Below are 115,343 nucleotides of genomic sequence, written 5' to 3'. Positions count from 1 at the left end.
TCGCTTTTCATCATCGTCAGCGGCGTATACCCGTTTTGCAGGGCAGCCAGATACAGAATCGGTTTGAAGGAAGAGCCTGGCTGACGTTTTCCAAGAACCCGGTTGTACTGGCTTTTTTGATAATCTCTCCCGCCGACCATCGCTTTGACGTGTCCGGTTTTGGGGTCCATGGCTACCAGGGCGACCTGCAAGTCCGGGTTGTCCTTGGGCAAGGTGGCGGCGATGATTTCCTCGGCTTTCTTTTGCATCGCCGGATCAAGTGTCGTGTAAATCTTCAAGCCTCCGTGAATAAAGGTTTCCTCATCAATCCCGTATCTGTTTTTGACCAGACTTGCCAGGTAGTCAAGAAAATAGGGGGCTTGTTCAACCGCTTTTTCCTGAGCCCGGTCCTTCAGCTTGATCGGTTCGGCAAAGGCTTTCTCTGCCTGCTCCGCCGTAATGTATCCAGAGCGCTGCATCGCTTGCAGAATCAACTTTTGGCGGGATTTGGCCTTTTCAAAATCTACATAAGGGGAGTAGTAGGATGGACCTTTCGGAATTCCGGCCAGCATGGAGCTTTCGGCCAATGTCAGGTCCTTGGCGTTTTTGCCAAAATACGTCTGGGCTGCCGCCTGGGCGCCGTAAGCCGAATGGCCGTAGTAAATCTGGTTCATGTACATTTCCAGAATCTCGTCCTTGCTGTAATTGAGCTCAAGCTGGATGGCGAGGAGCGCTTCCTTGATTTTTCGCTCCCAGGTCTTGTCCAGCGTCAGGTACAGATTTCGCGCCAGCTGCTGGGTAATGGTGCTGGCTCCCTGCACCTTTTCCATATGGATGACATCCACATAGGCAGCGCGCGCCAAACGTTTCCAGTCGATTCCGTAATGATCGTGAAAAGAGCGGTCCTCGATGGCTACTGTCGCTTGGACGAGCGAGGGCGCCATCTCCTTGAGCGGTACGACGATCCGGTTCTGCCCGCGATGCAGCGTATCGAGGACTTCGCCGTTTTCCGCATAAATCGTGGTGGTCTGATTGATGAACACCTCGGGCAGCGGCTGCGAGCGGAGGTACAGAATGAGCATCAGGGCAGCAAACGAACAGCACAATAGGCTGAGTATGAGAAATTTTACGAATTTCTTTGCCAAGCGAAGGTATCGGATCAGCGGAGCTTCCCGCATCACTTCCATGACATCTCGTCCTTTCCTCCCAAAATATTTTGCTCTTCGGGGCATACTAAACAAACGAATCGTTTTTCCTATCTAGTATGGGAAAAAACGGACCTGGATAAACTTGGCTTCCTGCCGGGGATGATTGTTTTTGAAAAAAATCTTGCATTTTGGGGGCCAGCTACTATAATTTTCTTGGCAGATACGAATTATGAAACATTCGCTTCTGTCGTAGACCATTACGGCAAGAACGGCCTCTGGCCCGGATTTGGTCGCTTTTTTCAACCAATGCGGTTATTAAAAGGAGGGTACATAATCATGAACATGGAACTGTGGTACACCGAAAAACAAACGGAAAATCACGGTATTACAACAAAAATTACCGAGACCTTATACAGCGAAAAAACGGATTTTCAACAGCTGGACATTATTAACACCAAGCAATTCGGACGTATGCTGGTGCTCGACGGCATGGTCATGACTACTGACGTGGATGAGTTCGTCTATCATGAGATGATCTCTCACGTGGCCCTCAATACTCACCCGAACCCGAAGAAGGTTCTGGTCGTAGGCGGAGGAGACGGCGGAGCTATCCGTGAAATCGTCAAGCATCCTTCCGTGGAAAAAGCCGTGTTGGCTGAAATCGACGGCGGTGTTATTGAATCAAGCAAAAAGTACTTCCCGCAGATCGCAAGCGAACTGAGCGGAAATCCGCGCGTCGACGTGCAAGTGATTGACGGCATCAAGCACATCCACGACCACAAGGGTGAATATGACGTCATCATGGTCGACTCGACCGAACCGGTTGGCCCTGCAGTAGGCTTGTTTGAAAAAGGCTTTTATCAAGGCATTTACGACGCGTTGAAACCGGACGGCATCATGGTGGCTCAGACAGAATCCCCATGGTTCAACCGTGACCTGATCAAGCGCGTATTTAAAGATATCAGCTCCATTTTCCCTGTGACCCGTCTGTATACGTGCAGCATCCCGACCTATCCATCCGGTCTGTGGAGCTTTACGATCGGCTCCAAACAGCATGATCCTCTGGAAGTGGACGCAAGCAAGATCAAGGATCTGGGCACCAAATACTACAATGCGGAGATTCACCACGCTGTTTTCAAGCTGCCTAACTTCGTGGCTGAGCTGACTCGCGACTAAGGACGGAGGGCTGAATTCATGCGTTTTGACGAAGCATACTCGGGCAACGTGTTTATCCGCAGCCACGCCAACTACGAGGAAAGCCAGGCAGTCATCTACGGCATGCCGATGGACTGGACAGTGAGCTTCCGTCCGGGCTCCCGTTTTGGCCCAGGCCGCATTCGCGAGGTCTCCATCGGCCTTGAAGAGTACAGCCCGTACCTGGACAGGCTGCTGGAAGACGTAAAATACTTTGATGCGGGCGATATTCCGCTGCCATTCGGCAATGTCGAGGGAAGCCTCGACGCGATTCGCGAGTTTGTCCGCAGAGTGCTGGCAGACGGCAAAATGCCGATCGGGCTCGGCGGCGAGCATCTGGTCTCCTGGCCAGTGTTTCAAGCCGTTTACGAAAAGTACAAGTCCGATCTGGTCATTTTCCACTTCGATGCCCATACCGACCTGCGTGATCACTACGAGGGCTATCCGTATTCCCACTCTACGCCGATCAAAAAGGCGTGCGATCTCATCGGCGGGAAAAACGTCTACTCCTTCGGCATCCGCAGCGGCATGAAGGAAGAATTCGAATGGGCCAAGGAAAACATGCACCTGTACAAATACGATGTCCTGGAACCGGTGAAGCAAGTGCTGCCGACCATCGGCAACCGCCCGATCTACCTGACCATCGACATCGACGTGCTGGACCCTGCCCATGCGCCAGGAACGGGAACGACAGAAGCGGGCGGCATTACGTCCCGCGAGCTGCTCGACACCATCCACTTTATGTCCAAAAACGGAGCCAACGTCATCGGCTGCGACCTGGTCGAAGTAGCACCGGTCTACGACCACAGCGAAATGACCCAAATCGTCGCGTCCAAAATCCTGCGCGAATTGATTTTGGGCTTCGTCAAATAAAGTTTTGCTGCGAATCACAGCAAAGCGATAACATATGGATGCGATTCATCCATGATGTCAACCAGAAACGCCTTCGGTTTTTTGCCGGAGGCGTTTTCGATTATATTAATTTGATTATAAAAACGTAAGGAACCAAGGTCCTTCTCCTGTGGCTTCATGAAAACCAGCCCCTATAAACGAAAGCAGCTGTAGAGATGAAAGAGGAGAAAAACGCGAAGGTCTTTGGGACACCATCCAAGACTTCGTTCCAAAAGTGGAACACGCCTTTAGCGTCCAACTCTGAGACGCTCCCTGAAAGAGCTGCTTTTGGACGCGGTTCCACTTTTGGAATGGAGTCGGCCAGTCAAACCCCCAGCAGGTGTCCCACCGAACCTGTAGCGTTTTTCTCCTCTTTCATCTCCTCCCCCAAAGCCGGAATAAAGAAGCTTTTCAGCAAGACCAGCTCACATAATAAACATTTTTATTTACAAAATAGAATATTCTAGCTATTATGATAAAAAGAGGATCGAAGAAAAAAGGGGCTGTCAGCCATGAAAGAGGTATTCAGCAACCGCGAATTCAAAAAGCTGTTTTTCTCCAATCTGTTTTCCGGATTCGGCCAAGGAATGACCATGATCGGTATCGCCTGGTACCTGGTCGAGTCCACCGGCTCAGCCGAGCTTTTAGGAACGACCATGTTCACTTCCGCTGTGCTGATGTTCTTTATCGGACCGTATATCGGCACGTTGATCGACCGGTTGTCCCGAAAGAGGATGATGCTGGCAGAGCATGCCATCGGCTTTACCGTCCTGGGAATTCTTGCCATCTGGGGATTTTACGGTTCCTATGCGGAATGGATGCTGATCACCGTCTATCTGGTGACCACCCTGATGTATCAAATTCACTATCCCGCACAGGCCGCATTGGTGCAGGAAAGCTTTTCCCCCAGGCACTACAACGACATCAACAGCCTGCTGGAGGTGGAAGGACAGACTGCGACCGTACTGGCTGGCGCCTTTGCGGGGTTTTTGCTAAACCTGTTCGGCCTTCACATCGTCCTTTTAATCAATGCACTTACATATTTGATCGCCTACCTGCTGATGTCGACGATGTCCTATACTTTTACTCTGGAAGCAGAGGCGAAAAAGAACAGCAGCGTCTCCTGGACCGGCCAACTGTATCAAAGCTGGGAGTACATCCGCTCCAAGCGCGGCTTTCTCATCTTCGGACTCTCTGCCATGATGCCGTTCATAGCGGTCATGGCCAGCAACCTGCTGGCTCCTGTCTACGTCAATCAGTCCTTGAGGGCGGAAGTGGATATTTTCTCGATGGGTGAAGTCACGTATGCGATAGGCGCTGTAGGAGCAGGCTTCCTCGTCTCCGTCATCGTCAAAAAAACGGGTCAGCTGTCTGCCATGGTGGGCAACACGCTGCTGTTTGCGATAGCGACGATAGCGATGGTAGCAATCGCGCAGGGGTGGGGGTTTGTAGCTGCTTCCGTATTTTTCGGCTGGTGCAATGCTTCGGTGCGGCTGGTCCGCCAGACGCTTTATATGAACGTAGTGCCGAAACAGGTGATGGGCAGAGTGATGAGCTTTTTCAACTCTGCCGGGATGGCGATGCGTCTGCTCCTGATCGGGCTGTTCACCTTTATGGTCGACAGTACGGGAGCGGGCGTCGGCTATCTCGTGCTGGCTGGGCTATTGCTGCTGGCAGCGGTTGGAGTTGGCGTATCCATGCCCTACCTGCTCAGACTGCCGCAGGAGGAATCGATGGTTGCAACAAAAGAGCGCGGGGCGTAGAATGGACGAGGAAATAGCTGTCCGGAAAGCGAGGACCGTCTGCACATGCAAGAAGTACAAGTTGAATTGACATCCAGGCATAAAATGTACGATGAATGGCAAGAAGATACCCATCAATACCTTGGTTGCTGCACGCAAAAAGGAAGCGACTGGTATCTTACCTATAAAGAACAGATGGAGGGCGCCGGAGAGGTCAACACCGTCTGGAAATTTTCGCAGCAGAGCATCTCCCTCCTACGGCAGGGGGCAATACAGACGAAGCAACGGTTTCAAAAGGGAGAAACGGACCGCACGACGTACCACAGTCCCCACGGGATTTTCTCTATGGAAATCAATGTGTACAAGATGAAAAGAAATGATGAAAATGAACGACCGTCCGTGATCCAAATCTCTTACCAGCTCTGGTTGAACGAGCAATATGCGGGAGACCACGAAATTTCCCTGCAGATAAGCTGGCAATGAACAAGAAACCGGACGGACACGTGCTGATGACGAAGACCGCCCTTTCATGAGCGGTCTTTCTTCCTGTACAATAGGGGTAGCTTGCGGCAGAGGAGGGAACAGAAAATGACCTTTGTCTTGGTCAACGGCTTGATCGCCGGTCTGATTCTTGCAGCATTTCTGGCTTTGTGCGATGGGCTGTTTGGAACATCCACGTTTGCCGTCTTGATCGATGTCAGCTATGTGCCGGGAATGGCCGGGCTTCCATCCGTCATCGAATTATTGATTCACCTGCTGATCAGCGTGGTCGTCGTGTTTTTCATGGCGTATTTCTACCCCCGCGATCGTCGTGCAACAGTTCGATTTCTGCTGTATTGGGCACTAGCTTTTACGGTGGCCTACCTGCCCTTCAGTCTGCTTAGCGGCACACCGATGTCATTTGTCGCGTTTCTCATCTGGATCGTCGGGCATGTTCTCTATACGATTGTCGTCGCGGCTCAGATTGAACGCCAACGATAAAGTGCTGAATATTCGGCATAGTGATGATTTTTTGGCAGCTTGTGTAAAAGGAGGTATGCGGGCGGATGCCAATGTCGGAAACGGTGGAAATGCTGCAGGCCATTTTGGGAGCTATTGATGAAGGAATTCACGTCGTCGATGCCAATGGCATCTCGATTTTTTACAACCACGTCGCCGCAAAGCTGGACGGGCTTACACCAGAAGAGGTATTGGGCAAGCCGCTGCTTGAGGTTTTCCCGTCGCTTGATCGGCACTCCAGCACACTGCTGACAGTGATTGCAAACGGCGAGCCGATTTTCAACAAGCCTCAGGCGTACACCAACTGGCGGGGTGTGAGAGTGGAGACGATCAATACGACGCTCCCGGTCCGGGTCGGCAAACGGCTCGTGGGTGCGGTGGAGGTAGCCAAGGATATCGGGAAGCTCAAGGAGCTTTCGGAAAAGCTGCTGGATCTCCAGGCAAAAATCAGCAAGCCGAAAAAGGCAAAGCGGGGGCAGAAAGCCGTCGGAGACGGACTCTCCTTTCACTTTGCCGATATTTTGACCGCCAACGATCGGATGATGCAGCTGATCGATCGGGCAAGGCGGGCAGCGAGAACCTCGTCTCCTGTGTTGATCTATGGCGAGACAGGGACAGGCAAGGAACTGTTTGTCCAGTCGATTCATCAGGCATCTGCGCGAAGCAGCCAGCCGTTTATTGCCCAAAACTGTGCGGCGCTCCCGGCTACCCTGCTGGAGAGTCTTCTTTTTGGGACTGTGAAAGGCAGCTTTACCGGAGCAGATGACAGGCCCGGATTGTTCGAGCTGGCAGATGGAGGAACTTTGTTTCTCGATGAGCTGAACAGCATGCCGCTCGATTTGCAGGCGAAGCTGTTGCGCGTACTGCAGGACGGGGAAATACGCAGGATCGGCAGCAGCCATTCGACCCGGGTGGATGTGAGGGTAATTGCCGCCGTCAATGAGCCGCCACTGGCGCTGGTCAGCAAGGGAGCGATGCGGACAGACCTGTACTACCGGATCAATGTCGTTTCATTTGAGCTGCCGCCGCTCCGTGACCGCAGAGAGGACGTTTTCCTTCTGGTACGTCATTTTCTCGAAAAGTACAATCAGAAATTCCAGATGCGGGTGCAGGGGATAAGCGATGAAGTATCCGCGCTGTTTTCCAGATATGACTGGCCCGGGAATGTACGCGAGCTGGAGCACGTGATCGAAGCGGCGATGAACATGGTGGAGGGCGATCTGATCGAAGCGGAGCACTTGCCGCTCCATCTGCTCGACAGGATGTCCGGGATCGCTCTATTCCCCGCAGAAAAAAGCTCCCGGGGTATGGGTTTAGTCCCGAAAACCGGCCAGCTTTCCCTGCCGGAGGTGCTCCGCGATGTGGAAGAGCAGATGATCGAGCAGGCGATGCGAGAGACGGAGGGGAACATTCTGAGGGCAGCAAAATTGCTCGGGATTCCGCGCCAAACGCTGCAGTACAAACTGTCGCAACGATCCGGGGCGAATCGATAGCAATCGTCCCAGTGCCGAATTTTCGGCAGTTGAGATCATCAAGATTGACTGAAAAGACGAGGGCAGACCCGTCCAGGCTCTTGGGAGAACAAAAAGAAAAGACTCATTGCATTGCCAGCAAAGCCCGGTTTTGTAAGGGATCGCTGGTTCAATAACTAAGGCGTATTTCATATTTTCCGAATTTTTTGATTTGGTTGGCACGAGTGTTGCATCTCGTACTTGTCGAGCGAAACACGTGTTATCGACACGCGATGAGAGGGGATGACAGACATGACGGTAGCCACCAAGCGCGACTGGCGCCAGATTGAATTGTGGAAGGATGTTACGGAAGAACAATGGAACGACTGGATGTGGCAGTTGACCCACACCATTCGCACCGTGGACGAATTGAAGCAAGTGATCAACCTGACACCGGAGGAAGAAGAAGGGGTTCGCATCTCCAACCAGACCATTCCGCTCAACATCACCCCTTATTACGCCATGCTGATGGACCCAGACGATCCGAAGGACCCGGTACGGATGCAGTCCGTTCCGCTGTCCTCCGAGATGGTCCGGACGAAATACGATATGGAAGACCCGCTCCACGAGGATACCGACTCGCCGGTGCCGGGGCTGACTCACCGCTACCCTGATCGGGTGCTGTTTCTCGTAACCAACCAGTGCTCCATGTACTGCCGCTACTGTACACGCCGCCGGTTCTCCGGCCAGATCGGCATGGGTGTTCCCAAGAAGCAGCTCGACGCCTGTATCGACTATATCCGCAATACGCCAGAAGTGCGGGACGTGCTGCTCTCCGGCGGAGACGGCCTTCTGATCAATGACCGCATTCTGGAATACATCATCAGCAATTTGCGGGCAATCCCGCATGTGGAAATCATCCGCATCGGTACGCGGGCTCCGGTCGTTTTCCCGCAGCGCATCACGGAAAACCTGTGCAACATCCTGAAAAAATACCATCCGGTTTGGCTGAATACGCACTTCAACCATCCCAAGGAGATTACTCCGGAAGCCAAGCAGGCCTGTGAAATGCTGGCGAACGCAGGCGTGCCGCTGGGCAACCAGGCGGTTATCCTGGCCGGAATCAACGACTGTCCGAACACGATGAAAAAACTCGTGCACGATCTGGTGAAAATTCGTGTCCGTCCGTACTACATCTATCAGTGCGACCTCTCCGAGGGGATCGGCCACTTCCGCGCGCCGGTCAGCAAAGGGATCGAAATCATCGAGCATCTGCGCGGCCATACATCCGGTTATGCCGTCCCGACCTTTGTCGTGGACGCTCCGCACGGCGGCGGCAAAATTCCGGTCATGCCGAACTACATCGTTTCACAGTCGGCCGACAAAGTCGTGCTGCGCAACTTTGAGGGTGTGATCACGTCCTATCCGGAGCCGAAGAAGTATCACGCCCACGACGAGGAGAACTGCGAATACTGCAAGGCGGCCAAAGGAAAAGCGGTCGGCATTGCAGCGCTGATGAAAGACGAAGCCGACAATCTGGAGCCGACAGGTCTCGCCCGCAACAAGCGGATCAAGGCGACCAAGGTCAAGTCGTTGGCCGATGTGCGGCAGGAGCAGCGCGAGAAAAAGCAGGCCACGACGGAGAAACAGGCGTCTGGGGACTGAAGCGGGCCGCTACGGCCAAACAAACGTCGGGAGTTTGCAAGCGGGCCGTGACAGAGAAACAAACTACGAGAGATTGCAGTAGCCCGTGGGCTGAGAGGCAAGCGTCGGAGGATTAAAACAGGCTCCGATCAAAAAACCAGTATCGGCAAACGGAAGCAGGACACTGATGAAATATAGCCCCGAGCGGAAAAAAGCATCCCGACCCGCTCTTGTACAAAAGACCGCCTTGGAAAAGCGAAGCCGTCCAGCTCGCTTGCTCCAAGGCGATTTTTCTTTGCCACGACCATCATCTGGAACGGTTCGTCCGGAGAAAGGGAGATGACGAGAGAGCAGCATATGTGTTAAGATCAGTGCATACGCTATCCTGAACGAACGCTCAGTCTGGACAAGTTTCAGGAAAGAAAAAATAATGAGTGAATGGTCATTCATTTTTTCTGTCAGTTCTGATAAGATAGAAAACAACAGTCGAACACGAAAAAGGGGGAGCTGAGAACCGTGCTGGCTCTAATCAATCTCATCGCGTTTTTTCTGGTGCTCGCATACGGTTTGTACCTCGCATGCCATGTGGTGTACAGCCGGTATCTCTTCATCAAACTGGGGAAAAAGCCGGATGTAAAGGACGACTTTGGCGCACGCATCAACCTGATGCTGGAAAACGTCGTCTTTCACAAAAAGCTGCTCAAGGACAAGAAGAGCGGCGTGATGCACGTCGTCATGTTTTACGGCTTTATTATCCTGCAGTTCGGGGCGATCGAGCTGATCGTCAAGGGGCTGGTCAAAGGCTTCGAGCTGCCGTTTGGCAGCGCTCACAAGTACTTCAGCCTGATGCAGGAGATCACGGCGTTTCTGATTCTGGCAGCAGTCGGCTACGCCTTCTACCGCCGCTACGTCGAAAAACTGAAGCGCTTGAAACGCGGCTTCAAGTCGGGCCTGGTGCTTCTGTTCATCTCTACCTTGATGGCTACCGTTTTGCTGTCGCTGGCCTTTGAGCAGCTTTGGCTCGGTCACGAAGCATCCGGCTTTGCTCCGATCTCGTCCGCCATCGCGGCAATATTCGCGGGAATCTCGGAGACAGCGGCTGCCGCACTGTTTTACGTATTCTGGTGGCTGCACCTGCTGATCCTGCTTGCCTTTGCCGTTTACGTGCCGCAATCCAAGCACGCCCACTTGATTTTTGCTCCGGTCAACGTCTGGTTTAAAAAGCTGGGGCCGGCAGGCAAGCTGTCGAGCATCGATTTTGAGGACGAAACGCAAGAAGTATTCGGGGTAGGCAAAATCGAAGACTTTACCCAGACGCAGCTGATCGATTTGTACGCTTGTGTGGAGTGCGGCCGCTGCACCAATATGTGTCCCGCTTCCGGCACGGGTAAAATGCTCTCCCCGATGGATCTGATCACCAAGATGCGCGACCACCTGACGGAAAAAGGAGCAGTTGTAACCTCCCGCACACCGTGGATGCCGAGCTTCGCGTTCGCCAATGCGACAGCAAACCAGCTGGCGTTTCAGGCTGGCGAAGCGGCAGCAGCCTCGGAGGGGGCAGCAGCTTCGATCTACGACAAAAACCTGATCGGCGACGTCATTACCGAGCAGGAGCTGTGGGCTTGTACCACCTGCCGCAACTGCGAGGACCAGTGCCCGGTGATGAACGAGCACGTAGATAAAATCATCGATATGCGGCGCTATCTGGTCATGACCGAGGGCAGCATGCCGCAGGAAGCCCAGCGCGCCTTGAACAACATCGAGCGGCAGGGCAACCCATGGGGGATCAACCGCAAGGACCGGATGAAATGGATCGAAGGCTTGAACGGGCAATATGAAGTTCCTACCGTACAAAACACGGAAGAATTTGAATACCTGTTCTGGGTAGGCTCGATGGGCTCCTTTGACATTCGCAGCCAAAAGATTTCCCAGGCGTTCGTCAAGCTGATGCATGAGGCAGGCGTCAAATTTGCCATTCTCGGCAATGAGGAGAAAAACTCCGGCGATACGGCCCGCCGCATCGGAAACGAATTTTTGTTCCAGCAGCTGGCGCAGGAAAACATCGCGCTGTTCCAGGCGTACGGCGTGAAAAAGATCGTCACCTGCGACCCGCATGCGTTCAATACGTTTAAAAACGAATACCCGGAATTTGGCCTGGAGGCCGAGGTGTACCACCATTCCGAGCTTCTCGCCGAATGGGTGCGCGAAGGCCGCCTCAAGCCGACAAAAGAAGTGAAAGAGCGGATCACCTACCACGACTCCTGCTATCTGGGCCGCTACAACGAGATTTACGACAGGCCCCGCCAAATACTGGAGGCCATCCCGGGCGTCGAAATCGCAGAGATGAAGCGAAGCGGCTGCGACAGCATGTGCTGCGGAGCAGGCGGAGGCCTGATGTGGATGGAGGAGCACGAAGGAACGCGGGTAAACGTCGCCCGCACCGAGCAGGCCCTCGAGGTCAAACCGACAGCCATCGCCAGCGCTTGTCCGTACTGCCTGACGATGATGAACGACGGCGTAAAAATGAAAGAGCTGGAAGAGCAAGTAAAGACACGCGACATCGCGGAAATTCTCGCGGATGCCATCTAGCGGATCGGCGAGGCCTGCAATCTCCTTGTCCCTTCAAACGGGGGCCAAGGAGATTTTTTTTCAAAAACCTGTATGTTCGATGTAAGAAATCATCGCCAGCCGGATCAATAAAGGAGAGGGGAGTGAGAAAGCTGGAACAGGCCGACATTCGGTTGGAAAAAACAAAGGAAGCTGTCTTTGAAAGTTTGGTTCGCGGCTATGTAAAAAAGATACTGCGGCTGGTTTACTTAATCGTCAAAGACCGAAATCTGGCGGAAGACATTACCCAGGAGGTCTTTCTCAAAGCGTACAAGAATCTCTCTTCCTTTCGCGAGGAAAGCTCGATGCAGACGTGGGTATACAAAATTGCTGTCAATGAATCGAAAAAATATTTGCGCTCCTGGTCTTTTCGCCATCTGTTTTTCCGCGCAGAGGTGGATGTAGAGGTGGTCGGGGATACGGAGTCCGCCGTGCTGCAAAGCGACAGCCGCATTCGCTTTGCCAGACTGGTGATGAGCCTGCCGCCCACCCATCGGCAAATCATTGTGCTCCACTACTATGAAGAGCTGTCGATTGAGGAAATGGCCGACATCCTGGATATTTCTGCGGGAGCGATCCATACCCGTTTGCATCGGGCGCGCCAAAAGCTGAGAGAACAGTTGGAAAAGGAGGGACTGGAATGGATCTAGAAAAACGTCTGCGGGAATTTAAACAGACGGCTGACCAGGCGATTCTGCGAGAAATGGACGACACCGCCGAGCTGGAGGAGCGTATTTTGGGCAAGGCGCGGGGCGGACAGAAAACGGCCGAGCGAAAGTTCGGGCATCGCTCCCTGTATAAGGTTGGGGCTGCGGCAGTGGCAGCAGCCTCGCTCCTGCTATTTTCTGGCCCACTCTTTGGACCATCCAACCCGGCTCCCGGCGGGCATGTGACGACTGGGCCTGGTCCAGTGGATCCGGTTCCTGCCGATCCACCTTCTCTCCCCGCAGGAACGGCGCCAACACCACCTGCACCGGGTACTTCCCCGGGAATTGGACAGCCGCCGGGCACTGACCAGCTAAGCGGCCCCAGCGACGAGGAGATTCAAAACAAGGTGCAGGAGATCAAAGAGGCTTTGCGCATTGGACTGACGCAGGAAGAGGTAAAAAAGCGAATCCAGGCGCCCTACAATGTCGTTGATGACAATGGGGATTTGGAAAATGGCGCTGATGAATTTTGGAACATCAGCTTCTTCAAGCAGGAGGGATATGTTCCCGAAGAGCCGGAATACGTAGTCGATGAAACAGGACTAAAAGCCAGAAAGGTCGGACTCAATCTTTTCATCGGGTGGAAAGAGAAAAAACTGTATATGTACTCGATTCAGTACGTACAGGGAGAGAAAAACGACATTTATTTTTACATGATGCGGCCAAACGGAACCGTCGGCATGGAGATTTTGAATGAGCGTCCATCCCCCTCTGTCCTTGACCTTGGCGATTCATTAAAAAACGCGTATTTCGGGTTTGTGGAGACAAAGAAGGATGGGGTCTTGTACGGGCTGAAGCCGGCAGACATCCTCAAGCTGTACCTCCATGCGGAAGAAGAAGGGGACCTCCTCACACAATACGCGTTCTACGCTGATGGCGGCGACGACTCCGCAAAGCCTTCTTTGGAGGCGTTTCTGGAGGATGTCAAAAACGACCCGGCAGGAGCGGAGAACACGCAAAAACGGCTGGCAGATCTGAGAGCGCATGTGATCGGCTTCGAGACAAAGGAGCAAAAACCGGAAAGCCCTTCCGGACAAAAGTCCAAGTATCTGGCAGAAGCGATCGTCTACATGCAGTTTTCAGACGGCAGGGAAGCACTCCCTTTCCGCTTGGTCAAAAATCAAGAAGGCGTCTGGAAGGTAAGCTGGATGCCGATTCAGTAACAGCTATATAGACAAAACTGACAAAAGCGACATAGCAATTTAGCAATAAGCCGACATAGCAACATACCGACTAGACAGACCATACAGACCATACAGACAACAGGCCTGCCCAGCTTTACGGTCAGGCCTGTTTTTTGAGTTTTGGCCAGCCTTTTCCAGTCCGTTCCGGCTTGGCGCAAATTGGACTCGACGAAAATCGAGGTTTTCTGCTGTATATTCATTGACTATTCGGAAAGAAGGGGGCAAAATGAAGAGAGAAGAAAAATGAGCGACCGCTCGTTCAGTTTGGTTTTCTGGATGTCACCATACAGGGAGGAACCGGATGATGAAAACGGTGATTGCAGGTGGAGCCCGTACTCCGTTTGGAAAGCTTGGCGGTTCATTGAAGGATGTATCGGCAGTAGATCTGGGTGCGATCGTGATCAGGGAAGCGCTGCAGCGATCAGGCGTATCCGCAGAGCAGGTCGATGAAGTGATCATGGGCATGGTCGTGCAGGCTGGCGCAGGGCAAATCCCTTCCCGGCAGGCGGCGCGCAAAGCGGGTGTACCGTGGAGCGTAGCCAGCCAGACGATCAACAAGGTGTGTGCATCCGGCATGCGGGCCGTTACGATGGGCGACCAGATTATCCGCGCAGGCGACGGACAGATTATCGTGGCGGGCGGCATGGAAAGCATGAGCAACGCCCCTTACGCGCTGGCTGGAGCGAGATACGGACTGCGGATGGGCGACGCCGCGCTGCAGGATCTGATGATGCACGACGGCCTTACCTGTCCGTTCGATCAGGTCCCGATGGCGATACACGGCAGCAATGTTGCCGAAGAGTACGGCATTACGCGCGAGGAGCAGGATCGCTGGGCATATCGCAGCCAGCAGCGTGCTGTGCAGGCGATGAATGCCGGCTTGTTTGACGAAGAAATCGTGCCGGTAGCTGTTCCCCAGCGAAGGGGAGAGCCGCTCCTGGTCACCCGTGACGAGGCACCGAGGCCCGACACGACTTTGGAAGGCCTTGCGAAGCTGCCTCCTGTTTACAAAAAGGACGGAACCATCACTGCGGGCAATGCGCCAGGAATCAACGACGGCGCGGCAGCGATGGTGCTGATGTCAGAGGAGAGAGCCGCGGAAGCGGGGGTCAAGCCGCTTGCCACGATTCTGGGACACGCGCAGGTAGGAGCAGAAGCCCCCTACATTGCCACCACGCCGGGGCTGGCAATCCAGAAGCTGCTGGAGAAGACGGGCACCCGCCTGGAAGAGATTGAATTGTTTGAAGTAAATGAAGCTTTTGCCGCTGTCACGTTGACCAGCGGAAAAATCGTCGGCTGGGATGAAGAAAGGGTAAACGTGAACGGGGGAGCCATCGCGCTTGGCCATCCGATCGGAGCCAGCGGCGCGAGGATTGTTCTCCATCTGGCTCACGAGCTGAAGCGGCGGGGCGGCGGACTTGGCGTCGCAGCGATCTGCAGCGGGGCAGCCCAGGGTGACGCCATTTTGATCAAAGTAGAATAGCCGAAACGGAGGAGCGGATATGAACGTACAAACGATCATGGTCGTGGGAGCAGGGCAGATGGGCAGCGGGATTGCGCAAGTATCGGCGCAGGCCGGCTTTCAAGTGATCCTGAGCGACGTAAAACAGGAGTTTGTGGACCGCGGCCTTGGGACGATCCATAAAAACCTGTCCCGCAATGTGGAAAAGGGACGGATGAGCGAGCAAGAAAAAGCGGACATTCTCAGCCGCATCACCCTTTCTACCGATCTGGCCGATGGCGAGAAGGCCGATTTCGTGGTAGAAGCGGTAACCGAAAACATGGCTGTGAAGGCGGAAATCTTCAAAAAGCTGGATGCGGTATGCCCGGCACATGCAGTTCTCGCCTCCAACACCTCCTCGCTGCCGATCACAGAAATTGCAGCCGTGACCAGCCGTCCCGAGAAAGTGATTGGCATGCACTTCATGAATCCGGTACCGGTCATGAAGCTGGTGGAGATTATTCGCGGACTTCAGACAGCGGACGAGGTGTACCAGCTTACCGAGGATTTGTCCAAACAGATGGGCAAGGTGCCTGTCAGCGTCAACGACTTTCCCGGCTTCGTTTCCAACCGCGTCTTGATGCCGATGATCAATGAAGCGATCTATTGCGTATACGAGGGTGTGGCTACGCCCGAGGCTGTCGATGAAGTGATGAAGCTGGGCATGAACCACCCGATGGGGCCGCTTACCCTGGCTGATTTTATCGGGCTGGATACCTGCCTCTACATCATGGAGGTGCTGTACGAAGGCTTCGGCGACTCGAAATACCGCCCCTGCCCGCTGCTTCGCAAGTACGTAAAAGCAGGCTGGCTGGGCAAAAAATCCGGTCGGGGGTTTTACGTGTACAACTGAGAGGATTCATATAGGGAAAGGTAGGACTGACATGGATTTTCGACTCAATGAAGAGCAGGACATGATGCGTCGCATGGTCCGTGATTTTGCCCAGAAGGAAATCGCTCCGTTCATCCCGGTCATGGAAGAGACAGAACAGTTCCCCCGCGAGATCGTGAAAAAGATGGGGGAGATCGGCTTGATGGGCATTCCCATTCCGGAAGAATGGGGCGGTGCAGGTGCTGATTTTCAGTCGTATATTCTGGCGATTCATGAGATTTCCAAAGTGAGCGCGACAGTCGGGGTGATCCTGTCCGTGCATACGTCGGTTTGTACCAACCCGATCTTGTACTTTGGCACCGACGAACAAAAACGCAAATACGTGCCGCAACTGGCAGCGGGCAAAATGCTCGGGGCTTTTGCCCTGACTGAGCCGAATGCCGGGTCGGACGCCGGGCGCATTCGCACCTCGGCTGTCCGGGATGGAGACGCATTCGTTTTGAATGGAAACAAGGTGTTTATCACCAACGGCGGGGAAGCCGATGTCTACATCGCCTTTGCCGTTACAGACCCGTCGATGGGGACGCGAGGAATCTCCGCCTTTATCGTCGACAAGGACACACCCGGTTTTTCAGTAGGGAAAAAAGAAAAGAAAATGGGGCTGCACGGCTCCAGCACAACGGAGCTGATTTTTGACAACGCCCGGGTGCCTGCAGAAAATTTGCTGGGCGAAGAAGGAGACGGCTTCACCATCGCGATGGCGAATCTGGATGTCGGCCGGATCGGGATTGCCGCCCAAGCTTTGGGGATCGCGGAGGCCGCCTTTGCGTACGCAACGCAGTACGCCAAGGAACGGAAGCAGTTCGGACGGCCGATCATCGAACAGCAGGCGATCGCCTTCAAGCTGGCCGATATGGCGACGATGGCGGAAGCGGCGAGACTGCTTGTTTATCGGGCAGCCGATCTGCGAAGCAAAGGACTTCCGTGCGGCATGGAGGCGTCGATGGCAAAAAAATTCGCCTCCGATACTGCCGTGAAGCTGGCGACCGAGGCTGTGCAGGTTTTCGGCGGGTACGGCTACACGCGCGAGTACCCGGTTGAAAGGCTGTTCCGGGACGCCAAGGTAACGCAAATTTACGAGGGAACCAACGAGATTCAGCGCATCGTGATCGGCAAGCATTTGCTGTGCGATTAGGACAATGAGACGCAGGGAGTGGAAGCGATGAATTTTCAATTGACCGAAGAACAAGAGATGCTGCGCAAGATGATCCGCGATTTTGCCGAGACCCAGGTAGCTCCCACTGCAGCAGAGCGGGATGAGGAAGAGCGGTTTGACAGAGCGATATTCGAGCAAATGGCCGAGCTGGGACTGACAGGCATTCCGTGGCCGGAGCAGTACGGCGGCGCAGGTGCCGATTACCTCAGCTATGTGATTGCGGTAGAAGAGCTGTCTCGGGTAGACGCTTCTATCGGCGTTACGCTGTCGGCACATGTCTCGCTGGCAAGCTGGCCCATCTATAAATTCGGCACAGAGGAGCAAAAGCAGCGATTTTTGCGCCCGCTCGCCGAAGGCAAAAAGATGGGGGCGTACTGTCTGACTGAGCCTGGGTCCGGCTCTGACTCGGCAGGGATGAAGACTACTGCCGTTCGCGACGGCGATCACTACGTGCTGAACGGCAGCAAAATTTTTATCACCAATGCCGGGGAAGCGGAAATCTACATCGTCTTTGCCGTCACCCAGCCGGAGCTCAAGCATAAAGGGATTACCGCTTTTATCGTCGAAAAAGGTATGGAAGGCTTCACGATGGGCAAGAAGGAGAAAAAGCTGGGAATTCGTTCCTCGCCGACGCTTGCGGTCAATTTCGAAGATGTGCGTGTACCGCTGGAAAACAGGCTGGGTGAAGAGGGGCAAGGCTTCAAGATCGCGATGATGACGCTGGACGGGGGACGCAATGGCATCGCTGCCCAGGCGCTTGGAATCGCGCAGGGTGCCTTTGACCACGCCCGCGACTACGCCAAGGAGCGCAACCAGTTCGGCAAGCCGATCGCGGCGCTGCAGGCGATACAGTTCAAGCTGGCGGATATGGCGACCAAGATCGAAGCGGCCCGCCTCCTGACTTATCAGGCTGCCTGGCTGGAGGATCAAGGTCTGCCTTACGGAAAAGCATCGGCCATGTCCAAGGTATTCGCCGGCGATATCGCGATGGAAGTGACAACCGAGGCTGTTCAAGTATTCGGCGGCTACGGCTACACTCGCGAGTACCCGGTGGAACGCTTCATGCGCGATGCGAAAATCACGCAAATCTACGAGGGAACCAACGAAATTCAGCGCGTCGTGATCAGCAACTATCTGCTGAAGGAGTAGAGCGAACAGTATAGGGTGAGATGAGGGCGTTTCATGCACGAAATCACTAGACGCATTCTCGCAGGAGATGTGCGCGGGGCGGCCCGGGCCATTACCTGTATCGAAAACGACTATCCGGAGCGCAACCAGATTTTAAAGGAGCTTTTTCCTCATACCGGCAGGGCCAGGCTGATCGGCATTACGGGTTCGCCTGGGGCCGGCAAAAGCTCTCTGGTTGACTGTCTGATCGGCTATTTGCGTTCGCTGGAGATGAAGATCGGGGTGGTCGCGGTCGATCCGACCAGTCCGTTCACCGGCGGGGCGCTGCTCGGCGACCGTGTGCGGATGCAAAATCACGCGTTGGACAAAGGGGTGTTCATCCGCAGCATGGGAACACGCGGCAGTCTCGGCGGCCTTTCCGCCAATACGCGGGACGCTGTCCGGGTACTGGACGCCTACGGCTGTGATGTGGTCCTGATCGAAACGGTCGGCGTAGGCCAATCCGAGCTGGACGTGATGAGCATCGCCGATACGACAGCGGTGGTGCTCAATCCCGGCGGAGGAGACTCGGTGCAGGCGTTCAAAGCAGGCATCATGGAGATCGCAGACTTGTTTGTTATCAACAAGGCAGATTTGCCGGGGACGGAAAAGCTGCAGATCGAAGTGGAGCAGATGCTCGACCTTGCCAAGCACGACGCCCCTTGGCGTCCGCCGATCGTCAAAACGGTTTCCACCAGCGGGCAGGGGATGGCTGATTTGTGGCAGCAAATAGACCGCCACCAGCAGTTTCTGCACGAGTCCGGCGAGGCGGATGCCCGCCGTTCCCGCCATCTGCAAGAAGAAGTACTGGATATCGTCCGGGACCGTCTCTTTCAACGGCTGCAAGCCGGAATTCAGAGCGGTCGGCACGCAGAAGCGCTGGAGCGGGTGGCTTCCCGCGCGGAGGACCCTTACAGCGCCGCCGAACGCATCATCCTGCAATGGTGGGGGCAAAAATCCTGAAAAGACAAGGCCTTGCGGACAGGAAAAAGAAAGATTGGCTTTCCGCGCTCTCCAGGCGTATAATAACGTGGATATCAACATAGAGAGCGCGTTTGGTCTTTCTTTTTCCAAATGTTGTCTGACCAAACGCTCAGTCGGTTGGAAAGGTGGATATGTCGTGGAGAAGAAGAAAAACATACCGTCGCTAGTGAAGGACCCCAAGCTGATCGAGAAACGGCGCGAACAGATTATCGAGGCTGCCGTCGATCTGTTTATCAACAAGGGGTTCCACAAAACAACGACGCGTGAAATTGCCCGGGCGTCAGGATTTAGCATCGGCACCCTGTATGAATATATCGAATCAAAGGAAGACGTCCTGTATCTGGTATGTGACGCGATTCACGGTGAAGTGGAGAGCCGCTTGCGTGAAGCCATCACCTTTAACGGAACGGGCCTGAAAAACCTGAAGCTTGCCTTGCGCAGCTTTTTCCGCGTAATGGATCAGATGAGCGACCGCGTCCTGCTGATCTATCAAGAATCCAAGTCATTGCCGAAAGAAACGCTTCGCTATGTGCTGAGGCGCGAGGAAGAAATCACGCAAATTTTTGAAGAGATATTGCGCAAAGGCATTGCAGACGGCTCCATCGGCATCGATGAAAAGCACGTCAAACTGATGGCAGACAACATCATGGTGCTCGGGGAGATGTGGGTATTCCGCCGCTGGGCGCTAAAGCGCCACTATACGCTGGAGGAGTACACAGACAAACAGACGGCATTGCTTCTGCGCGAGATCAGCGTTTCCGAGTAGTCTTATGCAGCTGCTCGGTGAGCGCGTCACTTGATTTTTCGGGGAGAGTGAAATCGATGGAAACGGAAGTGTATCGCCCGCAAAACAAGGTTCGTTTTGTCACCGCAGCCAGCCTGTATGACGGTCACGACGCATCGATCAATATCATGCGCCGTATTTTGCAGTCGTCCGGGGTGGAAGTAATCCACCTCGGGCATAACCGATCCGTGAATGACATTGTGACCGCCGCGATCCAGGAGGATGTGCAGGGAATTGCCATCAGCTCCTATCAAGGCGGCCACGTTGAATTTTTTAAATATATCGTCGATTCTTTAAAAGAACGCGGCGCCGGGCACATCCGGCTCTTTGGCGGCGGGGGCGGCGTTATCGTCCCTCGCGAGATACGGGAGCTGGAAGAGTACGGCGTGTGCAAGATTTTTTCTCCGGACGACGGGCGGAGACTCGGTCTTCAGGGAATGATCAATATGATGATCCGCGAATGCGATTTCCCGACGGTCAAACAGCTTACCAATGAAGTGGAAGAGCTTCAGCGGCAAAATCATCAGGCTGTCGCCCGCCTTATCTCGCTGGCGGAGTACGCTGTGCAAGACCCAGAGCTGTTCGCGCCTGTCGAGGAGCGTCTCGCCGAGCCGGAGCGAGTAGTGCCGGTCCTTGGGATAACCGGTACGGGCGGCGCCGGCAAAAGCTCTCTGACCGATGAGCTGGTTCGCCGTTTTCTGCGGACGTACGCAGACAAAACGGTAGCGATCCTCTCTGTCGACCCCTCCAAGCAAAAGACAGGGGGTGCCTTGCTCGGCGACCGCATCCGCATGAACGCCAACAACACGCCGCGCGTCTACATGCGCAGCCTGGCGACCAGGCAATCCGGCTCCGAGCTCTCTGCTGCAGTAAAGGACGCAATCCGTGTAGTCCGCAGCGCAGGGTTCGATCTCGTCATCGTGGAAACGAGCGGGATCGGCCAAGGGGATGCACAGGTAACCGACGTGTGCGATGTCTCCATGTACGTCATGACCAGCGAGTTTGGTGCGCCGTCTCAGCTGGAGAAAATCGACATGCTCGACTTTGCCGATCTGATCGCGATCAACAAATTTGAGCGGAAAGGCTCGGAGGATGCGTTGCGGGAGGTGCGGAAGCAATATCGCCGCAACCACCAGCTATTTGAACTGCCGGATGAAAAAATCCCGGTGTACGGGACCATCGCCAGCCAGTTCAACGATCCGGGAACCAATGTGCTGTTTGCGGCCCTGATGCACAAGATCGTGGAAAAGACGGGCGCAGATTGGCAGGTGTCCGAGCTCGATCCGACTCCGGTCAAAACCCACAAGCCGTCGCTGATTCCAGCAGATCGGAACAACTACTTGCAGGAAATTGCCAACACGGTGCGCGGCCATCGGAAGTTCACCGAGGAGCAGTCGGCCATCGCCCGCAAGCTGTATCAGCTCCACGGGGCCAAGGAGACGCTGCTCGCCTCGGGAGACGAGGATGCGCGGCAGGTGTCTGAGGTTCTGGACAGACAGATCGCCCATTTTGAAAGCAAGCTTCATCCCGAATGCAAGCAAATTCTCGACAAATGGCCGAAGCTGAAGGAAATGTACAAACAGGATCAGTTCGTCACCAAAGTGCGTGACAAGGAGATCGTGACCAAGCTGTTTACGGAATCGCTGTCAGGCACCCGCATACCGAAAGTGAGCCTGCCGGATTTTCAGGATTGGGGCGAAATTTTGAAATGGTCGCTCAAGGAAAATGTTCCCGGCGAGTATCCGTATACGGCAGGCGTGTTTCCGTTCAAACGGGAAGGAGAGGATCCCAAGCGCCAGTTTGCCGGCGAGGGAACACCGGAGCGGACCAATCGCCGCTTCCACTTCCTTTCGCAAAACGACGAGGCCAAACGGCTCAGCACGGCATTTGATTCGGTGACGCTGTACGGGGAAGACCCCGATTACCGGCCGGACATTTACGGGAAAATCGGCACAAGCGGCGTCAGCGTCTGTACGCTGGACGACATGAAGAAGCTGTATGCCGGCTTTGACTTGTGTGCTCCGACGACGTCTGTGTCGATGACGATCAACGGACCGGCTCCGATGATTTTGGCCAAATTCATGAACACGGCGATCGACCAGCAGGTGGAGAAGTTTGCCCAGCGCGAGGGGCGGCAGCCCACGCCGGAGGAGTATGAACAGATCAAGGCATACACCCTCTCTACTGTGCGCGGGACGGTCCAGGCGGACATTTTGAAAGAGGATCAAGGGCAGAACACGTGCATCTTTTCCACGGAGTTCGCCCTGCGGATGATGGGCGATATCCAGCAGTACTTTATCGACCACAAGGTGCGCAATTACTACTCGGTCTCCATTTCCGGCTACCATATCGCGGAAGCGGGTGCCAACCCGATCACACAGCTTGCCTTTACCCTGGCGAACGGCTTTACCTATGTGGAGTACTACCTCAGCCGCGGCATGCACATTGACGATTTTGCGCCGAACCTGTCGTTTTTCTTCTCGAACGGTCTCGATCCCGAATATACGGTGATCGGACGGGTTGCCCGCCGCATCTGGGCGACTGTGATGAAAAACCGCTACGGCGGCAACGAGCGCAGCCAAAAGCTGAAGTACCACATTCAGACATCGGGCCGCTCCCTGCACGCCCAGGAGATGGACTTCAACGACATTCGCACGACCCTGCAGGCTTTGATTGCCATTTACGACAACTGCAATTCCTTGCATACAAACGCCTACGACGAAGCGATCACGACGCCGACGGAAAATTCCGTCCGCCGCGCGATGGCGATCCAGATGATCATCAACAAGGAAATGGGGCTGGCGAAAAACGAGAATCCGCTGCAAGGCTCGTTCATCATCGAAGAGCTGACCGACCTGGTCGAAGAAGCAGTGCTGCAGGAGTTTGAGCGGCTGAATTCGCGCGGGGGCGTGCTCGGCGCGATGGAAACGCAATATCAGCGCGGCAAGATCCAGGATGAGTCGATGTACTACGAGATGAAAAAGCACAGCGGGGAGCTGCCGATTATCGGGGTCAATACCTTCCTCAATCCGAATGCCTCCGAGGAAGACTACGAGATTGAGCTGGCCCGTGCGACGGAAGAAGAGAAGGAGCAGCAGATTCAAAACCTGCGGGCCTTCCAGGAGCGCAACCGCGACGCCGCTCCCGCCGCCTTGAAAAAATTGCAGGAAGTGGCGATGAACGGTGGTAATATTTTCGCCGAGCTGATGGAGACCGTGAAGGTGGCGTCGCTCGGACAGATCAGCGCCGCTTTGTACGAAGTGGGCGGGCAGTACCGCCGCAACATGTAAAAACAAAGGATCTCGCACATAGCGGAAGCGGTTGTCCCTCCCGAGGCGGCAGCCGCTTCCCGTCTTTTCCGTCTGGTTATTCCGGGATTCCCCAACCGGTTTTGCCGGCATTTCCCAACGATTTGAAGCGTAACGGGAGATTTGCCCAAAACCGGCGTTTGAATCCCTTGCATTTTCGTCTAAAATAAGGAATACTGTATCATAGCCAATTTATTGTTGGTTAACTGTGGCCGTGGGTTATCAGTTAGCATCGGTTATCATGAAGGCTCGGTCGGCTTCACGAAAGCTTGACAGTGGCCCAAGTTTTCTAAATGAAAGGACGTGCCTTGGGTGAGTCAAATACTTGCACATCTGGAACGTGAAAAACTAAACGAAATGGCTTTGGTCGATATCGCATACGAAATTTTGCGTGAAACCAATCAAACCCACAATTTTCGCGATTTGATGGATCAATTGGCCGAGCTGCGCGGAATGAACGAAGAAGAAAAAATGGCTATCATCGCTCAAGTATATACCGAAGTGAACATTGACGGCCGTTTTGTCTGCTTGGGCGACAACAACTGGGGACTGAAGCGCTGGTACCCGACGGATACCGTCGAAGAGACACAAGAAGGCGGCAAAAAGAAAAAGGTTATCCTCGACGACGACTTCGACGATTACGAGGCAGAGGAAGAGCTTGTCGAGGAATACGAAGAGGACGAGATCGCGATCTTCGAAGACGACGAGTTCACGGAAGAAGATGGAGACGATCTCGAAGAAGAGCTTGATCCCGACCTCGACGAAGATGAAGAGCTTGAGGAAGAAGAGCTTTTTGAAGAGGAAGACGACGATTTGGCAGACGAAGATCCTGTCGATGAATTCGACGATGAAAATGAAGATTTATAATTCTTGACTTACGCTTGGAAGACAAGATAAAATACTCCTTGGGCTTCACATGAAGAAGGATATTATATGGGAAACTACAAAACAAAAGTGCCCCTACCCGATTCGTTCGGGATAGGACTCGCTTTTGTTTTTTCTTTTTTGGGAGCCGTCTTCATTCGTGCATTCATCAATATCAACTGATCCAGGAAACAGGGGAAAGAGGGGACGTAAAACGATGACGAAGTACATTTTTGTGACAGGCGGGGTCGTATCCTCGTTAGGAAAAGGGATTACTGCGGCTTCTCTGGGCAGACTCCTGAAAAACAGAGGGTTAAAGGTTTCGATTCAAAAATGTGACCCATACATCAACGTCGATCCGGGTACGATGAGCCCGTATCAGCACGGCGAGGTATTTGTGACCGATGACGGGGCAGAGACGGACCTGGACTTGGGCCACTACGAGCGCTTTATCGACATCAACCTGAGCGCCAACTCCAACGTAACGACCGGAAAAATTTACTCGACCGTAATCGCGAAGGAGCGCCGGGGCGATTATTTGGGCGGAACCGTGCAGGTTATTCCGCACATTACCAACGAAATCAAGGACCGCATTTTCCGTTCGGGACAAGAGACCGGAGCTGACGTCGTGATTACCGAAATCGGCGGAACCGTCGGCGATATCGAGAGTCTCCCGTTCCTTGAAGCGATCCGCCAGATCAAGAGCGATATTGGACGCGAAAACGTGATGTACATTCACGTGACACTGGTCCCGTATATCAAAGCCGCTGGCGAAATGAAAACAAAACCGACCCAGCACAGCGTGAAAGAGCTGCGCAGCCTGGGCATTCAGCCAAACGTCATCGTGACCCGTACAGAACAGCCTCTGTCCCAGGACATGAAGGACAAGCTGGCACTGTTCTGCGACATCGACAAAAACGCTGTGATCGAGTGCGTAGATGCGGAAACGTTGTATGACGTGCCGCTCCAGCTGCAAGCGCAGGGACTTGACGACTATGTCTGCCGTCATCTCGGACTCACCTGCCAGGAAGCGGACATGACAGAGTGGAAAGCACTCGTGGCCAAGATCAAAAACCTGTCCAAGACAACCCGTATTGCCATTGTCGGCAAATACGTCGAATTGCCGGATGCTTACCTGTCTGTAGCCGAGGCTCTGCATCATGCCGGTTTTGCCAATGACTCGGCGATCAAGATCAAGTGGGTAAGCGCAGAAGAAGTTACTCCGGAAAACGTGCACGAATTGCTGGGCGATGTAGACGGCATTCTCGTACCGGGCGGTTTCGGGGATCGCGGTATCGAAGGCAAAATTACAGCTACCCGTTACGCTCGTGAGAACAAGGTCCCATTCCTGGGAATCTGTCTGGGGATGCAAATCTCGGTGATCGAATTTGCCCGCCATGTAGCTGGCATGGACGGAGCCAACAGCTCCGAGATCAACCCCGATACGAAATACCCCGTCATCGACCTGCTGCCTGAGCAAAAGAATATCGAGGACAAAGGCGGTACCATGCGTCTGGGCCGCGGACCGACGAAAGTCATCGAAGGAAGCCTGGCAGAGCGTGCTTACAACAGCACCATGGTGTACGAGCGCCATCGCCACCGCTATGAAGTAAACAACGACTACCGCGAGCAGCTCGCTAAGCTGGGCATGCGCTTCTCCGGTACGACTCCAGACGGACGTCTGGTAGAAATCGTGGAAGTGGAAGACCACCCATGGTTCCTGGCGACCCAATTCCATCCGGAGTTCACGTCCCGTCCGAACCGTCCGCAGCCGTTGTTCCGCGATTTTGTACACGCATCTCTGACCAATAAACGATAGTAAGCCAAAGAAAAACGCACGAGCGGATTTAGCCTCCGCTGGTGCGTTTTTGCATGCTCCAAACCAGTCTGCCCGGATAGGTGCAGGAGCTGGATTAATTTGCCAAAAAAGAGTGCGCGTGGAACCTTTTCGCCCTCCCTCTACGTCTGAAACAGAGGAGCGATCCAGGCGACCCAGTATGCGGCGGGCACGAGCAAAAGCTGTGCCAGCAACGTGCCGAAAAAGCGCGAGATCATCAGTCCCAAATAGATGTCGCGGATATGTGTCATCTCGCTCTGCCCTTGCATCGCCTTGTCTGTCAAGAGTCCCACTTGCGGATCGATGAAAATGGTCAGGATGATCGTGGCGATGCCGTTGATGGTCCCGGATGCCGACAAGACTGTCGCCTTGAACTCGGGCACAAGCAGCGAAGCGTAAAGGGTGGCTAGCACGCCGGTCGTGTAGATTCCGGTAACCATACAATTTAAAAGCAGCAGCCTGTACGGGATGCCCTTGATCCGAAAGCGGGCGAGGTCAGGCAGGCGCGGCAAGCGTATGTGATGCTTGACCTGACGGATACTATGGATGGAAACAGTCGTCTTTAGCATCTGGGGAAGCGAGCCTGTCAGCTCCAGGTGGGCGATCAGCCGTTTTGACAGCTGCACGAGTGTCGGAAACAGCAGAATAGCCGCCAATGTCCCCAGTGACGCCATACCGATGATCATGTGCAGAAAGGGAAGGACATCCGTATTTTCAGCAGACGCATGGTCGATCAGTCCCCCGGTGAACGGAGCCTGTATCATGTTGGAGGTGCGGGAGACGAGGACGATAATTCCGGTCAGGGAGAGCGCTACGGCGAGCCTCCCGGTCTGTATGCCAGCGTACCGCAGCGCGTAGGAGAGCGTCTCCGATGTATGGATAACGAAGGTAAACAGGCAAATAATCCAAACCATGTTCATGGCAGCGGGGTCTCCTCACATATACGAATGGTTGCCAATTATTATACTCGAAGACGGGGATGCGGGAAAATTTCAAGGACAGGAGCAGGATTTTCCTGAATTTAGGCGAATCAAGGTTATAAAGTTTACGGCCTTATAAGCAGGGGGATGGACGAAACATGCAGGATAAACGGGATAAAAAAGTGTTGGTTGTCGATGATCAGTACGGCATACGAATCCTGCTGTACGAGGTTCTTGGCAAGGAAGGCTATAAAACATTCCAGGCTGCGAATGGGAAAATGGCTCTGGAAATCGTCGAAAAAGAGTCTCCGGATCTGGTCATTCTGGATATGAAAATCCCCGGGATGGATGGCATCGAGATTTTGAAGCACATCAAAAAAATCAATCAGGATATCAAGGTTATCATGATGACGGCCTACGGCGAACTGGACATGATTAAAGAAGCGACACAGCTGGGGGCGTTGACACACTTCACCAAGCCGTTTGATATTGACGAGCTTCGCCTCGCTGTTCATCAGCAGTTGGCCTGTTGAGCAATCCTGGATATATCTATCAAGACAAGCGTACCTGTTAACAAGCAGATGTCTGTGGTATAATAAGCCACGTTACAGAGTCTGCTAAGGAGGATTATCATATGCCACTAGTACCTATGACCGCTTTTACCGAAGACGTCAAGAAGCATAAATATGCTGTCGGACAGTTCAACCTCAATAACCTGGAGTTTACGCAAGCGATTACGGAAGCTGCTATGGAAGAGAAATCCCCGGTCATTTTCGGCGTGTCTGAAGGCGCACTCAAGTACATGGGCCTGGATTACACGGTCGCGATTGCCAAGGTAGCGGCAGAGCGCTCCGGCGTTCCTGTTGCGCTGCACCTCGATCACGGCAGCAACTTTGACATCGTCATGAAATGTATCCGTGCCGGCTTTTCTTCCGTGATGTTCGACGGATCTCACCATTCGTTCGAGGACAACATTCGCCTGACGAAACAGGTTGTGGAGGCTGCCCACGCAGTTGGCGTCTCTGTTGAAGGCGAGCTCGGTACCATTGGCGGAGTAGAAGATGATCTGTCTGTTGACGAAGAAGACGCTACTCTTGCAAATCCTGAAGAAGCGATCCGTTTCTGGGAAGAAACCAAAGTAGACTACCTGGCTATTGCTGTCGGTACAGCGCATGGCATGTACAAAGGCGAGCCGAAAATCCGTTTCGACATTATCGAGAAGGTTGCAAACAGCATCGGTTCCCCGATCGTTCTTCACGGCGGTTCCGGTGTTCCGGACGAAGCGATCGTCAAATCGATTTCTCTCGGTGTCGGAAAAATCAACGTAAATACAGAAAGTCAAGTCGCATGCACGGAAACAGTACGCAAGGTGCTGGCAGCCAAGCCGAACGAGATCGACCCGCGCAAATATCTCGGTCCGGCTCGCGAGGCGATCAAGGAAGTTGTCAAAGGCAAAATGCGCCTGTTCGGCAGCAGCAATCGTGCGTAACCAAGGAGGTCCATCATGCGCTTTTTGATTGATACGGCAAACGTCGATGAAATCCGCGAGATTCACGAGTGGGGCGTAGTGGCGGGGGTCACGACCAACCCTTCTCTGGTAGCCAAGGAAGGCCGCGATTTTATCGAGACCTTAAAAGAGATTATCGACATCGTAGACGGTCCGATCAGTGCAGAGGTCATCAGCACTGATGCCAAGGGCATGATCGAAGAAGGCGAAAAGCTTGCTTCTTTGTCCAAAAACATTGTCGTCAAGGTTCCGATGACGGCAGAAGGCCTGAAAGCAGTCAAGTATTTTGCCAAGCGGAAGATTCGCACCAATGTGACATTGGTCTTTTCGGCCAATCAAGCGCTGCTCGCAGCACGTGCCGGAGCGACGTATGTATCTCCGTTCCTGGGACGTCTCGATGACATCGGTCATGACGGCATGCAGCTGATCGAAGATATTGCGGAAATTTTCTCTGTTCACGGTATCGAGACAGAAATTATCGCCGCTTCGGTACGCCATCCAGTCCATGTGACGGAAGCCGCTCGTCGCGGAGCCCATTTTGCGACGATTCCCCACAAGGTTTTTCATCAGTTGATTGCGCATCCGTTGACTGACAGCGGTCTGGAGAAGTTCTTGTCCGACTGGGCAAAAATGCAAAAGTAAGTCCCAACTGATCGTATTGTACGTATAAATATAAGAGCACCTTTTCCGCTGGGGAAGGTGCTCATTTCCCGATTAAGCCTGAGGAGAGCAAAACATGGAAAAGCTGATCATCAACGGGGGAACCCCGCTTCAGGGCTCGGTTACCATCAGCGGGGCAAAAAACAGTGCCGTTGCCCTGGTTCCTGCTGCGCTGCTGGCAGACGGGCCGGTTGTGATTGAGAATTTGCCGCATATTCAAGATGTGGAAATCTATCACGAACTCCTGCGAGAAATGGGAGCCGATGTGTTGTTCGAAGATGATTGGATGGAAGTGGACGGCCGCCCGATGAAGTCGATGCTGATGCCCAATGGACGCGTAAAAAAATTGCGCGCTTCTTATTATTTGTGGGGGGCGCTTCTGGCCAAGTTCGGGGAAGCGCGCGTCGGCTTGCCGGGAGGGTGCGACTTGGGGCCGCGTCCAGTCGACCTGCACATTAAAGGGTTTGAAGCACTCGGCGCCAAAGTGACGAACAAAAATGGTGTAATGACGATTCAAGCCCCGAATGGCAGATTGAAGGGCGCCCGTATTTACCTCGACCTGGTCAGTGTGGGGGCGACTATCAACATTATGTTGGCAGCCTCCAAGGCAGAGGGTGTCACGATTATCGAAAATGCGGCTCGCGAGCCGGAAATCGTCGATGTAGCTACCCTGCTCAACAATATGGGGGCCAACATCAAGGGAGCCGGGACCGATCTCATCCGGATCCAAGGGGTAGACCGCCTGCGCGGCTGTCGCCACACGATCATTCCCGACCGGATCGAAGCCGGAACGTATATGATAGCGGCAGCAGCGACCAATGGCAGCGTCACGCTTGAAAATGTGATTCCCAAGCATCTCGAGTCTGTCACAGCCAAACTGCGGGAGATCGGCGTGGACGTGCTGGAAATGGACGACTGTATTCAGGTGAACGGCAATGGGCAGTACCGATCCATTGATGTAAAGACGAGTCCGTACCCAGGCTTTCCGACGGACTTGCAGCAGCCGATCACGACGCTGCTCACTCTGGCTTCGGGGTCCAGCATTGTGACCGACAACATTTACAGCGCCCGTTTCCGCCATGTAGACGAGCTGCGCCGTATGGGTGCCAACCTGAAGATCGAGGGCCGTTCGGCAATTATCGAGGGAGGCAGCCAATTGAACGGCGCCAAGGTAGTTGCTTCCGACCTGCGGGCAGGCGCGGCTTTAGTCATCGCCGGTTTGGCTACGAACGGCGTGACAGAGGTGGAAGGTTTAGAGCATATCGACCGCGGGTATGAAAACCTTGTCAGCAAGCTGCAAAGCCTGGGAGCGAATGTTCGGCGGGTTAGCTTGGGAGAAAAGGAACGTCAACAGCAGTAACTCATTGCCAGGAGAGGAGTCTTCCAGAATGGAACGTAGTTTAACGCTTGAACTGGTACGTGTTACGGAGGCAGCCGCACTTGCCTCTGCGCGTTGGATGGGTCTCGGCAAAAAGGATGAGGCTGACGATGCGGCCACGACCGCAATGCGCAAAGAATTTGAAAACGTACCGATGGATGGGACAGTCGTCATCGGCGAGGGCGAAATGGATGAAGCCCCGATGCTGTATATCGGTGAAAAGCTGGGCCAGGGAGTCGCCCCGGCAGTCGATGTAGCCGTAGACCCGCTTGAGGGCACCAATATCGTTGCCAAGGGAACGTGGGGCGCTATCTCGGTTATCGCCGTTGCAGACAAAGGCAACCTGCTGCACGCCCCTGACATGTACATGGAGAAAATCGCCGTTGGCCCGAAAGCGGTGGGCAAGATCGACATCAACGCGCCCATCAAGGATAACCTGAAGGCGGTAGCCCAGGCGCAAGGCAAAGACATCAGCGACCTGGTCGCGATCGTGCTGGATCGGGACCGTCACCAGAAGATTATTCATGAAATCCGCGAAGCAGGTGCTCGCATCCGGCTGATTTCCGACGGAGACGTAGCCGCAGCGATCAACACGGCTTTTGAGGATACGGGTGTAGACATCCTGTTCGGTTCTGGAGGAGCTCCTGAGGGTGTTCTGGCTGCTGTAGCGCTCAAGTGTATGGGCGGTGAGATCCAGGGCAAGCTGCTGCCGCAAAATGCAGAGGAAGTGGAACGCTGCAAACGCATGGGATTGGTCAATCCTTATCAAGTGCTGCACATGGATGATCTGGTCAAAGGAGACGATGCTATCTTTGCCGCCACAGGCGTTACCGACGGTGAATTGCTGCAAGGCGTTCGGATTCAGGGCACGCGCGCTACGACTCATTCCGTCGTGATGCGAGCCAAGACAGGAACAATCCGTTTCATCGAAGGAACCCACCGCTTGGAACGCAAGCCTCGTCTGGTATTGTAATGCAGCAAATAGACGAAGATAGATGAAGAGTAAATAAAGAGTGGTGGAATTATGTTACTTTCAGAACTAGAAGAAAAGAAGTTGACCGATCTCTACAAGCTCGCGAAGGAGTATCAAATCCCTTATTACTCCCAGCTGAAGAAGAAGGAGCTGATCTTCGCCATCCTTCGAGCCAGAGCCGAAAGAGACGGTCTGATGTTTATGGAAGGGGTGCTGGAAATCCTGCCGGAAGGCTACGGATTCCTGCGCCCTATCAACTACCTCCCGAGCTCGGAGGACATTTACATCTCCCAGTCGCAGATTCGCCGATTTGATCTGAGGATGGGAGACTTGGTATCTGGTAAGGTGCGACCTCCCAAGGAAAATGAACGTTATTTCGGATTATTGCAAGTAGAGGCTGTAAACGGAGAAGACCCCGAATTGGCAGCCGAACGACTTCATTTCCCCGCCTTGACACCGTTATATCCTCAAAACAAACTCGTATTGGAAACGTCGCCAGAACGCGTTTCCGCCCGCCTGATGGATCTCATCGCCCCTGTTGGTCTCGGCCAGCGCGGTTTGATTGTAGCGCCCCCCAAGGCCGGCAAAACCATACTTCTCAAGGAAATCGCGAACAGCATCACTGCTAATCGGCCGGACATCCACCTGTTTGTTCTCTTGATCGATGAACGCCCGGAGGAAGTAACCGACATGCAGCGTTCTGTACAGGGAGAAGTAATCGCTTCCACATTTGACGAAGTTCCCGAAAACCATATCAAGGTAGCGGAGCTCGTGCTGGAAAGAGCCAAGCGGCTGGTCGAGCATAAGAAAGATGTCGTCATCCTGCTCGATTCGATTACCCGTCTGGCACGGGCCTACAACCTGGTTATCCCGCCCAGCGGACGTACGCTTTCGGGAGGTATTGATCCCGCCGCGTTCCACCGTCCGAAGCGGTTCTTCGGCTCGGCCCGCAACATCGAGGAAGGCGGCAGCCTGACGATTTTGGCGACTGCACTGGTAGAGACGGGTTCGCGCATGGACGATGTCATTTACGAGGAATTCAAAGGAACCGGCAATATGGAATTGCATCTGGACCGAAAGCTGTCCGAACGCCGCATTTTCCCGGCGATCGATATTCGCCGCTCCGGTACCCGGCGCGAAGAGCTGCTCCTTTCCAAGGAAGAATTGGAAAAGCTGTGGGCGATTCGCAAAAGCATGAACGAAACCTCGGAATACGTAGAGTCCTTTTTGAGGAAACTGGCAGACTCCAAAACAAACGAAGAATTTTTGCAAAGCATCGAAACGAAACAGACACGTGGAAAACAAAGCACAGTGACGGCGGGTTCTTAGACTCGCCGTCATTTTTTATGCGGACGAGGCATATCGTATAAAAGAGTGCTCGTGCAGATACTGAGGGCAAATCTGCCAGAAACGCAGGCGTGAAGGAGGAATGTCAGTGGATTACGAGCAGCTGCCGGCAGGGTGGGGGAGTCGCGACGAAGTGAAACAGGCCGTAGTCGAACAGGTCCTGTTTGAAGCATTTAACCCTTTTGCTTCCCTGGACAAACCGACTTCGACGAATAGAAGTGAAGTGATGACCTACACCGTAAAATACGGGGACACGATGTCGGAAATAGCCGAACGCTACGGATTGACGTTAAAACAACTGTTGGAGTTAAACAGGATGGTAAAGCCGAATCTGATGGGAATCGGCATGAAGCTGGTTTTGAATAAAGAAGAGATTACCCACTCCGTCAGGAGAGGGGAAACGGTGGACAGCATCGCCAGACGCTACAGTGTAAGCAAAGAAATGCTGCTGGAGCGAAACCCGCTGCTCCGGCTGATGGAGGACAACCTCTACATAGGTCAAACCATTCATATCCCCATCTCTGACATGAATTCGCTGACTGCCAAAGAGTGGCAGCGAAAGCGTAATGCGGTTACGACGGCCAGCCGCCAAGCCAACCGTTCGCGGGCTATGGATTGGCCGGTGAAGGAAGCGACTGTGACAAGCGGCTTTGGTACGCGGTGGGGAAGGATGCACAAAGGATTGGACATGTGGAACCAGAGCGAAGGGCAGACCCCGATCTACGCTGCGAAAGAAGGCGTTGTGGTGGAAGCGGGTGGAAATCGGGGCGGTTACGGCTTCATCGTCATTCTGGATCACGGGGAAGGCTTGCAGACGTATTATGCCCATATGCGCAAAATCATCGTGCAGCCGGGACAGCACGTGGAGCGGGGAGAAATGCTCGGCTACATGGGACGTACCGGCGATTCGACGGGTTACCATCTCCATTTTGAGGTCAGAGAGGATAACGTCCCCATGAATCCGCTTCGTTACCTCAGCAGGTAACCGTTCACATTTACATTGTCTGATCGTTGCGTTACAATGGGCTGAGCGAAAAAAGCGAGGCGATTGTACCATGTTTTTAGTGTACGCAGATGAAAAAGGCAATGTATACGACCACCCCGAGCTGCTCGCGGTGGCTCGCAATGGAGATATATTGACGGAAGTATTGGAAGAAGAATTGATTCCGCTGCCAGAGGGAGCTACACTCGTCAGCCTGCCCGATACCGTTCCGGTCGGGATGGACCCGGACACAGGCGAGATGGTAAAGCTCGACGGCTATACGTCGGTAGGAGCCTTGATCCCTCAAGGCTTTACACGGCTGCTGCTGCCTGGTTACGTGAAGACCGACAAAAATAGCAAGTTTCCGCTGTTTGGATATACAGCAGTTGTATGGAAAGACGATCGTTTCTGGGTAGCAGGCCGTCAGAGCGATGATCCGCACCAGTGGAACCCGCTGCATTTCCCGATGGACGAGCTTCGTCAGCGCGTAGAGAAGACGTTGGAGATGTTCCCGCAAAACCGGATTCTCCACCACCTGTCACACTGTGCATTGGAATACGAATGCCTGACAGCTTCCAACAACTTCTTCCATCGTTGGGAAGGAAGCCTGCCTGTCTCGTATACGTGCAATGCCGGCTGCTATGGCTGTATCTCCGAGCAGCCTGAGGACAGCGGTTTTCCGTCTCCGCAGACGCGGATGAACTTCAAGCCGACAGAGGACGAGCTGGTCGAGGTGATGCTGCATCATTTGCAGACACCGGAGAGCATTATCAGCTTTGGACAAGGCTGTGAAGGGGAGCCTTCCACGATGGCGTCCATCATCGTTCCGGCGATGCGCCGGGTGCGGGAACAGACAGATATGGGCTTTATCAACATCAACACGAATGCGGGCCTGACCGATCACATCAAGGGGATCGTCGATGCCGGTCTTGACCTGATGCGGGTGAGCATCATCAGCGCGATTGACGAGCATTACAACGCGTATTATCGTCCGCGCAACTACACGCTGGAAAATGTGGCCCGCTCGGCGGAGTACGCCGCTTCCAAAGGTGTGTACACGTCCATCAACTACTTGTGCTTCCCAGGCGTGTTCGACCGCGAAGAGGAAATGGAAGCGATGATCGAGTTTATCCGCCGGACAGGCATCAAGCTGATCCAGCTTCGCAACCTGAATATCGATCCCGAGAGCTATCTGGCAATGATCCCGCCAGCCAAGGGAGAGGTGTTCGGCATGAAGCAGGCAATCGAAATTTACCAGGAGGAATTGCCGGACGTCGTCATCGGTTCATTTACACATGTTCCGCCGGAGGATTTGCAGCGGAGGAAAAGGCTGGATAAGAAGTAAATTCAGTTGCTTTTCGATGCTGGCCATGCTACTATTTTCTATGTGTATTTTCTATATAACTCTGTTTCGGCAAACGATTCAGGGCGGAAAAGAGGTGTATGTGAGATGAAACCAGGAATTCATCCTAACTACAATGTAGTGAAAGTAACATGTGCATGCGGTAACGAATTCGAATCCGGTTCCGTGAAGCAAGCGCTGCGCGTGGAGATCTGCTCCAACTGCCACCCGTTCTTCACTGGTAAACAAAAATTCGTCGATGCTGGCGGCCGTGTGGACCGTTTCAAACGCAAATACAATCTTTCCTAATCGGAGATTGGAGCGACCAGGTAGAGCAATCTGCCTGGTTTTGTTTTTTTACCCCGATCACCAAAAATGCTCTTCCCGTCTGCCGGAATGAACCCATACAATAGATGTATAGGCTGTGGGAGACCCAGACCGTGCCCGAGATAAATACGTTTAACAAAAGCAAAGGGAGACAATAGACGTGGCGCAACTATATTTTCGCTATGGAGCAATGAACGCTTCCAAATCCATTCAGTTATTGACCGTGGCCCATAATTACGAACAGTCAGGAAAAAAAGTTCTGGTTTTCACACCCGCCATCGATGACCGCTACGGCGTCGGGAAGGTAGCCTCCCGGGTGGGGATTAGCCGCGAAGCCATTTCGATCGGGGATGACACCGATATATATGCGGTTGTGTCTGCCGAGGAGCCTTATCCTGATTGCGTTCTTGTGGACGAAGGACAGTTCTTGCATGCGGAACACGTTCAACAGCTGGTACGGATCGTCGATGAGCTGGATATACCGGTGATCGTGTACGGCTTATTGAAGAACTTTAAAAACGAATTATTCCCAGGCAGCGCCGGATTATTGAGCGAAGCGGACAAGATCGAGGAAATCAAAACGGTTTGTGTCTACTGCAATAAAAAAGCGACGCACATTCTGAAATACAAAAACGGCAAACCGGTATATACCGGCGAAACGATCGAGATCGGCGGAAACGACACCTACAGCAGCGTCTGCCGTCGTCATTACTACCACCCGCCGGTGGAATAGGCTGGCGTATGGCCGCTTCCTGTTGTCTGTGCATGGAGATTTCATCTGCTGCGCACACTATGACAAACAGGAGGTGGCTTTTTTATGCGACGCCTGCCCTATGGAAAAAGCGCGGCAGCTGCATTCGGTGCTGCAGCTTTGTTGCTTGTGGCTGCGGTCGGCTGCGGCCGGACGATGCCGCAGGAAAAAAGCTATGGCGCCAACAGCTACGATCCGCAACAGCACGCTACGATCAAGAGTGACCGAAGCGGAGATATCATTGACAGAGGGGCTCCGCCGATGGAGGATCGCGATCCCTTGATGGGACGAAACCAGAACCCGAATCTGATCATCGGCCACGCCAACGTTCGCAATACCCAGGTTGACATGGACAACATGGAGAGGATGGCTAGATCGGTATCCGGTGTGGAGGATGCAAGGGTTACCCTTGTGGGCGGGAACGCATACGTTACGTTGGACTTGATCCCGAATGTAACGGCCAATCAGGCTCGCACCATCGAACAAGAAGTCATCGCGGCCTTGCGGCAAAAAATACCCCGCTATGATTTCCACGTCACGTCAAACGACGCGTATCACCGATAACCATCTGACGGCTCGGCTTGTCCGGGCTGTTTTTCATGAGCAGGAAAACACCGCCAGATCATGTATTTCTTTGACTTTTTCGGGGTTTCCCCCTATAATTATTCTGTTACTTTCAATATTTTTTTACTGGCAGGCTTCGCTTCCTGGCGATGGCACTGCAGTGCAAAACAGGAAGCTTTCTTCATAGGATTTTTAGTGAAAGCAAGTACTTAATTTTTTCGTAATGGGGTGAATGACAGTGTTCGAGCGCTTGTCTGCGGTTGAAGAGCGTTATGAAGAGGTAACCAATCTACTATGCGACCCCGATGTCATCAGTGACACCAAACGGCTGCGGGAACTGTCCAAGGAGCAGTCTTCTCTGGAGGAGACTGTGACCGTTTATCGTGAATACAAATCGGTAGTATCTCAGTATGAGGACGCAAAGGCGATGCAGGAAGAAAAGCTGGATGACGAGATGCGCGAAATGGTGAAAATGGAAATCGCGGAACTCGCCAAACGCAAGGAACAACTGGAAGATCGGTTGAAAATCCTGCTGCTGCCAAAAGATCCGAATGACGATAAAAACGTTATCGTGGAGATTCGCGGAGCTGCCGGTGGTGATGAAGCGGCGCTGTTCGCGTCCGATCTGTTCCGCATGTACACGCGTTATGCAGAGCGGCACGGTTTCAAGGTGGAAGTTCTGGAAGCCAATCCGACTGACATCGGCGGTTACAAGGAAATTGTCTTTTCTGTCAGCGGCCGTGGGGCCTATAGCAAGCTGAAATTTGAAAGCGGTGCACATCGCGTGCAGCGTATTCCGGCAACCGAGTCGGGCGGCCGGATTCACACGTCTACGTCTACGGTGCTGGTACTGCCGGAAGCCGAAGACGTCGAAGTGGAAATCAACGAAAAAGATATACGCATCGATACTTTCTGTTCCAGCGGTGCGGGTGGACAGAGCGTCAATACGACCAAGTCCGCTGTTCGTGTTACGCATATCCCGACAGGCATCGTGGTGTCCTGTCAGGACGAAAAATCGCAGCATTCCAACAAGGATAAAGCCCTGCGCGTACTGCGCGCCCGCCTGTACGATTACCACATGCAGCAGCAGATGGCGGAGCAGGATGCTACACGCAAAAGCCTTGTGGGAACGGGTGACCGGAGTGAGCGGATTCGCACGTACAACTTTCCGCAAAGCCGCGTGACCGATCACCGAATCGGCCTTACTCTGCATCGTCTCGAGGCGATCCTGGAGGGCGAGATCGACGAAGTGATTGAAAACCTGATGCTGCACGAACAGACGGAGCAGTTGAAAAGCCATGCACACACAGCTTGATTGGTCCGATGTCGTGACGATACGAGAAGCCCTTTCGCGGGCTTCTTCCTTTTTGCGCAAACAGGGAGTAGCCGATCCTATGTTTGAAGCGGAACTGCTGGTACGGCACTGTCTGGGCTGGGACCGGACGAGATTTTTGATTTCGATGGGCGAACCGATTCCTGTGGCAGCGCGCGACCAGCTTGCGGCCCTGTGCGAACGGCGGAGCCGCCGCGAGCCGCTTCAGTACATGTTTGGAACCCAGGAGTTTTACGGACGTCCCTTTCACGTCCGTCCCGGTGTTTTGATTCCGCGTCCCGAGACGGAGATACTCGTGGAGCAGCTGCTTTGCCGGGCGGAGAAGCTATGGCCGGCCGATCAATCGCTGCAGGTCGTCGATATCGGCACAGGCAGCGGAGCCATCTGTGTCACCATTGCTTGTGAACGGCCTCACTGGCAGGTCAGCACAGTGGATCTTTCTCCCGATGCTACGGCCATTGCCCGTGAAAATGCGGAGCAGCTCGGAGCCAGGGTCCGCTTTTTGCAAGGGGACCTGGTACAGCCGCTTTTGGAGGCCCATGAGCGCGTAGACATTCTCGTGTCCAATCCGCCTTATATACCAAGCCGCGATGTAGATGAGCTGGATGATGAAGTAAAGGCATATGAGCCTCGGCTCGCGCTTGACGGGGGAGACGACGGTCTGGACTGTTATCGCCGTCTCTGCGATGCCCTGCCAAGCCTTTTGAAGCAGACAGCTCTGGTCGGGTTTGAGGTTGGAATACATCAAGCCCGTGATGTCGCCAGTCTGATGAAGGCTTCAGGGGTGATTGACCAGGTAGAGATCGTCGCTGATTTGGCTGGAATCGACCGCGTCGTAATCGGGATCAGAACGGGTCGGAAGGAATAGAGAGGAAACAGAGGGGTAGAAGAAATCGAAGATAAATCAAAGAAAGCGGCTCAAGCAGCCGTTTTTTTGTTTTGTTATAATTGCAAAATATGGTATTATATGGTTGGTCGGTAACGTGAACACTATGCGAAAATGGGAAGCTCCAGACGCTCCCGTCTGAATCTTTCAAATCGATAGGTATATTTCCGCCCCTCCCTGTCCATACTGATTTCTAAAGAGAGACAGAAGAGAAATCAGTTATGAGAGGGAGAAGGGTATCTATGAAACGGTTCTTTTTCGTAGCGTTTAGCTTTTTGACACTGATGATGAGCTGGGAGGGACAGCTTACATCCGCCAACGTGCTCGACAATGGACCGATCCCTCAGGAGTCTATCCGACTGCGAATTATCGCCAACAGCGATTCCATACAAGACCAGTGGCTGAAGCGGGAAGTCCGCGATGCCATTGTCGATCAAATGAACGTCTGGGTAAAAGACATCCGTTCCTACGATGAAGCGAAGGCGGTCGTCGCCAGCAAATTGCCGGAGCTGCAGGCACTTGTCGATAAGACCATGCGCGAACGGGGCTTCTCGTATAAAGCAGAAGTTGATTTTGGACGGGTGCCGTTTCCAACGAAGCTGTACGGCTCCTACGTCTATCCCGCAGGTGATTACGAAGCGCTCCGCGTCCGCATCGGCGACGCACAGGGACAAAATTGGTGGTGCGTACTGTTTCCGCCGCTCTGCTTTATCGACATGTCCAACGGCGACGCGATCGCGTCCGCTCAAGTTGAAAATGAAAGTGAATCACTCCCAACGAAAACAGCAGCCGATGCCAAAGCACCGACTGCCGACTTGGAACCTATATCGAAAAATACCGGGGAAAACGCTCCTCTGAACGATCTGGAAGAAGAGCGCGCGTCCCATCAGCAGTGGCGCCTGTCTCGCATGGAAGAAAGCTGGATGGGAGCCACAGCCGAAACCAACGATCATCAGGATGCTGGTGACATATCTGTACAAGCCTTTTCAGGAAGTGTCTCTGTACAAGAGCAGTCTCGGGAAGACGCAGGCCAAAGCGAGGAGACTGCCCCTGTACAGCCAAAAGTGGAAGTCCGTTTTTACCTCTGGGACAAGCTGGCTTCCCTCTTCTAACCAAGCCCCTCTCCTGCCTGTTCCTTATGGAGCAGGCTTTTTTTAATGGCTGGGCTCTTCCTTGCTTATAACTCATCCCGTTTGCACGATACAAACAAGCCTTACTTCAACAATTGGGCAACCTCCGGATTATACAGGTTAAAGACGTTCCCGGTAGGAATGGTGAAAGCAGGCATTCCAATGGCATAGGGACCGATTTCGTATTGGCCGAAATGAATGACAAGCTTGCCATTCTCGAAAGCAAACGACTGGTTTTCGGAAACGCCGGGGAATCCGTCCGCGATCCCGCTCAAATCCGGGTCTGCTTTGATTTGTTGGGCAATCAAATGGCTCAGGACATAGCGATAGTCATATCCAGGGCGGAAAAGATCGGAAAGCTGGAGGTTCTTCGCTTTTTCCACATTGGCGAGGTTGTAATAGACAACATCTGTTATCCCGTGGGCGCCCCCTGTGTAGCGGTACGTTTGAACGGCGAACGATACGAGCTTGCCGTTCATGTGCACTTCATAGGAGATGTCCAGAGCATGGGGCCGAAGCTCGTATCCGTATTTTTTGGCGGTGGCGGCATCTTCCTTGGCCATGTCTTGCGTTTCTTTGAGCGAGTCCTGGGCAAGTTTTTGCAGTTCAGCATTGAGCTTGGTCTCAAACGCCTTGTCTTTGAGTCCGCTGATGACAGGAATAGAAATCTTGGCCTCATACTCGGCCGTTTTGGCCTGAATCGTTTTCGGAGTGAAAACGACTCCCTGTACCTGAGCTTTTTGTGCAGGTGCAGCCGATGGCGCCGCTATGGCTGGCGTTGTTGCCGATGTGGCGGCAGCCATAGCGGGGGCGTTGACAGCGGCGAGCAAGAACGCTGCGCCAACAAGGCTGGTGACAATGGACTTGGACGGGGTTTTCATGCTTCCTCAATCCTTTCGCGGAAAAACAATGGATGTTATTTGATAGATAAATGATACTACAAGGAAACAAGGGCGAAGGTTAAAAAAAGTAACAGGATTGTTTTCCACCGACTGCCACAAGTTATTCACAAGTTATTCACAGGCTGTTGAAAACTTTTGCTTCCAACACTATACTTAAGGCACAAATCGTATACGAAGATGCGTATTGGAAAGGAATTTGACAGATGGCTTTGAAACGGAAAACAAAGGTATGGATTGTGGATAAAAATGTGGAAAATCTCCAAGCTTGTACACAGATTGTGGATGCAGCCCAATTTTTGCGTGATGGAGAAACCGTGGCTTTTCCTACGGAAACCGTATATGGTTTGGGGGCCGATGCATTGTCTGACGAGGCTGTGGAAAAAATATTCATGGCAAAAGGAAGACCGAGCGACAATCCACTGATTGTTCACATTGCAGATAAAGAGCAGGTTAACGATATTGCATCGTCTCTTCCGGAGAAAGGCGCTGCCCTGATTGAGGCGTTTTGGCCGGGACCATTGACTTTGATCCTGCCAAAAACAGAGAGAGTGGCTTCGCTGGTGACGGCGGGTCTTGATACGGTGGGCGTGCGTATGCCGGATCATCCCGTGGCATTGGCGCTGATTAAACAGGCGGGGGTCCCTGTGGCGGCTCCCAGTGCCAATCGCTCGGGCAGACCCAGTCCTACGACAGCTGAGCATGTCATGGCAGACCTTGCAGGCAGGATCGTCGGCGTAGTAGACGGCGGAGCGACTGGCGTGGGTGTAGAGTCGACCGTGCTTGATGTAACGGTAGAGCCTCCGCTTATTTGCAGACCGGGCGGAATTACGCGCGAGCAACTGGAGGAAGTCATCGGAGAGGTGGCGATCGATCCGGCCTTTTTGCCGGATGCGGCAGAAGCTCCGCGCTCGCCGGGGATGAAGTACACGCACTACGCTCCAGAAGGGGAAATGTGGCTCGTCGATGGCGAGGAGTCCCGGGTGTACGAGCAGATGCGAGCCATGCTCGCCGAGGCAAAACGGCACGGGCGCAAGACGGGCGTGATGGCAACAATGGAATCGCTCCCCTACTGGCGGCAGCAGCAGGTAGCAGATGTGGTCATTTCTGTCGGTTCGCGCTCGGAGCTTGAACAGGTAGCCCAGCACTTGTACGGTGTTCTCCGGCAGTTTGACGACGAACAGGTGCAATTTATCGTCGGCGAGACATTTCCGCGCTCAGGCATCGGCATGGCTGTCATGAACAGGCTGGAAAAAGCTGCGGGAGGACGCATTTTGGCTGTGTAACGAAAGGTTTGGCTTTTATCAGCATGTCTAAACTCCCTCTTGTCCGCATAAAAGTGAAGACAGGAGGGGAGCGACGTGGACCTTGCCTTATTTCACTGGGGTCAGTTTCTGACTCTGCTCATGATTGCTCTTGCTTTGAGTATGGATGCCTTTTCACTCGGAGTAGGCGTGGGCATGATTGGCATTCGGCTGAGAGAGATACTGAAAGTGAGCGTTACGATCGGCTTGTTCCACATCGCTATGCCATTGGTCGGGATCGCAGTGGGCGGCTACTTATCCGATATGATCGGGGATATAGCGGTTTTCGTCGGGGGAACTGTCCTGATGGGCATCGGCGTACATATGATTTGGAACGGGTTTGCCAACGGTGACGAAAAAAGCATGCTGCGGACGAAGGGCTTCGGACTGCTTCTGTTTGCCTTCAGCGTCAGCCTGGACGCATTGACGGTAGGGTTTTCGTTCGGACTGATGGAGATCAACCGGTTTCTGGCAGTCACATTGTTTGGCATAATGGGAGGAACGATGTCTTATTGTGGACTGCTGATTGGGCGGAGTATGGGAGGATGGCTGGGGGAATACAGCGAAGTATTAGGAGGACTTATCCTGCTTGGTTTTGGGTTGAAATTTATCCTGTGAAGCGACTATGGCCCGGCAGCTTCTCCTCAAGCGGGCAGCCCGGATCGGCTTTGCCCTTTTGTCCATTCCGGGAGGCGAAAGGCAGCGCACAAGGAAGGAGTTGAAAGCATGAAACGGATTTTGTTTGTATGCACGGGAAATACATGCCGCAGTCCGATGGCAGAGGCGTTGTTTCGGACACTTGCGGCAGGCAGCGATTGGGAAGTGAGGTCTGCGGGCGTGGCTGCATACGAAGGGCAGCCGGCTTCTCAGCAGGCTGTTCAAGTATTGGCGGAGTGCGGAATCGATCACAACCATCAGGCTACGCGGATAAACGGTGACCTGATCCTTTGGGCTGACCTGATTCTGACGATGGCCCACAGTCACAAGTCGCTGATTGTCAGCTACTTTCCTGAGGCGCAGCAAAAAGTGTTTACTTTGAAAGAATACGTCGGCGCCAATGACGGGGGCGATATTGCCGATCCGTTCGGCGGTACGGTCGAGGAATACCGCAAATGTGCCCGTGAAATCCAGGTCCTGTTGGACAAGCTTTGGGCTCACTTGTCCCGGCAGCAGTAGATTGCTGGACCAGACAAAAGATGCCCGGATCCAATCCGATAGCAATTGTCGCAAGTTTTTGGTAGACTTTTACCTAAACCTTGCTAATGGACGAACATTATCTTTGTTTTTAGTAAAAATGTTCACTTTTTACCGGGCGTTATCTGAGTTATAATAAAAATAGCAAAAGCGTAAGCGAGGGATACTGATGAAAGTGGCGATTGGTGCCGACCACGGTGGATATAAATTAAAAGAGGAAATCAAGAAGCTGCTGGCGACGATGAACGTGGAAGTGGCCGATTTCGGCTGCTCTTGCGAAGACTCGGTCGACTACCCGGACTATGCTCTTCCTGTTGCGGAAAAGGTAGCGGCAGGAGAATTTGACCGAGGCATTTTGGTGTGCGGGACAGGGATCGGGATGTCGATCGCAGCCAACAAGGTTCCCGGCATCCGCTGCGCACTTGTCCATGACACATTTTCGGCGAGAGCGACGAGGGAGCACAACAACACCAACGTGCTGGCAATGGGTGAGCGGGTTATCGGCCCCGGCCTTGCCCTTGACATCGTCAAGATTTGGCTGGAGACCGATTTCCAAGGAGGCCGCCACGAGCGCCGCGTGGAGAAGATCACCGAGATCGAAGCCAAACATGCGGGAGTGAAGTAAGGTGGACCTGCTTCGCATCGAACAGCAAGCCAGGGAAGTCGTTTCCGAGGTAGCGGGCTTGGCCGAGCTTCGGCCGGGCATGCTGCTTGTTATCGGCTGCAGCACCAGCGAGGTGGCCGGCAAACACATTGGCAAAGCGGGCAGCCGGGAGGTGGCGGAGGCCCTGTTCCGGGGAATTTCCGCTGCGGCGCAAGAACGGGGATTTTCGCTGGCTTTCCAATGTTGCGAACATTTGAACAGAGCTCTCGTCGTCGAGCGGGAGACGATGGAGAAATGCGGGCTTGAGGAGGTCTCTGTCGTGCCTGTTCCCAGCGCGGGCGGCTCAATGGCAGCTTGCGCCTTTGAACAGATGGCAGCTCCCGTTGTTGTCGAGCACATAAAGGCTCACGCGGGCATCGACATCGGAGATACCCTGATCGGAATGCATCTGAAGCATGTAGCGGTACCGGTCCGGCCGACCATTCGCCAGATCGGAGAGGCGCATGTAACGGCAGCGCGCACCCGTCCGAAGCTGATCGGCGGTTCCCGTGCCGTCTATGAGCGCACCTCGTCCAATCAAAGCTGCATGTGACTGTGGCATTTTCGCCAGTTATGGCTGTTCCCCTTTGCGGGAACCCCTTTTCATAACTAAAACAAAGATCCAGGAGGAGAAAAAACCATGCTAGAGTTTTTGCGCAAACAGGACCCACAAGTAGCGGAAGCGGTCGGTCTGGAACTGGGCAGACAGCGGGACAAAATCGAGCTGATCGCATCTGAAAACTTCGTCAGCCGTGCCGTCATGGAAGCGATGGGAACGGTATTGACCAACAAGTACGCTGAAGGCTATCCAGGCCGTCGTTACTACGGTGGCTGTGAATATGTAGACATCGTGGAAAACATCGCGCGCGACCGCATCAAGGAACTGTTTGGTGCCGAACACGCCAATGTACAGCCTCACTCCGGCGCCCAAGCCAATATGGCTGTCTACTTCACCATATTGAAGCCGGGCGATACCGTGCTGGGGATGAACCTGTCTCACGGCGGGCACTTGACGCATGGCAGCCCGGTCAACTTCTCCGGGTCTCTCTACAATTTCGTCGAATACGGAGTGGACGAGCAATCCCATCTGATCAATTACGATGATGTGCGCGCCAAAGCGCTTGAGCACAAGCCGAAGCTGATCGTGGCAGGAGCCAGCGCGTATCCGCGCACGATTGACTTTGCCAAATTCCGTGAAATCGCCGACGAGGTCGGTGCGTACTTCATGGTGGATATGGCCCATATCGCCGGACTTGTGGCGGCTGGACTGCATCCGAATCCGGTGCCGCATGCGCACTTCGTTACCTCGACCACGCACAAGACCCTGCGCGGTCCTCGCGGCGGTCTGATTCTGTGCAAGGAGGAATTTGCCAAGGCTATCGACAAGTCCGTATTCCCGGGCGTGCAAGGCGGGCCGTTGATGCACGTCATCGCAGCCAAGGCCGTTTCATTTGGCGAAGCGCTCCAGCCTGAATTCAAGGCGTACGCCCAGCAAATCGTAAACAACGCCCGCGCCTTTGCCGAAGCCCTGCAAGCAGAGGGATTGACGCTCGTCTCTGGCGGAACGGACAACCACCTCGTCCTCGTAGATGTGCGCAACCTCGGCCTGACTGGAAAAGTGGCTGAGCATCTGCTCGATGAAGTCAATATCACGACCAACAAAAATACGATTCCTTACGATCCGGAAAGCCCGTTTGTCACCAGCGGTGTCCGCATGGGTACCCCGGCAGTGACCAGCCGCGGATTTGACGAAGCAGCGATGAAGGAAGTAGCAGCCATCATTGCGCTCACCCTGAAAAACCCGGAAGATGCGGCCAAGCACGAGGAAGCAAGACAACGCGTCTCCGCCCTCTGCCAACGCTTCCCGATGTACGAAGGCCTGACTGTATAAGCGGGAAAGGCTGGAAAGATCAGTACATCTGCAGGTACACAACAAAGCAGCGACATTAGCAAAATAGAAAATACGAAAATAGTAAAGCAGGCCCCGCGAGCATAAGCGGGGGCCTGTTTTTGTCTGTGGTCCCATGGAGATCATCCAATCATGCTAAAGATACGGGGCTCCATGAAGCAACGACCGAGGCACATCGCACATCTGCTCGATCTATCTTCCACCTCTCCGCTTTCATCTCCTCCACCAAAGCGCGAACAAAGATCTTTTCATTATTGCTCTTGCCCAAAAAGGTGTCGAACCAAAGCCCCTAATGACGAAAGATTACGCAAATTGACGTCCGCCCCTCCCTCCGCTATTATGGAAAGGATATATTGACAAGTGGAAACGGAGGAACATACATGAGCCGCGTATACGTGTTAGATCATCCGCTGATCCAGCATAAGGTAACATTCATCCGCGACAAAAACACGGGAACCAAAGAGTTCCGCGAGCTGGTGGACGAGGTAGCCACACTGATGGCTTACGAGATCACCCGAGATATGCCTCTGGAGGAGACAACCATCGAAACGCCGGTGGCAACCTGCAAAGCGCGTGTAATTGCCGGTAAAAAAGTGGGACTGATCCCGATTCTCCGCGCAGGCCTGGGAATGGTGGACGGGATTCTGCAGCTGATCCCGGCTGCGAAGGTAGGCCACGTGGGCCTTTACCGCGATCCGGACACACTGCAGCCCGTAGAGTACTATGTAAAGCTGCCGACGGATATCGCGGAGCGTGAACTGATCGTAATCGACCCGATGCTGGCGACCGGCGGCTCTGCTGCCGCGGCCATTGATGCCCTGAAAAAGCGCGGAGCGAAAAGCATGAAGCTGATGTGCCTCATCGCAGCTCCGGAAGGCATCAAGCTGGTCCAGGACGAGCATCCTGACGTCGATATCTACGTAGCGGCTATTGACGAGTACCTGAACGATCACGGCTACATCATCCCGGGTCTTGGCGACGCCGGCGACCGACTGTTTGGGACAAAGTAGGAGAGGGAATCCGATGAAGAAGCTAAAAGTGATGACTGTCTTCGGGACGCGGCCGGAAGCGATCAAAATGGCGCCGCTCGTCCATGAGCTCAGCAAGCATGAAGAGCACATCGAACCGATTGTTTGCGTGACAGCGCAGCACCGTCAAATGCTGGATCAGGTGCTGGAGATTTTCCATATTCAGCCTGATATCGACCTGAACATCATGAAGGACCGGCAGACGCTTGTGCAGATCACGACCCGGGCACTTGAAGCGCTCGACCAAGTGATCAAGGAAACAAAACCAGACATTGTCCTCGTTCACGGCGATACGACCACGACCTTTGTAGCCAGCCTGGCAGCCTTCTACAACCAGGTGGCGATCGGACATGTGGAGGCGGGGCTTCGCACGTGGGACAAGTATTCCCCGTTCCCTGAGGAGATGAACCGCCAACTGACTGGCGTCATGGCAGATCTCCATTTTTCGCCGACGGAAGGCTCCGCAGACAACCTGCGCCGGGAAAACAAGCCGGAGGAGTCCATCTACATTACCGGAAACACGGCGATCGACGCACTGAAAACGACAGTCCGGGACGATTACACCCATCCGGTACTGGATCGGGTGCAGGGGAAAAAGATGGTGCTGATGACCGCTCACCGCCGCGAGAATCTGGGCGAGCCGATGCGCCGCATTTTCCGTGCGGTCAGACGCCTGATCGACGAGCATGAGGATATCGCTGTCGTCTATCCGGTTCACTTGAACCCAGCTGTCCAGGATGTGGCGCAGGAGGTGCTGGGCGGTCACGATCGCATTCATCTGATCGAGCCGCTGGATGCTTTTGATTTTCACAACTTCGCCCGCCGTGCCCATCTGATCCTGACGGATTCGGGGGGAGTCCAGGAAGAAGCTCCATCTCTCGGTGTTCCAGTGCTGGTGCTGCGCGACACGACGGAGCGGCCGGAAGGAATCGCTGCTGGAACGCTGAAGCTGGCAGGAACGGACGAAGATCAGGTGTACCGGATGGCTGATCACCTGCTGCGCGATGCCGCCGCCTACCATGAGATGGCGCAGGCAGCCAACCCGTATGGAGACGGAGAAGCGTCACGCCGCATTGTCGAGGCGATTCTTCACCACTTTGGCATGAGACAGGAGCGTCCCGAGCCGTTTACGCCCGGCCGCTAACGCTATTCCAATTCCATACCCCAACGAGAACGGACAACAAAGAGGCGCGTGGTTTCAGCGCCTCTTTTTCGATGTCAATGTAAAATGTTTACATTGGTTCGTTTTTCCAATGCGGAATCTGCATGGAAGACCGAAACTATCCCCCCTGTCACAGCGTCTATTATATAGTTGTGTACATAAGCAGACACAGAGAAGGAAATGGGAGAGGAGTTATCAACATGAGAGCGCGGAAGGTTTTGTCGCTGCTCACGGCTGCCGCTGTGGCCTGGGGAGCTTTTGCTCCGTTTGCGCCGCTGGCAAGCAATGTGGCTCAGGCGCGGGCGGAGACGAGTATGCTGCAATTGATGTGGCAAACGACCATTGGGGAAGGTACTACCTTACATAAATATACGAAGTCCTTTGCAGATAAACAAATCAATGTCATGGTGACCAAGGTTGATTTGACCAACCCCTATGTCGAGGTAAAGCCGGTCTATGGCACGAAAGGAAAGCTGACAGATCGTCAAACCGTTACCCAGATGGCCCGGGAAACAGGAGCGGTTGCCGCGATTAATGCAGACTTTTTCAACATGTCCAAACGTGGCGCACCATTCGGAATCGTCATGAAAGACAAAGAACTGGTGTCGTCAATGGGGCTGGTGTCTTACTGGTACAGCCTCGGGATTACCAGTGACAAAACGGCTCTGATCGAAAAGTTTGGGTTTACCGGCAAAGTAACGGCGCCAAACGGCAATGCGTTCCCGCTGCAAGGGGTGAACAAGGAAGAGTACAATCCCAGCGACAATCGCAAGAGCCATATGAACCAATTGAACATGTACACGCCTTCGTTCGGCCAGACAAGCCTGGGTACGATTCCCGGCTACAAGGATGTTGTCGAGGTCTTGTTTGTGGACAACGTGGCGAAGGAAGTACGCATCAATCAACCGGGCTTCTACATCCCTTACAACGGCTATGTGCTGTGGGGGCATGGAACAGCAGCCAATTTCCTGAAACAGAACTTCCCGGTCGGATCGACGGCTCATGTCGAGTATCAGACTACTCCGAACAGCCACGATTGGGCGCAGGCGGTTGGCGGGAACGTCCTGCTGGTTGACCAGGGCAGGGCGCTTACGTCGTTTCAGGCGGACAAATCGATCGTGTCTCTGAATGCGCGGACGGCTGTCGGCATCACACAGGATGGAAAAACGTTGTTGATGGTGACAATTGACGGCACCAATGGCGTTTATTTGGACGAGCTGGCCAAAATCATGGCCGAGCTTGGCTCATATCGGGCCGTCAACTTCGACGGTGGAGGCTCCACCACGATGTCTGTACGGATGCTTGGCGATACGCAAGCCAACCTGGCAATCAAGACGACAGGAGGTTCCGAGCGGCGAGTGCCTACGGGACTGGCGGTCTACAATACAGCTCCTCCGGGAGAATTGAAGGGCTTTGTCATCAATGGCCCGGCCGAGATGCTGATTGGCCAAACGGCAGAATTTACAACCAAAGCGTACGATACTCACTACCAGCCATACGCCATTGATCCTTCGATGATCTCCTGGCAGGCAAACCAACCAGATGCCGGTTCGTTTACCGGCAACAAGTTCACGCCGATGAAATCCGGGCAGATTGCCTTTACGGCGAGATCGGGAAGCGTCGCGCAGCAAAAAGAGGTTCACGTAATCTCCGGAAGCGAAGTGCAGCAGATAGTCGTGTCGCCTAACCCGATTTCTGTCGCACCGGGCCAAACGCTCACACTCGACGTGAAAATCAAGACGAAAAAAGGTCAATTGGTGCAGGCGACGCCGCTCAGCGTCCAGACCAGCGTGGATTCCCAGGTAGCGTCTGTAAACGACCAGCTGCAGCTGATCGCAGGCGAAGAGACGGGCAACGGCACCTTGACCGTCGTATACGATGGCGTAGCGACCAATGTTCCGTTTACCGTAGGTCAGCTGGAACAGCCGTGGATCACCTTTGACAATCAGGCAGGCATGCACCACGCATCCATCCCTGAGTCGCTGAGTTCGCATGGTTCGTTTACGGCAGTATCCGATCCTGTATTCCGGACGCACAAGTCAGCCAAGCTGGCGTACAACTTCACCGGAGCGCCTCAAGGCCAGTTGCGCTTTGCCTACGGCCGGATCGCCGCCCAGCCGCAGCAGATCCCGGGCAAGCCGATCGGTCTGGGCCTGTGGGTAAACGGCGACAACAGCAAGCATTGGCTGCGGGCCGAAGTAATTGACGCCCACGGCAAGCCTGTCTACGTCGATCTGGCCCAAGAGATTGACTGGACCGGATGGAAGCAGGTAAAAGGCTACTTCCCGGCAAACGTGGCCTATCCGCTGCAGTTGAAGAGCATCTACGTTGTGGATCGTCCGGAAGACGGCCACCAGCAAGACAAAGGCACGCTGTACTTTGACGAAGTCTCGCTCATTATGCCAGGCTCCGCAGGGACAGCGCCGAAAGGAACCAACGTCGTTCCAGAGGTGCCGGGAACGCTCTCGCTGGGAGCAGAGCTCGATCTGGGCTACTCGTTTGAGCGTACAGCGCCTTTCCTGGACATGGCTTCGATCAAAGTAAATTCGATCGTGCCGCAGCCGCTTCCAGGCTATGTCCCGGCTGACTACTCCTTTACGATCAAGCCGGAGACGTACAAAGACGGTCAGGATGACAGAATCACCACATCTCCGCTGACATTGACCTTGACGCCGAAGAACTGGATCGCCGGCAAAGGAGTAGGTCTCCTGTACGTAAACGAAATCAACAAGACGTTTGACCCGCTGCTCGGTACGAGAAATGCGCAGGGACAGTGGGTCTACGAGGTAAATGACTACGGTACCTACATTCCGTACTATCTGGATGGTGCGGGCGGCAGTGCAGCCTTTACGGACATTTCCAAACACGCAGCCAAGAAGGAAATCACCTGGATGGCTGAAAAAGGGTACGTAAAGGGGCTGACGGAAACGACGTTTGGTCCCGAGGTCGCCCTCACCAGGGCCCAGTACGTCACGCTTTTGGCCCGTACCTTTAACTGGGAGCTGCCAGCGTCGCCCAAGCTGAGCTTCAAGGACAAAGTTCCGGCCTATGCCCAGGGAGCAGTCCAAGTAGCGATTGCCAAAGGGCTCGTAAAAGGCTACCCGGACAACACCTTCCGTCCGGATCAGCCTGTGACCCGGGCAGAGGCAGCCGTTATTCTGGACCGTGTACTGAAGAAAAAGGCGACTCCTGCCAAAGCGATGTCGGACAAAAAGTCGTGGCCATCCTGGGCGACCCAGTCGATCAACAACACGGTAGGCCAGGGACTGATAGACCCGCTGGGCAGCAAATTTGAACCGAATAAACCGGCGACCCGGGCAGTTACTGTCGTCGCGCTGTATCGGATATTGAACAAATCGTAGCACCTGTAAAACCGGCTTCTTCTTAAAGTGAAGAGGCCGGTTTTTTGTGTTTCTGCTCCTAACAGTCTATTGAGGAAAACAAAGGAGGCAGGTATACTTTATTTGTTAACTAATTTTACTAAATGGTTAACAAATAAATTTGGAGGAGGGCTGTTCCATGTCTATTTCACCGTACAGCTACGAAGAGCTCGCGCGGAAAAACAAGGAGTACCTCTGGAATCCGTTCACCCAAATGAAAGATTACATAGCGGATGACCCGGTGATCATTGCCAGAGGAGAAGGCATCAAACTGATCGATGTCCAGGGAAAGGCCTACTACGACGGGTTTTCATCCGTCTGGCTCAACGTCCACGGACACAATGTGCCGGAGTTGAATCAGGCCATTGTCGACCAACTGAACCAGGTCGCGCATTCCACTTTGCTGGGGATGGCGAACATCCCGTCGATCCTGCTGGCTGAGCAGCTCGTTCGGATCGCGCCTCCAGGTTTGACCAAGGTGTTTTACTCCGACAGCGGCGCTACGGCAGTGGAGATCGCGATCAAGATGGCGTTTCAATACTGGCAAAATCTCGGCAAAACCGGCAAGCGCTCCTTTATCACCATGAAAAACGCTTATCACGGGGATACCATCGGTGCAGTCAGCGTAGGGGCAATCCCGCTGTACCACGAGGTATACCGACCGTTGCTGTTTTCCCCGTACACGATTCCGTATCCGTACCCGTATCGCCACGAGGGCGAAAAATCGGCAGCAGATACGACAATAGCCTGTCTCGAGCAGCTCCTGGAAGAAAAAGCGGACGAGATCGCAGCGCTGATCGTCGAGCCGGTCGTCCAGGGAGCGAGCGGGATGATTTTGATGCCGGATGGCTGCCTTCAAAAAATTGCGGAACTGGCGAAGAAGTACGATGTGCTGCTCATCGCGGACGAGGTGGCGACCGGATTTGGCCGTACGGGGAAAATGTTCGCCTGCGAGCATGAAGGGGTTGTACCGGATATTATGACGATCGCCAAGGGCATTACCGGCGGTTATTTGCCTGTCGCTGCCACAATGACCACAGAGCGGGTGTACCAAGCCTTTTACGCGGATTACGAAGAACAGAAAACCTTTTTCCACGGGCATTCCTACACGGGGAACCCGCTCGGCTGCGCAGTCGCCCTGGCCAATTTGCGACTGATGGAACAGCGGAGGCTTGTCGATGAGGTAGCCCAAAAATCGGAGAAGCTGGGGGAAATGCTAAGGCCGCTGGCGGCATTCCCGCACGTAGGCGAGGTCCGGCAAAAAGGATTCATGGTCGGGATCGAGCTTGTACGCGACAAACACACAAAGGAAAGCTACCACTGGAATGAGCGCATCGGTGTGCGGGTGACGAAATCGGCCCGCGAACGAGGGCTGCTGACAAGACCGCTCGGGAACGTGATCGTGCTCATACCGCCGCTGGTCAGCACAGAGGATGACCTGGCCGCGATGGTCGACATTTTGGCGGCCTCGATCCGGGAGGTGACGGAAGGATGAGCGATGTCGCAGCCGATAAGCCGGTGAAATGGACAGGACTTTTTGTTTCCGGAACGGATACGGGTGTCGGAAAAACGATAATCACCGCCGGTCTGGCAGCCGTCCTGCGAGCGGACGGACTTGAAATAGGGGTTTACAAGCCGGTTCAGTCAGGAGGAGAAACCGAGGAAATGCGGGACTCCTATCTGCTCCGCGCCATTTCGGGTGTCAGTGATGCACCAGAAGAGATTGCTCCCTTTTCTTTTTCCGCTCCGCTTGCTCCTCTGCTCGCTGCGGAGGCTGAGGGAGTTGCGCTTTCATTGCCCCGGGTCGCAGCAGCAGGAGAACCGCTGAAACAGAAATACAAGGCTCTTCTGGTGGAGGGGGCGGGCGGACTCGCCGTGCCGCTGACAAAGACAGAGCTGATCGTCGATTTTGCGGCTTATCTGGGAATGCCGGTACTGCTTGTGGCAAGGGCCGGTCTGGGGACGATTAACCATACGATTCTTTCTGTGGCCTATGCCCGTCAGCATGGTCTCAGGGTAGCAGGCGTCATCCTGAACGGTTATCGCCCGAATGACAGCGATAAAAGCATGGAGAGCAATGCCGCTTTGATCGAAGAGTACGCCGGAGCGCAAGTGCTGGGACAAATCCCCTGGATGGAGGGGGAAATCTCGCAGACCTCCGTCACAGAAGCGATACGAGCTTACGCCGATACAGAAAAGATTCGAGAGCTGTTTTCCATTTCCACACGATAAGAAGAGGAGAGAAAGAGCATGAGCGTGAGTCTGAACACGGTGCACTGGAGCCGACTGGCCAAAAAAGCGCTGCAGGGAGATTTGTTGACACAAGAGGAGGCGCTTTCCGTTCTGCAAGCAGACGATGAAGAGGCGCTGCCGATCCTGCAGGCGGCTTTTCAGGTCCGCAAGCATTTCTATGGAAAAAAAGTAAAGCTGAACATGATCATCAATGCCAAAAGCGGTCTTTGCCCGGAGGATTGCGGTTACTGCTCCCAGTCCATCGTGTCCAATGCTCCGATTGAAAAGTACGCCTTTTTAGACAAGGAAACACTGATAGCCGGTGCTCGTGAGGCGCAGAACAGGCAAGCGGGCACATACTGCATCGTGGCATCCGGCCGCGGACCGACGGAACGCGAGCTGGAACAGGTGATCGAAGCAGTACGGGAGATCCGCGAGACGATGCCGCTGAAAATATGTGCCTGCCTGGGCATCCTCAAGCCGGAGCAAGCGGCCCGCCTGAAAGAGGCAGGCGTCCACCGCTACAACCACAATGTAAACACCAGCCGGTCCAATTACGGTCAGATCACGTCCACTCACACCTACGACCAGAGGGTAGAAACCGTAGAGGCGGCCAAGCAGGGAGGGCTGTCGCCTTGTTCCGGAGTGATCATCGGGATGGGAGAGACGGACGAAGAAATTGTGGAAATGGCTGTCGCCCTGAGGAGCATCGATGCAGATTCGATCCCCGTTAATTTTCTCAACGCCATCCCAGGCACTCCGTTGGAACATCGCGGACGGACACCGGCAATGAAGGCCTTGAAGGTGCTGGCCCTGTTCCGCTTCATTTGCCCTTCAAAGGAGATCCGCGTCGCGGGAGGCAGGGAGAAAAATCTGCGTACGCTTCAGCCGCTGGCCCTTTATGCCGCCAACTCCATTTTTGTAGGGGATTACTTGACGACGCCCGGGCAAGAGGTAACGCTTGATCATCAAATGATTGAGGACCTTGGCTTTGAGATTGAGCAGTGTGCGCTGTAGGAGTGTGACCCAGTTGACGGCAGACAGCGGATATTCGTGGATGGAAGCGGAGTTGACGAAACGAAAGGAAAGCTTCTTGTACAGAGAGCTGCAAAAACACGATAAGATCGATTGTTCGCCGCTTGCACCTTCCGGCATGCCTTGCCTGCGTGACGAGTTTGATCAGAGGGAGGATTTTGTTTTCGACCTGGCTGAAAACGACGCAGACAAGTGGCTGTCGATCAGGGGAGAGAAGCTGTTCAACCTTTCGTCCAACAACTATTTGGGACTGTCAGGGGATCTGAGGCTTGTTCAGGCAGCTGCCGACGCTGCCATGCGGCTTGGAGCGGGAGCGACTGCTTCCCGTCTCGTCAGCGGCAATCACGTCTGCTACAGCGAGCTGGAGGAAGAGCTGGCGAGGTGGAAGGGGCGGGAAGCCGCGTTGGTGTTTGCCAACGGCTACATGGCCAATCTCGGTGTGATTTCAGCATTGGTGGGACGAGGCGATGCTGTGTTCAGCGACCGGCTCAACCATGCCAGCATCGTGGATGGCATCATTCTCAGCAGAGCAGACCATTACAGGTACCGGCACAACGACATGGATCATCTGGAATCCCTGCTAAAGAAGCACAGCGGAAGCAAAAGGCGCATGCTGATCGTCGCCGACGCTGTCTTTTCGATGGATGGTGACAGCGCTCCTCTGCGCGAGCTGGTGGAGCTCCGGGACCGCTATCACGCCTTGCTGCTGGTTGATGAAGCCCATTCCGGCGGTGTTCGTGGAGAGCGCGGAGAAGGTCTTTGCCATGAATACGGCTTGCACGGGCGGGTAGACGTGATCATGGGGACGTTCAGCAAAGCGTTTGGCGTTTACGGCGCGTACGTTTGTGCGGATGAGGTGCTGATCCGCTATCTGGTCAATACGGCCAGGCCGCTGATTTACTCGACGGGCTTGCCGCCGATGGTCGTCGCTTCCGTTCAGGCGTCCCTGCAGATCGTGCAGGAGGAAGGCTGGCGAAGAGAGAGGCTGCGGAGACTTGGCAGGTGGTTTCGGGATCAGCTGCGCCAGGCGGGATTATCCGTGATGGAGGGAGATTCGCCGATAGTCCCCTGGTTGATCGGCAGCAACGACCGTGCGCTTCGCATCAGCCGTGCTCTGGCGGAAAGGGGCATATCGGCGGTTGCGATCCGTCCTCCCACTGTCCCCGAGGGCGAAGCGCGGATTCGGTTTTCGCTCATGGCCACCCATGCCAAAACCGAACTTGCTGGAGTGCTGGAACAGATACGTGAGGTGGCTTATGCGGAACAGGAGGCGTACAGATGAAAGCCGTCATGCTGTGGATAAATGGCTGGGCCATGCCCGATGAGGTTTGGGAGCCGATTGTTGACGCCTTGGATGATTGTGAGCATAGAAGACCGGATTACTCGCGGATTGTTCACCCCGAGCAGTTTTACACGGCTGTCCGCGAGCAGCTTTCACCGTTGCGCTCCATGCCGCTCATCGTGATCGGATGGTCGATGGGCGGCATGCTTGGGCTTCGCCTTGCCCAAGAATCCGCGGTGGACGGTTTGATTGCGATTGGCACCGCAGCGAGGTTTGTCGGCAGCCGTGGCGATGGGAGCAGCGGATGGCAGGACACCCATCTGCGGCTCATGAGTCGAAAGCTGACCCGAAACCGGGAACAGGTAATCGGCGACTTTCACTACTCGATGTTCACGCAGGCAGAAAGGGAGAGGATTGCGGATGTCGGGGTCAGACTGGCTGACAAATGGCCGCAGCCGACACTGCTTGCCGGTCTATCCTACCTGCAAAAGGAGGATTGCAGTCCGCTGCTGCCGGAGATTGCCTGTCCCGTCACGGTGATTCACGGAACAGAGGATGGGATCTGTCCCTACCGGGCAGGAGTGGAGCTCGCATCCGGCCTATCTGCATCCGCCCTTTCCGCATCCGCTCTTTCCGCATCCGCTCTTTCCTCTGCCCGGCTGGTGTCTGTTCCGGGCGGCGGCCACGCCATCCCGCTCCTGTATCCGGAAATCATCATAGAAGAAGCCAAAAGGATGGTGGGCAGGTATGGCAAATGAACTTGTCAGCAAACGTTTCAGCGCAAAGGCAGCCACTTATGATCAGTACGCCGTCGTCCAGCAGGAGATGGCTTCCATTCTGGCCAAGTCAATTTTCTCCGGGACCCGGCAGGTGCAGAGCCTGCTCGAGATCGGGAGCGGCACCGGCGGGCTGACCTGGCTTTTGCGAGCGCAGTTTCCCCTATGCGAGTATGTGGCGCTTGATATCGCGCCGGGGATGGTAAAGCAGGCACGCGAGCGTTTCAGGGAAGATACGCGCATACGGTTTGAGCTGGCTGATGTGGAACGATGGGTATGGGAGGAGCGATCCGAGACATACGATTTGGCCGCCTCCAGCGCCTGTTTCCAATGGCTCCAGCAGCCAGCCCGAACGGCAGCGGGATTATACAAGCTTTTAAGACCCGGGGGGCAGCTGTTCTTCTCTACGTTTGGGCCGGGAACCTTTCAGGAGCTGCATCGCTCCTTTGACTCTGCCTACCGCCTGCTTGATCGGCCTCCAGAGCGGCATGGTCTTTCCTATCTGACCCCGGAACAATGGCGGGATATTTGTCTGGGGGCAGGGTTTGCGTCCGTGGAGTCTGAGCGGACCAGGCGAACGCTCTACTACCCCGACGTCCGCAGCTTTTTGCAGGCTGTCAAAGCGATCGGGGCAAATGCGGGAGGAAAGAGCAGCGGCGCTGGATTGGGGCAGCGGCGATTATTGACCGCGATGATGGCAGAGTACCAACGCTTGTACGGGGATGAAAGAGGCGTACCGGTTACGTACGAGCTTGTCTTTATACGGGCCAAAAAGGCATAGCCCTTGCGTTGTTGGAAAGAAACAGCCTTCACCGTTTGTTTAAACATAGAGCGGAATCCAAGATAAAGTGGAAACCAAGACAGATCCGAATTCAAGTGTTTCCTGCACCAAAATGCGGCATCCGGCTGATTTTCCTGTTCGGATTCGATGTTGCACAGGGAGCCGATCACGACGACAAAAAACCCGTCCTGGCAATGGATCAGGACGGGTTTTGCTAACGGATCAAGCGCGAAGTCTCGCAAAACTCTCTCGTTTATTTCAAGTCGAAGTAGAGCGTATATGGATCGGTATCCGTATAGCCCGAGTACGATTTTACGAGAATGTAATACGTCTTTCCTTCTTCCGCATCGAAACGGAGAGACTCGTCCGAATTTCCGGCGCGGGTAGACGAAGCGATTTGATCGAGATTTTTTCCTACCAATTCATAAACGTACAAATCATAGTCGTAGCTTCCGTATGGAATCAACAGCAGCAGCCGTTCCTCGTTGTTGATCGGAGCGACAAACGAGAACCAATCTTCATCTGTGGCCGAACTGATGGTGCCTCTGATGCCATCTTCAAGTATCGGGTTTGCTTCGCGTCTTGTATTATTCGGTTCGCTTTCAAAAGGATACGTTGCCGCAGGAGCTGCTGAAAGCTTATGTACCTGCGCTGATTGCTGCTTTCCTGCTGCAGAAACGGAGCTGGAAAACGTAAATACGAGAGCAAGTCCAAGGAAGAGGTTCAAGTATTTTTTCATAAATAGAGTACCTCCATAAATTGGTATTCGATTCCATGGATAAAATATACAAAATTTAAATTTATTTGTAAACTGAAAATATGGACCGTTGTCTCTCAAAATCATTAAGACCTCTAGCACAAGCAAGAGATTCTTGTCGGGTTCTTGCAGCTTCGGAGTTTGAGCGGGGACAGCTTTCCAGGCAGATTGTTCAAAAATGCAGGAATATTTCGATCAGAAATGGAATGGTATGAAGATGCTTTCATCCAGTTTTGCGAGGAGTGATTTTTCGTGAGTCAAAGAGAAATCGTAATTGCAAGCGCCGTTCGGACGGCTATCGGCAATTTTCAGGGAGCGCTGGCAGGGGTAAGCGCTACACAGTTGGGAGCCGTTGTGCTGGAAGCGGCACTCGAACGCGCTGGCGTCGCCAAAGAAGCTGTCGATGAAGTGATACTTGGCAATGTGCTTCAGGCCGGTCTTGGGCAAAATCCTGCCCGACAGGCGGCGATCCGGGCTGGGCTGCCTCAGCAGGTACCTTCCATGACAATCAACAAGGTGTGCGGATCCGGGCTGAAAGCGGTCCACTTGGCGGTGCAATCGATTCTCTCCGGGGATGCCGAGGTCGTGCTTGCCGGGGGCATGGAAAATATGAGTCAGGCGCCATATCTGCTGGAAGGGGCGCGGGGCGGCTACCGGATGGGCGATCAAAAGGTGGTCGACAGCATGATCCGCGACGGTCTCTGGTGTGCGTTCAATGACTATCACATGGGGATTACAGCGGAAAATCTGTGCACGCAGTATGGGCTGACGAGAGAAGAACAGGACGAGTTTGCCGCCTGGAGCCAGGAAAAAGCGCAGCGTGCGCTAAGCGAAGGACGTTTTCAAGATGAAATTGTTCCCGTGCCGATTCCGCAGAAAAAAGGCGAACCGATCATGTTCAGCGTCGACGAATTCCCGCGGGCTGGTGTAACAGCGGAAGCACTCGGAAAGCTCCGCCCCGCGTTTAAAAAGGACGGTACGGTTACAGCAGGGAATGCTTCCGGCATCAACGACGGAGCGGCTGCTCTCTTGATCATGTCGGGAGAAAAGGCACGCGAGCTCGGTGTAATACCGCTGGCCAGGATTGTCGCCAATGCTAGTGCAGGTGTCGACCCGAGCATCATGGGCATCGGACCGGTTCCGGCGACGCGCCGCGTACTGGAAAAAGCGGGTCTGACGCTTGCGCAAATGGACTTGATCGAAGCCAATGAGGCGTTTGCCGTGCAATCGCTGGCAGTCGGAAAAGAACTCGGGATTCCGCGTGAGAAGCTGAATGTGAACGGCGGAGCGATCGCTCTCGGCCATCCAATCGGCGCGAGCGGAGCCCGAATACTGGTGACGCTTGTACATGAATTGAACAAGCGTTCAGGGGCAAAATATGGGTTAGCGACTCTGTGCATCGGCGGCGGCCAAGGAGTAGCCACGGTTGTTGAAAAAATCAATCAGTAGAAGAGATAGTTTTTCCAGTTTTGACGGCCGGAGAGAAAGGGCTGTTTTTGCAAAAAAACCGCGTCATTTTCAAATGTGAACGCTTTGTGTACAGAACCTATCGCACGTTGACAAATGGAATAAATCTTCGTTAATATGAATGAGGGCATAGGGGCACTTGACAACCTGCCCTCTCCTTGTGTATGAAAGGGGACGGTTATGTGCCGAAAATCGATAATCCGTGGCGAGCCGTCACGCTAGTGAGCCTGATAGGTGCGGACATGGCCGTTTGTGTCATTGGCGGCGTCTATCTGGGCAGATACGTTGACAGTCTTCTGTCTACCAAACCTTGGTTCTTGATGGTTGGGCTCCTTCTCGGATTGGGAATTGGCGTGTATAGCGTCTACCGCATAGTTCGCGGGTATTTGTAGGGAGATAGAACATGCAAACGTTTACTTCGGCTATGCGAGCAACCTTTCGCTATGCTTTTTTCTGTGTGGCCCTGGTTGCTATACTCTGGGCCGTTTTGCCTCCATATCGGCTGTTTTTGCAGAGCCTCCTGCTTGGAATGGGGTGCAGCCTACTGGGCGGCACCGTGCTCGTAAGCAAGACTTGGCGCATCGGCCAGATGGCTGTCGACCCGAGCGTCCGTCCAAAAGGAACAGGCATGCTGCAACGCCTCCTCTTGGCTGGATTCGCCGTATTTCTGACGATCCGCTTCCCCCATCTGTTTGTTTTGTCGGGCGTGCTGATCGGCCTTTTCCTCTTTCAAGTGTTAGGCTTCTTTTTCGTTTACCGCTCCTTAAAATAGATTTTGCAGCATTTTTTTACTCTGTACATGACTTGGTAATAGACTCGCGCGGAAGAAAGGGGTGAAATACATGCATTATTCTCTGCGATTTGAGTGGTTGGGCATGGTTTTTGATGTCTCGACCATCATTGCGATTTTGGTAAGCTCCCTGGTGGTTCTGCTTCTGTGTGTGGGTCTGACCCGCAACCTGACCACCGCTGCTCCAAGAGGCGGGCAAAACGTGATGGAGTGGATTGTCGATTTCGTCACAGGCATCACCAAAAGCTATATCGAGCCGAAAAAGGCAGCGCATTTTGTTACGCTAGCCTTGACCCTGTTCCTCTACATCTTTATCAGCAACCAGCTGGGCCTTGTGTTTAACGTGAATACGTCTCATCACAACGATCCGAATACGGGTCAACAAATGAGCCAGACGGTAGTCGATGCGCTGACGCTGGCGAGCGACGATGAAGCCAAGAAGCAGAAGCTGGAAAAGCTGAATGAAGAGTTGAACGCTACCGATCCTCACAGCCACGGCGTAGTCATCGGTTGGTGGAAATCGCCGACTGCTACCCCGAGCGTAACCTTTGCGCTGGCGTTTGTGGTGCTGCTCTACGCGCACTACCTGGGGATGAAGAAGAGTTTCGGCGGATGGCTCAAGCATACATTCCTGAACCCGATTCACATTCTGGAAGAGTTCATTATTAAGCCGTTGACGCTTCCTCTGCGTCTATTCGGTAACATCTTTGCCGGTGAGGTTTTGATCGCCTTCCTGTTGAGCGTAGGAATCTTCGGAAGCATTCCGTTGTTCCTGTGGCTGGGCTACTCCGTCTTTGTCGGCTCTGTCCAAGCCTTTATCTTCACCACGTTGGCGATGGTATACATTTCACAACAAGTGAATGACCAACATTAATTCACTGTAGATTTCTATCTTTTACACACACTAAGGAGGTTTTTTTACAATGGTAGGTTTGGCTCTTGCAATCGGTATCATATTTGGTCTGGCTGCTCTTGGTGCAGCAATTGGTAACTCTCTCGTTATTTCCCGTACAATTGACGGCGTAGCTCGCCAGCCTGAAGCGCGCGGCAACCTGATGGGTCTCATGTTCCTGGGTCTCGGTCTCGTCGAGGCGGTTCCGATTATCGCAGTTGCGATCGGTTTCATCCTCTTCGGTCGTCTGTAAAAAGCATAGGTTTGATGGGCGGGGGCTTGACCTTCGCCTCTATTTTAGTCATCAGAACTTATTTTTGCTCTGGTGGCTTGTGGCTCCGTCCGCCTTTTTAGCTGGCGCAGCCGGGTTATCTAGGAAAGAAGCGGCTTTAATCCGTAGATATACATTCTCCTGTTTGTAAGGAAGGAGTGAAACAAATGCTCGACTTTGGTGCCGTCTCCCTTAACCTTGGAGACTTGCTTACCCAAGTAATCGTATTCTTGGTGTTGCTGCTGGTTGTTCGAAAACTGGCCATGGGCCCTATCGTAGGAATCATGGAAAAGCGCCGTCAGCATATCGAATCCCAAATTTCCTCGGCTGAAAAGAGCCGCCAAGAAGCGGAAGCTCTTCTCGCCGAACAACGCCGCGTCCTCGACGAGGCTCGTGTAGAAGCAAAAGCAATTATCGACCGCGCTACGAAACAAGCTGCGGACGAAAGCGCGAAGCTGGTTGCCGATGCGCAAGCTGCAACTGAGCGCATGAAGGCTGATGCCAGCAAGGAACTGGCTCGCGAAGTAGAAAAAGCGAAAGCGGAGCTGCGCGATCAAATGACAGGTCTGTCCGTTCTCTTGGCTTCCAAGATCATTGAAAAAGAACTGGACGAAGCAGCGCAAAAAGCAACCGTTGACAAATTCCTCGCTCAAGTGGGAGATCGCCTATGAGCAGCGCAGTAGGAAAGCGCTACGCCCGCGCCCTTTTTGAAGTGGCCAGCGAGCGTGGGAAAATCGATCAGGTGGAAGCTGACCTTGGCGCAGTCGTGCAAGCGGTTGAGCAAAACGCCGATTTGAGCAAAATCCTGCTACACCCGCATATCGCGGCGGGAGCGAAGAAAACGCTGGTGGATGACCTGTTCAAAAGTCACATCAGCGAAGAGACTCACAATTTCCTGACCGTCCTGATTGAAAGCGGACGGGAAGCGCAGCTGGCACAGATCCAGCAGGCTTTCGTGAAGCTGGCAAACGAAGCGCGCGGCATTGCCGACGCCATCGTCACCAGCGCCAAGCCATTGAGCGCCGAAGAGCAAGCGGAGCTGGCCGAGAAGTTCGGTCAAAGACTGAACAAGAAGCTGCGCGTGCAAACCGTTGTGGATCCGTCCATCCTCGGTGGAATTGTGATCAAGATCGGCGACCGTTTGTATGACGGAAGCATTAAGACGAAGTTGGAACTTTTCGCGCATCAAGCATAAATGCCGTTTAAAGCGGGAATCCTGGTCAACTTCCGAAAGGCCAGGCATTCATATGAGCTTTAAACACCCTCTATTAAGATGTTGGACGAATGGGGTGAATGTTAAGTGAGTGCAATCAGACCAGAAGAGATTAGCTCCCTCATTAAAGAGCGGATCGCTAATTTTACATCTGAAATTGAAGTTGTGGACGTAGGAACGGTCATCCAGGTTGGTGACGGTATCGCACGCGTTCACGGTTTGGAAAAAGCAATGGCCGGGGAGCTCCTCGAGTTCCAAAACGGCGTAATGGGTATGGTACTCAACTTGGAAGAAGATAACGTGGGTGTCGTTATTCTTGGTCCGTTCCGTGACATTAAAGAAGGCGATACAGTAAAACGTACAGGCCGCATCATGGAGGTGCCTGTAGGTGAAGCAATGGTGGGCCGCGTAGTGAACCCGCTCGGTCAGCCGATTGACGGCCTCGGCCCAATCCATACGACCGAATTCCGCCCGATCGAAAGTCCGGCTCCGGGCGTTATGGCGCGTAAATCTGTTCATGAACCGCTGCAAACCGGTATCAAAGCGATTGACGCGATGATTCCAATCGGCCGCGGACAGCGCGAGCTGATCATCGGTGACCGCCAAACAGGTAAAACATCTGTGGCGCTCGACACGATCATCAACCAAAAAGGCAATGGCATGATTTGTATCTACGTGGCAATCGGTCAGAAGCAATCGACCGTTGCAAACATCGTAGAAACCCTGCGCAAGCACGGCGCTCTGGACTACACAATCGTTGTTTCCGCGACTGCGTCCGATCCGGCTCCGATGCTGTTCCTGGCTCCTTATGCTGGGGTTACGCTGGGTGAGTACTTCATGTACAAAGGCGGACACGTTCTGTGCGTATACGATGACCTGTCCAAACAGGCTGCCGCATACCGCGAAATGTCCCTCCTGCTCCGTCGTCCTCCAGGCCGCGAAGCGTATCCTGGTGACGTATTCTACCTGCACTCCCGTCTGCTGGAGCGCGCAGCGAAATTGTCCGATGAACTGGGCGCAGGTTCACTGACTGCCCTGCCGTTTATCGAAACCCAAGCGGGCGACATTTCCGCATATATTCCGACCAACGTGATTTCCATCACTGACGGTCAGATCTTCCTTGAAACAGACTTGTTCAACGCCGGCCAACGCCCAGCGGTAAACACCGGTCTGTCCGTATCCCGCGTAGGTGGTTCGGCGCAAATCAAGGCGATGAAAAAGGTTGCCGGTCCGCTCAAGCTTGAGCTGGCTCAATACCGCGAGCTGGCTGCGTTTGCCCAGTTCGGTTCCGACCTTGACAAAGCGACGCAAGCCCGTCTGATTCGCGGTGAGCGTTTGATGGAAGTAATGAAGCAAGGCCAATTCGAGCCGATTCCGGTTGAGAAGCAGGTTGCGATCATCTACACCGCAACCAAAGGCTACCTCGATGATATTCCGGTAGAGGCTGTAGGCCGCTTCGAGAAGGAACTGATGTCGTATCTTGAGTCCAACAAGCCTGAGCTGTTGGAGCACATCCGTACGACGAAAGAGCTTCCGGATGAAAAAGAATTCAACGCAGCGATCGAAGAGTTCAAAAAAGGCTTTTCGGTAACTCGCTAAACGTTAATCCAATAGACAACTGATGCATGCCGGGCCGAAAAGTTCGGCATGTGTCCCCAAGGTGGTGAAAACGATTGGCTAAAGGAATACGTGAGATTCGACGCCGTATTAAAAGCGTGAAAAATACCCGTCAGATCACAAAGGCGATGAAGATGGTGGCGGCTGCAAAGCTTCGCCGCAACCAGGAGAAGGCGGAAGCGGCCCGTCCGTACGCCGACAAGATTCAGGAAGTGATTGCGAGCATCGCAGGTGGCACCACCGGTTCCAAGCATCCGATGCTGCAATCCCGCCCTGTGAAAAAGACCGGCTATATTGTCATCACCTCTGACCGCGGTCTCGCAGGCGGTTACAATGGTAACATGATCCGTACCGTGATCCAGACCATTAACGAGAAGCACAAGTCCAAGGACGAATACGGCATTTTCGTAATCGGACGTAAAGGCCGTGATTTTTTCACGAAGCGCAATTACCCCGTCATTGACGAGGCAACCGGCATAGAAAACCCTGCCTTTGCTGATATCAAGAAGATCGCCAGTGCAGCCGTGCAGCTGTTCGCGGACGAGCAGATCGACGAGCTCTACTTGTGCTACAACAAGTTCCAGAGCGCGATCTCTCAGGTGCCTACGATCAAGCGTGTTTTGCCGCTTGAGGCTCCCGAGAGCAGCAACGGGCGTACGACGAATTACGAGTACGAACCGAATGCAGAAGAAGTCCTGGCTGATCTGTTACCGAAATATGCTGAAACGCTTGTTTACAGCGCCATGCTCGAGGCGAAGGCTTCCGAAGAAGGCTCCCGCATGACAGCGATGGGCAATGCGACAGATAACGCGACGGACATGATTGGACGTTACACGTTGATCTACAACCGTGCCCGTCAGGCAGCGATTACGCAGGAGATCTCCGAGATCGTCTCCGGTGCCAACGCACAGGCGTAAAGACGAAAGTTGACTCCCAATTCAGTTTCACAGGAGGGAAGAAGTAAGATGGCGAAAGGACGCGTGGTTCAGGTAATGGGTCCGGTCGTTGACATCGAGTTCGACCGCGGACATTTGCCTGCCATTTACAATGCGATCAAAATTCAACATAAAGCACAAAGCGCCGGTGAGCGCGACATCGATTTGACTGTCGAGGTTGCTACACACCTGGGTGACAACCTGGTTCGTGCCGTTGCGATGTCCACTACAGATGGTCTGGTGCGCGGCATGGAAGCTGTAGACACAGGAGCGCCTATCTCCGTTCCGGTCGGTGAGGTTACTCTGGGCCGCGTATTTAACGTACTCGGCGAGCCGATCGACTTGAAAGAACTGGGTCAAGTAGAGCGCCGCGACCCGATTCACCGCAAAGCTCCCGAGTTCGTGGAGCAAGCGACTGAAGTTGAAATTCTGGAAACAGGTATCAAGGTTATTGACCTTCTCGCTCCTTACATCAAGGGTGGTAAGATCGGTCTCTTCGGTGGTGCCGGTGTAGGTAAAACCGTTACGATCCAAGAGCTGATCAACAACATCGCGCAAGAGCACGGCGGTATCTCCGTATTCGCCGGCGTTGGCGAGCGTACCCGTGAAGGTAACGACTTGTACCATGAGATGAAAGACGCTGGCGTTCTGCCGAAAACCGCGATGGTATTCGGACAAATGAACGAACCGCCTGGCGCGCGTCTGCGCGTAGCGTTGACAGGTCTGACCATGGCGGAATACTTCCGTGATGAAGAAGGCCGCGACGTGCTTCTGTTCATCGACAACATCTTCCGCTTTACCCAAGCAGGTTCCGAGGTATCCGCTTTGCTCGGACGTATGCCGTCTGCGGTAGGTTACCAGCCGACCCTGGCTACCGAGATGGGTCAGCTGCAAGAGCGCATTACCTCTACGAAAAAAGGTTCCGTTACATCCATTCAAGCGATCTACGTACCGGCGGACGACTACACTGACCCGGCACCGGCTACGACGTTTGCTCACTTGGACGCTACGACGAACCTGGAGCGTTCCATCGCCGAGCTGGGTATCTTCCCTGCGGTTGACCCGCTCGCTTCCACATCCCGCGCTCTGTCTCCTGACATCGTTGGTCAAGAGCACTACGATGTGGCTCGTGGCGTTCAAAAAATCCTGCAACGCTACAAAGAACTGCAAGACATTATCGCGATCCTGGGTATGGACGAGCTGAGCGATGAAGACAAGCAAATCGTAGCACGCGCTCGCCGCATCCAACGTTTCCTGTCTCAATCGTTCCACGTTGCCGAACAGTTTACCGGTAACCCGGGCCAATACGTGCCGCTGAAGGAAACCGTTCGCAGCTTCAAGGAAATCCTCGAAGGCAAGCACGACCACCTGCCTGAGGGTGCATTCCTGTACGCTGGTACGATCGAAGACGTTGTAGAACGTGCAAAGACCATGGCGTAACACCCTGGAAAGGGGAGACCAGTAAGTGAGTAAGATGACAGTAGAAGTCGTAACTCCTGAACGGGTTTTGTTCAGCGGTGAAGCCAGCATGGTCATTGCCCGTGGCGTACAAGGGGATCTCGGTATTTTGCCGAATCACATGCCCATGGTGACTCCACTGAAAATCGCACCTGTTCGGATCAAGACCGAAGGCGACAAGGAGCTCGTAATGGCTGTCAGCGGCGGCTTCATGGAAGTACGCGGCGACAAGGTGACGATTTTGGCCGAGACAGCAGAAAGACCGGAGGATATCGATCCAAGCCGCGCCAAGGCAGCAAAAGAGCGTGCCGAGCAGCGTTTGAACGAAAAACATCCGGACCTGGATTTGCGTCGGGCTGAGCGTGCACTGCAACGCGCAATCACTCGTCTTCAGGTTACAAATAAGTAGATGACAAAAGTCCCCGCGCTTCTGGCGACGGGGGCTTTGTTGTATATCGAACGGACAGTGAGCGGCCCCAGCATTTTCAGGGAACAGGGGTAGTTTCCCCCAATTTTTTTTTCGAGTTGGTAATCGCCTATTGATTCCGTGTATAATAAACCTAATGCCCGGCCTCGGCAGCAAAGACGGCGGGATACTAGGTACTGGGATTGCGAATTGGCTATCGGGATAAAGGAGAGTGTAACATATGCAAACAGTTAGAGACGTTCGTGATAGCAGCAGCGAAGGCGTTGCTATTCCTGGCGCGTATGCGGGCCATGGCTGGAGCAACGTGCTTCCGCATGAAATGAATGTGCTGTTCCAAGCGCTGTGCTATGCAGTCACCAAAGGAGAAAGCAAAGCAGAGATGCGTGAGATCGTAGATGGCTTTGAAGGTTTGGAAGGCTTGTTTGCCGAACCGACCGAAGACATGTTCAACTCCAAAGAGGATTTTGAAAACTACAAGAGCCTGCTGGAAAGACATAAAAAAGTAATCGTCCGCTCCGGCTACGAGTATCCGAAATCTCGCGAGGAAGCGATTGCTCTCTTTGAAAGATGGGGACTGCTCATCGATAAAGGAGATGTGTGGGATATTCCGATCAACCCATTCCCGGACGCTCTGGACACATTCGAATTGACTGAAGCAGAACAGTATGCATTGAGATATGTAAGATTTGAAGCATTGGTGCATCCGTTCTTTGCCCGTCTGGTGATGACGCTCCATGAGCGTGACGATGAGTCCTTTACCTTTACCAAGGCGGAACTGAAAGAAATGCTGAATACCAACGATTCGATGCTGGCAGAAGTATTGATCAAGCTGACTCCTTACATGGAAGAGGCGATCGAGAACATGCTGGAAATCCCGGAAGATGAGCCGATGACGTTCTCAATCGTCTGGGAGCGCGTCTATGAAGACTTCCTCGGCCAGCAGTTTTCTCCGAACGTTCAATAAAATAAAATATGCACAGAATGGAAAACTTAGGGAGAAATTCTCTAAGTTTTTCCTTTTATTGGTACATATGGAATGAGTTCGTTAGACACCATGTAGGCGATTTGCTATAATGATAAAGGTATTTTTTTCTAATGTTCACAGAGCGGAGGGAACGTCAGTGGGTGAAATCTATACCAACAATTATGTCATTGTGGCGATTTTCTTGTTCCTCGGGGTGTTGCTGCCTGTGGCGACAGTCAGCATCATCGGACCCATGCTGCGCCCGAAAAAGCCGACAGCGGAAAAACAGACAACCTATGAAAGCGGTAACATTCCAGTCGGAGACAGCTGGGTACGGTTTAACGTCAAGTATTATATCTTTGCCTTGCTCTTCGTCATTTTTGATGTGGAAACACTCTTTCTCTATCCATGGGCTGTAGCCTACAAGGAATTGGGACTGTTTGCCCTGGTAGAGATGGTGATCTTTATCTGCTTGCTGGTGGTTGGACTGATTTACGCATGGAGAAAGAAGGTGCTGGAATGGAACTAGATCTGACGAGCATTGCGCCTGAATTGCAAGAAGAGTTGAATCGCAACGTCATGTTTACGACGCTGGAAACGATAAAGGGGTGGGTACGAAGCAATTCGCTTTGGCCGCTTACGTTTGGTCTTGCCTGTTGCGCCATTGAAATGATGGGTACAGGCGGCGCACGTTATGACCTCGACCGTTTTGGCGTCATTTTCCGTGCCTCTCCCAGGCAATCCGATGTCATGATCGTTGCCGGAACAGTCACGAAAAAAATGGCCCCCCTACTCCGCAGACTTTACGATCAAATGCCAGAACCGAAGTGGGTAATCGCGATGGGTTCTTGTGCTACAGCCGGCGGACCTTACGTCAAGTCGTACAGTGTAGTAAAAGGTGTTGATCAGATCGTTCCCGTAGATGTCTACATCCCTGGATGCCCACCTAATCCCGCCGCTCTTATTTACGGAATAAACAAACTTCAAGAAAAAATTCGTTACGAAGCTAAGACTGGAAAGCAGGTGACGAATCAATGACAGAAGAAAAACGCAAACCGACGCCGGAAGAAAAAGCAAAGGCTGCAGCAGAAGCCAGAGCCAAGGCGGAAGCTTTGCGGAAAGCAAAAGAAGAACAGCAGGCAGCCGAGCAAGCTGGAGCCGAACCTGCCCAAGCTGGAGCGGAGCCGATTGGAGATTCCCAAGCTGGAGCTAAGCCAGATAACCCCACTCAAGCCGCGGTCGAGTCGAAAGCGTTCGACCAGTCCGCAGCGCCGAGCAAGCCCGTGTCTGAAATGACACCGGAGGAAAAAGCAGCAGCCAAAGCGGCGGCAGCGGCAGCAGCAGCGGCGAAGGCAAAGGCGGCTCGTGAAGGTTCTGCTGAGAGCGGAGCCGGCGGTGATGATGCGGATGCGAAGGCAAAAGCAGCAGCGGCAGCCAAGGCAAAGGCCGCGGCAGCAGCCGCAGCAGCAGCCAAAGCGAAAGCGGCGCGAGAAGCTGCTGGCCAGAGTGGTGAGTCCGCCGAAGCTGGCGGAGACGATGCCAAAGCGAAGGCAGCAGCAGCAGCCAAGGCAAAAGCAGCGGCTGCGGCGGCAGCGAAAGCCAAGGCTGCCAAAGCTGGTGATGCAGATACAGAGACAGCCCCCGTGGCTCCCAAAGAGCCGTCGAAAAATCAGCCTTTTCTGGATAAATACGTGGCCCGTATTTCCGAAAGGTTTGGTGCAGAGGTACTGGAATCCTCCTATATTAATGAATTGGCAAAAGAAGTGCCGACACTGGTCGTCAAGAACCAGCGCTGGCACGAGGTGGCTCAATTTCTGAGGGATGACGAAGAATTGGGCTTTGAGTACCTGTCCAATCTACACGGTGTGGACTACGAAGACAGGATGGAAGTGTACTATCACTTTTATTCCTACAAAAATAGACAAAGCGTTGCCGTAAAGGTAAAAACCGATCGGGAGCAGCCAACCGTTGCTTCTGTAGTGGACATATGGAAGGGCGCCGATTGGAACGAACGGGAAACTTATGACCTTTTGGGAATTCATTTCCCGGGACATACCGATTTGCGTCGAATTTTGCTCCCGGATGACTGGGTCGGTTATCCGCTTCGAAAGGACTACGTGCAGTACGACGAGGAGGTGTAGAAGATGAACAACCAAGGCATTCTTACTACGAATTCAACCATCTCTTCTGATACCGGTATTCGGACAGAGGAGATGCTTCTCAACATTGGCCCGCAGCACCCGAGTACGCACGGAGTATTTCGTCTGGTAGTCAAGATCGATGGGGAAACCATCAAGGAAGCGATTCCGGTGATGGGTTACCTGCACAGGGGTACGGAGAAGCTGGCCGAAAACCTTACGTATACGCAAATTATTCCTTATACAGACCGAATGGACTATCTCGCAGCCATGACCAACAACTATGTCATTTGTCATGCTGTGGAGACGATGATGGGACTGGAAATACCGGAGAGAGCCCAGTATTTGCGCCTGATCGCAATGGAGCTGAATCGTGTGGCAAGCCACATGGTCTGGTGGGGTACTTATCTTCTCGACCTTGGTGCCATGTCGCCGTTCTTGTATGCATTTCGGGATCGGGAAACCATCCTTGACCTGTTCAACGAGCTGTGCGGCGCCCGGATGACCTTTAACTACATGCGCATCGGCGGCGTAAAATGGGACGCTCCTCCAGGGTGGATCGACAAGGTGCGGGAATTCGTCGCCTACATGAAGAAGGAACTGAACAATTACCATGCACTCGTTACAGGCAACGAAATTTTTATTAACCGCCTGAAGGGCATCGGCAAATTTGATCAAAAGACAGCCCTTGACTATTCGCTTTCCGGCGTTATGCTCCGCTCGACCGGAATCAAATGGGATTTGCGCAAGGATGAGCCGTACTGCATTTACGACCGGTTTGATTTCGACGTACCGGTCTCGACCGATGGGGATTGCATGAGCCGTTACCATCTGAGGCTTGCCGAAATCGAGCAGTCTTTGCGTATTCTTGAGCAGGCACTCGACCAATTCCCAAGCGAAGGCGAAGTAATGGGCAAAGTCCCTCGCGTCATTCGTCCGCCTGCAGGGGAAACGTATGTGCGGATCGAATCGCCAAGGGGCGAGATCGGCTGCTACATTGCCAGCCAAGGAAAGGATAAGCCGTGGCGCTTGAAATTCCGCCGCCCTTCCTTTACCAATCTGCAAATTTTGCCGAAATTGCTTGAGGGAGAGAATATTTCCGACATGGTGGCAATCCTTGGCAGCATCGACATCGTGCTTGGGGAGGTAGATTGTTGATGCGAGACCTGTTGCAACAGACGCCTTCACTGGGAAATGCACTTTGGTTTTTCCTCGCTGCTGTAGTGTTGCTTGTGATTTTGTTGGGATTTGTAACATATGCGATCTATTTTGAACGGAAAGTAATCGGGTGGATGCAGGCGAGGATCGGCCCGAACCGTGTAGGGCCCTTGGGACTCTTGCAGACGGTGGCAGACGTTGCGAAGCTGCTGATCAAGGAAGATACGCGGCCCAAGCATGCTGACAAGGCTCTTTATGCGCTTGCTCCGATACTGGCGTACGCGCCTGCCTTTGCCGTCCTGGCGGTTTTGCCGTTTACAGAGACCCTGCAGTTTGCCGATCTCGGCATCGGGATCCTGTACTACATCGCGCTGTCGGGCATTACCGTTTTAGGCGTGATTACGGCGGGCTGGGCTTCCAACAACAAGTATTCCTTGATCGGGGGACTTCGTTCCGCGGCGCAAATGATCAGCTATGAAGTGCCGCTGGTTATGTCGGTGGTCGGGGTTGTCCTGATGACGGGCAGCATGAACCTGCGGGAGATCGTTCTGGCCCAGCAGGATATGTGGAACTTCATTCCGCAGTTTCTCGGCTTCGCCGTATTCCTCGTAGCGGCCCAGGCTGAGCTGAACCGTACGCCTTTCGACCTGCCGGAGGCCGAATCCGAGCTGGTCGGGGGCTACCACGTAGAGTATTCCGGTTTCCGTTTCGCCATGTTCATGCTGGCTGAGTACGTCTATATGTTCGGTATGGGTGCGATGGTCACGATCTTGTTCTTCGGCGGCTGGCTGCCGATTCATCCGGCGCTCAGCTTTATTCCGGGTATCGTCTGGTTTGCCGTCAAGCTGTTGCTCTACGTCTTCCTGCAGTTCTGGCTGCGTGCGACGATGCCGCGTCCCCGCGTCGACCAGCTGATGTCGTTTGCCTGGAAGGTGCTCCTGCCGGTGGCGCTGTTGAATATTCTCATCACCGCCGTAGTGATCTCCTACCAAAGCGGCATGATCTAAAAAAGCCAGGTATAACTGCTATTTTGACCAAGAGGGGTGACACACATGCTAGGACTGGCCAAAGGCCTAGGGTATACATTTAAGAGAATGACCGCGAAAAAGGTGACTCACTTTTATCCGGATGTGCCCTTTCCCATGCCGCCCCGCTTTCGCGGCATCCAGCATTTTTCGCCGGAGAAGTGCATCGTTTGCAACCAGTGTGCGCGCATTTGCCCGACAGAGTGCATTCAATTGACGGGCAAGCCCCATCCTGATCCGGAGAAAAAGGGAAAAATTATCGACACCTACGATATCAACTTTGAAATATGCATCTTGTGCGACCTGTGTACAGAGGTTTGTCCGACAGAGGCGATCGTGATGACGAACAATTTCGAGTTGGCGACGTACAGCCGGGATGAATTGTACAAGAACCTGACCTGGCTCGACGACAACAACACCAACGTCAGGGAGGAGAACTAGCGATGACTGGCGAGTTTATTGCCTTTTTTGTCCTGTCCCTCCTGACGATTGGCGGAGCCGTGTTCATGATCAGCTTTACGCGCGTCGTGCACATGGTCATCTCGCTCGGGATTACGTTTATCAGCATCGCCGGATTGTACGTCCTGCTGGGGGCGGAGTTCGTCGGGGTGGCACAGGTTCTCGTGTACTCCGGGGCGATCTCGATTCTCATGCTGTTCGGGATCATGCTGACCAAGCACGACGCATCTGATGAGGGCACGGGAAACACGTGGAAAAACTGGCTGAGCCTCATTTTTGTGGCGGCATTGTTCGGATTGATGTTCTGGGGCATCCAGAGCTCCGTATGGCCGGCACCACCGGAAACGGCTGCTTCAGATGTCAGCAACGTAAAGCAGATCGGTTTGGACGTATTTAAAAGGTACGTGATCCCGTTCGAGCTGATTTCCGTACTTCTGTTAGTGGCTTTGGTAGGCGCAATCATCATGGCGAAGAAGGAGGGGAACAAGGAATGAGCGTAAGCATTACCTCCTATTTGTTAGTGGCCTTGATCCTTTTCTGCGTAGGCTTGTACGGTGCATTGACCAAACGGAATGCCGTCGTCGTCCTGATTTCGATTGAATTGATGCTCAATGCGGTCAATATCAACCTGGTTGCCTTTTCCAAATACGGGCTGTATCCGGCGATTACGGGACATATCTTCAGCTTGTTCACCATGACGGTGGCCGCGGCTGAGGTAGCGGTAGCGCTGGCAATCTTGATTGCTTTGTACCGCAACAAGGAAACGGTCAATGTCGATGAGATGGATTCGATGAAACGCTAGGACAGGGATTCGAAAAGGAGGACAAAGATGGATACCCTTATGCAATACGCTTGGTTGATTCCTCTGTTTCCGCTTCTTGCTTTCATCGTGATCGTCTCGTTTGGCCGTCAGTTGAAAGAAGGAGCAGCTGCTGTCGGAATTCTCTTTACTGCCGTTTCATTCGGATTGGCGGTACTGACCTTCTGGCAGAGATTTCAGGAGGGAGCGACTGACTACAAGTTCTCGATCGATTGGCTGAAGGTTGGGGATATTGTCATTACCATGGGGTTTGAAATCAACCAGCTGAATGCGTTGATGCTGTTGATTGTCACCCTGGTCAGCTTGCTCGTACAAATCTACTCCAAAGGCTATATGCACGGGGATGAGCGTTTTCCTGTGTTCTACCAGTACCTGGCGCTCTTTACATTCTCCATGCTCGGTCTGGTGATTGCTCCCAACCTTCTGCAAATATACATTTTTTGGGAATTGGTTGGAGTATGTTCGTTCCTGCTTGTCGGTTACTACTATTTCAAGCCGGAAGCGAAAGCTGCGGCGAAAAAAGCATTCATCGTCACACGCATCGGCGATTTGGGTCTTTTCATCGGGATCTGTCTGCTGTTCTGGTGGACCGGCAGCTTTGAACTGTCACAAATCTTTGACAGCATTGCGCTCGGAAAACTGGAGCCGTGGATGATCACGTTGGCGGCTATCCTGATTTTTGTCGGCGCGATCGGGAAATCGGGTCAGTTTCCGCTGCACACGTGGCTTCCGGACGCGATGGAAGGTCCGACACCTGTGTCTGCGTTGATCCACGCGGCGACAATGGTAGCGGCCGGGGTATATCTGGTAGCAGCGACGTACCCGCTGTTTATCGCTTCGGATGCGGCGTTGAACGTCGTTGCCTATATCGGTGGATTCACCGCCATTTTTGCGGCATCCATCGGCTTGACACAAAAAGATATCAAGCGCGTGCTTGCCTATTCCACTGTGAGTCAGCTCGGCTACATGATGCTGGCGCTGGGGGTAGCCGGGGCAGCCGGTTACGTGGCAGGTACATTCCATCTGATGACACATGCCTTTTTCAAAGCGCTGCTCTTTTTGGGGGCAGGCAGCGTGATCCATGCCGTACATACCCAGAATGTCTTTGAAATGGGCGGCTTGTGGAAGAAAATGCCGATCACGGCCTTGACCTTCTTGATTGGTTGTCTGGCGATTGCGGGAATTTTCCCGTTTGCCGGATTCTGGTCAAAAGAAGCGATACTCGGCGCGGTTTACGAAGCGCATCGCTACGATCTGTTGTTTATCGCGATACTGGCTGCGTTCTTTACGGCGTTCTACATGTTCCGTCTGTTCTTCCTGACGTTTGCCGGAGAGGCGCGGGGCAAGCATGAAGCGCATGAGTCGCCGGGAGTCATGACCGGACCGCTGTTGATTCTGGCACTTCTGGCCATTGTTGCGGGCTTCATCAATACGCCGTATGCGCCGGTCTTTGGCGACTGGCTCTTGAGCGGAGAAGTAGGCACGATCATTGAGGACGTGTTTGGCGCAGGAGAAGGCCACGCGGCAGCCTGGCTGCAAATCGCGGCGCTCGGGGTGTCGATCCTGGGAATCCTGCTTGCCTGGCTGATGTACGGAAAGCGGGCTATTCCTTCCGATGCCATTCCGGAAGCGATGCCGTGGCTGTACCAACTGTCCTATCGCAAGTATTTCGTAGACGAGTTCTATCATTATGTAGTGGTTGTTCCGCTCGGCTGGCTCGGCTACCTGCTCAATCTGTTCGACAAGTATATCGTTGATGGCCTGGTTTCTTTGATAGCGAAAATTGCCCGAGGCATCGGCGCACTGCATGGACGTGCTCAAAACGGTCAGGTGCAATCGTACGGGGCCATGGTGCTGTTTGGCTTGCTGTTGTTGATTGTCGCCATCACTTTGACGGCGCAGGGAGGTGGAGTCCTTGGGATTGGCCAATAGTATACTGCTTACATTGATCGTCTTCTCACCGCTTTTGGCTGTCTTGATACTGGCGTTCGTTCCCCGGCATCAAGGAGGCGTGATCAAGAAAATTGGCGTGCTGGGCACACTTTTGCCGCTGGCCTTGTCACTCATGCTGTTTGCGTCATTCAACTACGAATCTTCAGGCTTGCAATTCACCGAGACGGCGAAATGGATCTCGATTCCGGTCGGACTGCAGCAGTCGGGCGCGATCTTCTCGTTTGACCTTGGCTACGAGCTGGGCGTGGACGGAATTTCGATGCCTTTGATCGTGCTCACCGCGATCATAGCGACTCTGGCCGCTGTAGCCTCATGGAATCAAAAGAAGCGGCTGAAGGAGTACTTCATCCTGTTCCATCTCCTGCTGATCGGAATGTTTGGCGTGTTTGCTTCGCAAAACCTGTTTTTGTTCTTCATCTTCTTCGAGCTGACACTGGTACCGACGTACTTCCTGATCGGCATCTGGGGCTACGGAGAGAGGGAAAAGGCTGCGAACAAGTTTTTGCTGTACAACGGTATCGGTTCGGCAGTCATGCTGATCGCCTTTATCGTGCTGTTTATGTATCTGAACACGATGAACATGGATAAAATCGCCGAGATTCTCGCCTCATCAGGCAATCCGGCATCAGCGGCCATGTCGCCGGAGTTCCGCTTCGGCCTGTTTTTGGCGATCTTTATCGCCTTTGCGATCAAGCTGCCGGTCTTTCCGTTCCATACCTGGATGCTGAAGGTCCACGTGCAGGCTCCGCCGGCGATCGTCATGATCCACTCCGGCATCTTGCTGAAAATGGGTGCGTACGGACTTTTGCGCATGGGTATCGGCTTTTTCCCTGAACAAGCCTACCAGTTCGCGACGTGGATGGCTGTGCTCGGAATAATCAACATTCTATACGGTGCCGTGCTGGCCTTTGTCCAAAAGGATCTGAAGATGGTGATGGCATACTCCAGTATCAGCCACATGGGAATTGTCCTGCTTGGATTTGCCGCGATGAATACGATCGGCTTCCAGGGGGCGATGTTCCAGGTGATCTCGCACGGCTTTATTTCCGCGCTGCTGTTCTTCCTGATCGGCATGATTTGGGAGAGAACCAAGACCTCGATGATCGACGAGCTGGGCGGACTTGCGAAATCCATGCCGTTCGCCAGCGGAATCATGCTGGCGGGAGCGATGGCTTCTCTGGGACTGCCGGGGATGTCCGGCTTTATTAGCGAATTTTTCGCCTTCCTCGGCTTGTTTGGGCAAATGCCGATCCTGGCGGCTATCGGTACGCTTGGCATCGTACTCACAGCCGTCTATCTGCTGAGGGCTGTTTTGAAAACGACGTTTGGACCGACTCCGGGGCGGTTTGCAGGTGTGGCAGATGCCCAGCCTATGGAGGTTGTGCCGCTGGTCGTCCTGCTCGGATTTATTATCCTGATCGGCGTCTATCCGGCCGTTTTGGCAAATCCTCTGCAGCAAACGTTGAAAACGATCGTCCCAATCGTTACGGGAATAGGAGGGTAATCCATGGACGTAAAAGATATTTTCTCGTATGACTGGAGCTACCTTCTGCCCGAATTCATCATTCTAGGATTCGCGACCGCCCTGTCGCTGCTCGATCTGTTTGCCGGAAAGCGTTTGGGCAAATCCGTCATCGGGTGGCTGACGCTGGCGGGAGTGGTGCTGGCTGCCGTTTTCGTCTTTGTAAACATAGGGAAACTGGATGAACCGTACGCATACATGGCGGATACGATTCGCATCGATGATTACGGAAATGCGTTCAAGCTGCTGTTCCTCGGAGGAGTCGCCTTTACCGTGCTGCTTTCTCTCTCTTATATGAAGCAGGACGAAATCAGGCATGGCGGCGAGTATTACTACTTGCTGCTGACCGGTCTTCTGGGCGCAATGGTGATGGCTTCTTCTGCCGATCTGATCACCATGTTCGTCGGTTTGGAGCTGTTGTCCATGTCCTCGTACGTTCTGGTGGGCTTGCGCAAGCATTCCTTGCAGTCCAATGAATCGGCGTTTAAATACATCGTCTCGGGATCGATCTCCACGGCGGTGACGCTCTTCGGGATGTCCTATGTATACGGACTAACCGGAACGACAAACATTTATGAAATTTCCGTACGGCTGTCCGAAGCGGCGATGTCCGGCTATGAGTTTATGGTGTATGCGGGATTCGCCTTTTTGGCTGTAGGGCTTGCCTTCAAAATCTCTGCTGCACCCAACCACATGTGGGCACCGGACGTGTACCAAGGGGCGGCGACTCCGGTCACGGCCTTCCTGGCGGTCGTCTCCAAAGCTGCCGGCTTTGCTCTCGTCTTCCGCTTGCTGCTGATCGGCTTCTTCAACATCCAGACCGATACGCGTTTCTTTTTCGATCAGGGAGCGCTTTACCTGGCGATCATAGCGGGGGCTTCGATGATTATCGGGAACACGATGGCTCTGCGTCAGACCAATGTAAAACGGATGATGGCCTACTCCGGAATTGCGCAGGCGGGCTATATGCTGGTGGCGTTTGCGCCGCCGACCATCCTGTTTTTCGGCGAAGTGACATTCTTCCTGTTCGCCTACCTGCTGGCCAGCTTTGGTGCCTTTGCGGTCATCATGGTGGTTGCTCGCGATCAACAAACCGATGATCTGAAGGGCTTTGCAGGACTTTATCACCGCTCGCCGCTGATGGCAGTGTCGATGAGCATCTTCCTGCTGTCGCTTGCCGGCATTCCGGTATCCGCCGGATTCTTCGGGAAGTTCTACATCTTTATGGGGGCGATCGCGCAGCAGAGCTATGTTCTTGCAGCGATTATGATCGCGACCAGTGTCGTGTCGTATTACTACTACTTTGGCATCATTCGGCAGATGTACATGCGCCCGGGAGCGACAGAGGCTCCTTTGTCCGTACCGAAAACGATTGGGGCGCTGGTCCTGATTTTGGCGCTGGCCACAGTGGTGTTCGGCGCATTCCCGGGGCTTGTGACTGATTTTGTCCAAACGCACCTCGATCACGGGTTTAATTTTGGCGACATGCTGCCACCGAACTTTCAATGAATTGCGGTCAGGGATCAGGTACAATAGAGGGGACGGCTTGCGAGCCGCCCCCTTTTTACATATCAGTTGCCGTGGCGAGCAGAGGCAAGTGGTGCGGTCGGTTCTGGTTTGCTCGGTTCCGGCTACTCGGTACGGCTACTCGGTACGGCTACTCGGTACGGCTACTCGGTTCCGGCTACTCTATTCCGGTTACTCGGTACGGCTACTCGGTTCCGGCTTACTCAGTTCCGACTTACTCAGTTTCGGTTAGGAACGGCACCGTGCTTCTTCTCGCTACAGCCACGTATAAAGCGGTCTTTGGTTTGATCCCAGTGAAAAATCGATGAACGGAAAGGCAAGGAGGAAACAAACGTGTCGCAAGGTATGTACGGTTTTGTAAGCATTATCGTCTCAGTCGCCCTGATCGGCGTCAGCTGGTGGGCCCTGCAGGCTTTTCGATTTGACCTCTTTCTGAAAAATCCGCAAGGGCCGCAAGCAAAGCTCTTGCAAATCATCATGTCCATCTTTCTCGGATACCAGATGGCGAGCTTTCTCATGGAATATCTCGGCTGGTCCTTGATCTTCGGGCAAATCTTTTCCTGACCGCAGGATTCGACAGGAATTGATTGGTATATCCCACCAGTTTTACGTGCAAACTGAGAAGTACAAAGAGAAGCGCGTAAAAAGGGAGAGGGATAAAAATGGGGAAACGGAACGTTTGGCTTGTTTTGATAGGATTGGCTGCACTGGGTACGGCGTGGTGGATGCCGGCAGAAGCGCAGAACGAAAGGCAGCTACATCAGGAGCAGCAGGAAACGCGGGCATCTGCCCGATTGTTCGACGTATTGGAAGGCTCGGGAGCCAGGGTGGCAAGCGTGGAGGTGCGTACGCGCATTTCCTTGGGGAAACTGTCCGGCACCGAAGAAATGAAGGATTTGGCTGCGAAATGGGCGGATCGGCTTGACATGCCGCTATCCGAAGCAAAATGGACGCAATCATCCCATCTGTTTACCTATCAGGTCCCGGCCAATCTGTACGGGGTTCAGCTCGATTATCAGGTTACCGGGGTACCTCACAAAGATGGTATCGACACATATCTAGTACTGTCCATAAAAGGAAATCGCGATTCTCTACCATATGTTGATTTGATACAGAACAAGCACGAACAAGCCCTGAAGCAAGCCGGCTTCATTCCGCAATTTAGCACTTGTATTCGCGGATTGTACAATGTTAAACTGAGTGTTGATCAACAGGAGGGGAAAATTTTGTCGATATTTGACGCCCTCCATGCAAAAGAATTGGAACGTTTACAAGATGAGACGGTTGTCAGCATATCTGGTTACACTTCTGAGTGGAATTCGTTCTTATCACTAAACGGACAAGCTCGGATGAATCTGCAGGTCGCCACTCACCGGGACAGTTTGAACGGTACGTGGATTACAGCAGGTACACCGATTATCACAGCGGAATATTAGCACGCGGAGGGGTACACATTGGATAAAATTATTGTCCGCGGTGGGAAGGCTTTGGCGGGGAATGTGAAAGTTTCCGGCGCCAAAAATGCCGTACTCCCTATTATTGCAGCAGCTATCCTGGCCGAAGAGGGAACCAACGTCATTCACGACGTACCCGCTCTGGAAGACGTCAGGATCATATGCGATCTCCTGAAAACATTGGGTATCACCCTTACATACGATAAAGAAGTGCTGACCATCAACGCCTCTCGTGTGACGAGTGTGGAAGCATCTTACGAACTGGTTCGTAAAATGCGAGCGTCCTTTTTGGTAATGGGACCGCTCCTGGCCAGAGAAGGCAAGGCGCGTGTAGCACTTCCGGGAGGGTGCGCCATTGGTACCCGCCCGATCGATCAGCATCTCAAAGGCTTTGAAGCGATGGGAGCCAAGATTGAGATCGGACAAGGGTTTATCGAAGCCAGTGTCGAGGGACGTTTGCAGGGAGCGAAAATCTACCTGGATATCGCCAGCGTAGGCGCTACCGAAAACATTATGATGGCTGCTGCTTTGGCTGAGGGAACCACCGTTATTGAAAACGCAGCCGAAGAACCGGAAATCGTGGATTTGGCCAACTTCCTCAACGGGATGGGAGCCAAGGTTCGCGGAGCGGGTACCGGTTCCATTCGGATCGAAGGCGTGGAGAGATTGAAAGGCTGCACGCACTGCGTGATTCCGGACCGGATCGAAGCGGGTACCTTCATGGTAGCTGCCGCGATTACAGGCGGGGACGTTTTTGTCGAAGGTGCAATCTGTGATCATTTGAAGTCCGTTACTGCCAAGCTGAGAGAAATGGGCGTGGAAGTGGACGAGCAGGAGAACGGCATTCGCGTGAGAAGCAATGGCCGTCTCAAGGCTGTCGACGTCAAGACCTTGCCGTATCCCGGCTTCCCGACGGACATGCAGTCGCAAATGATGGCGCTGCTATTGGCATCGGAAGGCACCAGCATCGTTACCGAGACCGTTTTTGAAAATCGCTTTATGCACGTGGAAGAATTCCGCCGGATGAATGCCAATATCAAGATTGAGGGACGCAGCGCGATCGTGGAAGGCGGCGCCAAGCTGACCGGAAGCAAAGTGGCGGCGACGGATTTGCGAGCAGGAGCTGCGCTCGTATTGGCGGGCCTGGTGGCCGAGGGCGAAACAGAAGTGAGCAGCCTTCACCATATCGACCGGGGCTATGTCCAGTTCACGGAAAAGCTTCGCGGCCTGGGCGCTCTTGTAGAGCGTGTTTCGCCAGCGAAAGAAGTCGAGACAGAAGCGGTTGAACAGGTAAAAACCGAACCGATCAAAGTCCAGTTTTCTCCCAATTTTGCGTAAACACATACCGAGACTTCCCTGGTCAAGACCCCATTTAGTGGACAGTAAGAAAAAACCCGACCGTTAGACCGACAGCTGACGTCTGAATTCAACAGGCGTCAGCCTTTTTAATTTTCGTTGTGGTCGACTTTGGTTGTAGAATTGAATATATTCCTCAATTCGCCTTTGTGCCTCATCCACACTTCGGATATCATAAGGGTAGAGCCCTTCCGTTTTGAGATGCGAGAAGAAGCTCTCCATCGAGGCATTATCATAACAGTTGCCTCTCCGAGACATGCTGATTTGGGCGCCAACCTTCGGCAACATGTCGTGGTAAGCGTAGGACGTGTACTGGAATCCCTGATCGCTGTGAACGATCAGTCCAGTCACGTCTTTCGTCTTTTTAAAGGCTTTCTCAAAGGTCCGTAGGACCAACTGATTGTCGTTGCGAACTCCAATGTGGTAAGCCACAATCTCATTATTAAACAAATCCTTAATAGCAGACAGGTAGAGCCACGTATCCGCGACACGATACTGTGTGACATCGGTTACCCATTTTCGATTAGGTGCATCCGCTTTGAAATTCCGCTGCATCACATTCTCAGCGACTCGTCCACCTTCGGTTGAAGCATAGTGACCTCGATATTTGCGGCGTATTCGAGAACGGAGCTTCATTTCTTGCATCAGACGTAGTACCTTCTTATGGTTGACCCATACCCCGTGATCTCGTAAGAGAAACAGCTGGGTTTGTCGATACCCATATTTACCATCATACTTCTTATAAACTACTTTGATGAGGTCTTTCACGGGCTTGTCCCGGTCCGCTTGTTGCCGTTTCAAGTATGCATAGTATCCACTTCTTGAGACTCCAAACAGCTTGCAAAGTTCACTAGTCGTATACTCACCAGCTACTTGCTTGATCGCCTCATACTTATGGGCTGCACCTCCCGCATCCAGATTTTCAAACACTTTTTTAGCATCGAGTTCTCTCGTTTTAGCTTTTTAACATATCGATCTTGATCAACATATTCTTCACGTCTACCTCGTTGATCCATCAACCCAAATTCGCCTAACTGTTTATATTTTTTCATCCATACTTTAAGCCGGTGGCGGTCCGGAATCCCCAGATGCTCCATGATTCGACGGTATGTCCATCCTTCTTCGATATGCAGTCGTATGGCTTCCACCTTTAATTCGTGAGAATAACTTCTAAACGTTTGCCCCTTTTTCACCATAAAAAATGCACCCCTTAAATTTCATCGGATTTACCAGGGGTTTAATCCAATGTCCATTCTAAGGGGTGCACTTCACCCTGCAAGCGGGGAAGTCTTTTTCATTTTCAGCAAACTCTTCCATCTCTCTTATTCTCTCGTTCTACCTCCCGAGGCTTGGACATAGACTGAAATAGTCCAGCACAAGAGGGGGGATATGACGCATGAAACGTTACCTGGTGGCGTGGTTCATCGGATTGCCGATACTGCTCGTGATGCTGCCTGCCGCGCTGGTCTACTTTTTTTCCTCTCCACCCGGAAGCGAGGGGCTTCCGCAAGTCTCTGCCCCGAACAACCCGGCTGTTCATCAGTCGGCGATTGAGGTGAAGGTATATCGGACCGCCAAACAGGCTGTGGAAACGATGCCGTTGGAAACGTACATCGAGGGCGTAGTGGCGGCGGAGATGCCGGCAGAGTTCGAGCTGGAGGCGCTCAAGGCCCAGGCGATGGCAGCCCGTACCTACATCATCCGCAGGCTCGATGCGAAGAAATTTGATGACGTTCCCAAGGGAGCACAGGTCACCGATACGGTGAAGCATCAGGTCTTTCTCGACGAGGCGCAGCGCAAGCAGAACTGGGGGGACCAATTCGAGTGGAAAAACGCGCGCATCCGCCAGGCTGTGCAGGCGACGGCCGGGGTCGTTCTGACCTACGGAGGCAAGCCGATCGACGCGACCTTTTTCTCCACCAGCAATGGGTTTACGGAAAATGCCAACGAGTATTTTGAAGAGCCGGTTCCCTATTTGAAAAGCGTGGCAAGCCCCTGGGACATTCAATCGCCCAGCTTTGAAAAAACCGTCAAAATCGCCGCAGCGGACCTGGAGCAGCGTCTCGGAATCAAACTGACAAAGGAAGCCTCCGGCAATGGCAGCTGGTATCGCATCGTGGAGCGGACGACGGGCAATCGCGTGGGCAAAATCAGCATTGGCGGAAAAGAGTTCAGCGGCAGGGAATTCCGCGAGAAGCTCGGACTCCAATCTTCCGCCTTTACGCTGGAGCTGCGAGGCAATGAAGTCCATATTACGACCAAAGGATACGGCCACGGTGTCGGGATGAGCCAGTGGGGGGCCAACGGAATGGCGAAGGCAGGGAAGAGTGCCGAGCAGATCGTCAAATACTTTTACCAGGGAATCGCCTTGGAAAATTGCGACCTCATCCTGAAAGGATAAAGGCAAAAGAGAAAAAAGGCTGTTTTCTGCAAATTTACAAGTTTCCCCTCTCTCTCAGGTTTATCCGCCGAAAATCTGGCGATACTGAGGGATGAGGTGATGAATACAATGGAAGATCAAAAAAATCAAAATCAACCGATTCCATTCAAAAAGGCAAGCTCCTGGAAAAACGTTTTGGGCAAAAAATGGGCGTTTCCGGCGATCTACATCGGCACCGCAGCAATTATTCTCGCTTTTGTGATGTGGTATCAGAGCGGCGGCGTGACCGACAATCTCCCCGGCCAAGCCGAGGGCGGCATTGCGATCACGACACCGCAGGAAGGCGCCAAAGATCCGTCTGAAGCTGACGAAAACAGCGCTGTTCCGGTATCTGGAACCGTTCAACAGCTTGCTTGGCCTGTAGCCAAAGGAGTTCAGTACGAAAAGGGAATGAATTTCTTCGACGAGCAAGCGTCCAAGGATGTACAGCAAAAAGCTCTCGTCAAGTATGACAACACGTTTATGCCGCACACCGGTATCGACCTGAAGTCGACTGACGGCAAGAGCTTTGATGTAACCGCCGCTCTGCCTGGCAAGGTGAGCAAGGTGGAAAACGATCCGCTCGTCGGTCGCGTGGTGGAAATCGAGCATGCCGACAAGATGGTCACCGTGTATCAAAGCCTGGACAAAGTGAATGTCAAGCCTGGCGATGAAGTAACCCAAGGCCAGGTGCTGGGTACAGCGGGGCGCAGCGTGTATGAAAAGGATGCCGGTATTCACCTTCACTTCGAAGTTCGCGTTGACGGTGCGTCTGTCGATCCGGAGCAATACCTGCTCCAATCGGAAATGCAGGATCAATAACGATTCCAGGAATTTCAGAAATGCCGACAAGCCTGTAGAGAGGTTCGCTCTGCAGGCTTTTTTTATGAAAAACAGGCCGATGTGTACACGCCCTCCAAAAAAGATGTGGTCGTGCTGGCTTGTCAGGCTTGGAAACGTAGAATATGTGTCCGCACCCACCCATATATTGTAACAGACAATGTTGAAACAGGGAGGCGAGTAGCGTGCACGATTACATCAAGGAGCGAACCATAAAGATCGGCCGGTATATTGTAGAAACGCGAAATACGGTTCGCATGATCGCCAAAGAGTTCGGTGTTTCCAAGAGCACGGTACACAAGGATCTGACAGAGCGGCTGCCTGAGATAAATCCGGAGTTGGCGAACCAGGTAAAGGAAATATTGGAGTACCACAAGGCGATCCGTCATCTGCGTGGAGGAGAGGCAACCAAGATCAAGTACAAGAGAAGGAGCAAGAAAGTCCGGGTAGAACAGGAGGAAAGCGTATAAAAATATGCAATTCATAAACAATTATTTCCTAAGTCCATAAGAATTTCCTTGTCCTCTCACGTCTAACAGCCTATGATAAGGGGTAGATATGTAACTGGTACAGGGAGGACCTTTTCATGTTTGGCAAAGATATCGGAATCGACCTGGGTACGGCCAATGTCCTGGTTTTTGTAAAGGGCAAAGGCATCGTCCTGGATGAACCTTCTGTCGTGGCAATTGATAATCATACGAAAAAAGTGCTAGCCGTAGGAAATGAGGCTCACCGCATGGTGGGACGTACTCCAGGAAATATCGTGGCGATCCGGCCGTTGCGTGACGGGGTTATTGCCGATTTTGATATCACGGAAGCGATGTTGAAGCACTTTTTGGCCAAGATTGGCGGGAAGCAAATGTTTGCCCGTCCGCGCATCTTGATTTGCTGTCCGACGAACATCACGTCGGTAGAGCAAAAAGCCATTCGTGAAGCGGCTGAGCGCAGCGGCGGTGCACGCGAGGTATTTATCGAAGAAGAACCGAAGGTAGCCGCTGTAGGAGCCGGCATGGAAATTTTCCAGCCATCCGGCAACATGGTAGTGGATATCGGCGGAGGTACAACGGATGTAGCGGTACTGTCCATGGGCGATATCGTCACATCTTCCTCCATTAAGGTTGCGGGCGACAAATTTGACATGGCCATCATGAGATACATAAAAACGAAATACAAGCTGCTGATCGGGGAACGTACGTCTGAAGATATCAAAATGCAAATCGGTACGGTTTCCGGCGGACGCCAGGACGAAATGGATATTCGCGGCAGGGATATGGTAAGCGGGTTGCCTCAAACCATTACCATTCGCTCGCACGAAGTCCAGGAAGCCCTGGCTGAGTCGGTTAGCGCAATTGTACAAGCATCCAAATCTGTTTTGGAACGAACACCTCCGGAGCTTTCTGCCGATATTATTGATAAGGGAGTTTTCCTGACTGGAGGAGGCGCGCTTCTGCATGGATTCGACCAGCTGCTGGCGGACGAGTTGAAAGTACCGGTGCTCGTAGCGGAAGATCCGATGATGTGCGTCGCCAAAGGAACCGGCATGATGCTGGACTATCTGGACAAAGTGCCGGCATATCGGAAGAAAAAGTTTTTCGGGAGGTAATGCCGTGTGATCAGAGGCTTGTATACAGCCGCATCGGGCATGTTGTCTTTGCAGAGAAAACAGGATTCGCTGGCCAACAATCTGGCTAACATCAATACGCCTGGCTACAAGCAGGACGTGGGCGTCATGCGCGCTTTCCCCGAGCAGCTCCTGTCTCGCATCCGCGATCAGGAAGGACCTGATATTCAGGGGATGCCGCAAATGGGTGGACAAGCAGTCCCGATCGGTCGTCTGCATACGGGTGTGTACATGTCGGAGGCGCTTCCTGTGTTTCGCCAGGGGGATATCGCCGAGACGCGCGATCCGTACGATGTCGCGCTCATGGACAACATCCAGCCGGATGAAGAAGGCAACGAGCGCCGCCTGTTCTTCAGCGTAGCGAGACTGGCTGATCCCGCTACGGATACAGCAGAGCCTGAGCAGCTGCGATACACCCGCAACGGCAACTGGAGCGTCAATGCAGACGGCTATCTGGTGACGCCAGACGGCTATTATGTGCTGAATAATGAGAATCAGGCGATCCGTGTCAACGATCCGGACTTTCCTGATCAGAGTGCGGGCCATACGCTGGAGATTACCGCCAACGGTGCGCTCTTTTATCGAAATGATGCTGGCGAACAGGTGCCGTTGAACGATCAAAGCCTGGGCATAAAAGTGCTGACCAATCCACAGCAAATGGTGAGGGAAGGAACCAACGTCTACCGCTACACAGGCGAGGGACAACCGGCAAATGTGGGCGATGACCCGGAAAATACGGGCTTTTACGGCGTGAAGCAAGGCTGGCTGGAACGCTCCAATGTCGATCCTGCCCAGACGATGACGGATATGATGACGGTTCTTCGGGCATACGAGGCGAACCAGCGCATCATTACGACAGTGGATGGCACGATGGAAAAAGCAGCCAATGAAATCGGACGGGTTAACGGGTAAGATAGGAGGAAGAGCGCATGCAATCACTAAACATCTCCACGGCAGCTCTGCGCGGCGTCCAGCAGGCATTGGATAACACGGCCAACAATCTGGCCAACGCCGATACAGTCGGATACAAGCGGCGGACTGCATCGTTTTCCGAGCTTTTGTCAGACTCGATGAACGAGCAGGCCGCAGTAGACAGCAGACAGCGCAATTCTCCGCCCGGTCTGCGCATCGGCAGCGGTTCAAGGCTGGGCTTGACGAAAACGGACGTCTCCCCGGGGAACATGAAGCAGACGGATGTACCGACCGATCTGATGATCGAAGGGGACGGCTATTTCCTGGTCTCTCGTCCGTTTCGCAACGCAAACGGGGAGCTGGACGATGAATACCGTCTGACGCGGAGCGGAGCTTTTCAATTTGCTCAAATGGCTGGGCTGCCCGGGTATGCTCTGGTAACTCCTACAGGCGAGTACCTGGTGGATGAAGTGGGGCTTCCCATCAGCTTTGAGAATCCCGGAGAGCTGACCATTACGCCAGAGGGCGTCGTGTTTTTGGATGGAAATGAAGTGGCGCAGATGCGTCTTTACAAAGTGGACAACCCTGACCAGTTGCAGCAGGTAGGAGACAACCAGCTTCTGGCTCCTGTGCTGGACGACCAGAAGGCACCTGACTTTATGCAGTTTGCCGACGGCCGGATCAAGCAAGGCGCACTGGAAACATCCAATGTCAATGTTCAGGAAGAAATGTCCCAATTGATCAATGTGCAACGGGCCTATCAATTGAATTCCCGTGCGATTGGAATCACCGACCAGATGATGGGGATTGCCAATTCGCTCAGGTCCCGTTAATACACTTTGGCATGTCGGAGGATACGCGAATGGATCAAGGAAAGGGGAAACGTTCCCCGCGTGATGGCCAGGGAGCCGAACAGAGAGAAAGGAAGCGTGTCGGCAGCGCTTGGCAAATAAAGCTCGCCAAGTGGCTGATCGTCCCATTTCTGCTGTTTTTCTCGCTGATCATCGGCCTGGTCATCGGTTACAGCATGGTCGGACACAAGCCGGCGTCAGAAGTGTTTGATATTAACACGTATAAGCATATGTATGATCTGATGTTCTCTGGCACCTAGAAAATACAGACCCCAGCCGCAGGAGGTGTGGGGTATTTTTTTGATCGCTTGCAAGCCATCCCGGCTCTCTTCCGGGGACTTGTTGTGCCCTTTGTCCAAAGAGTATAATGGAACAGTGGTAAAAAGGGAGTGACGATTTGATCCGGAGGGATATCCGTGAATCTTCCAAATGCGCTGACCGTTTTTCGCATCGTTCTCATCCCTTTGTATTTGTACGTGTTTTTTCGGGAGTTCCCGTTTCATATTGAGGTTGCCCTCGGCATCTTGATTCTCGCGGGAGTGACTGACATTGCAGATGGATACATCGCGCGAAAGCACAAGCTTGTAACGACGTTTGGGACGATGATGGACCCGCTTGCAGACAAGCTGATGATGATGGCAGTGATCGCTTCATTGTTTTTAACAGAGCGGATCAGTGTATGGGCCGCCCTGTTTTTCTTTGCTCGCGACGCCGGAATGATCGTGGCATCGGCCTTTTTCCACTTCCGTGGGAAAAAGACAGTGCCAGCCAATGCGTTTGGCAAAATAACGACGGTCTTGTTTTACATCGCGTTCCCGATGGTCATGTACAGGTTTCAGTACGGCGAGCTTATCCTATGGACGGCTATCCTGTTCTCGTTTGTGACCGCCGCCATTTACCTGGTCAAGTTTCGTCTGATGAATCGCGTGTACTAATACAAACCAGGGATGAAAAGAGCACTTCCGCCGCATGTGCAGGAAGTGCCCCTCTATCTTAACCCCGATCTCCCCATGTGGAAGATAGGGGGTTGTCTTTATTCTCAGTTTCGAGTATGTTCTTCATGCATGGCATGAGTGATATAAAGAATGGAAATGGAGCGTTGTTTATGGAATTTCAATTGCCTTTGGACGTAACAGACATTCAATCGATTATCCCCCATCGCTATCCTTTTTTATTGGTGGACAAGGTTACCGAGCTGGAGTCGGGGAAGCGGGCAGTCGGGTTAAAAAACGTTACGGTAAACGAGCCGTTTTTCCAAGGTCATTTCCCGGGCTACCCGGTCATGCCAGGTGTGCTGATCGTCGAAGCGCTGGCCCAGGTAGGAGCCGTCGCGGTACTGAGCATGGAGGAAAACAGAGGCAAAATCGCCTTTTTTGCCGGAATCGACGAATTTCGCTTCAAGGATCAGGTCAAGCCGGGCGATACCCTGACACTTGAGGTCGAATTGACGCGAGTGCGCGGCTCGATCGGCAAGGGACACGGAACAGCCAAGGTAAACGGCAAGGTCGTGGCTGAGGGCGGACTTCTTTTTGCCCTGTCGGCAGCACAAAAGGACTAGAAAATCGCCCATCTTGTATGTAAGGCCTATTTGGGGTAGAATGGCTAATGTATGTGCAACATTTCTTAGGCGCTCTGCGTCTATCACGTAATGAAGGTGAAAACGTTGACCAAACAGGTCGCAAACATATTGGGTGTGTCGTTTTCTACACGCGGTTTTGACGAGACGGTGGCACATCTTGTCGACCGGATCCGGGAAGGAAAACAGACGCACGTCGTCACGGCCAACCCGGAAATTGTCATGCTGGCGAAGGAAAATCGCTCCTTTCTGAAACTATTGGACCAAGCCTATGTCGTTCCGGACGGGATCGGCATTGTCTATGCGGCCAAGTGGACGGGAGAGCCGATTCGCGAGCGCGTTGCGGGCGTGGAGCTGCTGGAAGCATTGATGGCAGCGGCAGACAGAGAAAAGTGGAAAGTATATCTTTTGGGAGCGTCACCGGAGGTAAACCGGCTGGCAGCGGAAAAGCTGTCCGAGCGGTTTCCGGGGGCGCGCGTCGTCGGGTATCGAGACGGTTATTTTCAACGAGACGAAGAACAAAGAGTCGTGCAAGACATAGCCGAAAAACAGCCCCATCTCCTGTTCGTGGCGATGGGAGCGCCCAGGCAGGACGAATGGATCGCCGCCTACCGCGATCAGCTTCAGGCTACGCTCGCGATGGGAGTCGGAGGCAGCCTTGACGTCATTGCCGGGAAAGTAAAGAGAGCGCCAAAGCTGTGGCAGCGCTTGCATCTGGAGTGGCTGTATCGACTGTTGGCCCAGCCGTCGCGCTGGAGAAGACAGTTGGCTATTCCGCTGTTTGTCTGGACAGTCTTGAAGGAAAAAAGGGGAAGCCGCTCCTGAACGTACCCGTAGAGAGGAGAACAGTCGATGTCTACACTAATCCTCGGATTACTGACTTCGCTGATAGTATCATTTATAGCCACACCATACGTGAAAAAACTGGCGGAATCCATCGGAGCGACAGACACGCCGGACCAGCGCAAGGTTCACAAGCGGATCATGCCGCGACTGGGTGGTCTGGCGATTTATCTCGGATATTTTGTTGCATTTTTCATATTTGTTCCATTTACTACGATGAAAGAAATGCTCGGCATCTTCATCGGCGGTACGATCGTGATGGCGACAGGAATGCTGGATGACAAATACCAGCTCTCTCCCAAGTGGAAGCTGATGGGCCAACTGCTTGCAGCGGCAGTCGTCGTCATTCCGTTTGGCCTCAAAATAGGCGTCGTCAACCTGCCTTATGAGGGCAGCATCGATTTCTCCAGCGGCTGGCTGCTCTGGCTCGGCGTACCGATCACGATCTTCTGGATTGTCGGTGTCACCAACGCCGTCAACCTGATCGACGGCCTGGACGGCCTGTCCGCAGGGGTATCGGCGATCGCGACAGCTACGATGGCCATCGTGGCACTGGTTATGTCCGGCAGCGGCGCGGCGGCTCACTATGACACGATTGCGATTTACTGCTTCGTTCTGCTGGGAGCCATACTCGGCTTTCTCTATTTCAATTTCCATCCGGCCCGTATTTTCATGGGAGACACCGGCTCGCTGTTTTTGGGCTTCAACCTGGCGGCGCTCTCCATCATGGGCTTCAAAGAGGCGCTGTTCGTCTCCTTTATCATCCCCATCGTGGTGCTCGGCGTTCCGCTTTGGGACACGTTTTTCGCCATCGTCCGGCGGATCGTCAACAAAAAGCCGATTTCCAGCCCGGATAAAGGCCATCTGCACCACTGTCTGTTGAACATGGGACTGTCGCACCGCGCGACAGTACTGACGATCTACATGATCAGCATCTTCTTCGGGACGATGGCGATCGTTTTGACAAAAACGACAAAATGGACAACCATCATCGTGATGGTGCTGCTGCTCTTCGCTACCCACATGGCGACAGAGATCGTCGGCCTCGTCGGCCGCCGCCACCGTCCGCTGATCAATACGTATCGCAAGCTGAAGGTGAAGAACGCCGATCAGCGCCGCAGTCACTAGAAATGAATAACGTACGCAAAGCCTCTGCTGGTGGACAGCAGGGGCTTTTTTTCTCCACATTTTTGCAGTTTATCCTTAACCAGATAGAAGATTTTGCCGATAACAGTAAAGACGAGTAAGGCATCCCCTGCACAAAAATTGGCAGGGCCAAATACAGACTATATGGAGAGGTGAAACCTTTTGCAGAAGATGTTCGCTACGATGCGGCAGTGGTTGGCTGTAAGTTTGGCACTGTTACTTGTAGTCAGTGGAGTGCTCCCGTCCATGGCTGCTGCTGCTACTGAGAAACCTGTCATTCTGGAAGATGCGTATAACGGCAAGGGCACAAGCCCTGTGGACGCTTATACGTATGGAAGTTCAAAGATTACCATCAGTGGTACCGTGGGAGCTGGCGTATCCGGCCGGAATTTGCGGGTCAAAATCACTTTGGGGAATGGAACCGAAGTCCCCGGGATGGAAAAAATAACACCGACCGTGTCGGGGAGCCAGTTTACGTTCTATGACATTTCGTTGCAGCCAGGTCTGAACAAGATCAGCTTTTACGAAAATGTGGGCAGTGTGGAAAAAGACCATTTGCAGTTTTACGTGAACTATAACGACACCCCGATCATTGAGGAAATATCTGTTGAGGATACCGAGCTCAATCCGAGTGGAGTCACCTATTATTCTTTGCCTGCCTCGAACCGGATGGTTGTCAATCTCAACGGCAAGGCGTTGAATGCGGATACCGTTGTCGTGGAGAATATCTCCAAGGGCGAGGAAGTTCGCGGTTCGGTCAGCAAAAACACAGGCTTCTTCAGCCTGAAAATTCCTGTCATGTTTGGTGAAAACACGCTTCGCTTCACGGCGTTGAACCAAAACAAAACGGTTGGCGCCATCGAGAGAAAGCTTCTGATTGTCACGACGTCGATCGGTGAAGCCGATTTGCTCTATAATCTCAGCATCAACAATGAGCGGCTGACTCCGGACACAGAGGATGAGGTCGGAAACAACATTGTGAGAGTCGATCCGGCAAGCTCAGCGAACCTGAGTCTGAAATCTTCCGCCTTGCTGCAATACGATACGGCGAATCCGAACAAGCCATTTGATTCAATGTCTTTTGTCATCAAAGAAGACGGGGCTTCGGCGGAAACCTCCTATACGGCTACCATTACAGACAAAAAAGCGTCCAATGACGGTTTTACGCAATACGAACTCAGCGGTAATGTGCCCCAATCGGCATTGGCATCTGGAAAGAAATACACTGTATGGCTTGTTTACAAGTACAAAGAAGACACAGATCCGTCTACAACACCGAGCTCCTTTGAGGTAAAACGGTATCTGTACACCATCAAGACCGTAGAGCAGGATGCGCCGCAGTTTATCTCCGGCAGCTATTTGGGAGCGCCGCTCTCTACTTCCAGGACGAATACTCTGCTGGGAGTGCCTGCAGAACTTCTCGTAACCGGTGAATTTGTTGGCGATTCCAGCAAGTATCAACTCTACCTAAACGAGAATCCACTGGACAGCAGCAACTATGCCCTGAAGGTAGATCCCTTTAAAGATGCATCAGGAAACACGGTTGCAAACAAATATGTGGCAACGATCAGCTTGAAAAATCCCGACGCAGGTACGGGAAATCTAAAAATTGTTTATACAGGCGGAGCTGGCACGTCTGTAATGTATCCGATCAAGTGGCAAATTGCCCCTTACGTACAGCTTACCTACAAAACCGGTTCGCAAGACAACAGCTTTTATGACGGCTTCCAGATCAATAGCGACAGCGATGTACCGACTTTGCACGGACGCGTGTACAACTTTGATCTGAAAGCAAACCCGAGCGATTCTTCCAAGCTGGATAATCTCACTGTGAAGCTGAACGAACAGGACCTAGCCCTTTCGAGTGTCGACGCCGCGAATGGCAAGTTCAGCATTTCAAGTTCAGAGTTGAAGAAGTCGGTCAACGGTTCTTCCATATTGAAAAAGGGTACAAACACCCTGAAAATTACACTGAATCCAACGGCAAAACCGGGAGCTACTCCTGTCGTATTTACCTACAATATCCTGTACATTACGGCCAAGGCTCCCTCCATCGAAGAGGTAAAGCTGTGGGGAATCTTCAATGGGAAGGAAAATGAGCTGACTGGTTCTACCGGCGGAACATACGAAACCGGTGCTGCTTTCTTGAGCAAATTCTCCTTTAAGGTAAAAGATGCCTCCAAGCTCTATGTGGAGAAAAACGGCAAGCGGATTGTGGAATTTGAAAAGGATTCCGGAAGCTGGAAGACGCCAGACCCTGCCAGCAAGGAATACAATGATGCGATTGGCGAGCTTCCGAGCAGTTTGCAGAACTTCTTTGATTCCAGCTACAACATTGACGACAAATCCAGCACGAGCTTCGAAGGGTCGCTATCTTCCTCCAAGTACAATCGCATGCTCGATAAAGTGCAGCAGGCGGTAAAGGGAACAGGCGATCAAAAACTCGAAGAGCAGGAAAAGTACCTGGCGTTGTTGCCGCTGACTCTGCGGAAAAACAACTCGACGGTATACACGATCGTCGCAGAGGATGAAAGCGGTACAGTCGTACGATACAACATCAAGATCAACCAGAGAACAAGCAACTGGGAGGTTTTGAGTCCGGTCAAAGCCAGGTCGACAGACCAGTACATTACTGTAAACAGCAACAGTGCCGTGATCAAGGTTTTCGCTGAAAAAGCGGACAAGGTCATGTTTGGCAAAATCGAAGCGAAAACGAGCAACAGGACTGAACCCGACTTTAGATTCGACCCTGATTTCGCAAAAGCGATACCGGAGACTTATTACGTCTTTACGGCGACTGTCCCGCTGAAAAACGGGTTGAACACGATCAAATTCACGGTTCAGGTAGGGGATACCACCTACAACGACCAGATTCAAATCTTTAATGCGAATTCGACGGTAGATGGTGCAGAATACCGCGAAGTCCTCGGCAAGAAAGTGTCATTCTCGGTATTTAACAAGGGGCTGGAATTGAAGTTCCCTGCAGGAACCGTACTTCTTTCGCCAAGCAATCACCGTGCAGGAGAAGAAGTCAAGAATCCAACCGAAGACATTTTTGTCGATGTACCATTGTATTTTGGTATTGCCGACCGTACCACGGGCCAGGTGAACTTGTCTGGCAGCTCGATGAAGAGCCGACTGGAATTGGATGAGAAGTTCAATTACGCAAGCCCGCTTTACTACATTGACGCTGGCGACGTGAAAAATCCAGGTGGACGAGACCCGTACTATGATGAAGACGATGGAGAAGAATTCAGAGGACGCTATGATGACAACCTCATCCCGAGCCGGGAAGGGACGCTGTCGATTCAATACGACTCTTCCATCGTGAATGCGGCAAACAACATTCTCACCGTTTATTATCACAACGGCTTTGAGTGGAAAAATATCGGGGGCGTTGTAAATACCGGCAAGAAGACCGTTACGGTTCCGTTTAGAGGCTTTGGTTATTACATGGTCATGAAAAACCGCGAGTCCTTCGACGACGTGGTGTTCCATGAATATGCCCGTGACGCGATGGAAACACTCTACTCAAAAGGAATCATGCCGGCATACAGCTACAGCACCTTTGGAGCGAATCGCGATATCACTCGCGGAGAGTTTGCGACCATGCTCGTAAAAGCGATGGATTTGCCGATCAAGGCCGGACCTTACTATGACAGTGATGAAACCGACCCGGTAAACCCGACATTCCTCGATGTCCGTCCGCGACCTGTTCACTGGGATTACGAGTATAAGTACGTGGAAACTGCAGCTCGTGCAGGAATTATTCGCGGGAAGGTGCCCGGATACTTCAGACCGGATGATCCGCTGACCCGTGAAGAAGCTGCGGTGATGATTGCCCGTGCGCTGAATCTGAAAACCGGTACACCGGAGGCTTCGAAGCAAGCTCTGAATAAAATGTTTACGGATGGAAAAGACGTCGGACACTACGCCACGGCTTCCGTCCTGGCCGTAGCAAAAGCAAAACTGATGAATGGCGAGGCCGATGATCCGACCGCCAAAAGACCAACATACAGCTTTAAACCGGCCAACAACCTGACTCGTGCAGAGATGGCCGTTATCACCGTTCGTGTAATGACGCAATTGAAGAAGCTGCCTAAGCAGTAACGTATAAAAGCGGCAACAAACACAAAAAGCTGAAGAGGCGAAATCCTCTTCAGCTTTCTTTATCTCGTCTTTCCTGAATGTATGATTCGAATCTCTCCCGCAGGAGAAACAGCTGTTTTTCATGTTCAAAGACCTTATGTTCCAAAAAAGCGGTCGATTTGTCCGTCTGTTCCCATAATCGCTTCAGCTCAAGCAGATCGGACTGAATCTCGTCCATCCGGGCGTTGCTGTGTCCCACCATTTGGACCAGAGATGCATACATCTCTTCAAGGCTTCCCAGCATGCCATCATGTCGGTCCAATCGTTTCTCGACATTCGCAAACCGCAAGTCCATCTGCTCAAACCGCAAGTCCATCTGCTCAAACCGTTTGTCGATCTGCTCAAACCGCTTGTCTACATCATCAAACCGTCTGTCGATCTGCTCAAACCGCTTGTCTACATCATCAAACCGCCTGTCGATCTGCTCAAACCGCTTGTCTACTTCTTCAAACCGCCTATCGATCTGCTCAAACCGCTTGTCTACGTCATCAAAGCGCCTATCGATCTGCTCAAACCGCTTGTCTACTTCTTCAAACCGCCTATCGATCTGCTCAAACCGCTTGTCTACTTCTTCAAATCGCCTATCGATCTGCTCAAACCGCTTGTCTACTTCTTCAAATCGCCTATCAATCGCTTGAAAACCATGCTCCATCCTCTCGCCGAGTGCTTCCAGCTTGTCAAACAGCTCATCCAATGACCTGCCCACCGTCATTCCCCCCGATTGTTTGGATAGTATGGGTTCCTGCACTTGTCTCTCTATATTAATAGAAGAAAGAGGAGGGCAACAAGGTAAAATGAGTTTAGCAAAACTGTAATCAGCCCCAGCCCATCAAGTGAAATGACGTCAAAGCTCTGTCTGTAGTCTTTCTATCCAGATGGTTTACATCTAAGCGGTTAACCCGGACAAGCTGATTGACCCGCAACAAACCAATCCAACCGCACCTTAAACATCTTCCGACCCGACAGCCTCCACAGGGACTTCCACATACTCTTTTTCGCCGAGAACAATATGCGCCTGGCCATTCGTCACATCCGTCAAGTGCGCTACAAAATCGTCCTGCTCACCGTCCGGAATCAACACATGCACGGTGACCTTGTCCGTATAGTCTGTCCCGACGACTCGCTGCTGGCCGATCCGCAGCTCGTTTTCGACCTTGCCCCACCAGGTGTAGTCGACACTGACGGAGATTTTCTGATGAAGCGTATGGACGACGATTCCGGCCGCTTTCAGCGCGATCACCGTGCCTGCCGTATAGGCGCGGACCAGACCGCCGGCACCCAGCTTGATCCCGCCGAAATAACGAGTCACGACGACGGCGGTATCCTTTACCCCATTTTTCTTGATGCATTCCAAAATAGGCTTGCCAGCCGTTCCGCTCGGCTCTCCATCGTCGCTGGAGCGCTGGATCTGATCGTTCTCCCCGATGACAAAAGCCGAACAGTTATGGGTCGCATCCCAATGCTTTTTTTTAATCATAGCGATAAATGCCGCAGCTTCTTCTTCGCTGGTGACGCGCTGCGCATATCCGATAAAACGGGAGCGCTCGATGACAATCTCGTCTTCCCCGTATCCCGCAATCGTTTTGTACTGTTGTAGCATGCTCTTTCACCTCAAGGATAAGAATAGCATGTCCGCCAAAGGTTTTCGAATAGTGGATGGCAAACACGCTATATAGATGAAATTTTTCGGCGACTTAAACGTAGTAACACGAGATGGCAGGTGTGATAAACGGGGGGAGGGGTGCATATAGATGGCAAGGTGCAATGATAAGGTGAAAGATTTGGAAACTGGCGATTCTTCGTGTACGAAACATTATTCGGTGTGATATAGTGTTGGTGGGACAAACTGTAAGCTTCCTGCTAGTGAAAACATTATGAATCCAGGCAAAAAGGAGTGGAAAAGAATGAACTTTCCATATTCATCGAAGAAATGGCTGACGCTTTCCATAGCGGCCGTCATGGCGACCTCGATCGGTGTAGGTGCAGTCGCTTCCGAAAGCGGAACAGCAGCTCCTGCTTCGCAAACACAAGGAAGTCAGCAGAATGACAAAGCGACGACTGCAGCAACTGCGGACAACAGCAAGGCAGATGCGAACAAGACAGACGCAACAAAAGCGGATACCGCCGCAACGGAAGACAAAGCGGCTGCGAACGGTACGGCAGACGCAAAGGCAACAGAAACAAAGGCAACAGAAACAAAGGCAACAGACGCCAAAAATACATCGACTACAAGCACAACTGGCACGACAAACACAACTACGACTACAAACACCAGCACCACGAATAATACACCTGCAGCAGATTCCACTGCGTCTGACCAGATGACTCTGGCCAAAGCGATCGAACTGGCGATGCAGAACAACTCCAAGATCCTTACAGCCCGTCTGGAAGCGAAAAGCGCAGATATTAACCAATCGCTGTCTTATGCCACGACCTCCGCGATCACAGCCGATATGATGGACAGTTCTCTGGATGCGGAGAAACAGAAAAAAATGACCCGGGCTCAGGCAGATCTGACTACAAAGCTGAATGACTTAGCGGTAAAGGTGACAGAGAGTCAGGTCAAGCTGGGAGTCCAGCAGGCTTACTACAATCTGCTGCATGCAGAGGCGGACCTGAACCTGAAAAAGCAAAGCCTGAACCGTGCGCAGACCCAGCTGAAAGTAGCAAAAGCGGCATTTGATGTAGGAACCAAGGCCAAGACCGATATTCTCCAGGCCGAGATGGGGGTAGCCGGCGCACAGGCGGCTCTGGCAGCTGCGGAAAACACCGTGGAAATCAACCGGATGAAATTCAATGAAATCATCGGCGTAGATGTCAACAAGAAGTGGAAGCTGGCTCCGGAGAACAAACAGGTAGCCGCTCCTACGCTTACTTTGCAGCAGGCGCAGGAAAAAGCGCTCGCCCAGCGTATTGAGGTGCAGCAAAAAGCTGGAGAGCTGGATCTCGCCCAACTGAACGTAAGACTCTTCGAAGAGTGGTCTCTGAGCTCTACCTATCAAGGCCGGATTGCCCGCAACAACGTGGAAAAAGCCAAGCTGGCCATCGATGAGCAAAACCGTCAGATCAAGATGGAGGTAGCCGAAAACTACCTCACGCTGAATGCAGCCAAGGTCGCGATCGATTTCAAGAAAAAAGCGCAGGAAGCGGCAGCAGAAAGCTATCGTCTGACCAACCTTCGCTTTGAAAACGGTCTGGCTACGACGCTGGAAGTGATCCAGGCTGAAGAAGAGTACTCCGACAGGGAAAATCAATACCTGGAGGCCATCCGCAACTACAATCTGGCGGTAGTGAACTTCGAGAATGCCCTCGGAGTGGGCAAGTAGCCAAGAGCTGTAAGTTGACCGGAAAAATGGAAAAAGGTTCACTGGTGACAGCCCGCCCAACCTGCTCTATAATACGAATTGTGGCGGATGTCACCATATACATAATGAAGTGAAAGTGCGACCACAAAAATTTTTAAAAACTTTTTTCGAAGGCACCGCAACTTTTTGCGAGCTGAGGCGTTTAATAGGATGTCACACGAAATACGGGGAATTGTGTAAAAAAGATTCACGAATTCTAGCACCTGTGATACACTAGGGATTGTTGCATTTACACAATACTGAATATACTAGAACTTTCACACTGAAAAAGCGGAGCAATCCTGCGAAAGGAGGTGAAACGCGCTTGCAGGATTCGGGCTCAAAAAAGAAAGATAGATTACTAAATAATATTCCCCAAGAACAATTTGTTTGTACTAGAGGAGGAGAACCCAAGGTTATGAAAAAGGTTGTTAACAGCGTACTGGCTAGTGCACTCGCACTGACTGTTGCTCCTATGGTAGTGGGCGCAGAAGAAGCAACTCAAACAGACACCACGAAAACAGAAGCTCCTAAGATGGATGCTGAACTTCAGAAGGTTGTAAACCGACTGAATGCACTGGGTGTTGTACAAGGTTATGGCGATGGCGATTTCAAAGTTGATCAAACAATCAACCGCGCTGAGTTCGCTACCCTGATCACTCGTATCCGTGGACTGGAGCAAGGTGCAAAATTTGCTCAATACCAATCCACTTTCACTGACGTAAACTCTTCTGACTGGTTTGCTGGTTTCGTAAACGTAGCATCCGGCCAAGAGATCATCAAAGGTTTCCCGGACAAATCCTTCAAACCTAAAAACGATGTTACTTACGCAGAAGCAGTAACCATGCTGATCCGCGCTCTGGGCTATGAGCCATCTGTTAAAGGCGTATGGCCAAACAACATGATCGCGAAAGCTTCCGAGCTGAACATCGCGAAAAGCATCACTGCTCCTAACAACGCAGCAACTCGCGGCGACATCTTCAAAATGATCGACAACGCTCTCCGCGTAAAACTGATGGAGCAACAAGATTACGGAGTTAACTTCAACTTCCAAATCACCAACGAAACTCTTCTGACTCGCTACATGAAAGTGAAAGTTCGCGACATGGAGTGGGCGAAAGACGAGAAGAACGGTGCACAAGATCTGCCGATCGTAACAAACGTACCAGTTATCGGTCTGGGCACTCTGAAAGCTAACGAAGTTTCCTTGAACGGTAAAAATGCTGGCCTGGGATCTTCTACTTACAAAGTAGCTGACGGTATCAACCCGAACGAATTCGATGGTCAACACGTACAAGTGTGGATCAAAGACGATAAAGAAAACACCATCGTTTGGATGGAAGGCTCCGAAGACGAAGAAGTAATCATGGATCGTCTGGGCACTTTCTACTTCAACGATCGTGAAATCAAAAACGGTAACACTGATGACATCAAGAAAGACAGCGATCTCGAAGATCTGGAAATCGAACTTGATGGCAACGGCAAAACCTACCGTTTCAACAAAGACACCAAAGTTACTTACAACTTCAAGCCTTACAGCGATGCTACCAAAGGTATCAAGGACATCATCGCTGCAAACGATGGCTGGACTTTCTCCGCAAAAGTAGTACTGGATGAGAAAGATGAAATCAGCTACATCCACGTAATCGACGACCAAACCTTCAACGCTACAAAAGAAGGCGTGAAGTACGGTTCCAAAGTTATCGAGAAAATCGATGTTGACAAGAAGAAAATCACCAACCTGAATGGCGGTTCTTTCACCAAGCTGGCTGATCTGGACGAAGGAAAAGACTTCCTCGTATTCCGCGACAACAAGCCTGCTAAACTGGCTGACCTGAAGCCTATGGACGTATACAGCGTTTACTATGCTGACGGTAAGAAAGAAAAACTGCTGGTATTCGCTACTAGCACTGTAGTTGAAGGTAAAGTAGACAAAGTCGTTATTCGTTCCGATTCCGACAACCGTCTGACTATCGGCGACAAGACTTACCGTTTCCGTAAAGGTTCTACTTTCTCCGACAACCAAAACAAAGACATCACTGTCCTGGAAGATGGAACTTGGGATAAAATCCGCGACCTGGATGGCGAAAGCGTAAAACTGTACCTGGATGCTTCTGGCCGTATCCGCCACATCGAAACTGGTGACAACGTAAGCGATCGCCGTTTCAAAGCTATCCTGACTACAAAAGCAGAACTGAGCCGTGGTAAGTACGAATTCAGCATCATCGGTCAAAACGGCAAAAAATACGATCTGGCTCTGAAACCAGACAAGATTTACATGAAAGATGGTAAATCTTACGAGAAGAACAAAAAAGAAGACGAAATCCTAAAAGACTTCGTGCCAAACAAAAACGGAGACAAAATCCTGCTGCTCGAAGTAACGTTGGATGCTAAAGGCGAAGCAGAAAAAGTTAAAGTTCTCCCAACCAACATGAAATACCTGGAAGGCAATGCTTGGGATAACAAAGCAGACGAAGATGACGACATGCTCGACGGCTACGAAGTAGTCTCCGACACAGCGATCTTCGATATGACTGGCGAAATCCGCGGCACTCAAAGCGAACTGAAGAACCCTCGTATTGCTAAGTTCAGCAACATCGCGAAGAAAAAAGACCTCAAAGTTTACTACTCGATCAACGAAGATGAAGAAGTTGATGCAATCTTCGTTATCGAAGGTGACGGACTGGGCGGCGATGTGAAATACGGTCAAGTTCTGGATCTTTCTTCCGCAGGCGATGGCTATATTAAGCTGATCACCAAAGATAAAGATGACAAGCTGACTACAGTTGAGTACAAACTCGACGGCGATTACGATGACCTTCTCGATGCAGGCATTCGTCGCGGCGACTTCATCGCTTACAGCTTGAACACTGAAGATGAAGTAATCGTTGATGACGTTGTTGAAGTAGTAGACCGTGCAGACGATATCGAAACTGCTGATTTCTTCGGCGATGGCAAATACAAACCAGCAACAGACGAACAACTGAAAAGTGCAAACCTGCATGAGTTGAACGTTGCTCAAGTAACTGACGTTACTTCCAGCCGCATCACTTATGAATACAAAGATTCAAAAGGTGAAAAGCAAACTCAATACTTCGCTGTTAACAGCAAAACTGCCTACATCGACGCTGGAGAACTCGAAGAAACTGACGGCGTAGAAGAAGGCGACTACATCATCCTGGTTGAAACTGACGACGATGGTAACAAGTACGACTACGTACTGATCGTAACCAACGAAGATGACTTCAAACGTGAATACACGAAAGAAGAGCGTGAAACAATCCTGAAAGACTTCTTCGCTCAAGCTAACTACGATGTGAAAAAACCTGGTGACGGCGATGGCGAAGTTAAAGACATCCTGGATGAAGAATCCCTGGAAGCGGTTGTTAGCACCATCTTCGACGACACCATTGGTAAGTACGTGATCTCCGGTAAAGGTGAAAAAGGCGCTACTATCAAGGTAACTGTTGGTGAATTCGAAAAGACAGCTACTGTTGCAAATGACGGTACTTTCAAAGTAACTGTTCTGGGCGAACCAGGAGCAACTGAGTACACCATCGAAGCTACTCTGGAAGGCCAAAAGTCCGAGAAGCACACAATCAAATTCGACACGAAGTAAGAATATCTACAGTTTCCAAGGGAACTGACTGATCCTCTTCAAGTGTTAACCTGTTTGGCATGAATGACCTGGGGCAGGGGGAAGTCCCTCTGCCCTGTCATTCCATGTAAGCCAAACACAGGACAGACTCAGATATGGGGAAACACACTCATCCAGATACACAGCATGAGTGTTTCTCAAATACAAAAAAAACCTATCAATATCTGGAGGGGTAGTACGTGAATAAAAAGCTGGTACTTTCTGTTCTTTCTACAGCTGTATTGACTAGCATGGCAGCTTCCGCAATGGCGAAACCTAGCCAAGGTTTCTACGTTGGCGGAGAAGTTGACAAATATTATTCTCCAACAGCATTGCTGGCTGACTTTAAAGCTGGCTTGAAAGAAATCCTGAGCAACGCAACCGACACTGTTTACGTAAACAAAGACGGTAAAGCTGCAAACTTCCTGGTAGCTGCTGAAGCTGAAAAAATGGAAGATGTACTGAAGCCAGCAACTCGTGATTTGTTCGAAGAGAACGATTACGCTGTAGTTGGTTCCGAGGGTGAGAAGTGGAACCCAGCTGATGAAGATGATTGGCCTGTTCCTGGTGATATCACTGTTGAAAGCGTAAGTGCTAATAACCTTAAAGCTATTGCAGTTAAGTTCAGTAAAGCAGTAGATAAAGATGATGCGGCATCCACTAAAGTAAAACTACTGGATGGTACAACATCAAAATCTATCAAGCGTGAACTATCTGAGGATGGTAAAACCCTGTATTTAGTTGCTGATACCAAGTTTGAACAAGGTAAGTCATATAAGGTAACAATTGATAAACTCAAGGCTGCTGAAGGTACAGCAACAGTAAGTTATGAAACTACTGTCAAAACACTTGATACTCAGGTTCCAGTTGCTCAGTCTGCTGCACTTACTTCGCCTAAAACACTTGAACTTCAATTCTCTGAGCCAGTTGAATTCCCTAGAACATCCGGTGTCCTAACTGATTTGGTGCAAATCGATGGTATTAACGTTTTTGCATCCGACGTTAAACAGGAGAATGACGGTAAGGTTACCATCACTTTAGGGAATCCGGTTGCCGTAGGTAATCACAAAGTTAAAGTGTCCAACTTGAGTGACTTTGCTGGATTACCAATTGAAGAGAAAGAATTTGATTTAACTCTTGCAGAAGATACGACTCCTCCATCGGTTACAGGAGTAGAAGTAGTTAATGCAAATACGATTAAAGTTACATTTAGTGAAATTGTAGATGAAACAACTGTTAATGCTAACAATCAAGGTTTGTATGTCAAAGTGCCAGGAAAGCCCAACAATGATGTAGAGAATGTAAATAAAAAGAGTGGTACTGTATACGAGATGACTTTAGCTTCACCACTTGATCTTGCTGCTGTAGTAGAAGCGGAATTCGCTTACAAAAATATTAAAGACAACTACGGTAACGAAGTAAAAGAAGAAAAAACATTTAAATTTACTGCACAAGATGATGTAACTTCACCAACTGTAGCTACTCATACAGTAACCAGCAGCAACAATGTTGAAATTACATTCTCTAAGGCTGTAAAAAATGTTGATAAGACCGATTTCCAACTTCTCGATAAAGACGGTAAAGTTGTAAACGGCGGTATTGCTGGTGTCAAGCCTAAAAAAGTAGATAATAAAGACAGCGATACGGTTTACGTAATTGAACTTTCAGATGCTGCAAATAGGTCTGGAGTTTACAGCATTAAGATTGTAAAAGACAATGACATTGTAGACCTATCTATTCGTGGTAACAAATTAGGTGAAGCGACATTTGCTATTACATTGGGAGATAAAAAAGCTCCTGAAATCGTAAGCGCTAAATACCAAATAGAAGCTGCTGATGACAACATCATTTCCGATGGAGATAAGTCGGATAGTAAAATTACGATTATTTTCAATGAGGCAATGGATGTTGCTACACTGACAAGTAAAGCAAACTATCTGTTAGACAATAAACCACTTTCAGATATTAGTGGTGTAACAATTACAGCTTCCAACGATGCAAAATCAGTAGTGATTACACTTGACAAAACAGCAGGAGCACCAGAGCTATTTGGCAACTTGAAAATACTGGCAGTTAAAGATGTTGCGGGTAACACGTTAAAATCTGAACAGTTAAACCAAAACCTTTCCAGTCTGACCGGCATTTATGGGGCATATAATCCTTCTGTTGCATTCAATGATGCAATTAAAGAAGACGATGTTCAGCTGGTAGCGAAAAATAAAGTTAAGGTTTTTGCTGAGGAAGGTTATTTGTTTGCCGCAGTAGATCCAAACAAAGTAGCTATTTATGCTGCTAACGAACTTGAAGCTCAAGTTACGGCTGTAAACATTGCTGCTGACAAGAAATCTGTTGAATTGACTCTAAACAAAGAACTTAAAGCTAATGCAACCAATGGAAGTGTAGCAGTGCAACTTAAAGCCGAAAAGGATGCCTTTGCATTTGAAGGAGCAGTCCAAACTACAGCTGAAACTTCCGAGGATTTGGTTGATAAAGTAAAACCAACATTGGTTATTCCAGACAACGGAAAATTGCAGACAGATGATGACACTGATACAATCACTTTGGAATTCGATGAAGAAGTAACTGGTGTTGAAGCGGATGTTAAGCAAGCATTGGTAATTAAAAATACCGACGGCAAACGCATTCCAACTGCTAATTACACTATCAACATTGGTAGAGACAATACGTTAGAAATTACATTCAGTGGCATTAGTATTGATGGAGCAGTATCTGTCGAACTGTTGAATAATATCGCAATCACTGATGCGATCGGAAACTACGCTAACGACTTTACATCTGTATCCTCTGATACATTTGTAGTTGAAGCGATTAGCGACGCAGCTAAAGCACTGAATGCAATCAACAGTGGAACATTTGTATTTACCGATCTGGCTAAAGCTGGTGTAAAAAATGCAGATGAAGCGAAATTCGATGCTTACAAAACAGCAATTGCTCAAGCGAAAGATGATAAAGGTGCCGATTTAACTCTTGCTGACATTCAAAAAGTAGTCGACGAAGTAAATACACCTGAAGCAGACCCAGCAGACGAAGCACTAAAAGCAATCAACAGCGGGACATATGAATTTGCTGATCTGGGTAAAGCTGGTGTAAAAAATGCAGAAGAAGCAAAATTTGATGCCTACAAAACAGCTATTGCTAAAGCGAAACAAGATAAAGGTGCCGATTTGATTCTTGCTGATGTTCAAAAAGTTGTTGACGAAGTAAATACACCTCAAGTAGACCCAGCAGACGAAGCATTAAAAGCAATCAACAGCGGAACATATGAATTTGCTGATCTGGGTAAAGCTGGTGTAAAAAATGCAGAAGAAGCAAAATTTGATGCCTACAAAACAGCTATTGCTAAAGCGAAACAAGATAAAGGTGCCGATTTGATTCTTACTGATGTTCAAAAAGTTGTTGACGATGTTAACACTCTTTAATTAAATCACGAAACGTCACTTCATAAACTCACCTGAGTGAAAGAAGTGGAGAAATCCCCCTTGACGATGCAGATTACGCAAGTCCAGGGGGATTTTCTCTAACTGCCTTGTTCAATCGATTGGTGCAAACCCAATCCGTGATAACAGCCCATTCATCACGTGCCTAATCCTCCTGCACGTCAGCGGCCCTAATCAACCAATGGCGTGAAGTCAGGTGAAGTCGTACTCGCGCAAAGCGAGGCGGGGCTCCTTAAAAGCTGGCTATGGTCAGGCGACGAACCCATGTGGACCCAATCGAAAATAGCTGTCGTCAGGTAAAAAGCTAGGGGTTGGGCGACAGCCGCTGCATCTGCAATGATGCAGGCGAAACAGGAACAATTCGGCTGTTAAACCTGTTTTTCTTCGATTGTATAGTGGGGACCTACGGTCAGCAAAAGAAGGGATAGACAAGGCGGAACGTTTGAAGTCTTATCAGAAGAGGTGGGTTAGCACCGGCGAGGCTGATAAGATGGCGGCGGGTTCGTAGTAGTGATGATGGCTTGCCGTCTGTACCCGTAGTGGCAACACAGGCGGGGAGGGGAAAACGGGCCGGAGCGAAGGGACCCAGTCAGCGGATAAGAGGATATGAGAACGTACAATGGGCGTTGTAGTTTCTCGCAGTACCCGTGAGGACTGTAAATACAAACCGTATTTACAGTCCTTTTTGGTGATTCCTCTTTTCTCTCCGCTGATGGCACGCCGTGTGCGCTGAAAGGTGCCCGCACGGTGTAGGCTCGACTCGAAATTTCCTTGGGGAGAACAATCCGACGGGGATATAAGGCGAGCATAGCGATCCCAAGTTTGCAAGCGGCGAGGGGACAATCCACGACCCCTATGTCGTCAAAACCGCCGATCACTTGAACCATGTGAGAGAATACCTTGACTCCGCTTTCGTGTTGATGCAGACATCGATCTGAGCAAGGCTCCTTACAACACAGGCAATGGTTGGACGCCGATCGGCACCGAAACGACCCCTTTTACCGGAACGTTTCACGGAAACGGGCACACCATCCGCGGTTTGTATATCTTTGAAGGGAAAAACCTCGGTCTCTTCGGAACCATTGAGGGCAAAGCGGAAATCAGCGACCTCACCCTCAAAGATGCGGACATTCGTACGACTAAGAGCGGAGTTGCCATCCTGGTCGGACAAATTCTTGGAGGAACCATAACAAATACTCACGTTTCCGGAACTATCAAAGCCGATAGCCACAACGTCGGGACATTGGTTGGGTATATGGAACGCGGCTCGATTGCGGACAGCTCCGGTTCGGGAAGAATTGACAACCATTTCTCTTGGTATACAGGCGGGCTTGTGGGAAGAATGGAGCCAGGGGCTACCCTGAGCCGATCATCCGCAGACACAACGACTAACGGCTTCGTTTCAACGGGAGGACTTGTGGGTGCAAACGCCGGTACCATTGAGCAATCCTTTGCCAAGGGCAGCGTAGAAAGTAACGCATCCAACCTTGGCGGACTGGTCGGGGAAAACTACGGGGAGATTTGGCAGTCGTATGCACTGACGGACGTCACGGGCGGATCGAATAATGTTGGGGGCCTTGCCGGACTAAATGGAAGCAAAGGAACCATCGAACAGTCTTATGCAAAAGCAACGATTGATACTGAGTCCATGGCTGTAGGCGGATTGGTGGGAGAAAATCAGGGAGTGATAGCGGATACGTATGCTAGCTCCGATATCACTGCAGGAAAGTATAGAGAGGATGTTGTCATCGGAGGGTTGGTGGGAATCAATCATAAAGAGGTTACCAGAACGTATGCTGCCGGAACCATAGACAGCAACGCCAAAGAAGTTGGCGGCTTGGTCGGCAAGCTGGACAGCGGCGATACAGTGACCAACTCTTTTTACGATCAGGATCAGACTGGACAAAATGACACGGGCAAGGGAACGCCGCTTGCATCTGAACAAATGAAGGAGCAGGAATCGTTTACAGACTGGGATTTTACGGACGTGTGGCAGATGGGTGAGTATCCGTCTTTCCAATGGGAGTAAACACCAGAAAACTGCCATGAATCGATGAGAGTGAGTCGACCGCTACAAGCGTTGGCCCTTTTCTTTTTCCCTCGTCAAGACAGCAAAAAGACATAGCCCCAAGCTATGTCCTTCCCAGCAAAGTTTCTATTTCACGCTCATATCCATATCTGCGAAAGAACTCGATCAGCGCTACAGCGAAGATGTCTCTCTGGCTGATGTTCTTTTCCTTGCTGTATTCCCGGACAAGTGAATCGAGCGTATTGGTCATGTGTACGGATTTGGTCACGAAAATGCCTGGAACTGCGTAGCGCGGCACCTTTCCGCTTTCTGCCCCCGGCACGATCAGATCGATCAGCCGGTCCTTGTTTCGCTCCAGCATCTCCAGAAGGGGCAAATAGCGCTCCAATTGGGCTGTGTCCGCACGGCTCAATCTGGGGGCCGTAGATGTGTTTACAGCCTCATCCCCTCCATGACTATCCTGCAGTTCTTCTACGGCCTCTGGACGGCCCTCAGCCTCCTCCTGGAGTTGTCCGTATACTCTCGTGTAATTCCCCTGCTCGGACGACCATCTGTAGCCCTTCGCTCTCATGTAATTGGCCAGTTCACGGTGATCGGCGAAGCCTAGGCGTTTGGCAATCGTCTTGGCGTCGGCTCCTTCTTTTTGGAACAGGGAAATGACCGTGGCTACTTTTGACGAACGAAGCAGTGCCAGATCCATATCCTGTTTGTCCACGCGACTGTAGGCCGGCACGTAGTTTTGCTTATCCCGGTCCCATTTGAAATTCTTGCGCCGCATGTAAATATCGAGGGTTTTGTAGTTTTTATAGCCTAGTTCTTTTGCGAGTTCATCCCTAGTCTTCCCCTCCACGAGACCGCGGAGTATGGCATTTGCACGTTCATCGTAGATGGGCTTTTGATCTGCTTGTACATCCATTGTTTTATACACCTCTATTAAACTCCCTTGCATGTTTCCATGCCCATTTCTTTATCGTTTCTCTATCTTGTTTACAGGGTATTGATTGCCTCGCTCAGTTGCTCCAAATCGGTATGTGTATAGATACTCGTCACATTCAAAGACGAGTGTCCCAGCAGCTTTTGTATTTGCACGAGATTCACATCCTTTTTGACCAGCCGACTGGCGAAGCTGTGGCGCAGGATGTGAGCTGTCACCTTCTTTTTCCAGCCCAGCTCATTGACTGCCTGCGATATGATTCGATTGACGTAGACAGGGGACAGCTTTCCCGTTTTCTTGGTGCAGAAAAACAACGGAGATTCGGTTTCAGGGCGTTGGTTGCGAATGTAATCCTCAAGTAAGGGAAGCAATCTATTGGAAATGGGTATGAGTCGGTCCTTGTTCCCTTTCCCGGCGACGACATGGATTACCCGATGTTTCAAGTCTACGTTGTCGACCGTCAGATTCAGGCATTCGGAAATTCGCATTCCCGTCATGTATAAGACGATCACCACCAAGCGAATCAAACGGTGGTCGATCCTTGTAATTAGTTGCTCGACTTCTTCTTCCGTCAGATAGGTTCTTTCTTTCTGCTGTACCTTAATTTTTTCCACAGAAAGCGCTACATTGCGGCTCACCAGCTCTTTGTTGTAAGCGTATGCAAAAAAAGAACGCAGCGTATGAAGGTTGCGCCCCCTGCTGGCGGGTGCATAATTTCGTTTTTCTTTGAGGTAGGTGAGGTAATCTTCTATATCGTTTGCTGTAATTTCATCAATGTAGGGCTCGACGTTATACTTGGCTTCAAGGAAGCGAGTGAAAAAAATCAGGTCCTTGCGGTAGCCGGTAATCGTCTCATGGCTTCGATCTATAGAGGACAAGTATTGCATAAACAATTGAATCGCATTTATGAGTAGCATGGCTATCTGCCCACCTTTAGTAACGAAACATGCTTCATCTTATGGACATATTGTCATATCAAACATTCTAACCAGTTTTATAGGTCGTATAACTTGGAAACGGTTGCAGTTCAAATATTATTGGGAAGTCAGTGTAGACAAGATTACATCTTTGGGTATTTTCAACATATGGTTTGTGCTGCTGGTTTTCTTCATATAGTGATTTTCTGTCTGAACTCGGTAACGAATGATTCCAGAGTTGTGTCATCATTTCTGTTCAATGAAAACAAAAAGAAAGAGTCTAACACCTTTCGATGTTAGACTCTTAGTTGAAAATTCTTATGGACAGACGTCCTGACTAATAATTTACGCGCCTGCGCCAGTGTCTGTGCCTGCACCAGTGTCTGTGCCTGCGCCAGTGTCTGTGCCTGCGCCAGTGTCTGTGCCTGCGCCAGTGTCTGTGCCTGCGCCAGTGTCTGTGCCTGCACCAGTGTCAGTACCTGCGCCAGTGTCTGTGCCGCCTTCAACAGCTGCAGTAACCAGAATCGGAAGCACTACTTCTTTGCCGCCGTAAGCCGCATCGAGAGTAATAACCAATGTTGCTTTGGTGTCTTTAGTAACAGCTTTAGTTGCAGCTTTCGCTACAGTACCAAGGTCGGAAACTGCTACCAAGTCATCAGAATCAACGATAGTTTTAAACTCAATACCGGTCAGTTCATCGGAATTATTCACAGACAGAGCGATTTCTTTACCGTCTGCACCGATAAATTGCAGTTCATCAATCAGATCGGTAAATGTAGCAGCGTCAGCTGTTTCTACTCCACCTGCAACCTCAACCTGAGTTTTGCCTTCTTTCAGTTTGATATCAGTGATTTGTGGAGTAGAGTTTGTTACTTCTACTTCAACGGTTGCTACCGTGATACCGCCTTGTTTGTAGGAGATCACTGCTTTACCGGCAGCGACTGCAGTTACCTCACCTTTGGCATTTACAGTAGCAACTTTTTCGTTATCGGAAACAAAGGTGAAACCTTCTTCTGCCTCAACAACGGTTCCTACTTTAACATCGCCAACATATTTCTCGATGGAAAGATCCAATGTTTCTTTCGTTGGGTAAATATCCAGTTTCAAATCTTCGGTAGAAGATGCTGGAACCAGTTTGTAATTGTCTGGCTCTTGTCCAGCAACATCTACTACTTGAACAGAAACAGTGCCAACTACTGCATTGTCTTTGTTCTTGATTACAAGCGTATCAGTACCTGCTTTAAATGCCATGTCGGTAACTTTAAGTGCGAAAGTGCTGTTATCTACAGCCAGCTTAGCATTTGCAAGGTCAATGACATCCGCTTTATCGCTGCCTGTGGAGACAGTCCAGCCAGTAATGTCAGCTGCTTTACGCAGCTTAGCATCGTATTGATCCAGAAGTGTCAGTTCCAAAGAAGTTTCGTCTTTGAGAACTTTAGCGGAGGTTTCTTGTACTTTCGTTGCAACAGGAGAATCTTTTACTACGAGTTCAATAGCTGTAGATTTGTCTCCAATTGCCACTGTAATAGTGGTGGTTCCAGCTTTCAGGACTTTGATTTTACCTTCGCTGCTTACCAGAGCCACTGCAGGATTGCTAGAAGTATAAGTTACGCTTCCAGCAGCAACGCTCTCTCCATTTACTTCATCATCGCCAGTATTTTTGTCGATTACAGTACCAGCGAAGTTTTTACCTTTTGTGATAACAACTTCAGGTGCATCGTCAGTAGTTACATAGCCCAGATCCCAAAGCTTGCTGCCAACTTTGAGTTTTGCTTCAGTTGGTTCTACGACAACTGTGTCATCGCTAACTTTAACTGTCAGAAGATCGGATTCGAATTTTGCTGTGTCCTTTGTTACAACAACTTTATATTTGAAAGTTGTGCCAACAGAAAGACCGTCTTTCAATTCGCCTGTCTCGCTAGTATAAGCGTTACCTTTAAACACGTCAGATGTTGCTTGGAATTCAACTTTGTATCCAGCAGCAACCAATGCGTCAACAGTTACAGCTTGGTCACCGTTGATGGTCAGACCCAAGAACTGAGGAGCTTCAAGGGTTCCAGCTGCTACTGTACTGGTAATAGCACAAACCTTTACTAGTATTTGGAATCGTCTGGAAATTAGGTCCACCCTTTATTTTCCAGGTGGTTTCCAGCTATCCGCTGACTTTCCATTTGTAGAAAAAAGGAATATGGCTGTATCTTTTACCTAAGCAATGGAAATCCCCACAATATGGAAGTATTGGATTGCTAAGTAAGAGCTTCATTCCCTATACATTTGCGGAGTCATGAACGCTCTAAGTCCGCTGCTATCGCGGAGGCTTTTATTGTTGAACTTTTTTACCGCAGCGCCAAACAATAAATCATTGCCTTTCTCTACAAAATTCAGATTGTATCCTTTCCTGTCTGTGATAAACTGAAACTGTTACCATATCTTGAGAGGGATTGCCGATGAATGGTTCGGAGAAAAGGTTTCTTGCAGAGCCGTTGTCATCAGGGAAAAGTGATGGGTTCCATTCAAAAACTGTACGCCACGCAGGTTTCTACTCAACCGTTCCATTATAAATAGCAGGTTTTGTACAATATGCGATTACGTATAAGCGAGGGGCGAAATCATGAACAATCGACGCTGCCAGATCGAGGGCTGCACCAATAACTATTACGCAAAAGGCTTTTGCATGAAGCACTACCAAAAAAACAGGCTGCTGCAAAAAACAGTGATGAGTGCACAGCCGGGTATGGAGAGACAGACTGTAAAAGAACGGATTTGCCAGGAGCCTGGTTGTGACAAAAAGCAGGTGGCCAAAGGGTTGTGCGCTACACACTACCAAAGAAACAGGCTGCAGTCGGTGAAAACGGCGGCAAGACATGAGATAAGCGTCACGCAGGAGAGCGGAAAGCCATTGGTTGGGAAGGTCTCAGGTGTGGTTCGTGAGCTGGATTCCCTGGGGAGAATTGTTTTGCCGATTGAACTCAGGAGAGTGCTGAATATCGAAGTAATGGACTCTTTGGAAATTTTTGTGGACAACGACACGATCATTCTCCGGAAATATGCTCCGGGCTGTGTATTCTGCGGAACCTTGATGAATGATACCTTCTATTTCAAAGGCAAGCTCGTTTGCAAGACTTGCGTCGGGGAGAGTGCCACAGAGAGTTCTCCGGTAGACTTTGATTATTGATAAATGTAAGCAAGGCCCTTCTTTTCTTCGCATCGCTGTGGAGAAGAGAAGGGCCTTTCAATTTTTTACTTACTTTTAGGGGACCGGCGAGGTGTTTTCCTTTCTGGCCGGAGAGAATGTCTTCCAGGCTCGGAGCGAAGCTGTTCAAGGCTCTCTCATCGTAATTATGAATCGTTGGGTAAAAAACAGCAGCTCACCTGACTCGTAAGGTATTTATACACTGTACTAAGATATAAAAGCCGGTCTGGGTAAGTAAGGCTTGATTCGCTTGCAAGAATATAAGCGAATAGTAGTCTCAAAATGTAAAAAATACAAATATTTACATAAAGATAAGGTAATGATAATATAATGAAAAAATACAAAATTTGGGAGTTGGTGACTATGAAAAAATGGGCTTTGTTTACTCTTTTGTCCGCTGCCTTGCTTTTGCCTTCAAATGCGTTAGCCAACAATGAACCAACAAAGACTTCCGGGGTTTCAAGTACTGAAACAGAACAGCAGGCAATGGCAACACAAACCTTTCGATTTGCTGTGGCAGCGGGTGAATATGATGAGACTGGTTACATATATGTCAACACTCCAGGCTACGTCAATGTTACAGTAAATCAGCAGTCGTCTTCGGCGAGAGAAGCCAAAGTATACTACCGTTTGGCAAAGCTGGAACCAGACGGTTATCAAACGAGAATGGGAAGCGGAACTTTCACAGGTAACGGAACATTTAGTTTTTCAAGTGAGAATGTATGCCCGGTAGGGACCTACCTGATTACAATAGATGGTAGACAAGGAAAGGTTTCAGGCACTATAACGGTAAACACTCCATAGCACAGGTTTTTTAAGTGCAAATTTACCAATCAACAAGTAAAAGCGGAGTTGAGCACGCAGCAGCTCACTCCGCTTTCCTTTTTGCAAGCAAAAATAAAATTACAACACAATCTCTGTCCCCATTCCCTTATCCTTCGCCAGCTCGTACACAGACTTGGCCACAGCCGTATCCAGATAGGCGATGCCGACCGACTTGTACAACGTGATCTCTTCCTCATTCTCGCGCCCCTTCTTATGACCCAAAAGGATTTCCCCCAGCTCGGCGTGAAGCTGGTCAAAGCTCCATTCGCCTCGGCTGACGGGGATGAGCAAATCGCCTGCTTCATGATGTGATCCTTCTATTGTATCGACGACGATCTTGCTGCATCTTTGCAAGGTGGTGAGGTCTACTTCCCGCATATGCGGCAAAAAAGCGCCGATGGCATTGATGTGGGCGCCTGGCTTCAGGCTGGCCCCGTCGAACAGGGGCGACTCCGACTTGGTGCTGCAGATGACGATGTCCGCGTTCTTCACTGCTTGATCGGCATTTTCGACGATGCGGATCTCCCCGGTCCAGTCCGGATACAGGGTCCGGAGTATTTTTTCCATTTCTTCTGCTCGTGCTATCGTGCGGTTGTACAGCACGACCTCCTCCAAAGCTCGCACCTCCATGACCGCCTGAATCTGCCCCACAGCTTGTGCACCACATCCGAGAACAGCACAG

105 protein-coding genes (2 of these 105 running past the window's edge) are annotated in these 115,343 nt (G+C 52.1%); 92 read left to right on the top strand and 13 right to left on the bottom strand.

The genetic code is table 11. From position 1 onward, the window contains the following. Positions 1-1,166 carry the 5' portion of a penicillin-binding protein 1A gene (locus tag NSQ24_RS24405; RefSeq protein ID WP_003388482.1) on the bottom strand. The gene continues 886 nt to the left of window position 1, outside the view, so the window shows 1,166 of its 2,052 coding nt (coding positions 1-1,166); its start codon is at positions 1,164-1,166; the stop codon falls past the left edge of the window. A 303-nt stretch (positions 1,167-1,469) separates the two neighbouring features. Here NSQ24_RS24405 and speE point away from each other — a divergent pair, with 303 nt between their 5' ends. Both speE and speB read left to right on the top strand, forming a co-directional pair. Continuing rightward, the gene (speE, locus tag NSQ24_RS24400) at positions 1,470-2,303 is read left to right on the top strand and encodes a polyamine aminopropyltransferase (RefSeq protein WP_003388481.1); all 834 of its coding nucleotides are present in this window, start codon (positions 1,470-1,472) and stop codon (positions 2,301-2,303) included. A gap of 18 nt (positions 2,304-2,321) precedes the next feature. Beyond that, positions 2,322-3,194 carry an agmatinase gene (gene speB, locus NSQ24_RS24395; RefSeq protein WP_039071513.1) on the top strand — a complete coding sequence of 291 codons (873 nt, stop codon included), beginning with the start codon at positions 2,322-2,324 and terminating at the stop codon, positions 3,192-3,194. 14 nt (positions 3,195-3,208) lie between these two features. Here the strand turns inward: speB and NSQ24_RS24390 are convergent, their stop codons facing one another. Further along, a complete protein-coding gene (locus NSQ24_RS24390) occupies positions 3,209-3,352 on the bottom strand; it encodes a hypothetical protein (RefSeq protein ID WP_279041660.1) in 144 nt (47 codons plus the stop codon). A 372-nt stretch (positions 3,353-3,724) separates the two neighbouring features. Here NSQ24_RS24390 and NSQ24_RS24385 point away from each other — a divergent pair, with 372 nt between their 5' ends. The 17 genes from NSQ24_RS24385 (at position 3,725) to NSQ24_RS24305 (ending at position 26,021) form a co-directional block, all read left to right on the top strand. Further along, positions 3,725-4,975, top strand: coding sequence for an MFS transporter (locus tag NSQ24_RS24385; protein WP_003388479.1), 1,251 nt, complete (start codon positions 3,725-3,727; stop codon positions 4,973-4,975). Positions 4,976-5,020: 45 nt separating this feature from the next. Continuing rightward, complete coding sequence (locus tag NSQ24_RS24380; protein ID WP_003388478.1) at positions 5,021-5,437, top strand: DUF1934 domain-containing protein; 417 nt, start codon at positions 5,021-5,023, stop codon at positions 5,435-5,437. A gap of 105 nt (positions 5,438-5,542) precedes the next feature. Continuing rightward, the gene (locus NSQ24_RS24375; protein WP_003388477.1) at positions 5,543-5,935 is read left to right on the top strand and encodes a hypothetical protein; all 393 of its coding nucleotides are present in this window, start codon (positions 5,543-5,545) and stop codon (positions 5,933-5,935) included. Between the two features lie 65 nt (positions 5,936-6,000). Continuing rightward, on the top strand, positions 6,001-7,446 hold the full coding sequence (locus tag NSQ24_RS24370) for a sigma-54-dependent Fis family transcriptional regulator (RefSeq protein ID WP_003388476.1): 1,446 nt from the start codon (positions 6,001-6,003) through the stop codon (positions 7,444-7,446). 270 nt (positions 7,447-7,716) lie between these two features. After that, the gene (gene ablA / locus NSQ24_RS24365) at positions 7,717-9,069 is read left to right on the top strand and encodes a lysine 2,3-aminomutase (protein ID WP_081924368.1); all 1,353 of its coding nucleotides are present in this window, start codon (positions 7,717-7,719) and stop codon (positions 9,067-9,069) included. Positions 9,070-9,564: 495 nt separating this feature from the next. After that, positions 9,565-11,637, top strand: a complete 2,073-nt coding sequence (locus NSQ24_RS24360) for a heterodisulfide reductase-related iron-sulfur binding cluster (protein WP_003388474.1) — start codon at positions 9,565-9,567, stop codon at positions 11,635-11,637. A gap of 122 nt (positions 11,638-11,759) precedes the next feature. Beyond that, the gene (locus tag NSQ24_RS24355; RefSeq protein WP_172920733.1) at positions 11,760-12,305 is read left to right on the top strand and encodes a sigma-70 family RNA polymerase sigma factor; all 546 of its coding nucleotides are present in this window, start codon (positions 11,760-11,762) and stop codon (positions 12,303-12,305) included. Next, positions 12,296-13,525 (top strand): hypothetical protein, encoded by a 1,230-nt coding sequence (locus tag NSQ24_RS24350; protein WP_024983743.1) that lies wholly within the window; start codon positions 12,296-12,298, stop codon positions 13,523-13,525. Before NSQ24_RS24355 ends, NSQ24_RS24350 begins: the two co-directional genes overlap by 10 nt. 325 nt (positions 13,526-13,850) lie before the next feature. After that, positions 13,851-15,029 (top strand): acetyl-CoA C-acetyltransferase, encoded by a 1,179-nt coding sequence (locus NSQ24_RS24345; RefSeq protein ID WP_122957957.1) that lies wholly within the window; start codon positions 13,851-13,853, stop codon positions 15,027-15,029. A gap of 19 nt (positions 15,030-15,048) precedes the next feature. Next, a complete protein-coding gene (locus NSQ24_RS24340) occupies positions 15,049-15,900 on the top strand; it encodes a 3-hydroxybutyryl-CoA dehydrogenase (RefSeq protein WP_003388468.1) in 852 nt (283 codons plus the stop codon). 31 nt (positions 15,901-15,931) lie between these two features. Beyond that, the gene (locus tag NSQ24_RS24335; RefSeq protein ID WP_003388466.1) at positions 15,932-17,074 is read left to right on the top strand and encodes an acyl-CoA dehydrogenase; all 1,143 of its coding nucleotides are present in this window, start codon (positions 15,932-15,934) and stop codon (positions 17,072-17,074) included. Positions 17,075-17,101: 27 nt separating this feature from the next. Next, positions 17,102-18,244 carry an acyl-CoA dehydrogenase gene (locus NSQ24_RS24330; RefSeq protein WP_003388464.1) on the top strand — a complete coding sequence of 381 codons (1,143 nt, stop codon included), beginning with the start codon at positions 17,102-17,104 and terminating at the stop codon, positions 18,242-18,244. Positions 18,245-18,277: 33 nt separating this feature from the next. Further along, positions 18,278-19,225 carry a methylmalonyl Co-A mutase-associated GTPase MeaB gene (gene meaB / locus NSQ24_RS24325; RefSeq protein WP_024983746.1) on the top strand — a complete coding sequence of 316 codons (948 nt, stop codon included), beginning with the start codon at positions 18,278-18,280 and terminating at the stop codon, positions 19,223-19,225. A 157-nt stretch (positions 19,226-19,382) separates the two neighbouring features. Then, a complete protein-coding gene (locus NSQ24_RS24320; protein ID WP_003388459.1) occupies positions 19,383-20,012 on the top strand; it encodes a TetR/AcrR family transcriptional regulator in 630 nt (209 codons plus the stop codon). A 56-nt stretch (positions 20,013-20,068) separates the two neighbouring features. Beyond that, positions 20,069-23,320 (top strand): fused isobutyryl-CoA mutase/GTPase IcmF, encoded by a 3,252-nt coding sequence (gene icmF / locus NSQ24_RS24315; protein WP_003388458.1) that lies wholly within the window; start codon positions 20,069-20,071, stop codon positions 23,318-23,320. Between the two features lie 330 nt (positions 23,321-23,650). Continuing rightward, positions 23,651-24,205, top strand: coding sequence for a DNA-directed RNA polymerase subunit delta (gene rpoE / locus NSQ24_RS24310; protein ID WP_003388457.1), 555 nt, complete (start codon positions 23,651-23,653; stop codon positions 24,203-24,205). A 214-nt stretch (positions 24,206-24,419) separates the two neighbouring features. Further along, a complete protein-coding gene (locus tag NSQ24_RS24305; protein ID WP_172920731.1) occupies positions 24,420-26,021 on the top strand; it encodes a CTP synthase in 1,602 nt (533 codons plus the stop codon). Positions 26,022-26,161: 140 nt separating this feature from the next. On the opposite strand, the gene NSQ24_RS24300 is transcribed toward NSQ24_RS24305, so the two are convergent. Next, positions 26,162-26,959, bottom strand: a complete 798-nt coding sequence (locus NSQ24_RS24300) for a lipid II flippase Amj family protein (protein WP_031932681.1) — start codon at positions 26,957-26,959, stop codon at positions 26,162-26,164. A 158-nt stretch (positions 26,960-27,117) separates the two neighbouring features. Between NSQ24_RS24300 and NSQ24_RS24295 the strand changes: the two genes are divergently transcribed. From NSQ24_RS24295 to spoIIR, 14 genes are all read left to right on the top strand, one after another. Then, entirely contained in the window at positions 27,118-27,492 is a 375-nt protein-coding gene (locus tag NSQ24_RS24295) for a response regulator (protein ID WP_003388454.1), read from the top strand. A gap of 101 nt (positions 27,493-27,593) precedes the next feature. Further along, positions 27,594-28,448, top strand: coding sequence for a class II fructose-1,6-bisphosphate aldolase (gene fba, locus NSQ24_RS24290; protein WP_003388453.1), 855 nt, complete (start codon positions 27,594-27,596; stop codon positions 28,446-28,448). A gap of 15 nt (positions 28,449-28,463) precedes the next feature. Further along, positions 28,464-29,108, top strand: coding sequence for a fructose-6-phosphate aldolase (gene fsa / locus NSQ24_RS24285; RefSeq protein WP_003388452.1), 645 nt, complete (start codon positions 28,464-28,466; stop codon positions 29,106-29,108). Positions 29,109-29,202: 94 nt separating this feature from the next. Then, the gene (locus tag NSQ24_RS24280) at positions 29,203-30,486 is read left to right on the top strand and encodes a UDP-N-acetylglucosamine 1-carboxyvinyltransferase (RefSeq protein ID WP_003388450.1); all 1,284 of its coding nucleotides are present in this window, start codon (positions 29,203-29,205) and stop codon (positions 30,484-30,486) included. A 28-nt stretch (positions 30,487-30,514) separates the two neighbouring features. Beyond that, positions 30,515-31,477 carry a class II fructose-bisphosphatase gene (gene glpX / locus NSQ24_RS24275; protein ID WP_003388449.1) on the top strand — a complete coding sequence of 321 codons (963 nt, stop codon included), beginning with the start codon at positions 30,515-30,517 and terminating at the stop codon, positions 31,475-31,477. Between the two features lie 51 nt (positions 31,478-31,528). After that, the gene (gene rho, locus NSQ24_RS24270) at positions 31,529-32,806 is read left to right on the top strand and encodes a transcription termination factor Rho (RefSeq protein ID WP_024983748.1); all 1,278 of its coding nucleotides are present in this window, start codon (positions 31,529-31,531) and stop codon (positions 32,804-32,806) included. 106 nt (positions 32,807-32,912) lie between these two features. After that, positions 32,913-33,809 carry a M23 family metallopeptidase gene (locus NSQ24_RS24265; RefSeq protein ID WP_003388447.1) on the top strand — a complete coding sequence of 299 codons (897 nt, stop codon included), beginning with the start codon at positions 32,913-32,915 and terminating at the stop codon, positions 33,807-33,809. Positions 33,810-33,879: 70 nt separating this feature from the next. Next, positions 33,880-35,151 carry a radical SAM protein gene (locus NSQ24_RS24260; RefSeq protein ID WP_003388446.1) on the top strand — a complete coding sequence of 424 codons (1,272 nt, stop codon included), beginning with the start codon at positions 33,880-33,882 and terminating at the stop codon, positions 35,149-35,151. Between the two features lie 105 nt (positions 35,152-35,256). Continuing rightward, complete coding sequence (gene rpmE / locus NSQ24_RS24255) at positions 35,257-35,457, top strand: 50S ribosomal protein L31 (RefSeq protein WP_003388445.1); 201 nt, start codon at positions 35,257-35,259, stop codon at positions 35,455-35,457. A gap of 178 nt (positions 35,458-35,635) precedes the next feature. After that, entirely contained in the window at positions 35,636-36,208 is a 573-nt protein-coding gene (locus tag NSQ24_RS24250; RefSeq protein ID WP_024983749.1) for a thymidine kinase, read from the top strand. Positions 36,209-36,292: 84 nt separating this feature from the next. Then, on the top strand, positions 36,293-36,790 hold the full coding sequence (locus tag NSQ24_RS24245; protein ID WP_003388443.1) for a YhcN/YlaJ family sporulation lipoprotein: 498 nt from the start codon (positions 36,293-36,295) through the stop codon (positions 36,788-36,790). Positions 36,791-37,028: 238 nt separating this feature from the next. Then, positions 37,029-38,105: a peptide chain release factor 1 gene (gene prfA / locus NSQ24_RS24240; RefSeq protein WP_003388441.1), complete on the top strand. Its 1,077-nt coding sequence runs from the start codon at positions 37,029-37,031 to the stop codon at positions 38,103-38,105. Next, entirely contained in the window at positions 38,089-38,991 is a 903-nt protein-coding gene (prmC, locus tag NSQ24_RS24235) for a peptide chain release factor N(5)-glutamine methyltransferase (protein ID WP_031932680.1), read from the top strand. Before prfA ends, prmC begins: the two co-directional genes overlap by 17 nt. Positions 38,992-39,251: 260 nt before the next feature. Next, complete coding sequence (spoIIR, locus tag NSQ24_RS24230) at positions 39,252-40,121, top strand: stage II sporulation protein R (protein WP_327926443.1); 870 nt, start codon at positions 39,252-39,254, stop codon at positions 40,119-40,121. A gap of 101 nt (positions 40,122-40,222) precedes the next feature. On the opposite strand, the gene NSQ24_RS24225 is transcribed toward spoIIR, so the two are convergent. After that, positions 40,223-41,020 (bottom strand): DUF3298 and DUF4163 domain-containing protein, encoded by a 798-nt coding sequence (locus tag NSQ24_RS24225; protein WP_031932678.1) that lies wholly within the window; start codon positions 41,018-41,020, stop codon positions 40,223-40,225. Between the two features lie 224 nt (positions 41,021-41,244). Here NSQ24_RS24225 and NSQ24_RS24220 point away from each other — a divergent pair, with 224 nt between their 5' ends. The 15 genes from NSQ24_RS24220 to bioC all read left to right on the top strand — a co-directional run bounded on the left by NSQ24_RS24220 (position 41,245) and on the right by bioC (position 57,764). Then, positions 41,245-42,324: an L-threonylcarbamoyladenylate synthase gene (locus NSQ24_RS24220; protein WP_171506715.1), complete on the top strand. Its 1,080-nt coding sequence runs from the start codon at positions 41,245-41,247 to the stop codon at positions 42,322-42,324. 75 nt (positions 42,325-42,399) lie between these two features. Then, positions 42,400-42,960: a manganese efflux pump MntP family protein gene (locus NSQ24_RS24215; protein WP_003388436.1), complete on the top strand. Its 561-nt coding sequence runs from the start codon at positions 42,400-42,402 to the stop codon at positions 42,958-42,960. Between the two features lie 108 nt (positions 42,961-43,068). Beyond that, the gene (locus NSQ24_RS24210; RefSeq protein WP_003388435.1) at positions 43,069-43,518 is read left to right on the top strand and encodes a low molecular weight protein arginine phosphatase; all 450 of its coding nucleotides are present in this window, start codon (positions 43,069-43,071) and stop codon (positions 43,516-43,518) included. 187 nt (positions 43,519-43,705) lie between these two features. Continuing rightward, positions 43,706-44,161 carry a ribose 5-phosphate isomerase B gene (rpiB, locus tag NSQ24_RS24205; RefSeq protein WP_003388434.1) on the top strand — a complete coding sequence of 152 codons (456 nt, stop codon included), beginning with the start codon at positions 43,706-43,708 and terminating at the stop codon, positions 44,159-44,161. Position 44,162: 1 nt separating this feature from the next. Further along, a complete protein-coding gene (locus NSQ24_RS24200; protein ID WP_003388433.1) occupies positions 44,163-44,732 on the top strand; it encodes a TIGR01440 family protein in 570 nt (189 codons plus the stop codon). 87 nt (positions 44,733-44,819) lie between these two features. Beyond that, on the top strand, positions 44,820-46,070 hold the full coding sequence (gene glyA, locus NSQ24_RS24195) for a serine hydroxymethyltransferase (RefSeq protein WP_003388432.1): 1,251 nt from the start codon (positions 44,820-44,822) through the stop codon (positions 46,068-46,070). A 398-nt stretch (positions 46,071-46,468) separates the two neighbouring features. Then, positions 46,469-47,098: a uracil phosphoribosyltransferase gene (upp, locus tag NSQ24_RS24190; RefSeq protein ID WP_003388430.1), complete on the top strand. Its 630-nt coding sequence runs from the start codon at positions 46,469-46,471 to the stop codon at positions 47,096-47,098. A 13-nt stretch (positions 47,099-47,111) separates the two neighbouring features. Continuing rightward, positions 47,112-48,260, top strand: coding sequence for a UDP-N-acetylglucosamine 2-epimerase (non-hydrolyzing) (wecB, locus tag NSQ24_RS24185; protein WP_003388429.1), 1,149 nt, complete (start codon positions 47,112-47,114; stop codon positions 48,258-48,260). A gap of 218 nt (positions 48,261-48,478) precedes the next feature. Next, positions 48,479-51,640: a phosphodiester glycosidase family protein gene (locus NSQ24_RS24180; protein WP_024983757.1), complete on the top strand. Its 3,162-nt coding sequence runs from the start codon at positions 48,479-48,481 to the stop codon at positions 51,638-51,640. Between the two features lie 157 nt (positions 51,641-51,797). Beyond that, positions 51,798-53,153: an adenosylmethionine--8-amino-7-oxononanoate transaminase gene (bioA, locus tag NSQ24_RS24175; RefSeq protein WP_031932677.1), complete on the top strand. Its 1,356-nt coding sequence runs from the start codon at positions 51,798-51,800 to the stop codon at positions 53,151-53,153. Then, positions 53,150-53,890, top strand: coding sequence for a dethiobiotin synthase (gene bioD, locus NSQ24_RS24170; RefSeq protein WP_052259650.1), 741 nt, complete (start codon positions 53,150-53,152; stop codon positions 53,888-53,890). The genes bioA and bioD overlap by 4 nt, the downstream gene beginning before the upstream one ends. Positions 53,891-53,908: 18 nt before the next feature. Further along, a complete protein-coding gene (gene bioB / locus NSQ24_RS24165; RefSeq protein WP_339166780.1) occupies positions 53,909-54,907 on the top strand; it encodes a biotin synthase BioB in 999 nt (332 codons plus the stop codon). Between the two features lie 13 nt (positions 54,908-54,920). Continuing rightward, the gene (gene bioF, locus NSQ24_RS24160; protein ID WP_003388424.1) at positions 54,921-56,207 is read left to right on the top strand and encodes an 8-amino-7-oxononanoate synthase; all 1,287 of its coding nucleotides are present in this window, start codon (positions 54,921-54,923) and stop codon (positions 56,205-56,207) included. After that, positions 56,204-56,965 carry an alpha/beta hydrolase gene (locus tag NSQ24_RS24155; protein ID WP_327986106.1) on the top strand — a complete coding sequence of 254 codons (762 nt, stop codon included), beginning with the start codon at positions 56,204-56,206 and terminating at the stop codon, positions 56,963-56,965. The genes bioF and NSQ24_RS24155 overlap by 4 nt, the downstream gene beginning before the upstream one ends. Beyond that, complete coding sequence (gene bioC, locus NSQ24_RS24150) at positions 56,955-57,764, top strand: malonyl-ACP O-methyltransferase BioC (protein ID WP_327926454.1); 810 nt, start codon at positions 56,955-56,957, stop codon at positions 57,762-57,764. Before NSQ24_RS24155 ends, bioC begins: the two co-directional genes overlap by 11 nt. Before the next feature lie 253 nt (positions 57,765-58,017). Here the strand turns inward: bioC and NSQ24_RS24145 are convergent, their stop codons facing one another. Then, positions 58,018-58,503, bottom strand: coding sequence for a PPC domain-containing protein (locus tag NSQ24_RS24145; RefSeq protein WP_003388420.1), 486 nt, complete (start codon positions 58,501-58,503; stop codon positions 58,018-58,020). Positions 58,504-58,773: 270 nt separating this feature from the next. On the opposite strand from NSQ24_RS24145, the gene NSQ24_RS24140 reads away from it, so the two are divergent. The 26 genes from NSQ24_RS24140 to murA all read left to right on the top strand — a co-directional run bounded on the left by NSQ24_RS24140 (position 58,774) and on the right by murA (position 81,949). Then, positions 58,774-59,970 carry an acetyl-CoA C-acetyltransferase gene (locus tag NSQ24_RS24140; protein ID WP_003388419.1) on the top strand — a complete coding sequence of 399 codons (1,197 nt, stop codon included), beginning with the start codon at positions 58,774-58,776 and terminating at the stop codon, positions 59,968-59,970. Between the two features lie 200 nt (positions 59,971-60,170). Beyond that, complete coding sequence (locus NSQ24_RS24135; protein ID WP_003388417.1) at positions 60,171-60,380, top strand: AtpZ/AtpI family protein; 210 nt, start codon at positions 60,171-60,173, stop codon at positions 60,378-60,380. 11 nt (positions 60,381-60,391) lie between these two features. Beyond that, on the top strand, positions 60,392-60,760 hold the full coding sequence (locus NSQ24_RS24130) for an ATP synthase subunit I (protein WP_003388416.1): 369 nt from the start codon (positions 60,392-60,394) through the stop codon (positions 60,758-60,760). A gap of 70 nt (positions 60,761-60,830) precedes the next feature. Then, positions 60,831-61,652, top strand: coding sequence for a F0F1 ATP synthase subunit A (gene atpB, locus NSQ24_RS24125; RefSeq protein ID WP_003388415.1), 822 nt, complete (start codon positions 60,831-60,833; stop codon positions 61,650-61,652). A 49-nt stretch (positions 61,653-61,701) separates the two neighbouring features. Then, on the top strand, positions 61,702-61,923 hold the full coding sequence (gene atpE / locus NSQ24_RS24120; RefSeq protein ID WP_339166777.1) for a F0F1 ATP synthase subunit C: 222 nt from the start codon (positions 61,702-61,704) through the stop codon (positions 61,921-61,923). Positions 61,924-62,108: 185 nt separating this feature from the next. Next, a complete protein-coding gene (gene atpF / locus NSQ24_RS24115) occupies positions 62,109-62,612 on the top strand; it encodes a F0F1 ATP synthase subunit B (RefSeq protein ID WP_003388413.1) in 504 nt (167 codons plus the stop codon). After that, positions 62,609-63,136, top strand: coding sequence for a F0F1 ATP synthase subunit delta (locus NSQ24_RS24110; protein ID WP_003388412.1), 528 nt, complete (start codon positions 62,609-62,611; stop codon positions 63,134-63,136). The genes atpF and NSQ24_RS24110 overlap by 4 nt, the downstream gene beginning before the upstream one ends. Before the next feature lie 105 nt (positions 63,137-63,241). Further along, a complete protein-coding gene (gene atpA / locus NSQ24_RS24105) occupies positions 63,242-64,753 on the top strand; it encodes a F0F1 ATP synthase subunit alpha (protein ID WP_003388411.1) in 1,512 nt (503 codons plus the stop codon). Between the two features lie 74 nt (positions 64,754-64,827). After that, complete coding sequence (gene atpG / locus NSQ24_RS24100) at positions 64,828-65,688, top strand: ATP synthase F1 subunit gamma (protein WP_003388410.1); 861 nt, start codon at positions 64,828-64,830, stop codon at positions 65,686-65,688. Between the two features lie 48 nt (positions 65,689-65,736). Further along, positions 65,737-67,146 (top strand): F0F1 ATP synthase subunit beta, encoded by a 1,410-nt coding sequence (atpD, locus tag NSQ24_RS24095; RefSeq protein ID WP_003388408.1) that lies wholly within the window; start codon positions 65,737-65,739, stop codon positions 67,144-67,146. Positions 67,147-67,171: 25 nt separating this feature from the next. Next, positions 67,172-67,573: a F0F1 ATP synthase subunit epsilon gene (locus NSQ24_RS24090; protein WP_024983766.1), complete on the top strand. Its 402-nt coding sequence runs from the start codon at positions 67,172-67,174 to the stop codon at positions 67,571-67,573. A 238-nt stretch (positions 67,574-67,811) separates the two neighbouring features. After that, entirely contained in the window at positions 67,812-68,555 is a 744-nt protein-coding gene (locus NSQ24_RS24085; protein WP_003388406.1) for a DUF6042 family protein, read from the top strand. Positions 68,556-68,712: 157 nt separating this feature from the next. Beyond that, complete coding sequence (locus NSQ24_RS24080; RefSeq protein WP_003388405.1) at positions 68,713-69,084, top strand: NADH-quinone oxidoreductase subunit A; 372 nt, start codon at positions 68,713-68,715, stop codon at positions 69,082-69,084. Then, entirely contained in the window at positions 69,075-69,593 is a 519-nt protein-coding gene (locus NSQ24_RS24075) for an NADH-quinone oxidoreductase subunit B (RefSeq protein WP_003388404.1), read from the top strand. The genes NSQ24_RS24080 and NSQ24_RS24075 overlap by 10 nt, the downstream gene beginning before the upstream one ends. Beyond that, positions 69,590-70,696 carry an NADH-quinone oxidoreductase subunit C gene (locus NSQ24_RS24070; RefSeq protein ID WP_122957951.1) on the top strand — a complete coding sequence of 369 codons (1,107 nt, stop codon included), beginning with the start codon at positions 69,590-69,592 and terminating at the stop codon, positions 70,694-70,696. The genes NSQ24_RS24075 and NSQ24_RS24070 overlap by 4 nt, the downstream gene beginning before the upstream one ends. Positions 70,697-70,699: 3 nt before the next feature. Beyond that, positions 70,700-71,851 (top strand): NADH-quinone oxidoreductase subunit D, encoded by a 1,152-nt coding sequence (locus NSQ24_RS24065; protein ID WP_243014431.1) that lies wholly within the window; start codon positions 70,700-70,702, stop codon positions 71,849-71,851. After that, on the top strand, positions 71,848-72,858 hold the full coding sequence (gene nuoH / locus NSQ24_RS24060; RefSeq protein WP_171506720.1) for an NADH-quinone oxidoreductase subunit NuoH: 1,011 nt from the start codon (positions 71,848-71,850) through the stop codon (positions 72,856-72,858). The genes NSQ24_RS24065 and nuoH overlap by 4 nt, the downstream gene beginning before the upstream one ends. Positions 72,859-72,903: 45 nt before the next feature. Continuing rightward, entirely contained in the window at positions 72,904-73,317 is a 414-nt protein-coding gene (gene nuoI, locus NSQ24_RS24055; RefSeq protein ID WP_003388400.1) for an NADH-quinone oxidoreductase subunit NuoI, read from the top strand. 2 nt (positions 73,318-73,319) lie between these two features. Continuing rightward, the gene (locus NSQ24_RS24050) at positions 73,320-73,829 is read left to right on the top strand and encodes an NADH-quinone oxidoreductase subunit J (RefSeq protein WP_003388399.1); all 510 of its coding nucleotides are present in this window, start codon (positions 73,320-73,322) and stop codon (positions 73,827-73,829) included. Beyond that, positions 73,826-74,137 (top strand): NADH-quinone oxidoreductase subunit NuoK, encoded by a 312-nt coding sequence (gene nuoK, locus NSQ24_RS24045; RefSeq protein WP_031932670.1) that lies wholly within the window; start codon positions 73,826-73,828, stop codon positions 74,135-74,137. Before NSQ24_RS24050 ends, nuoK begins: the two co-directional genes overlap by 4 nt. Before the next feature lie 27 nt (positions 74,138-74,164). Further along, positions 74,165-76,087 (top strand): NADH-quinone oxidoreductase subunit L, encoded by a 1,923-nt coding sequence (nuoL, locus tag NSQ24_RS24040; protein WP_003388397.1) that lies wholly within the window; start codon positions 74,165-74,167, stop codon positions 76,085-76,087. Then, the gene (locus tag NSQ24_RS24035; RefSeq protein WP_024983770.1) at positions 76,077-77,612 is read left to right on the top strand and encodes an NADH-quinone oxidoreductase subunit M; all 1,536 of its coding nucleotides are present in this window, start codon (positions 76,077-76,079) and stop codon (positions 77,610-77,612) included. Before nuoL ends, NSQ24_RS24035 begins: the two co-directional genes overlap by 11 nt. A 3-nt stretch (positions 77,613-77,615) precedes the next feature. Next, the gene (gene nuoN / locus NSQ24_RS24030) at positions 77,616-79,139 is read left to right on the top strand and encodes an NADH-quinone oxidoreductase subunit NuoN (protein ID WP_039070268.1); all 1,524 of its coding nucleotides are present in this window, start codon (positions 77,616-77,618) and stop codon (positions 79,137-79,139) included. Between the two features lie 351 nt (positions 79,140-79,490). Further along, the gene (locus NSQ24_RS24025; RefSeq protein ID WP_003388393.1) at positions 79,491-79,721 is read left to right on the top strand and encodes a DUF1146 family protein; all 231 of its coding nucleotides are present in this window, start codon (positions 79,491-79,493) and stop codon (positions 79,719-79,721) included. Between the two features lie 98 nt (positions 79,722-79,819). After that, the gene (locus NSQ24_RS24020) at positions 79,820-80,593 is read left to right on the top strand and encodes a YwmB family TATA-box binding protein (protein WP_024983772.1); all 774 of its coding nucleotides are present in this window, start codon (positions 79,820-79,822) and stop codon (positions 80,591-80,593) included. Between the two features lie 18 nt (positions 80,594-80,611). Further along, a complete protein-coding gene (gene murA / locus NSQ24_RS24015) occupies positions 80,612-81,949 on the top strand; it encodes a UDP-N-acetylglucosamine 1-carboxyvinyltransferase (RefSeq protein WP_003388389.1) in 1,338 nt (445 codons plus the stop codon). Between the two features lie 63 nt (positions 81,950-82,012). On the opposite strand, the gene NSQ24_RS24010 is transcribed toward murA, so the two are convergent. Continuing rightward, complete coding sequence (locus NSQ24_RS24010) at positions 82,013-82,897, bottom strand: IS3 family transposase (RefSeq protein WP_155808033.1); 885 nt, start codon at positions 82,895-82,897, stop codon at positions 82,013-82,015. Further along, positions 82,837-83,163, bottom strand: coding sequence for a helix-turn-helix domain-containing protein (locus NSQ24_RS24005; protein WP_024985204.1), 327 nt, complete (start codon positions 83,161-83,163; stop codon positions 82,837-82,839). Before NSQ24_RS24005 ends, NSQ24_RS24010 begins: the two co-directional genes overlap by 61 nt. Positions 83,164-83,363: 200 nt before the next feature. Here NSQ24_RS24005 and spoIID point away from each other — a divergent pair, with 200 nt between their 5' ends. The 12 genes from spoIID (at position 83,364) to NSQ24_RS23945 (ending at position 96,285) form a co-directional block, all read left to right on the top strand. Next, positions 83,364-84,368: a stage II sporulation protein D gene (gene spoIID / locus NSQ24_RS24000; protein WP_024983773.1), complete on the top strand. Its 1,005-nt coding sequence runs from the start codon at positions 83,364-83,366 to the stop codon at positions 84,366-84,368. 108 nt (positions 84,369-84,476) lie between these two features. Further along, positions 84,477-85,208 carry a M23 family metallopeptidase gene (locus tag NSQ24_RS23995; protein WP_003388386.1) on the top strand — a complete coding sequence of 244 codons (732 nt, stop codon included), beginning with the start codon at positions 84,477-84,479 and terminating at the stop codon, positions 85,206-85,208. A 203-nt stretch (positions 85,209-85,411) separates the two neighbouring features. Beyond that, positions 85,412-85,696 (top strand): sporulation transcriptional regulator SpoIIID, encoded by a 285-nt coding sequence (spoIIID, locus tag NSQ24_RS23990; RefSeq protein ID WP_003388385.1) that lies wholly within the window; start codon positions 85,412-85,414, stop codon positions 85,694-85,696. 116 nt (positions 85,697-85,812) lie between these two features. Then, positions 85,813-86,829, top strand: coding sequence for a rod shape-determining protein (locus NSQ24_RS23985; protein WP_003388382.1), 1,017 nt, complete (start codon positions 85,813-85,815; stop codon positions 86,827-86,829). 6 nt (positions 86,830-86,835) lie between these two features. Then, entirely contained in the window at positions 86,836-87,759 is a 924-nt protein-coding gene (locus NSQ24_RS23980; RefSeq protein ID WP_003388381.1) for a flagellar hook-basal body protein, read from the top strand. 17 nt (positions 87,760-87,776) lie between these two features. Beyond that, positions 87,777-88,592, top strand: coding sequence for a flagellar hook-basal body protein (locus tag NSQ24_RS23975; RefSeq protein WP_003388380.1), 816 nt, complete (start codon positions 87,777-87,779; stop codon positions 88,590-88,592). A gap of 29 nt (positions 88,593-88,621) precedes the next feature. Further along, positions 88,622-88,870, top strand: a complete 249-nt coding sequence (locus NSQ24_RS23970) for a DNA-directed RNA polymerase subunit beta (protein WP_003388379.1) — start codon at positions 88,622-88,624, stop codon at positions 88,868-88,870. 150 nt (positions 88,871-89,020) lie between these two features. Then, on the top strand, positions 89,021-89,545 hold the full coding sequence (locus NSQ24_RS23965) for a CDP-alcohol phosphatidyltransferase family protein (protein WP_031932667.1): 525 nt from the start codon (positions 89,021-89,023) through the stop codon (positions 89,543-89,545). A gap of 170 nt (positions 89,546-89,715) precedes the next feature. Continuing rightward, positions 89,716-90,168, top strand: coding sequence for a 3-hydroxyacyl-ACP dehydratase FabZ (gene fabZ, locus NSQ24_RS23960; protein WP_003388377.1), 453 nt, complete (start codon positions 89,716-89,718; stop codon positions 90,166-90,168). Positions 90,169-90,273: 105 nt separating this feature from the next. Beyond that, positions 90,274-91,011, top strand: coding sequence for a WecB/TagA/CpsF family glycosyltransferase (locus NSQ24_RS23955; protein WP_171506164.1), 738 nt, complete (start codon positions 90,274-90,276; stop codon positions 91,009-91,011). Between the two features lie 27 nt (positions 91,012-91,038). Beyond that, positions 91,039-92,157 (top strand): MraY family glycosyltransferase, encoded by a 1,119-nt coding sequence (locus tag NSQ24_RS23950; RefSeq protein WP_003388375.1) that lies wholly within the window; start codon positions 91,039-91,041, stop codon positions 92,155-92,157. Between the two features lie 189 nt (positions 92,158-92,346). Continuing rightward, entirely contained in the window at positions 92,347-96,285 is a 3,939-nt protein-coding gene (locus NSQ24_RS23945; protein WP_231504290.1) for an S-layer homology domain-containing protein, read from the top strand. A 49-nt stretch (positions 96,286-96,334) separates the two neighbouring features. On the opposite strand, the gene NSQ24_RS23940 is transcribed toward NSQ24_RS23945, so the two are convergent. Then, positions 96,335-97,030, bottom strand: coding sequence for a hypothetical protein (locus NSQ24_RS23940; protein ID WP_279041584.1), 696 nt, complete (start codon positions 97,028-97,030; stop codon positions 96,335-96,337). Positions 97,031-97,267: 237 nt separating this feature from the next. Beyond that, a complete protein-coding gene (locus NSQ24_RS23935; RefSeq protein WP_024983776.1) occupies positions 97,268-97,924 on the bottom strand; it encodes a YigZ family protein in 657 nt (218 codons plus the stop codon). 304 nt (positions 97,925-98,228) lie between these two features. Here NSQ24_RS23935 and NSQ24_RS23930 point away from each other — a divergent pair, with 304 nt between their 5' ends. The 4 genes from NSQ24_RS23930 to NSQ24_RS23915 all read left to right on the top strand — a co-directional run bounded on the left by NSQ24_RS23930 (position 98,229) and on the right by NSQ24_RS23915 (position 108,792). Then, entirely contained in the window at positions 98,229-99,650 is a 1,422-nt protein-coding gene (locus NSQ24_RS23930; protein WP_339166771.1) for a TolC family protein, read from the top strand. A 436-nt stretch (positions 99,651-100,086) separates the two neighbouring features. Next, positions 100,087-103,287 carry an S-layer homology domain-containing protein gene (locus tag NSQ24_RS23925; RefSeq protein WP_339166769.1) on the top strand — a complete coding sequence of 1,067 codons (3,201 nt, stop codon included), beginning with the start codon at positions 100,087-100,089 and terminating at the stop codon, positions 103,285-103,287. 218 nt (positions 103,288-103,505) lie between these two features. Next, on the top strand, positions 103,506-106,745 hold the full coding sequence (locus NSQ24_RS23920) for an Ig-like domain-containing protein (RefSeq protein ID WP_339166767.1): 3,240 nt from the start codon (positions 103,506-103,508) through the stop codon (positions 106,743-106,745). A gap of 1,057 nt (positions 106,746-107,802) precedes the next feature. Then, a complete protein-coding gene (locus NSQ24_RS23915) occupies positions 107,803-108,792 on the top strand; it encodes a GLUG motif-containing protein (protein WP_339166766.1) in 990 nt (329 codons plus the stop codon). 103 nt (positions 108,793-108,895) lie between these two features. Here NSQ24_RS23915 and NSQ24_RS23910 read toward each other — a convergent pair whose 3' ends face one another. The 3 genes from NSQ24_RS23910 to NSQ24_RS23900 all read right to left on the bottom strand — a co-directional run bounded on the left by NSQ24_RS23910 (position 108,896) and on the right by NSQ24_RS23900 (position 112,677). Further along, the gene (locus tag NSQ24_RS23910) at positions 108,896-109,708 is read right to left on the bottom strand and encodes a hypothetical protein (protein ID WP_327955752.1); all 813 of its coding nucleotides are present in this window, start codon (positions 109,706-109,708) and stop codon (positions 108,896-108,898) included. Positions 109,709-109,779: 71 nt separating this feature from the next. Then, positions 109,780-110,643 (bottom strand): tyrosine-type recombinase/integrase, encoded by an 864-nt coding sequence (locus tag NSQ24_RS23905; protein WP_031932659.1) that lies wholly within the window; start codon positions 110,641-110,643, stop codon positions 109,780-109,782. A 345-nt stretch (positions 110,644-110,988) separates the two neighbouring features. Beyond that, on the bottom strand, positions 110,989-112,677 hold the full coding sequence (locus NSQ24_RS23900; protein WP_339166764.1) for an Ig-like domain-containing protein: 1,689 nt from the start codon (positions 112,675-112,677) through the stop codon (positions 110,989-110,991). Positions 112,678-113,254: 577 nt separating this feature from the next. On the opposite strand from NSQ24_RS23900, the gene NSQ24_RS23895 reads away from it, so the two are divergent. Beyond that, a complete protein-coding gene (locus tag NSQ24_RS23895; RefSeq protein WP_003388361.1) occupies positions 113,255-113,818 on the top strand; it encodes an AbrB/MazE/SpoVT family DNA-binding domain-containing protein in 564 nt (187 codons plus the stop codon). A 381-nt stretch (positions 113,819-114,199) separates the two neighbouring features. After that, positions 114,200-114,640 carry a hypothetical protein gene (locus tag NSQ24_RS23890; protein ID WP_003388360.1) on the top strand — a complete coding sequence of 147 codons (441 nt, stop codon included), beginning with the start codon at positions 114,200-114,202 and terminating at the stop codon, positions 114,638-114,640. 99 nt (positions 114,641-114,739) lie between these two features. Here the strand turns inward: NSQ24_RS23890 and NSQ24_RS23885 are convergent, their stop codons facing one another. Continuing rightward, positions 114,740-115,343, bottom strand: the 3' portion of a protein-coding gene (locus NSQ24_RS23885; protein WP_024984143.1) for an ornithine cyclodeaminase. 386 nt of this gene lie beyond the right edge of the window; 604 of the gene's 990 nt are visible here — the last part of the coding sequence; its start codon lies beyond the right edge, outside the window; it ends in the stop codon at positions 114,740-114,742.

It is taken from the genome of Brevibacillus sp. FSL L8-0520 (assembly GCF_037963895.1).
Lineage (GTDB): Bacteria > Bacillota > Bacilli > Brevibacillales > Brevibacillaceae > Brevibacillus > Brevibacillus borstelensis.
The sequence above is the reverse complement of the archived record's forward strand: the minus strand, read 5'-3'. Positions and strand labels throughout refer to the sequence as shown.

Excerpts from the sequence above, each read along its gene's own strand:
- NSQ24_RS24300 (WP_031932681.1), bottom strand. The coding sequence starts at position 26,959 with ATGAACATGGTTTGGATTATTTGCCTGTTTACCTTCGTTATCCATACA.
- NSQ24_RS24350 (WP_024983743.1), top strand. The coding sequence starts at position 12,296 with ATGGATCTAGAAAAACGTCTGCGGGAATTTAAACAGACGGCTGACCAG.
- NSQ24_RS24085 (WP_003388406.1), top strand. The coding sequence starts at position 67,812 with ATGCAAACAGTTAGAGACGTTCGTGATAGCAGCAGCGAAGGCGTTGCT.
- atpB (WP_003388415.1), top strand. The coding sequence starts at position 60,831 with ATGCATTATTCTCTGCGATTTGAGTGGTTGGGCATGGTTTTTGATGTC.
- NSQ24_RS24220 (WP_171506715.1), top strand. The coding sequence starts at position 41,245 with ATGGCTTTGAAACGGAAAACAAAGGTATGGATTGTGGATAAAAATGTG.
- NSQ24_RS23950 (WP_003388375.1), top strand. The coding sequence starts at position 91,039 with ATGTCTACACTAATCCTCGGATTACTGACTTCGCTGATAGTATCATTT.
- nuoK (WP_031932670.1), top strand. The coding sequence starts at position 73,826 with ATGAGCGTAAGCATTACCTCCTATTTGTTAGTGGCCTTGATCCTTTTC.
- nuoI (WP_003388400.1), top strand. The coding sequence starts at position 72,904 with ATGCTAGGACTGGCCAAAGGCCTAGGGTATACATTTAAGAGAATGACC.
- NSQ24_RS24330 (WP_003388464.1), top strand. The coding sequence starts at position 17,102 with ATGAATTTTCAATTGACCGAAGAACAAGAGATGCTGCGCAAGATGATC.
- icmF (WP_003388458.1), top strand. The coding sequence starts at position 20,069 with ATGGAAACGGAAGTGTATCGCCCGCAAAACAAGGTTCGTTTTGTCACC.
- NSQ24_RS24385 (WP_003388479.1), top strand. The coding sequence starts at position 3,725 with ATGAAAGAGGTATTCAGCAACCGCGAATTCAAAAAGCTGTTTTTCTCC.
- NSQ24_RS24050 (WP_003388399.1), top strand. The coding sequence starts at position 73,320 with ATGACTGGCGAGTTTATTGCCTTTTTTGTCCTGTCCCTCCTGACGATT.
- rho (WP_024983748.1), top strand. The coding sequence starts at position 31,529 with ATGTTACTTTCAGAACTAGAAGAAAAGAAGTTGACCGATCTCTACAAG.
- glpX (WP_003388449.1), top strand. The coding sequence starts at position 30,515 with ATGGAACGTAGTTTAACGCTTGAACTGGTACGTGTTACGGAGGCAGCC.
- NSQ24_RS23910 (WP_327955752.1), bottom strand. The coding sequence starts at position 109,708 with ATGGATGTACAAGCAGATCAAAAGCCCATCTACGATGAACGTGCAAAT.
- NSQ24_RS24390 (WP_279041660.1), bottom strand. The coding sequence starts at position 3,352 with ATGAAGCCACAGGAGAAGGACCTTGGTTCCTTACGTTTTTATAATCAA.
- NSQ24_RS24280 (WP_003388450.1), top strand. The coding sequence starts at position 29,203 with ATGGAAAAGCTGATCATCAACGGGGGAACCCCGCTTCAGGGCTCGGTT.
- NSQ24_RS23925 (WP_339166769.1), top strand. The coding sequence starts at position 100,087 with ATGAAAAAGGTTGTTAACAGCGTACTGGCTAGTGCACTCGCACTGACT.
- spoIID (WP_024983773.1), top strand. The coding sequence starts at position 83,364 with ATGAAACGTTACCTGGTGGCGTGGTTCATCGGATTGCCGATACTGCTC.
- NSQ24_RS24340 (WP_003388468.1), top strand. The coding sequence starts at position 15,049 with ATGAACGTACAAACGATCATGGTCGTGGGAGCAGGGCAGATGGGCAGC.
- nuoN (WP_039070268.1), top strand. The coding sequence starts at position 77,616 with ATGGACGTAAAAGATATTTTCTCGTATGACTGGAGCTACCTTCTGCCC.
- meaB (WP_024983746.1), top strand. The coding sequence starts at position 18,278 with ATGCACGAAATCACTAGACGCATTCTCGCAGGAGATGTGCGCGGGGCG.
- NSQ24_RS24020 (WP_024983772.1), top strand. The coding sequence starts at position 79,820 with ATGGGGAAACGGAACGTTTGGCTTGTTTTGATAGGATTGGCTGCACTG.
- NSQ24_RS24335 (WP_003388466.1), top strand. The coding sequence starts at position 15,932 with ATGGATTTTCGACTCAATGAAGAGCAGGACATGATGCGTCGCATGGTC.
- NSQ24_RS23975 (WP_003388380.1), top strand. The coding sequence starts at position 87,777 with ATGCAATCACTAAACATCTCCACGGCAGCTCTGCGCGGCGTCCAGCAG.
- NSQ24_RS23935 (WP_024983776.1), bottom strand. The coding sequence starts at position 97,924 with ATGCTACAACAGTACAAAACGATTGCGGGATACGGGGAAGACGAGATT.
- atpF (WP_003388413.1), top strand. The coding sequence starts at position 62,109 with ATGCTCGACTTTGGTGCCGTCTCCCTTAACCTTGGAGACTTGCTTACC.
- NSQ24_RS23890 (WP_003388360.1), top strand. The coding sequence starts at position 114,200 with ATGAAAAAATGGGCTTTGTTTACTCTTTTGTCCGCTGCCTTGCTTTTG.
- spoIIR (WP_327926443.1), top strand. The coding sequence starts at position 39,252 with ATGAAACGGTTCTTTTTCGTAGCGTTTAGCTTTTTGACACTGATGATG.
- fsa (WP_003388452.1), top strand. The coding sequence starts at position 28,464 with ATGCGCTTTTTGATTGATACGGCAAACGTCGATGAAATCCGCGAGATT.
- NSQ24_RS24305 (WP_172920731.1), top strand. The coding sequence starts at position 24,420 with ATGACGAAGTACATTTTTGTGACAGGCGGGGTCGTATCCTCGTTAGGA.
- nuoL (WP_003388397.1), top strand. The coding sequence starts at position 74,165 with ATGGATACCCTTATGCAATACGCTTGGTTGATTCCTCTGTTTCCGCTT.
- NSQ24_RS24295 (WP_003388454.1), top strand. The coding sequence starts at position 27,118 with ATGCAGGATAAACGGGATAAAAAAGTGTTGGTTGTCGATGATCAGTAC.
- NSQ24_RS24345 (WP_122957957.1), top strand. The coding sequence starts at position 13,851 with ATGAAAACGGTGATTGCAGGTGGAGCCCGTACTCCGTTTGGAAAGCTT.
- upp (WP_003388430.1), top strand. The coding sequence starts at position 46,469 with ATGAGCCGCGTATACGTGTTAGATCATCCGCTGATCCAGCATAAGGTA.
- bioA (WP_031932677.1), top strand. The coding sequence starts at position 51,798 with ATGTCTATTTCACCGTACAGCTACGAAGAGCTCGCGCGGAAAAACAAG.
- NSQ24_RS23895 (WP_003388361.1), top strand. The coding sequence starts at position 113,255 with ATGAACAATCGACGCTGCCAGATCGAGGGCTGCACCAATAACTATTAC.
- NSQ24_RS24180 (WP_024983757.1), top strand. The coding sequence starts at position 48,479 with ATGAGAGCGCGGAAGGTTTTGTCGCTGCTCACGGCTGCCGCTGTGGCC.
- NSQ24_RS24375 (WP_003388477.1), top strand. The coding sequence starts at position 5,543 with ATGACCTTTGTCTTGGTCAACGGCTTGATCGCCGGTCTGATTCTTGCA.
- speB (WP_039071513.1), top strand. The coding sequence starts at position 2,322 with ATGCGTTTTGACGAAGCATACTCGGGCAACGTGTTTATCCGCAGCCAC.
- NSQ24_RS23970 (WP_003388379.1), top strand. The coding sequence starts at position 88,622 with ATGGATCAAGGAAAGGGGAAACGTTCCCCGCGTGATGGCCAGGGAGCC.
- atpD (WP_003388408.1), top strand. The coding sequence starts at position 65,737 with ATGGCGAAAGGACGCGTGGTTCAGGTAATGGGTCCGGTCGTTGACATC.
- bioC (WP_327926454.1), top strand. The coding sequence starts at position 56,955 with ATGGCAAATGAACTTGTCAGCAAACGTTTCAGCGCAAAGGCAGCCACT.
- NSQ24_RS23905 (WP_031932659.1), bottom strand. The coding sequence starts at position 110,643 with ATGCTACTCATAAATGCGATTCAATTGTTTATGCAATACTTGTCCTCT.
- NSQ24_RS24070 (WP_122957951.1), top strand. The coding sequence starts at position 69,590 with ATGACAGAAGAAAAACGCAAACCGACGCCGGAAGAAAAAGCAAAGGCT.
- bioD (WP_052259650.1), top strand. The coding sequence starts at position 53,150 with ATGAGCGATGTCGCAGCCGATAAGCCGGTGAAATGGACAGGACTTTTT.
- NSQ24_RS24210 (WP_003388435.1), top strand. The coding sequence starts at position 43,069 with ATGAAACGGATTTTGTTTGTATGCACGGGAAATACATGCCGCAGTCCG.
- NSQ24_RS24075 (WP_003388404.1), top strand. The coding sequence starts at position 69,075 with ATGGAACTAGATCTGACGAGCATTGCGCCTGAATTGCAAGAAGAGTTG.
- NSQ24_RS24370 (WP_003388476.1), top strand. The coding sequence starts at position 6,001 with ATGCCAATGTCGGAAACGGTGGAAATGCTGCAGGCCATTTTGGGAGCT.
- bioB (WP_339166780.1), top strand. The coding sequence starts at position 53,909 with ATGAGCGTGAGTCTGAACACGGTGCACTGGAGCCGACTGGCCAAAAAA.
- NSQ24_RS24155 (WP_327986106.1), top strand. The coding sequence starts at position 56,204 with ATGAAAGCCGTCATGCTGTGGATAAATGGCTGGGCCATGCCCGATGAG.
- NSQ24_RS24065 (WP_243014431.1), top strand. The coding sequence starts at position 70,700 with ATGAACAACCAAGGCATTCTTACTACGAATTCAACCATCTCTTCTGAT.
- wecB (WP_003388429.1), top strand. The coding sequence starts at position 47,112 with ATGAAGAAGCTAAAAGTGATGACTGTCTTCGGGACGCGGCCGGAAGCG.
- ablA (WP_081924368.1), top strand. The coding sequence starts at position 7,717 with ATGACGGTAGCCACCAAGCGCGACTGGCGCCAGATTGAATTGTGGAAG.
- glyA (WP_003388432.1), top strand. The coding sequence starts at position 44,820 with ATGCTAGAGTTTTTGCGCAAACAGGACCCACAAGTAGCGGAAGCGGTC.
- speE (WP_003388481.1), top strand. The coding sequence starts at position 1,470 with ATGGAACTGTGGTACACCGAAAAACAAACGGAAAATCACGGTATTACA.
- fabZ (WP_003388377.1), top strand. The coding sequence starts at position 89,716 with ATGGAATTTCAATTGCCTTTGGACGTAACAGACATTCAATCGATTATC.
- NSQ24_RS24260 (WP_003388446.1), top strand. The coding sequence starts at position 33,880 with ATGTTTTTAGTGTACGCAGATGAAAAAGGCAATGTATACGACCACCCC.
- prmC (WP_031932680.1), top strand. The coding sequence starts at position 38,089 with ATGCACACACAGCTTGATTGGTCCGATGTCGTGACGATACGAGAAGCC.
- NSQ24_RS24130 (WP_003388416.1), top strand. The coding sequence starts at position 60,392 with ATGCAAACGTTTACTTCGGCTATGCGAGCAACCTTTCGCTATGCTTTT.
- NSQ24_RS24145 (WP_003388420.1), bottom strand. The coding sequence starts at position 58,503 with ATGAAAAAATACTTGAACCTCTTCCTTGGACTTGCTCTCGTATTTACG.
- NSQ24_RS23995 (WP_003388386.1), top strand. The coding sequence starts at position 84,477 with ATGGAAGATCAAAAAAATCAAAATCAACCGATTCCATTCAAAAAGGCA.
- NSQ24_RS24245 (WP_003388443.1), top strand. The coding sequence starts at position 36,293 with ATGCGACGCCTGCCCTATGGAAAAAGCGCGGCAGCTGCATTCGGTGCT.
- fba (WP_003388453.1), top strand. The coding sequence starts at position 27,594 with ATGCCACTAGTACCTATGACCGCTTTTACCGAAGACGTCAAGAAGCAT.
- NSQ24_RS23945 (WP_231504290.1), top strand. The coding sequence starts at position 92,347 with ATGTTCGCTACGATGCGGCAGTGGTTGGCTGTAAGTTTGGCACTGTTA.
- NSQ24_RS23985 (WP_003388382.1), top strand. The coding sequence starts at position 85,813 with ATGTTTGGCAAAGATATCGGAATCGACCTGGGTACGGCCAATGTCCTG.
- rpmE (WP_003388445.1), top strand. The coding sequence starts at position 35,257 with ATGAAACCAGGAATTCATCCTAACTACAATGTAGTGAAAGTAACATGT.
- NSQ24_RS24380 (WP_003388478.1), top strand. The coding sequence starts at position 5,021 with ATGCAAGAAGTACAAGTTGAATTGACATCCAGGCATAAAATGTACGAT.
- NSQ24_RS24225 (WP_031932678.1), bottom strand. The coding sequence starts at position 41,020 with ATGAAAACCCCGTCCAAGTCCATTGTCACCAGCCTTGTTGGCGCAGCG.
- NSQ24_RS24110 (WP_003388412.1), top strand. The coding sequence starts at position 62,609 with ATGAGCAGCGCAGTAGGAAAGCGCTACGCCCGCGCCCTTTTTGAAGTG.
- rpiB (WP_003388434.1), top strand. The coding sequence starts at position 43,706 with ATGAAAGTGGCGATTGGTGCCGACCACGGTGGATATAAATTAAAAGAG.
- NSQ24_RS23930 (WP_339166771.1), top strand. The coding sequence starts at position 98,229 with ATGAACTTTCCATATTCATCGAAGAAATGGCTGACGCTTTCCATAGCG.
- NSQ24_RS24005 (WP_024985204.1), bottom strand. The coding sequence starts at position 83,163 with ATGGTGAAAAAGGGGCAAACGTTTAGAAGTTATTCTCACGAATTAAAG.
- atpE (WP_339166777.1), top strand. The coding sequence starts at position 61,702 with ATGGTAGGTTTGGCTCTTGCAATCGGTATCATATTTGGTCTGGCTGCT.